This window comes from Anaerostipes sp. AF04-45 (assembly GCF_003461725.1).
GTDB lineage: Bacteria > Bacillota > Clostridia > Lachnospirales > Lachnospiraceae > Anaerostipes > Anaerostipes caccae.
Genome location: NZ_QTXQ01000002.1, coordinates 345,793 through 433,085, shown reverse-complemented (window position 1 = coordinate 433,085; position 87,293 = coordinate 345,793). Strand labels below are relative to the sequence as shown.

84 protein-coding genes and 1 riboswitch (1 of these 85 running past the window's edge) are annotated in these 87,293 nt (G+C 45.4%); of the genes, 76 read left to right on the top strand and 8 right to left on the bottom strand.

Annotation, left to right across the window (positions count from 1 at the left end):
* The first annotated feature begins 15 nt into the window (after window positions 1-15).
* Window positions 16-936, top strand: coding sequence for an Ig-like domain-containing protein (locus DWV34_RS05015; protein ID WP_243000821.1), 921 nt, complete (start codon window positions 16-18; stop codon window positions 934-936).
* Window positions 937-1,010: 74 nt separating this feature from the next.
* Here the strand turns inward: DWV34_RS05015 and DWV34_RS05010 are convergent, their stop codons facing one another.
* Entirely contained in the window at window positions 1,011-1,400 is a 390-nt protein-coding gene (locus tag DWV34_RS05010) for a type II secretion system protein (RefSeq protein ID WP_083809551.1), read from the bottom strand.
* A 176-nt stretch (window positions 1,401-1,576) separates the two neighbouring features.
* On the opposite strand from DWV34_RS05010, the gene DWV34_RS05005 reads away from it, so the two are divergent.
* The 4 genes from DWV34_RS05005 to DWV34_RS04990 all read left to right on the top strand — a co-directional run bounded on the left by DWV34_RS05005 (window position 1,577) and on the right by DWV34_RS04990 (window position 5,551).
* Window positions 1,577-2,956 (top strand): GH25 family lysozyme, encoded by a 1,380-nt coding sequence (locus tag DWV34_RS05005; protein WP_009290265.1) that lies wholly within the window; start codon window positions 1,577-1,579, stop codon window positions 2,954-2,956.
* An 81-nt stretch (window positions 2,957-3,037) separates the two neighbouring features.
* Window positions 3,038-3,397 carry a methylglyoxal synthase gene (gene mgsA / locus DWV34_RS05000; protein ID WP_006568058.1) on the top strand — a complete coding sequence of 120 codons (360 nt, stop codon included), beginning with the start codon at window positions 3,038-3,040 and terminating at the stop codon, window positions 3,395-3,397.
* Between the two features lie 58 nt (window positions 3,398-3,455).
* A riboswitch (ZMP/ZTP riboswitch) is annotated at window positions 3,456-3,535 on the top strand.
* A 114-nt stretch (window positions 3,536-3,649) separates the two neighbouring features.
* The gene (locus tag DWV34_RS04995) at window positions 3,650-4,363 is read left to right on the top strand and encodes an IMP cyclohydrolase (RefSeq protein ID WP_009290266.1); all 714 of its coding nucleotides are present in this window, start codon (window positions 3,650-3,652) and stop codon (window positions 4,361-4,363) included.
* Between the two features lie 9 nt (window positions 4,364-4,372).
* Window positions 4,373-5,551 (top strand): phosphoribosylaminoimidazolecarboxamide formyltransferase, encoded by a 1,179-nt coding sequence (locus DWV34_RS04990; protein WP_009290267.1) that lies wholly within the window; start codon window positions 4,373-4,375, stop codon window positions 5,549-5,551.
* A 46-nt stretch (window positions 5,552-5,597) separates the two neighbouring features.
* Here DWV34_RS04990 and DWV34_RS04985 read toward each other — a convergent pair whose 3' ends face one another.
* The 3 genes from DWV34_RS04985 to DWV34_RS04975 form a co-directional block, all read right to left on the bottom strand.
* Window positions 5,598-6,329, bottom strand: coding sequence for a MerR family transcriptional regulator (locus DWV34_RS04985; protein WP_006568061.1), 732 nt, complete (start codon window positions 6,327-6,329; stop codon window positions 5,598-5,600).
* Between the two features lie 70 nt (window positions 6,330-6,399).
* Window positions 6,400-7,149, bottom strand: a complete 750-nt coding sequence (locus tag DWV34_RS04980) for a TIGR03915 family putative DNA repair protein (RefSeq protein ID WP_022261303.1) — start codon at window positions 7,147-7,149, stop codon at window positions 6,400-6,402.
* 63 nt (window positions 7,150-7,212) lie between these two features.
* Complete coding sequence (locus DWV34_RS04975; RefSeq protein ID WP_009290269.1) at window positions 7,213-8,685, bottom strand: putative DNA modification/repair radical SAM protein; 1,473 nt, start codon at window positions 8,683-8,685, stop codon at window positions 7,213-7,215.
* Window positions 8,686-8,853: 168 nt separating this feature from the next.
* Here DWV34_RS04975 and DWV34_RS04970 point away from each other — a divergent pair, with 168 nt between their 5' ends.
* The 5 genes from DWV34_RS04970 (at window position 8,854) to DWV34_RS04950 (ending at window position 15,906) form a co-directional block, all read left to right on the top strand.
* A complete protein-coding gene (locus tag DWV34_RS04970) occupies window positions 8,854-9,783 on the top strand; it encodes a DMT family transporter (protein WP_022261302.1) in 930 nt (309 codons plus the stop codon).
* Window positions 9,784-9,862: 79 nt separating this feature from the next.
* On the top strand, window positions 9,863-12,763 hold the full coding sequence (locus DWV34_RS04965) for an insulinase family protein (RefSeq protein ID WP_009290271.1): 2,901 nt from the start codon (window positions 9,863-9,865) through the stop codon (window positions 12,761-12,763).
* A gap of 11 nt (window positions 12,764-12,774) precedes the next feature.
* The gene (gene era, locus DWV34_RS04960; RefSeq protein ID WP_009290272.1) at window positions 12,775-13,680 is read left to right on the top strand and encodes a GTPase Era; all 906 of its coding nucleotides are present in this window, start codon (window positions 12,775-12,777) and stop codon (window positions 13,678-13,680) included.
* A gap of 3 nt (window positions 13,681-13,683) precedes the next feature.
* On the top strand, window positions 13,684-14,424 hold the full coding sequence (gene recO / locus DWV34_RS04955; protein ID WP_009290273.1) for a DNA repair protein RecO: 741 nt from the start codon (window positions 13,684-13,686) through the stop codon (window positions 14,422-14,424).
* 90 nt (window positions 14,425-14,514) lie between these two features.
* Window positions 14,515-15,906 carry a glycine--tRNA ligase gene (locus tag DWV34_RS04950; protein WP_009290274.1) on the top strand — a complete coding sequence of 464 codons (1,392 nt, stop codon included), beginning with the start codon at window positions 14,515-14,517 and terminating at the stop codon, window positions 15,904-15,906.
* Window positions 15,907-15,999: 93 nt separating this feature from the next.
* On the opposite strand, the gene DWV34_RS04945 is transcribed toward DWV34_RS04950, so the two are convergent.
* Together DWV34_RS04945 and DWV34_RS04940 are read right to left on the bottom strand one after the other, a co-directional pair.
* Window positions 16,000-16,320 (bottom strand): hypothetical protein, encoded by a 321-nt coding sequence (locus DWV34_RS04945; protein WP_306799450.1) that lies wholly within the window; start codon window positions 16,318-16,320, stop codon window positions 16,000-16,002.
* 270 nt (window positions 16,321-16,590) lie between these two features.
* A complete protein-coding gene (locus DWV34_RS04940; protein WP_006568071.1) occupies window positions 16,591-17,262 on the bottom strand; it encodes a Crp/Fnr family transcriptional regulator in 672 nt (223 codons plus the stop codon).
* A 99-nt stretch (window positions 17,263-17,361) separates the two neighbouring features.
* Here DWV34_RS04940 and DWV34_RS04935 point away from each other — a divergent pair, with 99 nt between their 5' ends.
* The gene (locus DWV34_RS04935; RefSeq protein ID WP_243000819.1) at window positions 17,362-17,763 is read left to right on the top strand and encodes a TIGR04076 family protein; all 402 of its coding nucleotides are present in this window, start codon (window positions 17,362-17,364) and stop codon (window positions 17,761-17,763) included.
* On the opposite strand, the gene DWV34_RS04930 is transcribed toward DWV34_RS04935, so the two are convergent.
* The gene (locus DWV34_RS04930; RefSeq protein WP_009290278.1) at window positions 17,732-19,186 is read right to left on the bottom strand and encodes a 4-hydroxyphenylacetate 3-hydroxylase family protein; all 1,455 of its coding nucleotides are present in this window, start codon (window positions 19,184-19,186) and stop codon (window positions 17,732-17,734) included. The genes DWV34_RS04935 and DWV34_RS04930 overlap by 32 nt on opposite strands.
* Before the next feature lie 304 nt (window positions 19,187-19,490).
* On the opposite strand from DWV34_RS04930, the gene DWV34_RS04925 reads away from it, so the two are divergent.
* From DWV34_RS04925 to guaB, 39 genes are all read left to right on the top strand, one after another.
* Window positions 19,491-19,790 (top strand): NifU family protein, encoded by a 300-nt coding sequence (locus tag DWV34_RS04925; protein WP_009290279.1) that lies wholly within the window; start codon window positions 19,491-19,493, stop codon window positions 19,788-19,790.
* Between the two features lie 116 nt (window positions 19,791-19,906).
* A complete protein-coding gene (locus tag DWV34_RS04920; protein ID WP_009290280.1) occupies window positions 19,907-21,355 on the top strand; it encodes a sigma-54 interaction domain-containing protein in 1,449 nt (482 codons plus the stop codon).
* A gap of 161 nt (window positions 21,356-21,516) precedes the next feature.
* Window positions 21,517-21,960, top strand: coding sequence for a hypothetical protein (locus tag DWV34_RS04915; RefSeq protein WP_006568076.1), 444 nt, complete (start codon window positions 21,517-21,519; stop codon window positions 21,958-21,960).
* 142 nt (window positions 21,961-22,102) lie between these two features.
* The gene (locus DWV34_RS04910) at window positions 22,103-23,371 is read left to right on the top strand and encodes a dihydroorotase (RefSeq protein ID WP_009290281.1); all 1,269 of its coding nucleotides are present in this window, start codon (window positions 22,103-22,105) and stop codon (window positions 23,369-23,371) included.
* Between the two features lie 120 nt (window positions 23,372-23,491).
* Complete coding sequence (locus tag DWV34_RS04905) at window positions 23,492-24,655, top strand: hypothetical protein (RefSeq protein WP_118475565.1); 1,164 nt, start codon at window positions 23,492-23,494, stop codon at window positions 24,653-24,655.
* Between the two features lie 191 nt (window positions 24,656-24,846).
* On the top strand, window positions 24,847-25,737 hold the full coding sequence (locus tag DWV34_RS04895) for a substrate-binding domain-containing protein (protein ID WP_009290283.1): 891 nt from the start codon (window positions 24,847-24,849) through the stop codon (window positions 25,735-25,737).
* Window positions 25,738-25,777: 40 nt separating this feature from the next.
* Window positions 25,778-26,629 carry a phosphate ABC transporter permease subunit PstC gene (gene pstC / locus DWV34_RS04890; RefSeq protein ID WP_009290284.1) on the top strand — a complete coding sequence of 284 codons (852 nt, stop codon included), beginning with the start codon at window positions 25,778-25,780 and terminating at the stop codon, window positions 26,627-26,629.
* Entirely contained in the window at window positions 26,629-27,528 is a 900-nt protein-coding gene (gene pstA, locus DWV34_RS04885; RefSeq protein ID WP_009290285.1) for a phosphate ABC transporter permease PstA, read from the top strand. Before pstC ends, pstA begins: the two co-directional genes overlap by 1 nt.
* 3 nt (window positions 27,529-27,531) lie before the next feature.
* Entirely contained in the window at window positions 27,532-28,284 is a 753-nt protein-coding gene (pstB, locus tag DWV34_RS04880) for a phosphate ABC transporter ATP-binding protein PstB (protein ID WP_006568083.1), read from the top strand.
* 1 nt (window position 28,285) lies between these two features.
* A complete protein-coding gene (phoU, locus tag DWV34_RS04875) occupies window positions 28,286-28,939 on the top strand; it encodes a phosphate signaling complex protein PhoU (RefSeq protein ID WP_006568084.1) in 654 nt (217 codons plus the stop codon).
* Entirely contained in the window at window positions 28,936-29,613 is a 678-nt protein-coding gene (locus DWV34_RS04870) for a winged helix-turn-helix domain-containing protein (RefSeq protein WP_006568085.1), read from the top strand. Before phoU ends, DWV34_RS04870 begins: the two co-directional genes overlap by 4 nt.
* Entirely contained in the window at window positions 29,610-31,265 is a 1,656-nt protein-coding gene (locus DWV34_RS04865; RefSeq protein ID WP_009290286.1) for a sensor histidine kinase, read from the top strand. The genes DWV34_RS04870 and DWV34_RS04865 overlap by 4 nt, the downstream gene beginning before the upstream one ends.
* Before the next feature lie 271 nt (window positions 31,266-31,536).
* The gene (gene pyrF, locus DWV34_RS04860; RefSeq protein WP_022261297.1) at window positions 31,537-32,460 is read left to right on the top strand and encodes an orotidine-5'-phosphate decarboxylase; all 924 of its coding nucleotides are present in this window, start codon (window positions 31,537-31,539) and stop codon (window positions 32,458-32,460) included.
* A gap of 10 nt (window positions 32,461-32,470) precedes the next feature.
* Window positions 32,471-33,238: a dihydroorotate dehydrogenase electron transfer subunit gene (locus DWV34_RS04855; protein ID WP_009290288.1), complete on the top strand. Its 768-nt coding sequence runs from the start codon at window positions 32,471-32,473 to the stop codon at window positions 33,236-33,238.
* Window positions 33,238-34,140, top strand: a complete 903-nt coding sequence (locus tag DWV34_RS04850) for a dihydroorotate dehydrogenase (protein ID WP_009290289.1) — start codon at window positions 33,238-33,240, stop codon at window positions 34,138-34,140. The genes DWV34_RS04855 and DWV34_RS04850 overlap by 1 nt, the downstream gene beginning before the upstream one ends.
* Window positions 34,141-34,170: 30 nt before the next feature.
* Window positions 34,171-34,608, top strand: a complete 438-nt coding sequence (locus DWV34_RS04845; RefSeq protein WP_009290290.1) for a CBS domain-containing protein — start codon at window positions 34,171-34,173, stop codon at window positions 34,606-34,608.
* Window positions 34,595-35,269, top strand: coding sequence for an orotate phosphoribosyltransferase (gene pyrE / locus DWV34_RS04840; protein WP_009290291.1), 675 nt, complete (start codon window positions 34,595-34,597; stop codon window positions 35,267-35,269). The genes DWV34_RS04845 and pyrE overlap by 14 nt, the downstream gene beginning before the upstream one ends.
* 14 nt (window positions 35,270-35,283) lie before the next feature.
* Complete coding sequence (locus DWV34_RS04835) at window positions 35,284-35,739, top strand: VanZ family protein (protein WP_022261296.1); 456 nt, start codon at window positions 35,284-35,286, stop codon at window positions 35,737-35,739.
* A gap of 1 nt (window position 35,740) precedes the next feature.
* Complete coding sequence (locus DWV34_RS04830; RefSeq protein WP_006568104.1) at window positions 35,741-36,070, top strand: hypothetical protein; 330 nt, start codon at window positions 35,741-35,743, stop codon at window positions 36,068-36,070.
* A 9-nt stretch (window positions 36,071-36,079) separates the two neighbouring features.
* Complete coding sequence (locus DWV34_RS04825; RefSeq protein ID WP_006568103.1) at window positions 36,080-36,670, top strand: HD domain-containing protein; 591 nt, start codon at window positions 36,080-36,082, stop codon at window positions 36,668-36,670.
* Between the two features lie 16 nt (window positions 36,671-36,686).
* Window positions 36,687-38,675, top strand: coding sequence for an aminopeptidase (locus tag DWV34_RS04820; protein WP_118475585.1), 1,989 nt, complete (start codon window positions 36,687-36,689; stop codon window positions 38,673-38,675).
* 60 nt (window positions 38,676-38,735) lie between these two features.
* A complete protein-coding gene (gene purE, locus DWV34_RS04815) occupies window positions 38,736-39,239 on the top strand; it encodes a 5-(carboxyamino)imidazole ribonucleotide mutase (RefSeq protein ID WP_118475563.1) in 504 nt (167 codons plus the stop codon).
* The gene (locus DWV34_RS04810; RefSeq protein ID WP_118475561.1) at window positions 39,232-39,957 is read left to right on the top strand and encodes an N-acetylmuramoyl-L-alanine amidase family protein; all 726 of its coding nucleotides are present in this window, start codon (window positions 39,232-39,234) and stop codon (window positions 39,955-39,957) included. Before purE ends, DWV34_RS04810 begins: the two co-directional genes overlap by 8 nt.
* A gap of 62 nt (window positions 39,958-40,019) precedes the next feature.
* Window positions 40,020-41,045: a phosphoribosylformylglycinamidine cyclo-ligase gene (gene purM / locus DWV34_RS04805; protein WP_118475559.1), complete on the top strand. Its 1,026-nt coding sequence runs from the start codon at window positions 40,020-40,022 to the stop codon at window positions 41,043-41,045.
* Window positions 41,039-41,665, top strand: a complete 627-nt coding sequence (purN, locus tag DWV34_RS04800) for a phosphoribosylglycinamide formyltransferase (protein WP_009290297.1) — start codon at window positions 41,039-41,041, stop codon at window positions 41,663-41,665. Before purM ends, purN begins: the two co-directional genes overlap by 7 nt.
* A gap of 16 nt (window positions 41,666-41,681) precedes the next feature.
* Window positions 41,682-42,953: a phosphoribosylamine--glycine ligase gene (gene purD / locus DWV34_RS04795; protein ID WP_022261293.1), complete on the top strand. Its 1,272-nt coding sequence runs from the start codon at window positions 41,682-41,684 to the stop codon at window positions 42,951-42,953.
* Window positions 42,954-43,084: 131 nt separating this feature from the next.
* Complete coding sequence (locus tag DWV34_RS04790; protein ID WP_009290300.1) at window positions 43,085-43,462, top strand: GntR family transcriptional regulator; 378 nt, start codon at window positions 43,085-43,087, stop codon at window positions 43,460-43,462.
* Between the two features lie 9 nt (window positions 43,463-43,471).
* Entirely contained in the window at window positions 43,472-45,934 is a 2,463-nt protein-coding gene (locus DWV34_RS04785; RefSeq protein WP_006568094.1) for an ATP-dependent Clp protease ATP-binding subunit, read from the top strand.
* A gap of 56 nt (window positions 45,935-45,990) precedes the next feature.
* Entirely contained in the window at window positions 45,991-46,404 is a 414-nt protein-coding gene (locus tag DWV34_RS04780) for a hypothetical protein (RefSeq protein WP_006568093.1), read from the top strand.
* Window positions 46,405-46,419: 15 nt separating this feature from the next.
* Entirely contained in the window at window positions 46,420-47,775 is a 1,356-nt protein-coding gene (gene radA / locus DWV34_RS04775; RefSeq protein ID WP_118475557.1) for a DNA repair protein RadA, read from the top strand.
* Window positions 47,776-47,829: 54 nt separating this feature from the next.
* Entirely contained in the window at window positions 47,830-49,488 is a 1,659-nt protein-coding gene (locus tag DWV34_RS04770) for a glutamine--tRNA ligase/YqeY domain fusion protein (RefSeq protein ID WP_006568091.1), read from the top strand.
* A 124-nt stretch (window positions 49,489-49,612) separates the two neighbouring features.
* Entirely contained in the window at window positions 49,613-50,203 is a 591-nt protein-coding gene (locus DWV34_RS04765; protein ID WP_009290302.1) for a GrpB family protein, read from the top strand.
* Window positions 50,204-50,346: 143 nt separating this feature from the next.
* Complete coding sequence (locus tag DWV34_RS04760; RefSeq protein ID WP_006568089.1) at window positions 50,347-50,619, top strand: co-chaperone GroES; 273 nt, start codon at window positions 50,347-50,349, stop codon at window positions 50,617-50,619.
* Between the two features lie 21 nt (window positions 50,620-50,640).
* Window positions 50,641-52,269 (top strand): chaperonin GroEL, encoded by a 1,629-nt coding sequence (gene groL, locus DWV34_RS04755; RefSeq protein WP_006568088.1) that lies wholly within the window; start codon window positions 50,641-50,643, stop codon window positions 52,267-52,269.
* A 185-nt stretch (window positions 52,270-52,454) separates the two neighbouring features.
* Window positions 52,455-53,216 (top strand): hypothetical protein, encoded by a 762-nt coding sequence (locus DWV34_RS04750; RefSeq protein ID WP_118475555.1) that lies wholly within the window; start codon window positions 52,455-52,457, stop codon window positions 53,214-53,216.
* Window positions 53,217-53,377: 161 nt separating this feature from the next.
* Window positions 53,378-54,199 carry a sulfide/dihydroorotate dehydrogenase-like FAD/NAD-binding protein gene (locus tag DWV34_RS04745; RefSeq protein ID WP_022261290.1) on the top strand — a complete coding sequence of 274 codons (822 nt, stop codon included), beginning with the start codon at window positions 53,378-53,380 and terminating at the stop codon, window positions 54,197-54,199.
* A gap of 2 nt (window positions 54,200-54,201) precedes the next feature.
* Window positions 54,202-55,590, top strand: coding sequence for an NADPH-dependent glutamate synthase (gene gltA, locus DWV34_RS04740; protein ID WP_006568053.1), 1,389 nt, complete (start codon window positions 54,202-54,204; stop codon window positions 55,588-55,590).
* 15 nt (window positions 55,591-55,605) lie between these two features.
* On the top strand, window positions 55,606-55,974 hold the full coding sequence (locus DWV34_RS04735) for a PTS glucitol/sorbitol transporter subunit IIA (protein WP_009290305.1): 369 nt from the start codon (window positions 55,606-55,608) through the stop codon (window positions 55,972-55,974).
* A gap of 123 nt (window positions 55,975-56,097) precedes the next feature.
* Window positions 56,098-57,552, top strand: coding sequence for an IMP dehydrogenase (guaB, locus tag DWV34_RS04730; protein ID WP_009290306.1), 1,455 nt, complete (start codon window positions 56,098-56,100; stop codon window positions 57,550-57,552).
* 69 nt (window positions 57,553-57,621) lie between these two features.
* On the opposite strand, the gene DWV34_RS04725 is transcribed toward guaB, so the two are convergent.
* Complete coding sequence (locus tag DWV34_RS04725) at window positions 57,622-58,263, bottom strand: superoxide dismutase (RefSeq protein ID WP_054335744.1); 642 nt, start codon at window positions 58,261-58,263, stop codon at window positions 57,622-57,624.
* Window positions 58,264-58,399: 136 nt separating this feature from the next.
* Here DWV34_RS04725 and DWV34_RS04720 point away from each other — a divergent pair, with 136 nt between their 5' ends.
* The 26 genes from DWV34_RS04720 to DWV34_RS04595 all read left to right on the top strand — a co-directional run.
* Window positions 58,400-62,077, top strand: a complete 3,678-nt coding sequence (locus tag DWV34_RS04720) for an efflux RND transporter permease subunit (RefSeq protein WP_118475553.1) — start codon at window positions 58,400-58,402, stop codon at window positions 62,075-62,077.
* 121 nt (window positions 62,078-62,198) lie between these two features.
* The gene (locus tag DWV34_RS04715; protein ID WP_118475551.1) at window positions 62,199-62,915 is read left to right on the top strand and encodes a phosphatase PAP2 family protein; all 717 of its coding nucleotides are present in this window, start codon (window positions 62,199-62,201) and stop codon (window positions 62,913-62,915) included.
* The gene (locus DWV34_RS04710; protein WP_009290311.1) at window positions 62,905-63,927 is read left to right on the top strand and encodes a lysylphosphatidylglycerol synthase transmembrane domain-containing protein; all 1,023 of its coding nucleotides are present in this window, start codon (window positions 62,905-62,907) and stop codon (window positions 63,925-63,927) included. Before DWV34_RS04715 ends, DWV34_RS04710 begins: the two co-directional genes overlap by 11 nt.
* A 10-nt stretch (window positions 63,928-63,937) precedes the next feature.
* Window positions 63,938-64,549 (top strand): CDP-alcohol phosphatidyltransferase family protein, encoded by a 612-nt coding sequence (locus DWV34_RS04705; RefSeq protein ID WP_006568046.1) that lies wholly within the window; start codon window positions 63,938-63,940, stop codon window positions 64,547-64,549.
* 12 nt (window positions 64,550-64,561) lie between these two features.
* Window positions 64,562-65,443, top strand: a complete 882-nt coding sequence (locus tag DWV34_RS04700) for a phosphatidylserine decarboxylase (protein ID WP_006568045.1) — start codon at window positions 64,562-64,564, stop codon at window positions 65,441-65,443.
* 69 nt (window positions 65,444-65,512) lie between these two features.
* Window positions 65,513-66,721: a deoxyguanosinetriphosphate triphosphohydrolase family protein gene (locus tag DWV34_RS04695; RefSeq protein WP_009290313.1), complete on the top strand. Its 1,209-nt coding sequence runs from the start codon at window positions 65,513-65,515 to the stop codon at window positions 66,719-66,721.
* 113 nt (window positions 66,722-66,834) lie between these two features.
* Window positions 66,835-67,254 carry a Fur family transcriptional regulator gene (locus DWV34_RS04690; RefSeq protein ID WP_009290314.1) on the top strand — a complete coding sequence of 140 codons (420 nt, stop codon included), beginning with the start codon at window positions 66,835-66,837 and terminating at the stop codon, window positions 67,252-67,254.
* Between the two features lie 134 nt (window positions 67,255-67,388).
* Entirely contained in the window at window positions 67,389-68,738 is a 1,350-nt protein-coding gene (gene glmM, locus DWV34_RS04685) for a phosphoglucosamine mutase (protein WP_039946880.1), read from the top strand.
* A gap of 3 nt (window positions 68,739-68,741) precedes the next feature.
* The gene (gene priA, locus DWV34_RS04680; RefSeq protein WP_118475549.1) at window positions 68,742-70,967 is read left to right on the top strand and encodes a replication restart helicase PriA; all 2,226 of its coding nucleotides are present in this window, start codon (window positions 68,742-68,744) and stop codon (window positions 70,965-70,967) included.
* A 38-nt stretch (window positions 70,968-71,005) separates the two neighbouring features.
* Window positions 71,006-71,479 carry a peptide deformylase gene (gene def, locus DWV34_RS04675; RefSeq protein ID WP_009290317.1) on the top strand — a complete coding sequence of 158 codons (474 nt, stop codon included), beginning with the start codon at window positions 71,006-71,008 and terminating at the stop codon, window positions 71,477-71,479.
* Between the two features lie 10 nt (window positions 71,480-71,489).
* On the top strand, window positions 71,490-72,419 hold the full coding sequence (gene fmt / locus DWV34_RS04670; protein WP_022261288.1) for a methionyl-tRNA formyltransferase: 930 nt from the start codon (window positions 71,490-71,492) through the stop codon (window positions 72,417-72,419).
* A gap of 1 nt (window position 72,420) precedes the next feature.
* Window positions 72,421-73,767: a 16S rRNA (cytosine(967)-C(5))-methyltransferase RsmB gene (rsmB, locus tag DWV34_RS04665; protein ID WP_118475547.1), complete on the top strand. Its 1,347-nt coding sequence runs from the start codon at window positions 72,421-72,423 to the stop codon at window positions 73,765-73,767.
* Window positions 73,764-74,828, top strand: a complete 1,065-nt coding sequence (gene rlmN, locus DWV34_RS04660) for a 23S rRNA (adenine(2503)-C(2))-methyltransferase RlmN (protein ID WP_118475545.1) — start codon at window positions 73,764-73,766, stop codon at window positions 74,826-74,828. The genes rsmB and rlmN overlap by 4 nt, the downstream gene beginning before the upstream one ends.
* Window position 74,829: 1 nt before the next feature.
* Window positions 74,830-75,567, top strand: coding sequence for a Stp1/IreP family PP2C-type Ser/Thr phosphatase (locus tag DWV34_RS04655; RefSeq protein WP_006568036.1), 738 nt, complete (start codon window positions 74,830-74,832; stop codon window positions 75,565-75,567).
* Window positions 75,561-77,348: a Stk1 family PASTA domain-containing Ser/Thr kinase gene (pknB, locus tag DWV34_RS04650; RefSeq protein WP_009290322.1), complete on the top strand. Its 1,788-nt coding sequence runs from the start codon at window positions 75,561-75,563 to the stop codon at window positions 77,346-77,348. The genes DWV34_RS04655 and pknB overlap by 7 nt, the downstream gene beginning before the upstream one ends.
* 9 nt (window positions 77,349-77,357) lie before the next feature.
* Window positions 77,358-78,233 carry a ribosome small subunit-dependent GTPase A gene (gene rsgA, locus DWV34_RS04645; RefSeq protein WP_006568034.1) on the top strand — a complete coding sequence of 292 codons (876 nt, stop codon included), beginning with the start codon at window positions 77,358-77,360 and terminating at the stop codon, window positions 78,231-78,233.
* Complete coding sequence (locus DWV34_RS04640; RefSeq protein ID WP_022261287.1) at window positions 78,233-78,868, top strand: thiamine diphosphokinase; 636 nt, start codon at window positions 78,233-78,235, stop codon at window positions 78,866-78,868. The genes rsgA and DWV34_RS04640 overlap by 1 nt, the downstream gene beginning before the upstream one ends.
* Window positions 78,869-79,145: 277 nt before the next feature.
* Window positions 79,146-79,790 (top strand): HAD family hydrolase, encoded by a 645-nt coding sequence (locus DWV34_RS04635; RefSeq protein WP_009290327.1) that lies wholly within the window; start codon window positions 79,146-79,148, stop codon window positions 79,788-79,790.
* A 21-nt stretch (window positions 79,791-79,811) separates the two neighbouring features.
* Window positions 79,812-80,246, top strand: a complete 435-nt coding sequence (locus DWV34_RS04630) for a hypothetical protein (protein ID WP_009290328.1) — start codon at window positions 79,812-79,814, stop codon at window positions 80,244-80,246.
* A 32-nt stretch (window positions 80,247-80,278) separates the two neighbouring features.
* Window positions 80,279-81,328: a hypothetical protein gene (locus DWV34_RS04625; protein ID WP_243000817.1), complete on the top strand. Its 1,050-nt coding sequence runs from the start codon at window positions 80,279-80,281 to the stop codon at window positions 81,326-81,328.
* Window positions 81,329-81,667: 339 nt separating this feature from the next.
* Complete coding sequence (gene gatC, locus DWV34_RS04620) at window positions 81,668-81,961, top strand: Asp-tRNA(Asn)/Glu-tRNA(Gln) amidotransferase subunit GatC (RefSeq protein ID WP_009290330.1); 294 nt, start codon at window positions 81,668-81,670, stop codon at window positions 81,959-81,961.
* A gap of 9 nt (window positions 81,962-81,970) precedes the next feature.
* On the top strand, window positions 81,971-83,443 hold the full coding sequence (gene gatA, locus DWV34_RS04615) for an Asp-tRNA(Asn)/Glu-tRNA(Gln) amidotransferase subunit GatA (RefSeq protein WP_006568027.1): 1,473 nt from the start codon (window positions 81,971-81,973) through the stop codon (window positions 83,441-83,443).
* Window positions 83,443-84,882 (top strand): Asp-tRNA(Asn)/Glu-tRNA(Gln) amidotransferase subunit GatB, encoded by a 1,440-nt coding sequence (gene gatB / locus DWV34_RS04610; RefSeq protein WP_006568026.1) that lies wholly within the window; start codon window positions 83,443-83,445, stop codon window positions 84,880-84,882. Before gatA ends, gatB begins: the two co-directional genes overlap by 1 nt.
* Before the next feature lie 338 nt (window positions 84,883-85,220).
* On the top strand, window positions 85,221-86,015 hold the full coding sequence (locus tag DWV34_RS04605; protein WP_009290334.1) for a Cof-type HAD-IIB family hydrolase: 795 nt from the start codon (window positions 85,221-85,223) through the stop codon (window positions 86,013-86,015).
* Between the two features lie 12 nt (window positions 86,016-86,027).
* Window positions 86,028-87,002, top strand: coding sequence for a sugar-binding transcriptional regulator (locus DWV34_RS04600; RefSeq protein ID WP_006568023.1), 975 nt, complete (start codon window positions 86,028-86,030; stop codon window positions 87,000-87,002).
* A gap of 224 nt (window positions 87,003-87,226) precedes the next feature.
* Window positions 87,227-87,293, top strand: partial view of a transcriptional regulator GutM gene (locus tag DWV34_RS04595; protein WP_009290336.1) — the beginning only. It continues 332 nt past the right edge of the window; 67 of the gene's 399 nt are visible here — the first part of the coding sequence; its start codon is at window positions 87,227-87,229; the stop codon falls past the right edge of the window.

Below are 87,293 nucleotides of genomic sequence, written 5' to 3'. Positions count from 1 at the left end.
TGGCACTAAAATAACGTGCGGTTAGTACCTCCCACATTCTGCCGTCGGACAGTCAAGGGTAAGAAGCTTTCCTATCCGATTTATTATGATATGGAAGATGAGAAATTTCAGGGAGGATTGTCAAATAAGAAACTAGGAGAAATTGCCGATACTTTTATAAAGACACTGGACAGCGCAGGTTATAAGAATGTCGGTGTTTATGCAAATAAATACTGGTTTACTTCACGGCTGACAAGCAGTGTATTTGATAAATATCCAAGATGGGTTGCACAGTATAATTACCGCTGTGATTATGACGGAACTTATCATATGTGGCAGAGTACAGATTCAGGAAAGGTCAGTGGAATCGGTACAAATGTAGATCTGAATTTTAAAATAGGCTCATGGAACGTCAATGCACTGCAGACGACAGCTGTTTCGTCAATGAAGCTGAATAAGACAAGCCTGAAGCTTAAGAACGGTTCTTCCTATACATTGAAAAAATCAATCGCGCCATCCAATGCTTCCAACAAAACGGTGACATGGACCAGTTCCAATAAAAAAGTGGCAGCTGTTTCTTCCGGGGGAAAGATCACTGCAAAGGGCGTGGGGAAAGCAACGATCACAGCGAAGACATCCAACGGGAAAAAGGCAGTCTGCAAGGTTACGGTACGGCCCAGGACGAACAAAATTAAAAAGCTTAAAAAATCGGGAAGGAAAAGCATTAAGGTTACCTGGTCAAAAGTTAGCGGTACTACAAAATATCAGATTTATATGTCAAAAAAGAAATCTTCCGGATATAAAAGGGTAAAAACTGCATCAGCTAAAACATTCAGTTTTACCAAAAAAGGACTGAAGAGAGGCAAACGTTACTATTTTAAAATACGTTCTTATAAAACAGTTGGAAAAACCAAGTATTACAGCAGCTACAGTCCAATCAAATCAATAAAAAGATAGGAATAAAAAGCAATAAAAAAGATCCTGAAAAGGATCTTTTTTATTGCTTTTGAATATCGAAACTAAAGAATGATTTATTTAATGGTGACGGTGTTATCGTATCTCTGATAAGTATAGTTTTTAGATTTATATTTGTAGATAATCGTCAGGCGGTCCGGGCTGATGTATAAATACTGGACTTTACTAAAGTCAATGTCACTTCCCAAATAATGCATGAAGGAATCCTTAAAATCGGTATCTATGGTGGTACCCTGCTCATGGCTCCAGTCGGCTCCCGAAGAATAGATTACTTCACCATTTTTACTGTTGTTGTCAGCATAAACCTCCGCATAGGCAGAAGTAGCAGCGTTTGCGATCAGCTTTAAATCCGCATGGGCCGAGCGTTTGTTGGCTCTGTCTATGTACCCGGTCAGAGTCGGCACCAGCAAAGCGATCAGGATCGCCAGAATAACCAGCACGACGATTAATTCAACTAAAGTAAATCCTTTTTTTGTTCCCTCTTAAACGATTCATATAAACCCCATCCTTTGTCGTTTGTTTTTTTTAATTATATCACAGGAGAATGAAAATTTATACCCACAGGCGGACAACTTGTGATATAATAGTCCTACAAATGTAGGATTATCGAAAGGGGACAGGGATGAAGAAAAGTTTTTTAAGAGCGGCAAAGAAAGTTTTCGCGGTACTTTTGACTGTCAGTTTGATGTCGGCTGCACTGCCGGTACTCGTAAACGGTAACCAATCAGAACCTAAACAGAAGGAAGGACAGGGAGCAGAGAACAGCTGGCGTTACAAAAACGGTACACCGATCTATCCCGGACAGTCTTTCAGCAGAGCTTCAAAACCATATTCAAATGCCTGGAATAAAGTCAACGGCATGTTTGTCAATGATCTGGGGAATCCGATTCCGGGAGCAGTGAAAAAGGGGATAGATGTCAGTCAGCATCAGGGAAAGATTGACTGGGAGATGGTGAAAATATCAGGGATTGATTTTGCTGTTATCCGGTGTGGGTATGGAATGGATCAAACAGACCAAGACGATGATCAATGGCTGCGGAATGTATCAGAATGTGAGCGTCTGGGCATTCCCTATGGAGTTTACCTTTATTCCTATGCAGACACAGTAGAGAAGGCGAAAAGTGAGGCAGATCATGTTATTCGTCTGATTAAGGATAAAAAATTATCATATCCTGTTTATTACGACTTGGAAGATGATTCTTTATTAAAGCTTTCAAATTCCAAATTGGCACAGATTACAGAGGCATTTGCCGGAAGATTAAAGGCAAACGGTTATAGCAAAGTAGGAATATATGCAAATAAAAATTGGTTTGAGAAGAAACTGACGAATAAGACATTTCAAAAATATCCAAAATGGGTTGCACAATATAGCAATCTGTGTACTTATTCCGGAAACTATGTTATGTGGCAGTGTACTAACAAAGGAACGGTCAATGGCATCAGAGGAAATGTGGATATAAACTTCCTGATCAGCAGCATTCCTGCAAAAAATATCAAACTGAATAAAAAGTCCCTGTCGCTGAAGAAAGGTTCCTACTATACACTGAAAAGTTACATAGAACCTAAGAACTCCTATCCTTCAGTTAAGTGGTCCAGCTCCAGTTCGTCTGTGGCATCGGTCAGTTCGTCAGGCAAAGTAACGGCGAAAAAGGTAGGGACAGCGGTTATCACCGGAAGAACAGGAAATGGAAAAAAGGCTTCCTGCAAAATTACGGTGATCCCAAAGACGAATAAAATAAAGAAGCTGAAGAAGAGCGGATCAAAGGGGATTAAAATAAGCTGGTCAAAAATTTCCGGCGTGTCTAAATATCAGATTTACATGTCCAGGAAAAAGTCTTCCGGTTTTAAAAGGATAGCAACTGTATCTGCAAAAAAAGCATCTTACACAAAAGGCAAGTTAAAAAAGAAAAAAAGGTACTATTTTAAAGTCAGATCGTATCAGACTGTAAAGAAAAAGAAAATTTACAGTAAATTTTCTAAAGTAAAATCTCTTAAGCGGTGATCTAAAGATATTCCTCTTGTAAAAGTGGCTTCTTTAGTGTAGATTAGCCTTACAGTCATTAAACATCAGGAGGATAAAGATATGATTATTGCATTGATCGCACATGACAAGAAAAAAGACGAGATGGTGGAATTTGCAAAGAAGCATAAAGAAACATTAGCAAAATATGACTTGGTCGCAACCGGTACAACCGGAAAACGGGTAGAGGAAGCCACAGGACTTCCGGTGAAGAAATATTTGTCAGGACCGTATGGAGGAGACCAGCAGCTGGGAGGCAGAATTGCAGAGGGAAAGATCGGACTGGTTGTTTTTTTCCGGGACCCACTGACTGCACAGCCCCATGAGCCGGACGTGTCTGCACTGCTTCGTGTCTGTGATGTGCACAAGGTACCGGCAGTCACCAACACTGCGGCGGCAGAACTGATGATTCAAATGTTTTAAACTGTCAGGACTGAGTATTTTGACTTGAAAAATGACAGATCATAGTGTATATTTATTTTGAAAGCTGTGCGACTGGCGGATAGTGGAGAAACCACGGGGAGCACGGCAGCAGAAATGCCGGCCGCCTGGGCAACTTTTATTTAGTGTGCCCAGGCGGCTTATTTTTACATAAAAAAGGTCTGCGAACCTTTCGTATGGAATGAAAATCTCTCTGCGAAGCTGCACACAGATACAAAAGGAGGATACAGGACAATGAAGATGTTGTCATTAGAAAACGAGTTAAAAGGGAATTCATACCCTGGAAGAGGAATTGTGATCGGGAAGTCACCAAACGGGGCCTATGCAGTGACTGCATATTTTATCATGGGAAGAAGCGAAAACAGCAGAAACCGTGTGTTTATTGAGGACGGAAAAGGTATCCGGACACAGGCTTTTGATCCGTCAAAGCTGAGTGATCCGAGCCTTATCATCTATGCTCCGGTCAAGGTATTAGGAAATAAAACAATCGTGACCAACGGAGACCAGACGGATACGATCTACGAGCTCATGGATAAACAGCAGACATTTGAACAGGCATTGAGGACGAGAGAGTTTGAGCCGGATGCACCGAATTATACTCCGCGTATTTCAGGCATTATGCATGTGGAAAACGGAACCTACAACTATGCAATGTCTATTTTAAAGAGCAATAACGGTAATCCGGATGCATGTAACCGGTATACATTTGCCTATGAGAATCCGGTAAGCGGGGAGGGACATTTCATTCATACCTATATGCAGGACGGAGATCCGCTTCCGAGTTTTGAGGGAGAGCCTAAATTAATCGGTTTAGACGATGATATTAATGCGTTTACAAGCCGTGTGTGGGAAAGCCTGAATGAAGACAACAAAGTATCTCTGTTTGTGCGCTACATTGATATCAAAACAGGAGAATATGAAACAAGGATCGTGAACAAGAATCGATAGGAGGAGACCATGAAGGAATTAGAATTAAAATACGGATGCAATCCGAATCAGAAGCCGTCAAGAATTTACATGGAAGACGGTGAACTGCCGATCAAAGTGTTAAGCGGCAAACCGGGATATATTAATTTTCTCGATGCATTAAACGGATGGCAGCTGGTGAAGGAACTAAAAAAAGCGACCGGGCTTCCGGCGGCAGCTTCCTTTAAGCACGTCTCTCCTGCAGGCGCTGCGGTAGGGCTTCCGATGACTGATGTGGAAAAGAAGATTTACTGGGTAGATGACATGGATATGGAATTTACTCCTCTTGCCAATGCATATGCCAGGGCGAGGGGGGCTGACCGTATGTCTTCCTTCGGAGATTTCATTTCACTTTCCGATGTGTGTGATGCGGCAACAGCCAAAATTATAAAAAGAGAGGTGTCTGACGGGGTTATCGCACCGGGATATGACGCAGACGCTCTTGAAATTTTAAAAGAAAAGAAAAAAGGAAACTATAACGTGATCGAGATTGATCCGGATTATGTGCCGGCTCCGGTGGAGCGCAAGGAAGTGTTCGGTGTTACTTTTGAGCAGGGCAGAAATGAACTGAACATTGACAAGGATTTCTTTAACGATATCGTGACAGAGAATAAAGAACTGCCTGACTTTGCTAAAATTGACTTGGCGATTGCAATGATCACATTAAAGTATACCCAGTCTAATTCCGTATGCTACGCAAAGGGCGGACAGGCCATCGGCATCGGTGCGGGACAGCAGTCCAGAATCCACTGTACCCGTCTGGCAGGACAGAAAGCGGACAACTGGTATCTGCGCCAGGCTCCGAAAGTCATGGGACTTGAGTTCGTGGACGGTATCCGACGTGCGGACCGTGACAATGCCATTGACTTGTATATCGGAGACGACTATATGGATGTTTTAGCCGACGGGGCTTGGGAAAATATCTTTAAAGTAAAACCGGAAGTGTTTACGAGAGAAGAAAAGCGTGAATGGCTGGATCAGATGACGGGTGTGGCATTGGGATCAGATGCGTTTTTCCCGTTTGGCGATAATATCGAAAGGGCACACAAAAGCGGCGTTTCTTATGTGGCTGAGCCGGGAGGCTCCATCAGAGATGACCATGTCATTGCCACATGCAATAAATATAACATGGTGATGTGTTTTACGGGAATCCGTTTATTCCATCATTAGAAGATATAAGAAGGAGAGAAATCAAGCTGGTTTCTCTCCTTCTGTATTATAGGGTCTGGCAGTAAATATGAATGGCCTTTGAGACGAAACGGGCGGTTCCCTCTCCGCCGGCACGGTCTATAGACTCTTTCATCCTGTCATCACAGACGTACATTTCGCCCAGAGAGGCCAGAATATCGTCTGTACAGGTATAATATTGATCCGTAATAGACTGTTTGAGGAGCTCAACCTGGTGCATCACCGGTTCGGAGGCCGGGTCTTCGTTTATGAGACGGCCAAATTCCGCAAAGTTTGCCATAAACTTGGTATTCATGACCTTCCAGTCCTCCTCTGTATAAGTTTTTGCTTTCTGCTCATATTCACGGAAAGCATCGGTACCGCCCCAGCTTTTTCTGGCCTCGGATTTATAGCTTTCCAGCGTTTCTTTGTTCAATGTCTGATAATTCAATGATTCCACTCCTAACTTTTGAATTCCAAGAGCGAAGTCGATCAGATGTTCCAGCCGGTCCTTTTTAAGCCTCAAAAGCTGTATCTGCTGATCTAATGCTTTTTGGCGGTCAAAATCCGGACGATCCAGGATCTCTCTGATGTCCTTTAATGAGAATTCAAGTTCCCGGAACAGTAAAATATGTTGAAGGCGTTCCAAAGCTTTGGTGCCGTACAGCCGGTAGCCAGCCTCCGTGACACGGTCGGGACATAAAAGTCCGATCTCGTCATAATAGTGGAGAGTGCGCACACTGATACCGGTTAATCTGCTTACTTCTCTTACTGTTTTCATCTTGGTCTCCTCCTCCTGGTAAGTACAGAATAGCCTATCACGCTGCATGAGAGTCAAGAGATAAAATAGATTAAAGGAATTCTGTCATGTGTTTGCGGTACCAGAGCGGCATCATGGTTTTCTGACAGCGGGGATTTTTTCTGGCTTCTACACCGATCGTCTCAAAAAATACTTTCCAGAGATCTGTGTAAAGATCAGAAATCTCAGAGGTCTTCAGACGGTTTAATTCATCCTCTGAGAGGGTGGTCATATAGTAATCATGATCACAGGGATGAACGACGGCAGTTTTCCGGTTATCGTCGATGATCATCCAGTTCTCGGAGGGCATGCGGTCCGTAAACTGGGGAGCCAGGATGGTCAGGACATCACACTTGGGTTCAATATGGGAGATAAGAACATGATCTATTTCGGAAAAACGCAGAAACTCCCGGAATAAGTGAGCTTCATTCATAACTTTACGGTCCAGTTCAAACAAATTCATCACAGCAGGCTCCTGCAGCATATTGACAACGGCAGGCCCATAGTGAAACCCATAGATCAGGAACCGGTAGATCATATCCAGCTTTTCTTCCTGAAAAGACATGGCAGCGCGGTATACCATCTGGTAGGCGCGAAAAGAGATCTTTTTTTGGATGGAACGGATGACACTGGCGGTCTGATCGGGATCGTGATCTACATGGCGGTAATCACAGAACAGTTCCAGATTCCCTATGGGTTCAGTTTTTAATCGGATGTTTTTGTGGCCTAAGCGGGATGCCCAGGCAGTGTATATACAGGACATCATATCCTCAAACGTATCTTTGCAGGTGAAAATGGTCATGCGTTTTCTCCATTATTTTCAGTCGGCCGTTTTTCAGGCAAATATTAAAACTGTTACTGGTTTTTATATTTGTCCGCTCAGAGACTTGCAGGTATCTTCGGCTGAGGGGGCCGATGCAAAATTCTTATCGTCAAACAGGGACAGCTGTTCATAGGTCTGGGGATGATCAATCTCCCAGGACTTTTTGTAATCCTCTCCGATCAGCTGACGGGTGATGAAGTTCTCCTCGATCGGGATATGAAACATCATCTTTCCGTTACAGGTTATAAAATACTTGGCCCGTTTCAGGACGATCCCCATCTTTTTCAGGTTTTCAAATGTCAGGGAGCGCTGTCGGCGGCTCTTGACAATACGGTAGGCGGATTTGGTGCCGATGCCGGGAACTCTCAGAAGATCTGCGTAGCTGGCGCGGTTGATCTCCACAGGGAAAAGCTCCAGGTGCCGCAGTGCCCAGTCGCACTTGGGGTCCAGCATGATATTGAAGTTGGGCCTGTCAGTACTCAGCAGTTCCTCTGCATGAAAGCCGTAAAACCTCAGCAGCCAGTCGGCCTGATAGAGACGATGTTCCCTTAACAGAGGAGGGGCGGTATCCAGGGAGGGAAGGCGGGAATCTTCATTGAGCGGGACATAGGCTGAGAAGAAGACACGTTTCAGATCAAACTTCTGGTACAGCTGCTGAGTGACAGAAAGAAGCTGAAGATCATTCTCTGCGGTAGCTCCAACGATCATCTGAGTGCTCTGCCCGGCGGGGACAAAGGGTGCATTCTTGTCCTTAGCGGGCGGGAGGAAAGAGTTTGATGCCAGCTGTCTGTGCTCCTCGATGCGGCCGGATCGGACATCATCGAAGATCGTGTGCTTTAGACTGCGGTTGCCGCCGAAGCGTTCCATCATAGGGTCCTTGCCGATGGACAGCCGGTGATCTGCGATGCCGGAACGGATCTGTTCCATGGGTTTTAAGATCGTTTTCTGTGTCTTGTGAGGGGCCAGATCCTTCAGTCCTTCCGGTGTGGGCAGTTCCAGATTAATGCTGACGCGGTCCGCGAGATATCCGATGGATTCCAGAAGTTCTTCCGGCGCTCCGGGAATGGCTTTCACATGGATATAGCCGTTGAAATGATACTGATTTCTTAACATAGACAGTGTCCGACACATGAGTTCCATCGTATAGGAAGGACTCTTTACCACACCGGAACTTAGAAACAGCCCTTCGATATAGTTTCGGCGGTAGAACTCGATGACTAAGCGGCAGACTTCTTCCGGGGTGAACGTAGTGCGCACCCGGTCATTGGACGAGCGGTTTAAGCAGTACCTGCAGTCGTAGATACATTCATTACTTTGAAGTATCTTTAAAAGGGAGACACAGCGGCCGTCGGATGCAAAGCTGTGGCAGATGCCTGCAGCCACTCCGTTGCCCAGTTTTCCCTTTTCACCTCTGCGGTCGGCTCCACTGGACGTGCAGGCTACGTCGTACTTGGCTGCGTCTGCTAGAATTGTTAGCTTCTCCTGCAATGACAGGGAAGGACTGATAGTTTCCATAATCCACCTCACAATATCGAATGTTTGTTCTCTTATTCTAGCATAGTGCCATATAAAAAGCAAGGAGGAAAAGAACAAAAGTTCGGGTGAAAAGAAGTTGCGGCAATGTATTGGTAAATGGTATTATTATACTTAACGGAAAAACAATTCAGAAGGATGAGGGTTTGTATGAATCAAAAAAATAAAACGAAGCTCGGCAAGGCAGCGTTGTTCGGTTCTGCACTGATATGGGGCAGTTCCTTTTTTATTATGAAAAATACCATTGCTAATGTCCCGGAAAATTTTCTGCTTGGGACAAGATTTTTAGCAGGGGCATTGCTCTTGTGTATCTTTTTTCATAAGAGACTGGGGAAAATAGATAAAAGTTACTTTAAGACAGGATTTGTGCTGGGAGGATTTTGGTTCTGGGCTTACTGGTTCCAGACCGAAGGACTGTATCACACGACGCCCGGAAAGAATGCATTTTTAACGGCGATCTACTGTGTGGCAGTCCCTTTTGTCACATGGATATGGCAAAAGAAGAAGACTACAAAGCAAAACTTCCTGGCCGCATTGATCTGCATTACGGGTATTGGACTGATTTCACTGGATGGGAACCTTAGTATAGGAATCGGTGATGGATTGACTCTGGTGGGAGGCCTTTTATTTTCCCTTCATATTGCCTATCTTGGCATGAAAAGCGGTCAGAAAGATCCGGTGCTGCTGACGATCGTGCAATTTTTATTTGCTGGACTCTGGGGTGCAGGGATTTCTGTATTTACCGAAGACATCAGTGCTATCCACTGGACGGTCGGACAGGCAGGAAGCCTGGCCTATCTGGTGATCATGTGTACGGCTGTGGCTGTTACCTTTCAGAGTATAGGGCAGAGCCGGGTGAGTTCATCTTCCGCATCTCTGATCCTGAGTCTGGAGTCCGTGTTCGGTGTGCTTTTCAGCGTGATTTTTTATGGTGAGAAGGCGACGGTGAAGATCCTGATCGGTTTTGCCCTGGTGATGGCGGCGATTTTGATCTCGGAGACGGATTTGGGCAGAAAGTCCGGGCACACCGAAAATAATGAAAAAAAACGCATTAATAAGAAAACAGCAAATGTGGTATAATTTATCATGAACAGTGAAATATTTTCCGCCTGTGTGCACGGCGGATCAAGCATAAAATAAAGAACGAATTTCGGAGGCTATGATGAAGAATTATGAATTGGTAAAAGAAGAACAGATCAAAGAGCTGAATGGAACCGGGTATGTGTACCGCCACAAAAAGACAGGGGCCAGGGTTGTGGTAGTATCCAACGAAGATGACAACAAGGTATTCCAGATTGGATTTAAGACACCGCCGAAGGATGACACCGGAGTTCCTCATATCATGGAACACTCTGTACTCTGCGGCTCCAGAGAGTTTCCATTAAAAGACCCGTTTGTGGAACTGGTCAAAGGGTCCCTGAACACATTTTTGAATGCAATGACCTATCCGGATAAGACGGTATATCCGGTGGCAAGCTGCAATGACAAAGACTTTTTTAATCTGATGCATGTGTATTTAGATGCGGTATTTTACCCGAATATCTATACGAAACCCGAAATCTTAAAACAGGAGGGATGGCATCACTCTCTTGAATCAGAAGATGCGCCCGTAATCTACAACGGCGTCGTTTACAACGAAATGAAGGGTGTGTTCTCATCTCCGGATCAGCAGCTGGCGCGTCTGATCCAGAAGTCCCTGCTCTCAGACACTCCGTATGGATTTGAATCCGGAGGCGACCCGGAAGCGATCCCGGAACTCAGCTATGAGCAGTTTTTGGATTTCCACAGGACTTACTATCATCCGTCCAACAGCTATATTTATTTATACGGGGATATGGATGCGGAAAAGTACCTGACATTCATAGACGAACATTATCTGTCTGATTTTGAAAAGAAGCAGGTGGACACATCCTGGAAGCCCCAGGAAGCCTTTAAAGAAGTAAAGAGAGTGGAGGCAGTATATCCGGTCAGCGAGCAGGATGAGATACAGAACAAAACGTTTCTCTCCTATAATGCAGTGATAGGGACAAGTCTTAATAAAGAACTGTATATCGCATTTCAGATTCTTGACAGGGCACTGTTCTCTATGCAGGGCGCGCCGGTGAAAAAGGCTCTGATGGAAGCCGGGATCGGCAAGGACATCAGCAGTTCCTATGACAATGGGATCGAACAGCCTGTGTTTTCCGTGGTGGCCCAAGAGGCAGATGAGGAAAAAGAGGCAGACTTTGTGCGCATCATCGAGGACACCCTGCGTAAGATTTCTAAAGAGGGGATTCAGAGACGAAGCCTGGAATCTGCGCTGAATTATTATGAGTTCCAGTATAAAGAGGCTAATTTCGGCAGATTTCCAAAGGGACTGATGTATGGACTTCAGATGTATGACAGCTGGCTCTATGACGATCATGAGCCGTTTATGCATATCAAGACCAACGATGTGTTTGAGTTTTTGAGAAAACAGCTGGACGGAAGTTATTTTACGGATTTGATTGAAACTTATCTTCTGTCCAATACACATAAATCCATTGTGGTGCTGAAGCCGGAGAGGGGCCTTCAGAGCCGGAAGGACCAGAAGACGGCGCAGAAGCTGAAGGAATTCAAAGAAAGTCTTTCAGAAGAAGAGATCAGGCAGCTCGTTCAGGCTACAAAAGAGCTGAAAGAATATCAGGAGGCGGCAACTCCGAAAGAGGACCTTGAAAAGATCCCGCTTCTGGATATTAAGGATATCAAGAAGGAGATCCGGCCTCTTTGCAATGAAGAAGTATCAGTGGACGGAGTTAAGGTGATCTGGCATCCATATTTTACAAATGGTATCTGCTATCTGAAGATCGTATTCGACATGTCAGAGGTTCCGGCAAGGCTCGTGCCTTATGTGTCTCTCATGTCAGAAGTATTCCGAAGCGTAGATACTAAGAAGCACAGCTACTTTGAGCTTGGAAATGAAATCGGTATTGAGACCGGAGGCATGGTGACGACGATGGACGTTCTGCCGGCCGGTGCTGAAGGTGTAAAAAGTTATTTTGTCATCAGGACAAAGTGTTTTTATGAAAATGCAAAAAAGGCATTTGAACTCATGGAAGAGATCCTGTTTGAGAGCAAACTGGAGGACAAGAAACGTTTGAAAGAGATCATCGGGCAGATTTACACTAATATGAAGACAGATCTTACACAAGCCGGACACAAAACGGCATCCAACCGCGCCATGTCCTATTTTTCTCCTTATGCAAGGTATAAAGAACAGATCCAGGGCGTTTCCATGTTTGAGTTTGTAAAGGACTGGTATGAATCCTTTGAGCAGGAGAGCGGAAAGATCATTGACAGCATGAGAGAGGCGTGCAGATATATTTTCCGGAAGGAACATATGATGGTGAGTTACACAGGAAAAGAAAAAGAACCGTCCTTTTTGGAAGATGCGGTGCACAAGTTCTCAGCACGCATGTTTACCGGCGAATTAGCCAAAGAGGAGACAAAAATTCTTCCGGAGAAAAAGGAGGAGGGCTTCGCTACGGCGGGCGGTGTCCAGTATGTGGCCTGTGCAGGAAATTTTGCTGAGCAGGGTTATGAATATACGGGAGCCTTAAATGTTCTCCAGGTAATCTTTTCTTACGAGTATCTCTGGCTTAATATCCGTGTAAAAGGCGGAGCCTACGGATGCATGTGCAGCTTTATGCCTCAGGGAGACAGTATGTTTGTATCCTATCGGGACCCGAATCTCTTAGAGACTTACAAAGTCTACGAAAATGCGGCTGATTTTGTGGAGCATTTCGATATCGATGACCGTGACATGGTAAAATATATCATCGGAACGATCAGCAATATGGATACCCCGCTGGAGCCGGATGATCTGGGAGAGAGAAGCTTCCAGGCTTATCTTCTTGGAAGGACAGAAGAAGAACTTCAGAAGTACAGAGACCAGGTGCTGTCCTGCAGTCAGGAGACGATCCGTTCGCTGGCACCGTATGTGCGCTGTGTGGTGGATGCGGGAAATAATTGTACTATCGGAAATGAAGATAAACTGAGAGAAGCTGAGGATAAATTTAAAGAAATTAAACACGTATTTTAGGAAGGAATTTTATGAACACAGGAATGAAATCGGGATTTGTGACATTGATCGGCAGGCCAAATGTGGGGAAATCTACGCTGATGAACCAGCTGATCGGACAAAAGATCGCGATCACCTCGAAAAAACCCCAGACAACCAGGAACAGAATCCAGACCGTATTCACCGACGAGAGGGGACAGATTGTATTTTTGGACACTCCGGGGATCAACAGGGCAAAGAACAAGCTCGGCGACTATATGCTGAAAGTCGCCGAGAGGACTCTTAACGAGGTGGATCTTATTTTATGGCTGGTGGAGCCGACTACCTTTATCGGAGGCGGAGAGCGCTATATCATCGAACAGCTGGGCAAGGTGAAGACCCCGGTTATCCTGGTGATCAACAAGACGGACACGGTGAAGGACGAAGAGATCTTAAAAGCGATCACCACCTACAAAGATGTATGTGAATTTGCAGAGATCATACCGGTTTCCGCGCTGAAGGGACAGAACACGGATGATGTCACAGACAGCATTTTCAAATACCTTCCGGAGGGGCCGATGTTTTTTGATGAAGATACAGTCACGGACCAGCCGGAGCGGCAGATCTGCGCGGAGCTGATCAGAGAGAAGGCGCTGCGTCTTCTGGATCAGGAAATTCCGCATGGGATTGCGGTAGTCATCGACTCCATGAAAGAGAGAAGACACGGCCATATCATCGATATTGATGCGACGATCGTGTGCGAGAGAGACTCTCATAAAGGAATCATCATCGGAAAACAGGGCAGTATGTTAAAGAAGATCGGAAGCCAGGCCCGGATGGAGATGGAAAACCTTCTGGATATCAAAGTGAATCTTCAGCTGTGGGTGAAAGTGAAAAAGGACTGGCGTGACAGTGACATGCTTCTCAAAAATTACGGGTACAACAAGAAAGAAGTATAAAAAATGGGTCAGGAGATCAAAGTAACCGGTCTGGTACTGAACGCCGGAAATATCGGAGAATTTGATAAGAGAGTCACGCTTCTCACAAAGGAACGGGGAAGGATCACGGCGTTTGCGAGAGGGGCGAAAAAAGCCACCAGTCCATATGCCGCGGCCTGTCAGCCTCTGACATTCGGAGAGTTTTCACTGTATGAAGGAAGAAGCTCCTTTAATCTCATGTGGGCAGATGTAGGCCATTATTTTGAGGGCGTCAAGGAAGATCTTCTTTTGGTTTCCTATGGCAGTTATTTTTGTGAATTTGCATCTTATCTTACAAGAGAAAACAATGATGAAAAAGAGATTCTGAAGCTTCTTTACCTGAGTCTTAGAGCACTTGAAAAAAAGACCATAGATCCGAAGCTCATACGCAGAGTGTATGAAATTAAACTCATGGCTCTCTACGGACAGGGGATGGAAGTATTTTGCTGCACCCAGTGCGGCAGTACAGAGGACCTCAGTTACTTTGACAGCGGTTCGGGAGGGATTCTCTGCTCAAACTGCACAAAATCCGGGGGACGTACAGTACATATATCCGGATCTGCGGTATATACGCTTCAGTTTATTATAAGCAGCCCCCCGGAGAAGCTGTATACGTTCAGGGTCTCTAAGGAAGTTTTGAAGGAACTTGATTCTGTCAGCGAGTCATTTTTAAAACAGTATGTCAGCCATCATTTCAAGTCTCTGGATTTTTTGGAACTGCTTTGACTTTTTTAGCTTATCTCTTGAAAAAAGAGGGGTTACACGCTACAATAGAACAGATTATAGGAAATGAAGAAACGGTGAGGTAGAAACAATATGGAATTAACAATGGAGAAAATCGTAAATTTAGCAAAGGCCAGAGGTTTTGTGTACAGCGGATCTGAGATTTACGGCGGATTGGCAAATACATGGGATTATGGAAATCTTGGCGTGGAGCTTAAAAACAATGTAAAAAAAGCATGGTGGAAGAAATTTATTCAGGAAAGCCCGTATAATGTAGGTGTGGACTGTGCGATACTTATGAATCCGCAGACCTGGGTTGCTTCCGGACATCTGGGCGGGTTTTCCGACCCTTTGATGGACTGTAAAGAGTGCCACGAACGTTTCCGCGCAGATAAGATCATCGAAGATTATATGGATGAACACGGCATGGAGATTGAGGGCGGCTCTGTGGACGGATGGACCAAAGAAGAGATGGTGGATTTTATCAATGATCATGACATCGTATGCCCGTCCTGCGGAAAGAAAAATTTTACGGATATCCGTGAGTTCAACCTGATGTTCAAGACGTTCCAGGGTGTCACCGAGGATGCAAAAAATACAGTTTACCTGCGCCCGGAAACAGCTCAGGGTATTTTCGTAAACTTTAAAAACGTGCAGAGGACATCCAGAAAGAAGATCCCGTTCGGTATCGGACAGGTCGGAAAATCTTTCAGAAACGAGATCACTCCTGGAAACTTTACGTTCCGTACAAGAGAGTTTGAGCAGATGGAACTGGAATTTTTCTGCGAGCCGGATACAGATCTTGAATGGTTTGCCTACTGGAAAGAATTCTGTATCAACTGGTTAAAGACACTGGGCATCACCGATGACCAGATGAGAGTCCGTGACCATGGAAAAGAAGAACTGTCTTTCTACTCCAAGGCAACTTCAGATATCGAATTTTTATTCCCATTCGGATGGGGAGAACTGTGGGGTATCGCTGACCGTACAGATTATGACCTGACACAGCACCAGAATACTTCAGGGGAAGATCTGACTTACTTTGACGATGAAAAAAAAGAGCGCTACATTCCATATGTAATCGAGCCGTCTCTCGGAGCCGACCGTGTGACTCTTGCATTCTTATGCGCCGCTTATGACGAAGAAGAACTGGAAGGCGGAGACAAACGTACCGTCCTTCGTTTCCACCCGGCTATCGCACCGGTGAAGATCGGGGTGCTTCCTCTGTCCAAGAAATTAGCTGAGGGGGCAGGGAAAGTTTATGAGACGCTTGCGAAATACTACAACTGTGAGTACGATGAGCGCGGAAATATCGGAAAGAGATACAGAAGACAGGACGAGATCGGAACACCGTTCTGTGTGACATACGATTTCGATTCCGAAGAAGACGGAGCAGTAACCGTCAGAGACCGTGATACAATGGAACAGGAACGGGTGAAGATCGAAGATCTGAAAGAATACTTTGAGAAGAAGTTTGACTATTAAAAACTATCAAATAATTGGACCGGCGGGATTTGTTATCCAGCCGGTTTTTCTATTCTGTCAATATGGGTTCTGCACGATCATGCAGGAATCAACTTACATGGATTTTTGATACGCCAGACGTTCACTGCAGTCGTTCAGACAGATGATCCCACAGTATGAGAAACCATTTTTTTTGAGCAGATTCTGCATGACCTTGTTGTCACGGTGGGTATCGATCTTTAAATTTCCGCACTGTTCCAGAGCCCAGGAAAGACAAAAAGAAGCGCATCCTTTCTGTGTTGTTTTGGAAGCAAGTCTGTGTACAACACCGTAAGGGCTTTCATTTCTCCATTTACCGTCATAAATTTTTTTATAAGAAAAATCTTGCCCCATTTTATAAAAAAGACAGCTTGTATTTGTTCGTTTTCTATGCATACATAACTATTTCCAGCTTCTATATCCATGCGGATCATGGACTCTTCCGGATAATGTTCTCCCCATTGATCCGGGTTTCCATGCTGTTTCATAAATAGCCTGGCACCAGAATAGAGAGCCATGATTTCATTCAGCTGTTCGATTCTGGATTTCTGGATTTTCATCATAGATTCCTTTCCCTTTAAAAAGTAATAAATTTGGTTTTGTGTATCTTTTGATGCAGACAAATCATGGGGATGAATTTATAATTCTAGATACAGTCCGGCCGGTTCAAAGAGTTTCCAGCGAACAGTATTCCGTTAGTGCAGGCAGATCCCTGATCTCTATCTGTTTCCGGCGGGTGAGAATAATTTCCTGCTCCCGGAGCTGTGAAAGACCGCGGGTTACATGGATACGACTGATTCCAAGAAGATCGGAAAGATCATCCTGCGTCATGTCGATGTACAGATCCGGATGATCCGTCTCGTTTCCTGTGAGCAGGTAAAGCAGATTGCACAGACGGGTTAAGGAACTGTTGTATTCCTGATGTGCTGTTTCATAGAGCAGACGATTTACATACGTGGAATACCAATCTACAATATTGGCGCTCAGCTGAGGATTTGTCTCAAACATCTGCCGGAATTGCTCTTTTGTAAATTCCAGAACGTTCATATCCGAAACTGCTGTAGTTATGAGAGATTGTTCGATTTTATAGTCATGCTGGTGATAACCAGGGAACACGGTACCCTCCCCGTGGAAGGATATAATTTTCCTGTGGCCGTTTTCGTGTTCCATATAGTTTTGGGCAGCGCCTGAGATTATGTAATGAATTCTTTGGAAGGGTTCGCCGCTCTCCCACAGAAATTCACCCTTTCGAAAGAAACGTTTTTTATGAGGCTGAGTGAGAAAGTAACTGTAAAACTGTTTGAAATCATTGGCAAAAAAGTACCGAGGGGTAAGCATACAAAGACCTCCTTTTGCTCAAAGTGGTTTTTTTATTTTAACACTTTTTTGCTAATGTATCAAAAATGATTGATGAGTCAAAAGGAAGGAGATTAAAAAATGAAAAAAGTAAAAATTACAGTCTTGAGAACCATGTTTAATGAGGACCTGGCTGCCGAGTACGGTGCAGAAGGGCTTGCAGCATGTCCTTTTCACAGGGAGGGTCAAGTGTTTTACGCCGACTATGCAAAACCGGAAGGACTCTGCGATGAGGCGTGGAAGGCTATTTACCAGTATGTATTTGCACTGGCCCATGGAGCGGGAAATGAAGTGTTCTATTACGGAGACTGGATCAGAAAGCCGGGCACTGCCATATGCAGCTGCAATGGTTCGGCTCTTAGAATGCCTCACTCTAATCATGTGGAAAATGAACATAAATTTTATAGGAGAAGCATCCATCGAACAAAGGGGGCTATCCAACGATTGTTTTCTATTCTTCTTTTATTTTGGCGATCTCTTTAGCCATTTTTTTCTTCAAAGTGAGATTACTCTGGCGTGCGATCATGATCCGCTGTGCCTGCGGTGACCCCGCACCGTGCATGGATTCTGTACGGTATCCGACGGCTGCGCTTCCAAGAGTCAGATTTTCAATCAGCCTCATGATGCGAAGTCTGTTTTCTGTGGAGACGCCTGACACTCCGCGGAGATACTTTTCAACATAAGCGCCCAGCTTCGGATCTTTCAGATCTTTTTCGGAAGGAGCGGTAACCATCAGACCTCCTGCGATATCTTCTGCAAGACGTGCGATTTCATATGGAAAGCGGGTAACATTCTGTTTACATACATTGGCCAGAAGCAGATCGATCAGATAGTTTCCGGACCTGGTGGCTGCACCTTCGGCAGAACATGCGATGCCGCAGCAGTACAGGGTTTCGTTTAAATGGGTCATTTCGATCAGCTTGTCTTTTACATGGGAGGCACGTCCCGCTCCATTGTATTCTGCTGCAGCTGCAGACGCACCGATCAGGACATCGCCAACACCAACTTTACATCCGCCGTAGGACTGTCTGTGGTATCCGGCAAAACGCTCCACCAGAACCCCGGCAAAATCATATTCCCCATTTAAGAAAATACGGTCGTTTGGCACAAAGACATTATCAAACACAACCAGAGCTTCCATTCCTCCGTATTCGGAATTTCCTACATCCATTTGAGAGCCTTCTAATTTTCTTGTATCACAGGACTGTCGTCCGACAATCATAAAAATGCCATCAGAGTCTGTCGGCACTGTAAAAGAAACTGCATAGTCTTTGTCATCTTCGCCCATGGCTATGGTAGGCATGACCAGTACTTCATGTGAGTTGATAATTCCGGTTTGATGGGCTTTGGCTCCACGGACGACGATCCCGTCAGGCCGGCGTTCCACGACATGCAGAAAAAGGTCAGGATCGGCCTGAGCATGAGGAGCAAGGGAGCGGTCTCCTTTTGGATCTGTCATTGCACCGTCTGTGGTCAGATCCTTTTTCTGTGCATATTTTAAGAAGTTTTTAAAGTTTTCGTGGTAGCTGGTGCCGTATTTTTCATCCACCTCATATGTAGTACTGTAAACTGCATTAAACGCATCCATACCTACACAGCGCTGGAAACAGGCAGCGGTTTTTTGGCCGCACAGTCTCTGCATTTTCACTTTTTTAATCAAATCCCCGGCGCTTTGATGGATATGGGTAAAGCGGTTGATCTTTTCTCCTGTTTCAGAAGAAACTGCAGTCATCAGATCCTCATATTCCGGCATCTGTGCCAGGTCATAAGTCGCTTTTACAGAATTCAGGGACGGTCTTAAAATAGGATCATCCACCGGATGTTCAATTTTTTCCCCAAACATATAAACCTGAAGATTCAGTTTTCTCATGCTCTCCACATATTCGTTTCCTGTCATTAAAGCCATATGATCTTACCTTCCTTTCATAAACGGCGGAAGCTTTCTGCTCCCGAAAATAAGTTTGACATCAGAGTATATAGCAAAAAATGTGCCAAGTTTTTGGGAAACTGAAAAGCAATCGTTGGAGACATACCTGACAGAGATTATGTCTGTTTTTTCAGCAAGATAAAATATCTTTTGTGTTCAAGAAATGGAACAAAAAACAGTGATTATTTTATTTTTGGAACAATAGATGGGAGATTGTGCATAAAAGCAGGAGATGCCGGTTGGCATGGTATTTGCTATATATAAATATCAGGAGGTGATTGTGATGTTAAGGGAAATAGAGAAGGTGCTGGAAGAAGATGTGCGTCCATATTTGCTCGAACATGAAGGAAATGTCCGGATATCAGAATATAAAGAAGGTATTTTGAAAGTCCGCCTGACAGGACAGTGCTCCGGATGTCCATCCGCAGCCCTGACAACCGAAGAATTGATTGCAGAAGCGGTGAAAAAGAAAATACCTGAGGTAAAGGATGTAGTGCTGGTGAATGAGGTAAGTGATGACCTTATCGAAATGGCAAAAAAACTGATGAGCCATTCGGGAAAGCAGGGGGTGTCATGGAGATAGGGATAAAACACTGTCTGTTCCATATATGAAACAAATGAGCCGCGTAAACTTGGACGAAACTGCCCGGTGTGTTAAAATAAAACCAACGAATGATTCTTTTGAGAGAAGGAGAGAGAATGGACGGGAAGCAGGAAAAACCTCAGATTTTTTCAAATATACAGGAAGCCAGTGAGCGGCTGGATGCTATCATTGAGAATTCCTTCGATGGCATTTATATCACGGACGGCAGGGCAAACACAATCAAAGTCAATCGGGCATATGAGACGATCACCGGACTTGACAGAGCAGATATGCTCGGGAAAAACATGGAGGAACTGGAGCGCGGGAATGTAATTTCCGTGTCCGGTTCTCTTATGGCTATCAGGGAAAAAAGAGTGGTGACCCTGGAGCAGGAGTTTAAGACAGGAAAAAAGGCGGTCATAACAAGCAGCCCGATCTGCGACAAGGAAGGGCAGATCATCATGGTCGTCACAAATGTAAGGGACCTGACTGAGATTTATCATCTGAGAGAAGAAATGGGAAGGAAAAAACAGGAGGAAGAAAAACTCCGGCAGAAGCTCCGGCACGTCCAGGGGGAATTTTTCGGCAGCTGTATGGTGGCCCAGGATAAAAATACCCTGGATGCCTTGTTCTGGGCAGACAAAGTATCCGGGCTGGATGCAACGGTCATGCTGCTTGGGGAGACCGGAGTCGGAAAGGAAGAGTTCGCGAGATATATTTATCAGAACAGCAGGCGGAAAGACGGAAGTTTTATCAAAGTTAACTGCGGTGCAATTCCTCCCAATCTGTTGGAAAGTGAATTGTTCGGATATGAAAAGGGAGCATTCACGGGCGCCAGTAAAAACGGAAAGCTCGGTCTGTTTGAACTGGCAGATAAAGGAACCATTTTTCTCGATGAGATCGGGGAACTGCCGTTTGATATGCAGGTCAAGTTCCTGCGGGTTCTGCAGGAGCAGGAGGTGGAACGCATCGGAGGGAGCAGGCCGGTAAAGATCGATGTGAGAATTGTTGCGGCCACAAACCGGAATCTGGAAGAAATGGTGAAACAAAAAGCATTCAGGGAAGACCTGTTTTACCGTCTGATGGTATTTCCGATCCACATCCCGCCTTTGAGAGAGAGAAGAAAAGACATAGAGCCGCTTGCCAGGCTCTTTTTGGGACAGCTCAATAAGAAATACGGATTTCGGAAGGAGTTTACGTTTGAGGCTTTGGAACTGCTGAAGGAATACCGATGGCCGGGGAATATCAGGGAATTGAAAAATCTGGTTGAGAGGGCTGTGATCATCAGCAATGAGGACCTGATCGGACCGGAGAGTATCCCTGTAGAGACAGGGGAAAGAACACTTAAAGCAAAAAAACGGAAAAAAGAAAAGAGTACATCCATCGACCTGAAATCTGAACTTCACAGAATTGAACTTCAGTATATGGAACAGGCTTATAAAACATTTGGAAATGTGAGGGATGCAGCATTAAGCCTGGGGATGACAGCGCCGACCTTTGTGAGGAAACGGAAACAATATGCCGAAGAAAACAAATACCAGGTTCCCAATGGAAAAGCTGATTGAATGGGGTCTAATCGATATACGGGTAGAAGAGAATCAACGGTCGGTTGTCCGCTGGGGGAAGATCTTTTTATTATCCTAAGAAATTTGTAATATTTTCTGCATAGTTTTATCATACTTTTCTGGTATACTAAATCATATCAGGCAACAGGAAGGGAGAAACTATGAGAAAATTGGTATTCAATAAAAAGTTTTTGGCCGCAGTGGGGATTGTTCTGGCAGTGGGCGGATGCTTTTTTGTAAAGGGAAGGATGAATACAAAAGCTGCGGATGACAGCATTTTTGTTCAGAATATGAGCGTTCAGTACAAACAGTGCGAGGGAACTTCCAAAGAAATTCTGGAAGAAGATATCGACGAACATATCTCAGAGGAGATTATGGCGCTGGAGGAAAAGGGACATACCTACGAGATCGGCGAGGCCTTGTCCGCCAAAGACAGTGAGTTTATCCCGGTGATCAAGCAGATCAACGATGAGACTGCATATGAGGCCATCGGCGGAATCACAGTGAAAAATAAGAACTATGTCGTAAAGGTCAAATCGGCTCAGAAGATTACTGAGGAAGATGTGGAGAACGCACTGGAGGCGGTAAAGGACCAGTTAAACTAAATACAACATCAAAGATTTATACGAAGCACAGAGGGATTCCTTTTTAGCCGGGCGGCAGGAAGTTTTTCTCTGTGCTTTGTTTTATTGCCCGTATTCAGGCTCATATGTTATGATAAAATAAAATCAGCAGGAGGAGATTTATATGATTTTAATTAAAAACGGAAGAGTCATGGACCCGGAAACCGGATTTGATAAAGTGACTGATCTTGTTCTTTCTGGTGGAAAGATTAAAAGTATAGGAAATACAGAAACAGCAGATTTTGAGCAGATCATAGATGCAGAAGGTATGGTTGTGGCTCCTGGTCTGATCGATGTCCATGTGCATTTCAGAGACCCTGGATTTACACACAAAGAAGATATGCAGACCGGGAGCCGGGCGGCCCTTCACGGAGGTGTCACCACGGTGGTTTGTATGGCAAATACAAAGCCTGTGGTGGACAGCACGGAGATTCTGGATGATATTCTGAAACGGGCACAGAAACTGCCGGTCCGGCTTGTCCAGACTGCGGCGGTATCCAAAGGATTTAAAGGGAAAGAACTCGTTAACATGGAGGTGCTGAAAGCCCATGGGGCATTGGGATTTACAGATGACGGTCTTCCGCTCATGGACGAAGAGATCGTCCGTAGGGCTATGGAGACTGCGGCAAAACTTGATGTTCCGGTCAGTCTTCACGAGGAAGATCCGAAATATATTAAGCGCCCGGGAGTCAATGCCGGAAAGGTTGCCGAACAGCTTGAGTACGGCGGGGCTTCTGACGAAGCGGAGGCGGTGATGGTAGAGAGAGACTGCCGGCTGGCGCTGGAAACCGGGGCATCTGTGGATATCCAGCATATCAGTTCTGCCAAAGCCGTTGATCTTGTAAAGGATGCCAAAGCGAAAGGTGCTCATGTGACAGCGGAAGCTGCACCCCATCATTTTACGCTGACAGAAGAGGATGTTCTCACTTACGGCTCCCTGGCCAAGATGAATCCGCCGCTCAGGACAAAAAAAGACAGAGAGAGGATTATCGAGGGACTGAAGGAAGGCACCATAGAGATTATCGCCACAGACCATGCGCCTCACTCTGTGGAAGAAAAGGCAACAGGCCTTGAAAAGGCACCGAGCGGTATTACCGGACTGGAAACTTCTCTGGGACTTGGTATTACAAAACTGGTAAGGGAAGGACATTTAACTTTGATGGAACTCCTGGAAAAAATGACGGTCAATCCCGCAAAACTTTATCACCTGGAACAGGGAAGAATACAGGAGGGAAAACCGGCAGATTTGGTTCTGTTTAAAGAGGACGAGGAGTATATTGTAGAGAAGTTTTATTCCAAGGCCTCAAACTCACCGTTCAAAGGCTGGAAACTTTTCGGCAAGATTTATTACACAATCTGTAAAGGGAATGTTTACGATCTGTCACAAGATTAAAAACTTCATGTTAATGTCATAGTTCTGAGATATCTGCATGATATAATGATACTATAAACAAATTTCTGACTGATCATATAAAGCCGCTTTGACAGGGCAGATACGAAGGAGGGGTGTCTTATGAAAAGATACGGTATCTGTTTTACAAGTATCATTGTAGCTGTTGTTCTGTGTGCAGAACTCATCGGATTTCCGGTATCTGTTTCTGCCAATGAGCCTGAGAGTGCGGGAAATATCTCAGCGGACGTAAAAATAAAAAGAAGTGCTAAAGCGTCCGGAATGAATGAAGAAAATATGGAAGCGAGCCGGTTCAGCAGTATGGATGAGGCTTCCATGTATATGATGTACGGAGACGGCATGTATACTTTTACCCAGTCCTATCTGAGAGATCACAGTGACAGACTGGTCGAACTCAGGGTGAAGGAAGCGGGAAGTTTGATCCTTGTATCTTTTCAGGAAGAAGACAACGCACAGATGCCGTCTCTCCTGGATAGTCAGAAGCAGCCTGTGGGACAGCGGATACCGGATGGGGCCGTGAAACTTAAAGCAGAACCGGGAACCTATTATGTGAGGCTGCCGAAAGACTTTACCACGGTTTTTATCGCACCGTTTGTCATCAAAGATAACCCGCGTAAGCTATCCAATGAGGTTTCCTACATTCAGAGCGGACAGGGAAAATACACGTATCACTCCTTTACCATGGCAAAACGGGGGACAGCGGATATCACAGCATCTCCGATCGTGAAACAGAAAACTCCGGTTGTATTTTACGTCCAGAGAAGAGAAGACGGACGCTGGAAGAATATAGGACGGCAGCAGAAGTCTTATTTTACCAGTGATACAGGAACGGTTGTCTATGGACTGAAGAGGGGAACCTACCGGATTGCAGCAAAGGCAGACATAAAACAGGGATATTCACTCTGTGTGATCAAGACATTTATCCCGGCAAAGTATAAGACGAAGAAAACAAAAGCAAAGACGTTAAAAAGATTTCGGGAACAGTATGATTTGTATACAGTAACAGAAAGAGCGTCCAGATGGTACCGAATTTCAGTTCCGAAGAAACGGAAAAAGATATCAATGGAAGCAGAAACTTATATGAACTCCGGAAAGATCAGGTTTACTGTCTATAAAAAGGGCAGAAAAAAGCCTGTAAAATCTCTGACTTTGTCAGGAGAAAAAATCAAACGGTTCAGTTTTAAGGGCAGCAAAGGCACTTATTATATAAAGGTCGCAAAATCAGGAAGACAGACAAATGGGTCTTATTGGCTGTATCAGTATTGATCTGAGAATAAGAAGGAAAAAAAGAATCTATGAGCTGATCCATAGGTTCTTTTTTGTTTTTTTCATAAAAGTAAAATACCGATATGTTTTCTGTGAAGTTTTACTCAGATTTAACATAACCTGTCTTTTGAATTTTACATTGGACAAGTAAGATATGACTTGTAGCGATGAAAAGCCAAAAGGAGATTATTATGAGAAAGATGAGGAAAAGAATTTTAAGTGTTCTTCTGACAGCAGTGGCAGCGACAACTTTACTGGCAGGCTGCGGAGGCAAAGACGAAGGTAAAAAAGCAGCAGGTGAAGATATCACCGTTGTATCCAGAGAAGACGGATCCGGCACAAGAGGAGCGTTTATTGAGTTATTTGGGATCGAAGAAAAAGACAGTGACGGAAATAAGATAGATAACACGACAACGGAGGCAATGATCACCAACTCTACTTCCGTTATGATGACGACAATCGCCGAGAATGAGGCAGCAATCGGATACATATCTTTAGGGTCCTTAAATGATACAGTAAAAGCCCTGAAGATTGACGGAGCAGAGCCGAGTACCGAAAATGTAAAAAACAAGACTTATAAGATCGTGCGTCCGTTCAACATTGTGACAAATGAGAAGAAGCTGAGTAACCAGGCTAAAGATTTTATGAAATTCATAATGAGCAAAGAAGGCCAGGAAGTGGTCGCAGACAATGGATATATTACGGTCGATGACAAGGCTTCCGCATACAAAGCAGCCGGGGCAAAAGGCAAGATTGTTGTGGCAGGATCATCATCTGTTACCCCTGTCATGGAAAAGTTAAAAGAGGCCTATACGGCACTGAACAAAGATGTAAAGATCGAAGTTCAGCAGAGTGATTCTACAACAGGAGTGACTTCCACAGTGGACGGAGTCTGCGACATCGGGATGGCATCCAGAGAACTTGCAGACAGCGAGGTGAAAAAAGGCGTGAAGCCTACAGTCATCGCACAGGATGGAATCGCAGTGATCGTAAACAAGAAAAACGAGGTATCTGAACTTAAAAGTGACCAGATAAAAGGTATTTTTACAGGTGAAGTGATTTCCTGGGGCGACGTGAAATAAAGCTATATAGTGCAAATAGAGAGATAGTGGGGAAATAAAGATGAAACAGTACAAAGAAAAGATCATGAAAGGCGTATTCCTGACCGCAGCCTGTACTTCCATACTGGCAGTCATACTGATATGTGCATTCCTGTTCATGAACGGCTTACCCGCTATTGGGGAGATCGGACCGGTAAAATTTCTGGTCGGAGAGCGATGGATGCCAAAGAATGGATTCTTTGGCATCTTCCCAATGATCATGGGAAGCCTTTATATCACAGCGGGAGCCATCATCGTGGGTGTCCCTGTCGGAATCTTTACGGCGGTCTTCATGGCAAAGTTCTGCAGCGGGAAGCTTTATAAAATACTGAAGCCGGCAGTGGATCTTTTGGCAGGAATTCCATCTGTGGTTTATGGCTTCTTCGGCATGGTCGTTTTGGTGCCGATGGTCAGAAATATTTTTGGCGGCAACGGAAACAGTATTCTTACGGCGTCACTGCTTTTAGGGATCATGATTCTGCCGACGATTATCGGTGTTTCTGAGAGTGCCATCCGTGCAGTGCCGGACAGCTATTACGAAGGTTCACTGGCCCTGGGGGCGAGCCACGAGAGAAGTGTGTTTTTTACAGTACTGCCTGCGGCGAAATCCGGTATTTTGGCAGGTGTGGTGTTAGGGATTGGAAGAGCCATAGGAGAGACTATGGCGGTTGTCATGGTTGCGGGAAACCAGGCCAGGATGCCGATGGAACTTGCTAAGGGAGTCAGGACACTGACGGCGAATATCGTATTGGAAATGGGATATGCCACGGATCTGCACAGAGAAGCGCTGATCGCCACGGCTGTGGTGCTGTTTGTCTTTATCCTGCTGATTAACCTTTCTTTTTCTGCATTAAAACATAAGGAGGAATTCTGATGGAGGCGATGACAGCAAAGCCATTAAACGGTATAAAACAGGTGAATAAGGTCACAAGGAAACAGAGATTTTCTTCTTACAAAAGAACTCCGCTCTCTCTGCTTCTGTATCTGCTGGTGCTGATATCCACGGTCTTTACGGCGGGAATTTTGATCTATCTGATCGGATATATTTTGGTGCATGGGGTTCCGTATCTTACAAAAGATCTGTTTTCTTTAAAATACACATCGACGAATGTATCACTTTTTCCGGCCATGGTCAACACGGTCAGCATGACAGCACTGGCGCTCTTATTTGCAGTGCCGCTGGGAATCTTTTCTGCGATTTATCTTGTGGAATATGCCAAGAAGGGAAACCGGCTTGTGGGGATCGTCAGGATTACTGCCGAAACTCTTTCAGGAATTCCGTCGATTGTATATGGACTGTTTGGTATGCTGTTCTTTGTGACCACATTAAAATGGGGACTGTCCATTTTATCGGGAGCCGCAACACTGGCGATTATGATTCTGCCGGCTGTGATGAGAACCAGCGAGGAGGCATTAAAATCTGTCCCGGATTCTTTCAGGGAAGGAAGCTTCGGGCTTGGAGCGGGAAAACTTAGGACGGTCTTTCAGATCGTGCTTCCGTCTGCGGTGCCCGGCATTTTGTCCGGAGTCATATTGGCAGTGGGAAGAATCGTAGGAGAGACGGCGGCGCTGATGTATACAGCCGGAACAGTGGCAGAGATACCATCCAATGTGATGGGTTCCGGGAGAACATTATCAGTCCATATGTATGCACTCTCCAGCGAGGGTTTGCACGTCAATCAGTCTTACGCCACAGCGGTGGTTCTGCTGATCGTAGTGATCGTCATTAACGCGGTGTCGACATTTATTGCCAAGCGGATAACGAAAGGATAGAACATGGAATCTAAAATCAAAGTACAGAATCTGGATTTATATTACGGGGATTTTAAAGCGCTCAAAGCGATCAATCTTGATATTTCCCCGAATGAGATCACGGCATTTATCGGTCCGTCCGGCTGTGGAAAATCTACACTTTTAAAGTCATTAAACCGTATGAATGATTTGGTGGAAGGATGTAAGATTACGGGAAAAGTCACTCTGGACGGAGAAGATATTTACGGAGATATGGACATTAATCTGCTCAGGAAACGGGTGGGTATGGTATTTCAGAAACCGAATCCGTTTCCTATGAGTGTCTATGACAATGTAGCCTACGGACCGAGGACACATGGAGTCAGGAACAAAGCGCAGCTGGATGAGATCGTGGAGAAATCTCTGAGAAACGCGGCAATCTGGGATGAACTGAAGGACCGACTGAAAAAAAGTGCCATGGGCCTTTCGGGAGGCCAGCAGCAGAGACTCTGTATCGCCAGGGCTCTGGCAGTGGAGCCGGAGGTGCTCCTGATGGATGAGCCGACGTCTGCCCTGGACCCGATTTCCACCTCAAAGATCGAGGACCTTGCGGCAGAACTGAAATCCAAGTATACTATCATTATGGTAACCCATAATATGCAGCAGGCCGTCCGTATTTCCGATAAGACCGCATTTTTCCTCTTAGGGGAAGTCGTAGAGTATGGAAAGTCCGATCAACTGTTTTCCATGCCGAAAGATCAAAGAACAGAAGACTATATTACAGGAAGGTTTGGTTGATATGAGAAATCGGTTTGACAGACAGCTTGAACAGCTGAATATTGAAATGATCGAGATGGGTGCCCTCTGTGAGGATATGATTCATCTGGCAGGGAAATTGGTAGATACAAAGAGCAAAGAGATGATTTCAAGGATCAATGATCTGGAAGAAGAGATCAATCAGAAAGAGCGGGACATAGAGAGACGATGTATGAAGCTTCTGCTCCAGCAGCAGCCGGTGGCCGGGGATTTGAGGGTGATTTCAGCAGCGCTTAAAATGGTTTCTGATATGGAACGGATCGGGGATCAGGCTGTGGATATCGCGGGCATTGTAAAAAAGAGTGATGTGGTGACTGTGATGAATCATCACACCCATGTTCTGATGATGGCTGCAAGAACGCTCGCCATGGTCACAAAAGCTGTGGATTCTTTTGTAAAAAAAGATCTGGATGCGGCCAATGAGGTGATCAAAGCAGACGACGAGGTGGACGCTCTGTTCTCAAAGGTGAAAAAAGAAGTGATCTCTTTGATTCATGAGGACCCGGAAAAAGGAGAGGCCTGTGTAGCGATTGTCATGATTGCCAAGTATTTTGAGCGGATCGGCGATCACGCCAGCAATATCGCCGAATGGGTAGAATTCTCTATGACCGGGGAATATAAAGGAGGAAGTTTGTGATTTATATTGTCGAGGACGATGCGAACATACGGGAACTTGTCATTTATACTCTTCAGAGTACAGGATTTGATGCGGGGGGATATGAAAGCGGCATCAGCTTTTTTAAAGATCTTTCGGCTGGAAAGATTCCTGAACTGGTGCTTCTGGACATTATGCTTCCTGGGGAAGACGGCATTAGTATTTTAAGGAAGATCAGGAGCAATCCTGAGACAAAGCATATCCCGGTGATCATGATGACGGCGAAGGGCGCCGAGTATGACAAGGTGCTGGGCTTAGACAGCGGAGCGGACGATTATATTACAAAACCTTTCGGCATGATGGAACTGGTATCCCGGATCAAAGCGGTTTTAAGGCGGGTAAAAAAAGAGGAGCCGACGGAAGAACTTTCGGCAGGAAATCTCTATATCCATGTGGGAAAGCATAAGGTGCTGGCAGACGGTGAAAAGGTGGAGCTGACCTACAAAGAGTTCCGCCTGCTCTGTATGCTGATGGAGAGCAAAGGCAATGTGCTCACCAGAGACCAGCTTCTCACAAATATTTGGGGTTATGATTTTGACGGCGAGACCCGGACGGTGGATGTCCATATCCGTACCCTGCGCCAGAAGCTTGGAGAATGCGGATCTATGATCGAAACTGTGAGAGGGATCGGTTACCGCATTGGAGGAAATGAATGAAGCGTAAGATATTTCTGAATATGAGCTACATTGCCCTGATCACGGTGGTGTGCACTACGGTATTTTTATCTGTGGTCGCTTACGGAAGATATATGTCCCAGGTAAAAGAGGGAATTCAGAACGAGGCCGGATATATGGCGGAGTCCCTGAACCAGCATGAGAACCAGAGTCTGGATGCATACAAAGATATCACGATCAGCAGGATCACGCTGATCGCTGCGGACGGGAAAGTCCTGTATGACAGTACGGGAAAAGAAAAGTCCATGAGCAATCACAGAAATAGAAAAGAGTTCAAAGAAGCGGAAAAAAATGGGGCCGGCGAGAGTACAAGGATTTCTAAGACCCTCAAAAAACAAACGTATTACTATGCTGTAAAGCTTTCGGACGGCAGTGTCTTACGGCTCAGCCGGGAGACTCAGACTATTTTTAATCAGGTGGAGGGCGTACTGCCTGTTCTGATTTTAATGATGGCAGTGGTTTTTGTTTTGGCGCTGGCCCTTTCAAGACTCCTCACCGGAAGGATTATTGAGCCGATCAACCGGATCAACCTGGAGCATCCGGAAGATGAAAATACCTATGACGAGCTGTCACCTCTGCTGGTGAGGATTCACCGGCAGAATGAAGCGATCAAAGAAAAGATCAGAGAGATCAAGGAAAAGCAGATCGAGTTTACGACGATTACAGAAAATATGAGCGAAGGCTTTCTGATCCTCAATGATAAATCTGTGGTGCTTTCTTACAATACGAGTGCTCTTCGGATTCTTGACATCAGGGAAGATCAGTGCAGCAACCAGAATGTATTGTCCATTAACCGCAGCCATGAATTCCGCAGGGCGGTGGAGGCAGCTTTGAATGGTGAGGCTTTTGAGGAAGTGATGGAATTTCGCGAGCGCAAGTACCTGCTGATGGCCAATCCGGTGACGGTATCAGGCGCAGTGAAAGGAGCGGTGCTGATGATGATTGATGTGACAGAAAAAGAAGAAAGAGAAGAACTGAGAAAAGAATTTTCTGCCAATGTATCTCATGAGCTGAAGACTCCGCTGACGACGATTTCGGGATATGCGGAGCTTATGAAAGACGGACTCGTAAAGCAGGAGGATGTAGGCCGGTTCTCGGAAAAGATTTACACAGAGGCCAGAAGGCTCATTTCCATGATAGAGGGTATCATCAAACTGTCCAGACTGGATGAAAATCAGATTATACAGGAAAAAGAAGAGGTTGATCTGTATCAGCTGGCTTTGGAGATCAAAAACTCTCTTTCTATGAAAGCGGCAGAGGAAGGAATTGACATTCAGGTTCTCGGCTCACCGTGTAAAGTCTCAGGGGTACGCCAGATCTTATACGAAATGCTGTATAATCTCATGGAAAATGCAGTTAAGTACAATGACAGGGGAGGTCATGTGTTTGTAACCGCCGCTGTCATGGAAGGGCGGGCTGCCGTGATTGTAGAAGATGACGGTATCGGCATTCCGCCGGAAGATGCGGACCGTATTTTTGAACGTTTTTACCGGGGAGATAAAAGCCACTCCAGCGAGAGGGAAGGAACGGGACTTGGACTTTCTATCGTAAAACACGGAGCAAAATACCACGGCGCAAAGATCGAAGTGGAAAGTGAAGTAGGCAGGGGAACAAAAATTGCAGTTATTTTTTAGTCTAAAAGAGGCGGTCCTTTTTGGATCGTCTCTTTTTTTCTCCTTCTTTTTATGTTATGATTTCAGTTAAGTATGACATTTTCCACATGATTTCCGTTCGGCTCTTAGAATGCCTCACTCCAATCATGTAGAAAATGGACATAATGTCTGCTGGAAAGGTATTCTTCGAATAAAATGGACTATTCAAAGTAAAATTTCTTTATTCGTCGGCTTTTTCCAGAAGAAACTATGTCCATCTCGTCCATTTTCATTAATATAAAGGAGAATTGACATGATCAATGAATTAGTAAAAAAAATAAAACAGCTGGATGCACCGATCGTGGTGGGACTGGACCCGATGCTTGATTATGTGCCTGACCAGATAAAGAAGAAAGCATTTGACGAATTCGGTGAAACTTTGAAGGGTGCCGGGGAAGCAGTCTGGCAGTATAATAAAGGAATTATTGACACTACATACGACCTGATTCCGGCGGTAAAGCCTCAGATTGCTATGTACGAGCAGTTCGGGGTGGAGGGCCTCATTGCTTTTCATAGAACCTGTGAATATGCAAAGGAAAAGGGACTTGTGGTGATCGGCGATATTAAGAGGGGCGATATTGGCTCCACATCAGCGGCCTATGCGGTGGGACATGCCGGAGCAGTACAGGTGGGCAGCAAAAAATACCGCGGATTCGATGAGGATTTTCTGACGGTAAATCCATACCTTGGCAGTGACGGTATTCTGCCTTTTATTGATGTATGCAAAGAGGAGAAGAAGGGTCTGTTTATTCTGGTCAAGACGTCCAATCCTTCCAGCGGAGAATTTCAGGATCAGCTTGTAGATGGAAAACCGTTATACGAACTGGTGGCAGAGAAAGTGGCTGTGTGGGGCGAAAGCCATATGGGAGACAATTACAGCTATATCGGAGCCGTCGTAGGGGCAACTTATCCGAAAATGGGAGAAGTCTTAAGAAAAATCATGCCGAAAAACTACATTCTGGTTCCGGGATACGGTGCGCAGGGAGGGAAAGCAGAGGACTTAAAACCGTTCTTTAATGAGGACGGGCTGGGAGCCATCATCAATTCTTCCAGAGGCATCATCTGTGCGTACAAACAGGAACAGTACAGCAGCTTTGGGGCTGAGAATTATGCAGATGCATCCAGACAGGCGGTGCTGGATATGAAAGAAGATTTGAAAAAAGCATTTGTAAAATAAGGAGAAGTATATGGGAAAACAGAACATAAAGGCTGAAATCCTCAGCCAGAAGAAGCTTTCCGCAGATATTTTTGACATGACGCTGAATGTTGGAGATATGGCCAGGGAGGCTGTGCCGGGTCAGTTCGTATCTGTCTACGTCAACGACGGAAGCAAACTTTTGCCGAGACCGGTCAGTATCTGTGGTATTGAAAGAGAACAGGGCACAATCAGGCTTGTATACCGGATTGCGGGCAGGGGAACGGAACTTTTAAGTACCTATGAAGCAGGAACCCGGATAAACGTGCTGGGTCCCCTGGGCAATGGATTTACAATGAAAAAAGAAAAAGCGATCTTGATCGGCGGAGGCATTGGGATTCCTCCGATGCTGGAACTTGCAAAACAGCTGGGCTGTGAGAAAAGCATCGTGCTCGGCTATCGGGATCAGGATACTTTTTTAAAGGAAGAATTTGAGCCATACGGCGATGTCTATGTCTCAACAGAAGACGGTTCTTTGGGGACAAAAGGAAATGTGATTGATGCCGTCAGAGAACAGGCGGTACAGGGTGCTGTCATTTATGCCTGCGGACCGACACCTATGTTAAAAGGTGTCAAAGCTTATGCGGCGGAAATGGGGCTGGAAGCCCAGATTTCTCTGGAAGAGCGAATGGCATGCGGCATCGGTGCGTGTCTTGCGTGTGTCTGCAAATCAAAAGAAGTGGATGGGCATACCCATGTCCATAATAAGCGGGTCTGCAAGGATGGGCCTGTATTTGACGCAAAGGAGGTAGAACTCTGATGAATTTGGGAGTAGAGATCGCAGGAGTTTCTTTAAAGAATCCGGTGACCACAGGCTCCGGGACTTTCGGTTCCGGGAAGGAATACAGTGAATTTGTCGATCTGTCCAGCCTTGGAGCGGTGACGACAAAAGGTGTTGCCAATGTGCCCTGGCCGGGCAATCCGACGCCGAGAGTTGCTGAGACCTACGGAGGTATGCTCAATGCGGTAGGACTTCAGAATCCGGGTGTTGACGTGATGATTAAGAGAGATCTGCCGTTTTTAAAGGAGGCAGGAGCCACTGTGATCGTCAATGTCTGCGGAAAAACTACCGAGGATTATCTTGAGGTAGTGGAACGGCTGTCTGACCAGCCCGCAGATCTTCTGGAGATCAATGTTTCCTGCCCGAATGTGAAAGAGGGAGGCATTGCTTTCGGTCAGGATCCAAAAGCATTGTACGAGATTACAAAAGCAGTAAAGGCAAAGGCAAAGCAGCCGATTATCATGAAACTGAGTCCCAATGTGACAGATATTAAAGAAATGGCAAAGGCCGCAGAGGCTGCGGGAAGTGATGCGCTGTCTCTGATTAATACTCTGACCGGAATGAAAATTGATATTGAGAAGAGGGATTTTCTTCTGGCAAATAAAACAGGGGGACTCTCAGGGCCGGCCATCAAGCCGGTGGCAGTGCGAATGGTATATGAGGTGTGCAGTACGGTGAAGATTCCGGTGATCGGAATGGGAGGAATCCTTACTGCAGAGGATGCCCTGGAGTTTATCATGGCCGGAGCCGCTGCGGTAGCTGTAGGAACAGCGAATTTTACGGATCCGTGCGCGACTGTCAAAGTGATCGAGGGGATAAAGTCTTACATGGAACGCCATAACATAGAAGATATCCGGGAATTGATCGGATGTGTAAAGTAAACTGCAAAAGATGACGGAAGTGAGGTCAGCATGAATATATTATTTTTCTTGACGCCGAAGGAAGATGTGTCATATCTGCCGGAAGATTATACTTTGAGACAGGCGCTGGAGAAAATGAAATACCATGGATACTCGGCAGTTCCTATATTGACCGGCGACGGAAAGTATGTGGGAACCGTGACGGAGGGGGACCTTCTATGGGCAATGACGGATGATGCCGGATTTGACCTTGAGAAGGCAGAACTGATCTTTTTAAAAGATATGAAGCGCAGAAGGGACAACAGGCCCGTGACAATCAATACAGATATGGATGACCTGGTGGATGTGATCAAAGACCAGAATTTTGTTCCGGTCATCGACGATGAACAGAGGTTTATTGGGATCGTCACAAGAAAAGATGTGATCGGGTTTTATTACAGAGAATATCAGAAGGCTGAACATAAGGAGGAACATGATGGAACAGTATAAAAAAGAGTTTATTGAATTTATGATCGACTGCAACGTTTTGAAATTCGGAGATTTTGTGACCAAAAGCGGAAGAAACACGCCGTTCTTTGTAAATACGGGATTTTATCGGACCGGTGCCCAGTTAAAGAAGCTTGGAACTTATTATGCAAAGGCCATTGAGGCGAAATTCGGATTTGACTTTGATGTCTTGTTCGGACCCGCATACAAGGGAATCCCGCTGAGTGTAGCCGCCGCCATTGCAATCTCTGAAACCTATGGGAAGGATATCAAATACTGTGCAAACCGCAAGGAAGTAAAAGATCACGGGGACACAGGAATCCTGCTTGGAAGTCCGATCGAAGACGGAGATAAGGTCGTGATCATTGAAGACGTGACCACAGCCGGAACCTCCATCCAGGAAACACTTCCGATCGTGAAAGCCCAGGGTGATGTGGATGTATTGGGGCTCGTGGTTTCTGTGGACCGGATGGAACGGGGACAGGGAACAAAGAGCGCCCTGGAAGAGATCCGTGAAAATTACGGGCTGGAAACTACGGCCATCGTAACGATGCAGGAAGTGGTGGAACACTTGTATAATAAACCTTATAATGGAAAAGTTATTATCGACGATACATTAAAGGCAGCTATTGACGCATACTATGAGAAGTATGGCGTTCAATAAAGAAGGGTTTATTTGTGACAAGAAAAAAGAAAAGGGCAGCCAGGTTTGGCTGCCGGATTTTATTTTATTTGTATCTCATTGTGATGTTTTATTTTGTGCTGTTCAGTGAGCGTTACGGCAGAGAGACTGGGTATGATACATCCCATGTAAATCTGGAATTGTTTAAAGAGATCAAACGGTTCTGGATGTATCGATCCCTGCTTACCCCGGAGGCATTTATAACAAATTTGGTCGGAAATGTTTTTGCATTCAGTCCGTTTGGATTTCTGCTGCCTGTCATGACAGAGAAAAAACGGGGACTGATAAAAGTTGTCCTCGGATCATTTTTATTCAGTTTGATCATTGAAAGCTGCCAGTATATTTTTAAGGTTGGGGTCTTTGACGTGGACGACTTACTGTTAAACACGATTGGCGGACTGATCGGTTATATCATCTACAAAATTTCCGTCACGATTTACCGGAGGAAATAATATGCGGGTTAATAAAAAGAAACGTCAGGCCTATCGTCCGTCGGATCACGTTGTATCCAGGGAGTCAGCAGTTTCCAGTATTCTCGGAGCCATAGGAATTTTCGGCTATCTTATTTTAGTCGGAGCTTCCTTTCAGGCGGCCGGAAACGGGGGAATACTGCTCGGCGCAGCTGCGTGGGTGCTGTTTGGCATCTCTGTCTTTGGAATGATGCTGGCAGTGCGCAGCTATCATGATACGGCATCCATCAGGGTCTGGAAAGTGGTCGGAAGTATTACAAACGGAGCGGTGCTTTTGTTTTCAGCTGCTTTGTTTGTGATCGGATTGATTTAGGAGGGAGTTATGGAACGACTTAAGAAACAGATGGAGTTTATCATAGAGGTGGATAAGCTCAAAGACATTATTCGTCAGACGAATCTGACAAATGGGGAAAGAAAAGAAAATGATGCGGAGCATTCATGGCATCTGGCACTGATGGCTGTTTTTCTATCTGAATATGCAAAGGAACCGGTGGATGTCCTTCAGGTGATCAAGATGGTTCTGATCCATGATCTGGTGGAAATCGATGCAGGAGACACTTATTTGTACGACGAAGCCGGAAATGGTACGAAAGCGGCAAGAGAACAGAAAGCGGCGGAACGGATCTTCAACATTCTTCCCGGAGATCAGGCAGAAGAGCTGTTTCAACTGTGGCAGGAATTTGAGGATCGTAAAACACCGGAATCCAAGTTTGCGAATACACTGGACCGGATTCAGCCGGTTCTTTTGAATGATGCCACAGAGGGAAGGGCCTGGAGAGAACATGACGTCTGCATTGACCAGATTATGAGCAAAAATGAGTATACCAGTCAGGGATCTGATGTACTCTGGGCGTATATTCAGGAAGTTTTTGAGAAAAATATAGAAAACGGAAATATTAAAAGGAGCTTATAACGTGGATGAATTATTAATGGAACGCCATTTTCTGAACCAGGAAAGGCTCAAGGCTATTTTACAGGAAGACTCTGTAAAAGAGCCTTTTTTGGATTATTTCAGAAAAATGGCGGAGAGGCTTTTATTTGCCGACGAAGTATATGGAACAAAAGACAAACAGCTGTTTCAGCTGAAAGAGTGGAACAAAGAGTGGTATGAGCAAATTCTGCCGTCTGAGTATGATGTATGCTATGGAAATCCGGACTACGCCCGGAATGTTTTTGGGGAAGAGTTCGGGGATATTTTGTGCTTTTTGTATGCAGAAATCCAGGGCTGCTTTGTTTATGCGGTGGAAGGACAGCTGTTTGAGCTGACAATTATGAATGAACTGTTTTTAGAAATCTATCAGCTGTTTCTGGAAGGGGATGTACAGAGAAAGACGGCAAAACAGGTCATCTTTGACCATATGAGAGATTACAGCCAGGAACTCTGCTATAACCGTGTCAGGGAGCAGCTGGATCCGTGTGTGTCTTCTGCGTCAGATATTGTGATGAAGGAGGATCTGGACAATACGGATGTTCTATATCTGTATGGTGAGTATGTCTCAGAAAATGAGACAAAGATGCTTTCTTTTTTAAACAGTCTTCCTAAGGAACGGATGAAAGAGATTGCCAAAACTTTTGTGGACGGATATCACGATGGCTTTATTATCAACAACATTGATATGTCAAAAAAAACAACCGTAAATATCCGGTATCATCTCGGGTTCGAACCAATCATCAGGGAGGCTGCACTGCAGTTTCAAGAGATCGGGCTGACTCCGATTCTGTACCGGGGCACTACGGGTGTGATTACAAGAGGGATGTCAAAAGTCGGGTACATTTCCACAAGTCCAAACCCCCAGTTTGAGTATGACCACAGATTTGACCAAGCGCTGTTTTTTAACAAAGCGTTTATGAGCCACAAGCTGGAAAGCTATCGGAATGCCTATGAAAAATTGAAGGAGGAGGCTGCAGCATTTGCAGGACCTGCATGCATGGAGACGTTCGGGGAACTGCCGTTTACGCCGAAGAATAAAGAGACTGCTCTGCGTCTTTCCGAGAAGCAGCAAAAGCTTTCTGTGGAGTACCAGAATGAGTCCGGCAGGATTGCCAACGAGTATATGAAACCGGAGGAGCGGAGTTTTACGATCATCGCATATCCGATCCCGGAAATAGGGGAAAACTTCGAAGCAATCTTCGAGGAGGTGGCTAAGGTCAATACGCTGGACAAAGAAAAATATAAGAAAATCCAGCAGCATCTGATCGATGCCCTGGATCAGGGTATGGAAGTCCATATAAAGGGAGCGGGAGAGAACGAAACAGACCTCTATGTGGCCATGCACGAGCTGGAAGATCCTGAGAAGGAGACTAACTTTGAAAATTGTCTGGCAGATGTAAACATTCCGGTTGGTGAGGTGTTTACTTCACCGAAATTAAACGGAACCAGCGGAGTGCTTCATGTGAGTGAGGTCTATTTAAGAGATCTGAAGTTTATCGATCTGAGACTGGTTTTCAAAGACGGTATGATTACAGAGTATTCCTGCCGGAATTTCGAGTCGGAAGAAGATAATAAGGCATATATAAAGCAGAACCTTCTCTATAACAGGGAGACTCTTCCCATGGGAGAGTTTGCTGTCGGAACCAATACTACGGCCTATGCCATGGCACAGAAGTTTGGGATTTTATATCAGCTTCCAATCCTGATCGTCGAAAAAATGGGACCTCATTTTGCAGTGGGAGACACCTGTTACAGCCACAGCGAAGCAACCGAGCTTCACAATCCTGACGGAAAAGAGATTGTGGCAAAGAGCAACTGTTTTTCAGAAAAAGGAGAATATTTTAACTGTCATACGGATATCACCATTCCTTATGAGGAGCTGGATTCCATCTGCGTGATCGGCCTCGGCGGCAGGAAAACGGCTCTGATAAAGGAAGGAAAATTTGTCCTCCCGGGCACAGAAATCCTGAACGAACCATTGACGTAACCGGATACAGTGGGTAGAATAAAAGAAAACAAATCGAATTATGACAAAGGAGACAGAATTATGGCAAAAGTAGCGATTGTTATGGGAAGCGATTCCGATATGCCTGTGATGAGCAAGGCGGCAGATTTTTTAGAGGAGATGGGGATTGACTTTGAGATGACCATTATTTCTGCTCACAGAGAACCGGATATTTTCTTTGAGTGGGCAAAAGGAGCCGAGGAGCGCGGAGTCAAGGTTATCATCGCAGGTGCAGGGAAAGCAGCACATCTTCCGGGAATGTGTGCAGCACTGTTCCCGATGCCGGTCATCGGAATTCCGATGAAAACTTCCGATCTTGGGGGAGTGGATTCTCTTTACTCCATTGTTCAGATGCCGGCCGGAGTTCCGGTTGCATCCGTTGCTATCAACGGAGGGCAGAATGCAGGAATCCTTGCAGCACAGATTTTGGCTTCGTCTGATGCCGGTCTTCTTCAGAAACTGAAAGATTACAGGACAACAATGAAAGAATCTGTAGTAAAGAAGGCCGATAAGCTTGACCAGGTTGGCTATAAGAACTATGAATAAGAAAAGACTTGCAGCCGTACTTTTATGTACGGCTGTTTGTGCCGGACTTGCAGGGACTGCATTACAAAATCGGGATACTCTGGCGGGGACACGCCAGATCACGGTGGCGATCGATGCCGGACATCAGAAAAAGGGTGACACCAGGAAAGAGCCAATCGGACCGGGTTCCCGGAGGAAGAAAGCAAAAGCGGCATCAGGTACACAGGGAGCAGCGACGAAAGTACCGGAATCAAAGCTGACCCTCAGTGTGGCCAAGAGACTCGAGCAGGAGCTTAAAAAAAGGGGCTATAAAGTCTACATGGTAAGAAGAAAGCAGAACGTCAACATCAGCAATAAGAAAAGAGCGCTGCTGGTGAATAAAAGCGGCGCCGATATCTGTATCCGTCTTCATGCAGATGCGGCGGGAAAAAGAGTAAGCGGTGCCTCAGCATTATACCCGACCAAGAACAATCCCTATGTAAAAAAGCTGAGCAAACGCAGCAGGAAGCTGTCCGGGGATGTGCTGAAAAAATACTGCAAAGCTACCGGGATCAGAAACCGGGGACTTTCAGGGCGAAATGATCTGACGGGCACTAACTGGAGCAAAGTCCCGGTGACACTAATCGAAATGGGATTTATGACGAATAAAAAAGAAGACAAAAAGATGCAGAAGAGTTCTTTTCAGAAAAAGATGGCGAAAGGAATTGCAGACGGCGTTGACAGTTATTTTGGAAAATAGACAGGACCTGTCCCGGGGATCGGGTCTGAGTTTAAAAAGATATACTTTTTAGGAGGATAAAAATGGATTACAAAAAGGCAGGAGTGGATATCGAAGCAGGTTACCAGTCCGTAGAACTCATGAAAAAGCACGTACAGGCCACAATGAGAGAGGAAGTTTTGACAAACATCGGAGGATTTTCCGGGGCTTTTTCATTAAAGAAGTTTAAGGACATGGAAAATCCAACTCTTGTATCCGGCACCGACGGGGTTGGAACAAAGTTAAAGCTTGCTTTCCTTATGGATAAGCATGATACGATCGGGATTGACTGTGTGGCGATGTGCGTCAATGATATCGCGTGTGCAGGCGGGGAGCCATTATACTTTCTTGATTATATCGCATGCGGAAAAAATTTTCCTGAGAAGATCGCTACCATCGTAAGCGGGGTGGCAGAAGGCTGCAGACAGTCTGATGCGGCACTGATCGGCGGGGAGACTGCCGAGATGCCGGGATTTTATCCGGAAGACGAATATGATCTGGCTGGTTTTGCCGTGGGAATCGTAGACGAGAAGGACCTGATTACCGGAAAAGAGATCAAAGATGGAGACGTGCTGATCGGCATCGCATCCTCAGGAATCCACAGCAACGGGTATTCTCTGGTGCGCAAAGTGTTCGATATGTCAAAAGAATCACTGGAGACTTACCATGAAGAATTAGGAACAACTCTCGGGGAAGCGCTCCTGGCACCTACGAAGATCTATGTCAAAGCACTGAAGGCGATCAAAGAAGCGGGTGTGGAAATCAAAGGCTGCAGCCACATTACCGGAGGCGGTTTTTATGAGAACATTCCAAGAATGCTTCCGGACGGGGCCCATGCGGTGGTCCACAAGGACGCATATGAAGTGCCTGCGATCTTTAAGCTGCTTGCAGAAACCGGGGATATTGATGAAAAGATGATGTATAATACATACAACATGGGAATCGGCATGATGGTGGCTGTGGACGAAAAGAGCGTCAACGATACGCTGGAAGCCCTGGAACGTGCCGGGGAAACGGCATTTGTAGTAGGTGAGATCAAAGCCGGTGAAAAAGGTGTGACGGTATGTTAAGAGTCGCAGTATTAGTGTCTGGAGGCGGAACCAACCTGCAGGCTGTAATTGACGCCATTGAGGAAGGACGGATTTCCAATGCCCGGATCGACGTGGTGATCAGCAATAATAAAAAGGCCTATGCACTGGAGCGCGCCAGGAAGCATGGAATCCAGGCAGTGGGACTGTCACCGAAAGATTTTGAGAACAGAGATTTGTTTAACGAAGCACTTTATCAGGAGCTGGCTGGCAGAGAGATTGATCTTGTAGTGCTGGCCGGATGTCTCGTAGTAATACCTGATAAAATCATCCGTGAGTTTGAAAACAGGATCATCAACATTCATCCGTCTTTGATTCCGTCTTTCTGCGGGAAAGGGTGCTATGGACTGAAAGTCCATGAACAGGCGCTTCAGAGAGGTGTCAAAATTTCAGGCGCCACCGTTCATTTTGTAGATGAAGGTACGGATACGGGTCCGATCATTATGCAGAAGGCTGTAGAGGTAAGAGACGATGACACACCGGAAGTTCTGCAGAGACGGATCATGGAACAGGCGGAGTGGGTGATCCTTCCTGAGGTGATCAATCTGATCGCAGAGGGAAGAGTTTCAGTTTCAGAAGGACATGTAAAGATTAAGAAATAAAAGAAAGGATAAAAGGATGGATATACTGATTGTTGGCAGCGGAGGACGAGAACATGCCATTGCCTGGGCAGCGGCAAAGAGCCCGAAAGCAGACAAAATTTACTGTGCCCCTGGGAACGCGGGTATTGCGGAGTTTGCAGAGTGCGTGGACATCAAAGCCATGGAGTTTGACAAACTGGTGGCGTTCGCAAAGGAAAAACAAATCGGTCTGACGATCATCGGAATGGATGATCCGCTTGTTGGAGGTGTCGTAGACGCTTTTGAAGCCGAAGGACTCAGAGTGTTCGGTCCCCGCAAAAATGCGGCGATCATCGAGGGTTCCAAGGCGTTTTCCAAAGATCTGATGAAAAAATACAATATTCCAACAGCATCCTATGAGAATTTCACCGATCCAGAGCAGGCACTCGCTTACCTCGAGAACGTTAAGATGCCGATCGTACTCAAGGCTGACGGACTGGCACTGGGCAAGGGAGTTTTGATCTGTGAGACTCTGGAGGAAGCAAAGGCGGGCGTTAAGACTTTAATGCTGGACAAACAGTTTGGGGATGCCGGCAATGAGATCGTTATCGAAGAGTTTATGACCGGCAGAGAAGTTTCTGTATTGGCTTTCTGCGACGGAAAGACCATCCGGTGCATGACTTCCGCACAGGATCACAAGCGTGCCAAAGACGGAGACAAAGGACTCAACACTGGAGGTATGGGAACCTTTTCTCCGAGTCCATTCTACACGAAAGAAGTGGAAGAATTCTGTGAAAAATATGTATACCAGCCGACGATGGATGCCATGGCTTCCGAAGGGCGTCCGTTCACAGGCATTTTGTTCACAGGGCTGATGCTTACAGAAGACGGACCGAAGGTACTGGAATATAACGCCAGATTCGGAGATCCGGAGGCGCAGGTAGTCCTGCCCCGGATGAAAAATGATATGATCGAAGTGATGGAAGCCTGTATTGACGGGAAACTTTCCGATGTTACTCTGGAATTTGAGGAAAATGCGGCAGTCTGTGTGGTGCTCGCATCTGACGGATATCCGGAAAAGTATGAGAAGGGTTTTGAGATCAAGGGACTCGATAAGTTTAAAGACCAGGATGACTACTATGTGTTCCATGCGGGGACAAAGTTTGACGGAGACAAGATCGTGACCAACGGCGGACGGGTACTCGGCGTCGTGGCAAAGGGCGGTGACCTGAAAGCTGCCCGTAAAAATGCATACGAGGCCACAGAATGGATCGATTTTGCAAACAAATATAAAAGAAATGACATAGGAAAAGCTATCGACGAGGCGTAAAAACTTGTATTCGGGAAGCAGGATGGAGAAGAAATTCTCTGCCCTGCTTCTCTATTTTTTTACATTGACATTCCGTGCTATTTATTATAGTCTAAGTATAACAAAAGATATGAAAGAAGGAAGTGATGAATATGCTGCTTGAAGTAGATTTTAACAGCGATCAGGCCATTTATATTCAACTGAGAAACCAGATCATCGTTGGTATTGCGTGTTCCGACATCCAGGATGGCGAGTCCCTGCCGTCGGTGCGCCAGCTGGCACAAATCTTAGGAGTAAACATGCATACGGTAAATAAAGCATATGCTATATTAAGAGAAGAAGGCTATTTGAAGCTGGACCGGAGGAAAGGCGCAGTCGTAAGCGTGGATGCCAATGAAAAGGCAAAGCAGCTGGAGGAATTGGAAGAGAGCCTTCAGATTTTGGTGGCGCAGGCCATCTGCAAGGGTGTGACGAGAGAAGAATTATATCAGCTGATTGGCCACGTATATGGACAGCTTGACAGAAATTAGGAGGACAGAATGAGAAAATTACCACTTACCAGATATTTAAGCCATGCATTGGAGGAGGCGGGAAAGATATCCGCGAGGCTTGGAGCAGAACATATAGAAACTTTGTCTCTTTTGCTTGGACTGCTTAAAATGAAGGGGTCTCTGGCCTGTGAGATACTGAAGATGCACGGGGTGTCTGAGGAGATTTTTTCAGAAGCTTTCAAGGCGCGTACTGCAGAAAAAAAGAGGCGTACAAAGGTAAAAACCTTTACTCCCAGGACAGAGGAGATTTTAAGCCTTGCCGCCCAGATGGCAGTTAAGTACGGAAGTGATGTGCTCGGCACAGAGCATGTTCTGCTGGCGGTTTTGAAGGACGGCGAAAATGAAGCGGTTCAGCTGCTGGCACAGCAAAAGATTCCGGTGGATGCCATATTCATTGATACATTGGTGACAATGGGAATCGATTATAAATCTGCCAAGAACGAATTTTCTAACAGTTCACCGGATGATTATTTCACGGAAGACGGAGCCGGAGAAAATATTTTGGAGAAGTTCAGCACAGATCTGACTCAGAAGGCAAAGGACGACGAACTGGATCCAATGATCGGAAGAGAAGACGAGATGGAGCGGCTGATGCAGGTATTGTGCAGGAGGTCCAAAAATAACCCTTGTCTGATCGGAGACCCGGGTGTGGGAAAGACCGCTATCGTTGAAGGGCTGGCTGCGAGGATCGTGCAGGGTAACGTGCCCCTTAATCTAAAGGATAAGAGACTGCTCTCTCTGGATCTGACAAGAGTGATCGCAGGGACGAAGTACCGGGGGGAGTTTGAGGAGCGGATGAAACAGATTATTTCCGAGGTGACGGAAGATCCTTCAGTGATTCTCTTTATTGACGAAATTCACACGATGATCGGGGCAGGCGGTTCTGAGGGAGCCATGGACGCATCCAACATCCTGAAGCCCTCTCTCGCACGGGGAGACTTTCAGCTGATCGGGGCTACAACCAGCGAGGAATATACCAAATACTTTGAGAAGGATGCAGCACTTGTGCGGAGGTTTCAGTCTATTTTGGTGGAGGAGCCTTCGGTGAAAGAAGCAGTCAAGATCCTTGAAGGGCTCAAATATAAGTTTGAATCTCATCACAGAGTGCTGATTCCTGAAGAGGTGACTTCCTATGCGGTGGATCTTTCCTGCCGGTATGTCAACGACCGGTTTCTGCCTGACAAAGCAATCGACGTTCTGGACGAGGCCTGTGCCAAAAAGCGGATGAAGTCTTTGAAAGTGCCGTCGGATATGAAAGAGGAACAGGAGCAGCAAAAGCAGATTGTAAAAGAAATGGAAGCTTACATCAGCAGCGGGCAGATTGAAAAAGCAAGAGAACTGAAGAGCAAAAAAGAGGAACTCGGCAAAAGTCTTGAGAAGAAGTACCGCAGGATGGAAAACCAGCAGAAGAAGATACCTTCCATTGAGATGGAAGATGTGGAGGAGATCATTTCTCTTTGGACCAAGATACCGGTGAACCAGCTGAAACAGGGAGAGATGGAGAGACTTCGGAATCTTGAAAAAATTCTTCACAAACAGGTGATAGGACAGGATAAGGCCGTGGAAGCTGTGGCCAGAGCCATAAAGCGCAGCAGGGTTGGCCTGAAAGATCCAAAACGCCCCATCGGTTCCTTCTTATTTCTAGGGCCTACCGGTGTGGGTAAAACAGAGCTTTCCAAGAGTCTTGCGAAAGCCATGTTCGGAAGGGAAGAAGACCTGATCCGCGTAGACATGTCTGAATACATGGAAAAGCACAGCGTATCAAAGATCATCGGATCACCTCCCGGATATGTCGGTTTCGGAGAAGGCGGACAGCTGAGTGAGCAGGTCAGAAGGCATCCATACTCTGTGATCCTGCTGGATGAGATTGAAAAAGCGCATCCGGATGTATTTAATATCCTGCTTCAGGTGCTGGATGACGGACATATTACAGACTCCAACGGAAGAAAAGTCGATTTCAAAAACACAGTGCTTATTATGACTTCCAACGCGGGCGCGTCCAGGATCATTTCTCCGAAACAGCTTGGGTTTGTCAGAACTTCCGATAAGGAAAAGAATCATGAGAAGATGACTCAGGGTGTGATGGAGGAGGTGCGGCAGATTTTCAAGCCCGAATTCCTGAACAGAATAGACGGAACGATTGTATTTACCATGCTGACTAAAGATGAGCTCCGGGAAATTGCAAAACTCTTTTTGAACAATTTAAAGGAACAGCTGATGAAAAACCATCGGATCTCGGTAAAGATCACGTCCAATGCCGTTTCACTGCTGGCAGACAAAGGGTACAGTGAGACGTACGGTGCAAGACCGCTGCGCCGTGTGATCCAGAGTGAGATCGAGGATGTGCTGGCAGATAAGATCTTAAGCGGTGAGCTTCGGGACGAAGCAGCGCTTACGATCGGAGCAAAAGACAAAAACCTTACTTTTTCGATAAAGGATGCTAGTAAATAAGCAGCAAATATTATATAATAAAATAACAAATGCAGATTTAATAGGAGGATAAGAACATGTCAGTGGTAACAGAGTTGTTTCGCAGCGAAGAAAATGGGACATTAAGCTTCGGGGATTACACATTAGATACGAAAGCCAAAAAGGACAAGATCGAATTTGAAGGGGATATGTACAAAGTGAAAACCTTCAAGACAATGACAAAGCTGGACAAAAACGGACAGCTGATCTTTGAATCTGTACCGGGTTCCGCCGTCCACAATTTTGCTGCAACAACAGACGGAGTGGCATTTGAGATCGAGGCATCAGAAGATGTCCAGGTAACGCTTGAAGTGGAGCCTGAACAGGAATACCGCGTATATATAGACAATATAAATGTTGGAAACATGAAGGCCAATCTAGGAGGAAAACTCACTCTGAGTGTGGAACTGAATCCGGGCATGACGGCTATGGTCCGTGTGAAGAAACAGTAAGGAGCAGGAACTGATATGGCAAAGGCAAAAACCGTCTTTTTCTGCAGTGAGTGCGGACATGAATCATCCAAGTGGCTGGGACAGTGTCCGGCCTGCAAATCGTGGAATACCTTTGTAGAAGAAAAACAATCAGTGACAAAAAAGGGAGGGGCAAAGCCCAGGCGGGCTTCTGCCTCTCCTATGAATATGTCAGAGGTTTCTATAAAGAGTGAGGAACGTATTCCGACAGGCATAGGTGAGCTGGACAGAGTTCTCGGAGGAGGAATTGTGACCGGCTCTCTGTCTTTAGTGGGCGGAGACCCGGGGATCGGAAAGTCTACTCTGCTGCTCCAAGTCTGCAGGAATTTAGTAAATGCAAAGCGGAAAGTTTTATATGTTTCCGGGGAGGAGTCCGCACATCAGATTAAGATGCGTGCAGAGAGGATCGGGGCATTTGAGGATGAACTTCTTCTGTTCTGTGAGACGATTCTGGAGGAGATCCTCGAGGGAATCCGCAAAGTCCGCCCGGAGTTTGTCGTGATAGACTCCATCCAGACGATGTTCAGTGAAGAACTGACCGCGGCAGCGGGAAGTGTATCCCAGGTCCGGGAAGTGACGGCTCAGATGATGAGGATCGCAAAAGAAGAAAATATCGCAGTCTTCATTGTCGGACATGTGACAAAGGAAGGTGTCGTGGCAGGGCCCAGGACACTGGAGCATATGGTGGATACGGTCCTATATTTTGAAGGGGAGAGGGAGGCGGCATACCGGATTCTGCGGGGAGTGAAGAACCGCTTCGGCTCCACAAATGAGATCGGTGTGTTTGAGATGTGCGCAGATGGTCTTACAGAGGTGGAGAATCCGTCCAAGATGATGCTGAACGGGCGCCCTGTGGACGCCTCCGGTTCTGTGGTAGTATGTTCCCTGGAGGGAACCAGGCCGATTCTTATCGAGATTCAGGCACTGATCTCTCCCACGAGTTTTCAGATGCCGAGGAGAACAGCGGTGGGAATTGACTATAATAGGGTCAATCTTCTTATGGCAGTTTTGGAAAAAAGGGTCGGTCTCCAGCTGGGCGGCTGTGACGCCTATGTGAACCTGGCCGGAGGCATGAGGCTGGTAGAGCCGGCGATTGACCTGGGGATTATTCTGGCCATTGCATCCAGCTATAAAAACATACCTCTCCCGGAAGATACGATCATCTTCGGGGAAGTCGGGCTGGTAGGCGAGGTACGGAGAGTATCCCAGGGAGACCAGAGGATCAAAGAGGCGGAAAAGCTTGGATTTAAAACCTGCATCCTTCCCAAGGCAAATGTGGACAGCTTAAAGATCAGGACAAACATGCGGCTTTTGGGCGTCGCAAATGTAAGAGAAGCCCTTGATTGTATTTAAAATATGTCTTATATTATTAGAGAATAATGAAAAGTATGGAGGAATGGAGACACGATGGAAGAGGCGATCTCAAAAAATTTTATAGAACAGATCATTGAAGAAGATCTGAAAGAAGGGAAATACGAAAAAATTGTGACCAGGTTCCCGCCGGAGCCAAACGGCTACCTGCATATCGGACATGCCAAATCAATCCTTTTAAACTATGGACTGGCGAAAGAGTACGGCGGAGATTTTCATTTCCGGTTTGACGATACGAATCCGACGAAGGAAAAGACCGAGTATGTAGATTCGATCAAAGAGGATGTGGAGTGGCTTGGAGCAGATTATGACCAGACGATTTATTTTGCATCCAATTATTTTGACCGTATGTATGAATGTGCAGAGTTCCTGATCAAGAAAGGAAAGGCCTACGTGTGCGACCTGACGCCGGAGGAGATCCGGGAATACAGGGGAACGCTGACGGAACCGGGAAAAAACAGTCCGTACAGAGACCGTACACCGGAAGAAAACCTTGCATTATTCCGCGCAATGAAAAATGGAGAGTTTGAAGACGGAAGCAAGGTGCTCAGGGCTAAGATTGATATGACTTCCGGCAATATGAACATGAGGGACCCGATCCTTTACCGTATTGCCAGAATGGAACATCACAATACAGGTGACGATTGGTGCATTTATCCGATGTATGATTTTGCGCATCCGCTGGAGGATGCCTTTGAAGGCGTGACCCATTCCATCTGTACACTGGAGTTTGAGGATCACAGGCCGCTATATGACTGGGTTGTAAAAGAGTGCGAGTTTGTACATCCGCCGAAGCAGATTGAGTTTGCAAAACTTTATCTTACCAATGTAGTCACGGGAAAACGCTATATCAAGAAGCTGGTGGATGACGGAATCGTGGACGGCTGGGATGATCCGAGGCTTGTGACGCTGTCTGCACTGAGACGCCGTGGATATACTCCGGAATCCATCCGCAGGTTTATGGAGCTGGTCGGTGTGGCTAAGAGTCACAGCTCCGTTGATTATGCCATGCTTGAGTACTGCATCAGAGATGACCTGAAGCTGAAAAAGCCAAGGGTATCGGCTGTCCTGGACCCAATTAAGCTGGTTATTACAAACTACCCGGAAGACAAGGTAGAGTATATGGAAGTAAAAAATAATCAGGAAAATGAAGAGATGGGCACAAGAAAAGTGCCGTTTTGCAGAGAACTGTATATAGAGCGGGATGATTTTAAGATTGAGAGGCCGAAGAAGTATTTCCGTCTGTATCCCGGCAACGAAGTGCGTCTGATGAACGGATATTTTGTGACCTGCACAGACTACGTGACCGATGAGGACGGAAATGTCACAGAGGTACTCTGTACCTATGATCCGGAATCCAGAGGAGGCAACAGCCCCGACGGACGAAAAGTGAAGGGGACCATTCACTGGGTTGCCGCTCCTTTTGCAAAAAAGGCCGAAGTCCGTTTATATGAAAATATTGTAGATGAGGAAAAAGGCGTGTATAACGAGGATGGATCTGTTAATTTAAATCCAGATTCTCTCATAATATTAAAAGACTGCTATGTTGAGCCGTCTCTTGAGGAGGCAGCTCCTGGGGACAGCTTCCAGTTTGTCAGACAGGGGTATTTTTGCCTGGACACAAAAGATACAACAAAGGATCACATGGTATTTAACCGCATTGTTTCTATGAAGAGCTCTTATCAGCCTAAATAGAAGCAGAAGAGAGATAAGCCGTTTTATAACGGCTTATCTTTTCATTTTCTGAGAAATGAAGAATGCTCCGCAGAGTGTGTTTGACTACTTTGTTTAATTTTTGGAAACAATGAAGGAGATGAAGATGAAAAATCTTACAGAGATGTCCAATGAAGAACTGTGGGAACTTTTTCCCATCGTTTTGTGCGGCCATAAGGAAGAATGGAAGCAGATGTATGAAAATGAAAAGAAACTGCTGCTTCATTCGATTGGGCGGGGCCAGGTGGCGAGGATCAGTCACATCGGCAGCACGGCTGTGAAAGGGCTTTTGGCTAAGCCTACGATTGATATCCTTTTGGAAATTGAAGAACACTGCGACCTGAAGGACCTGATCCGGGCGGTGGAGAAGGAAGGATATATCTATGAGAAGAAGCCGAGGAATCCTCCCCCGCATATGATGTTTATGAAAGGTTATACTTTACAGGGATTTGCAAAGAAAGTCTATCATCTCCATGTAAGGTATCCGGGGGACTGGGATGAACTTTATTTCCGGGATTATTTGAAACGGCATCGGGAGGCGGCAGAAGAATACGGGAAATTAAAGACTGGTTTTCAGAAAAAATATGAACATGACAGGGATGCCTATACAAGGGCAAAGACAGATTTTGTAAGAGAGTGCACGAAAAAGGCCCGGAAAGAGTTTGGAGATATCTACCGGCCAGACGGTGAAAAGTGAAAAAATTTTTCAAAAAAGCCCTTGCAATTTTTTGATAGGGTGTTATACTATATTTTGTGATTAGCACTCGATGAGAGTGAGTGCTAACAATAATCGGGTAAATAAGACAAAAGAATTTCATCTGAATTTTAGGAGGTAATGATATGAATTTAAAACCATTAGGAGACAGAGTAGTGCTGAAACAGCTGGAAGCTGAGACTACAACAAAATCCGGAATCGTGTTGACAACAGCATCTCAGGAAAAACCGCAGGAAGCCGAAGTTGTCGCAGTCGGACCTGGAACGGATGAAGTGAAAATGGAAGTAGAAAAGGGACAGAAAGTCATCTATTCCAAATATGCGGGAACTGAAGTGAAATGTGGAGATGATGAATACATCATCGTAAAACAGAACGATATTTTAGCAGTTGTAGAATAGGATTTTTGGAGGAGACGAATCATGGCAAAAGAAATCAAATACGGAATTGATGCAAGAAAAGCGTTAGAAGCAGGTGTAAACCAGTTAGCAGATACAGTCAGAGTTACCATCGGACCAAAAGGAAGAAATGTAGTGTTAGATAAATCTTTTGGTATTCCTCTGATCACAAACGACGGTGTGACAATCGCAAAAGAGATTGAATTAGAAGATGCATTCGAGAACATGGGTGCTCAGATTGTAAAAGAAGTTGCAACAAAGACAAATGATGTTGCGGGTGATGGTACTACAACAGCCACTGTTTTAGCCCAGGCAATGGTAAATGAAGGAATGAAAAACCTTGCGGCAGGTGCAAATCCGATTATTTTAAGAAAAGGAATGAAAAAGGCAACAGATGCGGCAGTAGAAGCAATCGCTGAGATGAGCAGCAAAGTAAACGGCAAAGATCAGATCGCAAAAGTTGCTGCAATTTCTGCCAGTGATGAGGAAGTCGGGGAGTTAGTTGCGGATGCTATGGAAAAGGTGTCTAACGACGGTGTTATCACAATCGAAGAATCTAAGACAATGAAGACAGAATTAGATTTAGTGGAAGGTATGCAGTTTGACCGCGGATATTTATCTGCTTACTTCTCAACAGACATGGAAAAAATGGTCGCTGAATTAGAAGACCCATATATCCTGATCACAGATAAGAAGATTTCTAATATTCAGGATATCCTTCCAATCTTAGAGCAGATCGTACAGAGCGGAAAGAAACTTCTGATCATCGCAGAAGATATTGAAGGCGAAGCACTGACAACATTGATCGTTAATAAACTGCGCGGAACATTCTCTGTGTGTGCAGTGAAGGCACCTGGATACGGTGACAGAAGAAAAGCGATGTTAGAGGATATTGCAATCCTTACAGGAGGAACTGTGATTTCTGAGGAAGTCGGATTAGATTTGAAAGAAACAACGATCGATCAGTTAGGCCGTGCAAAATCTGTAAAAGTTGAAAAAGAAAACACAGTGATTGTTGACGGAGAAGGATCTAAGGATGCAATTCAGGCAAGAATCGGACAGATCAAGGGTCAGCTGGATGAGACAACTTCTGAATTTGATAAAGAAAAATTACAGGAAAGACTCGCAAAATTATCCGGTGGTGTTGCAGTTATCCGTGTAGGTGCGGCGACAGAGACAGAGATGAAAGAAAGTAAACTTCGTCTGGAAGACGCCCTGGCAGCGACAAAGGCAGCAGTTGAAGAAGGTATTATTTTCGGCGGCGGTTCTGCTTATATCCATGCTTCCAAGAAGGTTGCAAAGATGGCAGAAGAATTAGAGGGCGATGAAAAGACAGGTGCAAATATTATCCTCAAAGCTCTCCAGGCTCCATTATTCCACATTGCTGCAAACGCAGGACTGGAAGGTTCTGTTATCATCAATAAAGTTGAAGAACAGGAAGTTGGATTCGGATTCGACGCATTAAATGGAAAATATGTAAATATGATTGAAGCAGGCATCATTGATCCGGCTAAGGTAACAAGAAGTGCATTACAGAATGCAACATCTGTTGCATCTACCTTACTGACAACAGAATCTGTTGTTGCTAATATCAAAGAAGATGCACCGGCAATGCCGGCTGGAGCAGGAGCACCGGGAATGGGAATGATGTAATCGGATTTCATAAGGTGTTTGATTGTAAAAGAGATACAGAAACAAAGAGAAGGCTGATAAACTCGTCAGCCTTCTTTTTTTCATGACATAAAAAATGCATTTCAGTACAAAAGGGTAGACAAAGAGTAAAGAAAGAAGTATAATATTTACAATTCCTAAAATATGTAAGAAGGAGGCGAAAAAAGTTGCCGGAAGAACAAATGATAAAAGACATGTATAATCTGATGCAGCAGGTGAATTCCAGTATGACAGCCTTTGACGGACGAATGGGACGTGTTGAGAGAAAAGTGGATCTGCTGACGGTAAAAACAGAGAATCTGGAAGAAAAAACAGATATGATCGTTCAGGACATTCAGAGACTGGATGAGAAGACAGATGGATTAAGCCAGGATATCCAGAGACTGGATGAGAAAACAGACGGACTGAGCCAGGATATCCGGAGACTGGATGAGAAGACAGATGGATTAAGTCAGGATATCCAGAGACTGGACGAAAAAACAGACAGAATGGAAAGCAGTATTCAGGAATTAAATGAAAGAACCTCTGCTTTGGAAGAAAAAACAGATCAGCTGGATCAGACGACAAAATTCCTAAGTGAACAAAACAGCCTTCTCTTACAGCGCACTGATATTCTCACAGAAAAGTCAAATCTTATGTCAGAAAAAATAGATTTTATATCAGAGAAGACAAATTCCATAGAATCCCGTTTGGAGCGAACGGAAGGAGAGGTATCTGATCTTAAAACGAAAATGGAAGCTGGATTTTCCGATATTCATATGATTCTGGAGAATGAAATCTGCACCAAATTAAATGTACTCTTTGAAAACCGTGAAGATTCATCCAGATACAAGATGGTTATAAGAAGACAGGATGTTTTGGAGACCGATGTCGATCTGTTAAAAAAGACAGTCACAAATCACAGTGTAAAATTAAACAAAATATTTTAAGGAGAAGGAGCCGGTTCTTTCTCCTTTTTTCTGTGCAGAAACAAGGCAGGTTTTTTCATTTGTTAAGAGTATTTTAAGAATTTCAAAAAAATGCTTTGCTATTGTACAGTTTCACGATATAATAAAAAAGATATTAAAAGATGCAGAAAGAGGTGTATTTGGTGTATAAAATAGTAAAAAAAGAGACACTTAATAACTTGGTTGAATTGATGGAAATTCACGCACCATTCGTTGCAAGGAAGTGTGAACCAGGTCAGTTCATTATTATCCGTGTTGATGAAAAAGGCGAGAGAGTTCCTTTGACTATCGCAGATTATGACAGAGAAAAGGAAACAGTCACAATCATTTATCAGGTTGTCGGATATTCCACAGAATTATTAAGCAAGAAGAAAGAGGGAGACTATGTAGCCGATTTTGTAGGTCCTCTAGGACAGCCGTCCATCTTACATAAACGAGAGAGAGTTTTAGGTGTGGCAGGCGGAGTCGGTGCAGCACCTCTTTATCCTCAGCTTCGCAAACTTGCCGAAATGGGAGTTCCTGTAGATGTTATTATCGGAGGCAAGAGTGCAGAATTTGTTATCTTAAAAGAGAAATTTGAAGAGTTCTGTGAAAATGTATTTATTGCCACAGATGACGGAAGCCTTGGAACAAAAGGATTTGTTACGAATGTTCTGGAAGATCAGATTGCAAAAGGCGTGAAGTATGACGAAGTCATCGCGATCGGGCCGCTGATCATGATGAAAAATGTTGTAAAGATTACAAAACAGCATGATATTCCGACGATGGTATCCCTGAATCCGATCATGATTGACGGAACCGGTATGTGCGGCGGATGCCGTGTCACAGTAGGCGGAGAAACGAAGTTTGCCTGTGTGGACGGACCGGATTTTGACGGATTCCAGGTGGATTTTGATGAATGTATGAAACGTCAGACAATGTTCAGAGAAGAAGAACACGAGTGTAAGATTGGGAGGGGTAAATAGTCATGGCAAATATGAGTCCAAATAAAGTAGCAATGCCGGAACAGGATCCGAATGTTCGGAATAAGAACTTTAAAGAAGTTGCTTTGGGATATACGAAAGAAATGGCTATGGAAGAAGCAACCCGCTGCTTAAACTGCAAAAATAAACCGTGTGTCAACGGATGTCCGGTCAATGTACCGATTCCGGAATTTATCGAAAAAGTAGCTGCAGGTGATTTTGAAGGCGCTTATGAAGTAATCACGAGTGAGAATGCCCTGCCTGCTATCTGCGGCCGCGTATGTCCTCAGGAAAATCAGTGTGAGGGTAAATGTGTCCGTGGGATCAAGGGTGAACCTGTTGGTATCGGGCGTATGGAGCGGTTTGTTGCAGACTACCACATGGCAAATGCAGAACCGGCTGAAGTCAGCATCGAAAAGAATGGAAAGAAAGTCGCAGTCGTAGGATGCGGACCTGCAGGTATTACCTGTGCCGGTGAACTGATCAAAAAAGGATATGAAGTGACAGTATTTGAAGCACTGCACAAGCCGGGCGGAGTACTGAGCTACGGAATTCCGGAATTCCGTCTTCCAAAGGATCTAGTGGCGAAAGAAATAGAATCTGTTGAAAATCTTGGCGTGAAGATCGAGACCAATGTGATTGTCGGAAGATCTGTTACCATCGACGAGCTGATGGAAGACGGATATGAAGCTGTCTTTGTGGGCAGCGGAGCAGGACTTCCAAGATTCTTAAATATACCGGGAGAAAACTACCTGGGAGTTTATTCTGCCAATGAATTCTTAACCCGTGTGAACCTCATGAAGGGTTACGAATTCCCAGAGTACCCGACCCCGGTCAAGATCGGAAAGAAAGTTGCAGTCGTGGGAGCAGGAAACGTAGCGATGGATGCTGCCAGAACAGCGAAGCGTCTTGGAGCAGATGAGGTATATATTGTTTACAGACGAAGTGAAGAGGAAGCTCCTGCCCGTCTGGAAGAACTTCACCACGCTAAAGAAGAAGGAATTATCTTTAAGTTTTTAAATAATCCGGTAGCCATTAAGGCAAATGAGGACGGATGGGTAGAGAAGATGGAGATCGTAAAACAGGAATTAGGAGAACCCGATGCCTCAGGAAGAAGGTCTCCGGTTCCGATTGAAGGGTCCAACTACGATATTGATGTAGATACTGTTGTCATCGCGATTGGACAGAGTCCGAACCCGTTAATTCGTCACACAACACCAGGCTTGGATGTTCAGAAATGGGGCGGTATCATTGTTGACGAGGAGACGATGGAATCAAGCAAAGACGGAGTCTATGCAGGAGGAGATACTGTCACGGGTGCGGCAACTGTCATTTTGGCCATGGGTGCCGGGAAGAAAGCTGCGGCAGCCATTGACAAAAAGTTAAGAGGATAATCGGGAGGACAGGATATGAGCAAAACTATTTTTCAAACATCTGTCTATGAATTGGGAGACCAGGTTGATGCCTTTTATGACGAAGGGATGTTTGTGCTGTTCGGTGAGAATGTTCCGGATACATTAAAAGATTTCTGCCATTTTATCGATGTCAATGAAGTAGACGGGACAATCGGCAAAGGAAACACACTGGTGATTGACGGTGCAGAGTTTAAGATCTCGGCTGTGGGAGAGATTGCCCAGTCTAATTTAGAGACTCTTGGACATCTGACGGTAGTATTCAGCGGGGCAGCTGAGGCAGGGCTTCCGGGAAGCATCTGTGTTGAGGCCAAGCCAATGCCTAAGTTAAAAGTCGGATCAAAGATCGAAATTAAAGAAGACTAGACGATTGTACAAAGGATTATTGTTTTCGGACAATAATCCTTTGTTTGTTGACAAAGAATTTAGAATTTGTTATAGTATAAAACTATAAATTAGAATACGAAAGACATAGAAAGCGAGGAAAAAATGGGAAAGTTAATTGGCCAGGGAATCACATTTGACGACGTATTATTAGTTCCGGGATATTCAGAAGTAATCGCAAATGAAGTGGTGACAGAGACCCGTCTGACAGACAAGATTACATTAAATATTCCTTTAATGAGTGCCAGCATGGATACGGTAACAGAGCACCGTATGGCGATCGCAATGGCAAGGCAGGGCGGTATCGGTATCATTCATAAGAATATGACCATTGCACAGCAGGCAGACGAAGTGGACAAGGTAAAACGTTCGGAAAACGGTGTCATCACAGATCCTTTTTCTTTAAGTCCTGAACATACGATCCAGGACGCAGATGACCTGATGGGAAAATACCGCATATCAGGGGTGCCGATTACTGAGGGAACCAAACTGGTCGGAATCATCACAAACCGTGATTTAAAGTTCGAAACAGATTTTTCAAAGAAGATCAAGGAATCCATGACATCAGAAAATCTTGTCACAGCGCAGGAAGGGATCACCCTGGAAGAGGCAAAACAGATTTTAGGGAAGGCAAGGAAAGAAAAACTTCCGATCGTGGACAAAGACTTTAACTTAAAAGGTTTAATTACTATTAAGGATATTGAAAAACAGATCAAATACCCGCATGCTGCAAAAGACGAACAGGGCAGACTGCTGTGTGGTGCCGGTGTGGGGATCACAGCCGATATCTTGGACCGTGTGGATGCATTGGTAAAAGCTCACGTAGATGTAGTGGTTGTCGACTCAGCCCATGGACATTCTGCAAACGTATTAAAGGCAGTCAGAATGGTGAAAAAAGCATATCCTGAACTGCAGGTCATTGCAGGAAATGTAGCCACGGCAGAGGGTACAAAAGCATTGATTGAGGCAGGGGCCGACGCTGTCAAAGTGGGAATCGGACCAGGATCCATCTGTACCACCCGTGTGGTTGCCGGAATCGGTGTTCCGCAGATTACTGCGATTATGGGGGCATATGAAGAGGCAAAGAAAGCAGGGATTCCGATCATTGCAGACGGCGGGATCAAGTTTTCAGGAGATATTACAAAAGCGATTGCAGCCGGTGCCAGTGCATGTATGCTCGGAAGTATGATGGCCGGATGTGATGAGAGCCCAGGAGAGTTTGAACTCTACCAGGGAAGAAAATATAAAGTATACCGCGGCATGGGATCCTTAGCAGCTATGGAATGCGGAAGCAAAGACCGCTATTTCCAGACAAACGCTAAGAAATTGGTTCCGGAAGGTGTCGAGGGCCGTGTGGCATACAGAGGGACTGCAGAAGACACCATTTTCCAGCTGCTCGGCGGACTCCGCTCCGGCATGGGATACTGCGGGGCAAAAACCGTAGAAGAACTGCAGGAGAAGGGACAGTTTGTACAGATTACGGCTGCATCCTTGAAAGAAAGCCATCCGCATGACATTCATATCACAAAAGAAGCACCTAATTACAGCGTAGACGTTTAAGAACTTTCCTATGGAAAAATAAAAAGCAGCAGTTATAAAAATTAACTGCTGCTTTTTGAATGTGCAGGTTTACTGGTGCTCTTCAAACCATTGTCTGCTGTCTTCAAGCCGTTTGTTTACATAGTCCCAGTTGATTAGTGAAAACCAGTTGTTCACATAATCAGGGCGCCGATTTTGGTACTGGAGATAATAAGCATGTTCCCAGACATCGACAGGAAGCAGAGGATAAAGAGTATCACTGAGCGGTACATCCTGATTTGGAAGATTTATCACTTTTAGTTTTCCATTGTTATTTACAAGCCATCCATAACCGGAACCAAACTGTGACAATGCGGCCTCTGTCATTTCTTTCATGAAGGCATCAAGGGACCCGAAATCTCTCTCTATGGCTTTTCCAATTTCTCCTTCGGGAGTTGTGAATTCATCCTTTTCCATAGCGTTAAAATATACTTGATGGTTGTAAACTCCTCCGCCGTTGTTCTTAACAGGGGTTTTTGCTTCTTCCGGAATTTTGTCAGGTTCTGTAAGCAGCTGTTCCAGCGTCATGTTATGCAGATCTTGGTGGGGTTTGATTGCCGCATTCAGTTTTTCTACATAGGCGGCAAGATGTTTATCGTGATGAAATCTGAGGGTCTCAGCGTCAATCACCGGCTCCAGGGCATCATAATCGTATGGAAGCGGTTCGAGGGAAAATGGGTATGTTTCATTCATATTATAATTTATCTCCTTTTTTCTTTTTATTTTACGTGGGAATCTAAAATAATATTCAAAAAAACTTGAATCCTTTGAGCGGTCATGCTAACATTGTATTATTCTTATAATACAAAAACTCAAAAGGGGAAAAAACATGTTTTCAAAATTTAGTGTGCGCAAGCCATATACTGTCATTGTGGGAGTCATCCTGGTAATTATTCTGGGCATTGTCTCTTTTTCCAAAATGACTACGGACTTGCTTCCGAGTATGGAACTTCCATACGCTCTTGTCATGACTACCTATCAGGGGGCTTCTCCTGAAGAAGTGGAGACTACGGTGACAAAGCCGGTGGAACAGGCCATGGCAACCATATCCAACATCAAACAGGTGGCATCTTCCTCCAGTGAGAATATGTCCGTTGTCTATATGGAGTTTGAAGGCGATGCCAATATGGATTCGGCAGCTCTTGATATGCGGGAAAAGCTGGATATGATCAAAGGATACTGGCCTGACAAAGTAGGCAATCCTACGATCATGAAATTAAATCCGGACATGATGCCGGTGCTTGTGACTGCGATTGATTCGGACAACAAAGATATGTCTGAGATTTCAAAGCTGATCAAAGACAAAGTTTCTCCGGGTGTGGAGGCAGTGGAAGGTGTTGCCTCTGTAAGCGAGACCGGAATGCTTGAAGAGAATATCAATGTTATCATCAATGAGGACAAGATCAAATCATTAAATAAAAAGATTCAAAAGGCTTTGGACGGCCAGTTTGACGAGGCTCAGGATGAGCTGGACCGGGCGAAAGCAAAACTTGACGGAAGCAAGGCACAGCTGAATTCTAAGAGAACGGAGCTCAACGATACCCTTGCGAAAGCACAGACGGCTCTAAACAGCGGGAAATTAAGCCTTGCCCAGAAGGAGGTAGAGGTCACAAGTGCTCTTACCAATCTTCAAAATCAGAAAAAAGCTTTGGAACTTGTAAAACAGGCGGGGGAAGAAGGACTTAAACAGCTGGAGGCACAGCTCAAAACTGTGACAGACCCCGCACAGAAGGCGCAGCTTCAGGCTCAGATCACAGAGATTAAAAAGCAGCTGAAAACAGCAGACAGTACGATAAAGACCCTGGATAAAAATATTGAAGTTTTACAGAAGGCGTTAAAGCAGATCCAGAAGGGCAAAAAACAGATCGACGCCAATCTGACGACAGTGACTGCCCAGACCGCCAATGCCAACAGCCAGATGACATCAGGAGAGATCGGCATCGCACAGGGCGAATCACAGATTGCTGCGGGCCAGCAGCAGCTGGATGCCAGCAAAAAGCAGGCAAAAGCGGCGGCTGACATAAAAGATAAACTGACTGTGGACAATGTAAAAGCCATGCTGATCGCACAGAATTTTGAAATGCCTGCGGGATATATTTCAGAAGACAACACACAATATCTGGTCAGAGTCGGGGATAAAGTTACCAGTCAGGAAGATCTGGAAGACATGGAGCTGATGGATCTCGGCATTGATAACTTTGCGCCGATCCGTCTGAGTGATGTTGCAGATGTGGCAGTTGTCAACAATAAAAAGGATAATTACTGCAGGGTAAATGGCAATGATGCGGCGGTGCTGAGCATTCAGAAACAGAACAATTACTCTACGGCAGACGTATCAAAGAGGGTTTCCGAGAAGCTGGAAACACTCAAAAAAGAGAACCCCGGACTGCATTATACAAACTTAATGGATCAGGGAATCTACATAGATATGGTTGTAGGATCTGTTCTGCAGAATCTTGGAATGGGTGCAGTGCTGGCAGTGCTGATCCTGCTTGTGTTTTTAAAGGATATCAAACCTACTGCCGTCATCGCCTGCTCCATTCCGATTAGTGTAGTGTTTGCCGTCGTTATGATGTATTTCAGCGGCATTACCCTGAATGTTATTTCCCTTTCCGGCCTTGCGCTCGGAGTCGGTATGCTGGTGGATAACTCGATTGTTGTTATAGAGAATATTTACCGGCTGAGAAAAGAAGGGGTGCCGGTCAAGGAGGCTGCGATCGAAGGAGCAAAAGGGGTAGCCGGAGCAATCACTGCTTCTACGCTGACAACAATCTCTGTCTTCCTGCCGATTGTGTTCACAACAGGACTTACGAAGAAGCTGTTTTCCGATATGGCGCTGACAATCGGATATTCACTGATTGCCAGTCTGATCGTTGCAGTGACTTTTGTTCCGATGATGTCCGCCGGAGTGCTTCACAAAGTGACTGAAAAGGACAACAGGCTGTTTGACGGACTTCAGTCTTTGTACCGCGGAGTCATGGATAAGGTGCTCAGGAGGAAATGGATTGCCATCGTACTGACGCTGGCAGTGTTTGTGGGAGCAGTGATCGGGGCAACAAGGATTGGAACTTCCCTGATGCCGTCTATGGACAGTTCACAGATGAGCCTTACCATCGAGATGCCGAAAGGATCAGGCCTGAGTGATACGGCGGCTATGTCTGATACGGTCATGAAAAAAATTCGTGAGATTCCTGATGTAGACGGCGTCGGAGCTATGGTGAGCAGTTCATCAGGCATGGGAGGCACTTCGTCGGGAAGCAAGGCAGATCAGGATACAGCCAGCATGTATATCATGCTGAAAGAAGATAAAAAGCAGACAAATAAAGAGATAAAAAATGAGATCTTAAAAAAGACAAAGAAATTCGACTGTGAGATCCAGGTACAGGAGTCCAACATGGATATGAGCGCCCTCGGGGGAAGCGGGATTGCCATCGAAGTCAAAGGAAATGATATGAAAACGCTCCGCAGGACAGCCAGTGATATTGCAAAAAGGGTGGAATCTGTCAAAGGCACGAAGAATGTCAGTGACGGACAGGAGGAAACGACTCCCGATATCCATGTTACAGTTGATAAAGCAAAAGCCGCAAAATATGGTCTCACGGTGGCGACCGTTTATCAGCAGCTCAGCTCCAAGATTCAGGAGGGCTCCACAGCGACTACAATCAGCCAGAATGAAAAACAGTGGGATGTAAAAGTGTCCAATGACACCAAGGACAATATTACAAGAGCACAGCTGAAGAAAATGAAGCTCACTGGAACGAAGAAAGGGGAGAGCAGGGAAGTGGCACTTTCCAAAGTAGCCAGCTTCAGTGATACCGACAGTCTCTCTACGATCTCAAGATCAGCTCAGGAGAGAATACTGAATGTAACCGCAGAGCTTGAGGACGGTTACAATATCGGTATCGTAAGCCAGAATGTGACCAAAGCGCTGAAGGGGTACAAGGCGCCTGCAGGATACAGTTATAAAGTGACGGGTGAGATGGAATCCATAAATGATACCGCGGGACAGGTAGGATTGATGCTGATTTTGGCAATCGCATTTATGTATCTGATTATGGTGGCACAGTTCCAGTCACTCAAGTCTCCTTTCATTATCCTGTTTACAATTCCTCTGGCATTTACAGGTGGTCTGATCGGACTGTTTGTGGCGGGCAAGGATCTGAGCATCATTGCCATGATCGGTTTCGTCATGCTGTCCGGTATCATCGTAAATAATGGTATCGTTCTGGTGGATACGATCAATCAGCTGAGAGATAAAGGCTACGAGCTCATGGATGCTGTCATAACTGCCGGTTCCATGAGAATCCGGCCGATTTTAATGACGGCCATCACGACAATTTTGGGTCTTTCTACCATGGCACTGGGTCTTGGATCCGGGGCAGAAATGGTACAGCCGATGGCCATCGTTACAATCGGGGGACTGATTTATGGAACTTTGCTTACATTAATCTTTATCCCTTGTATCTACCTGGTGTTTAACAGAAAGAAGAAAAGGCAGAGATCCTGATTTTCTTACAAATGTATTAAATAAATGAGCTTGGCTTTACATTTTGATGATGGAAAGCTATAATAAGACAAGAATCATGTCATGTATTATGACATGGTTTTTGTTTGTAAAGGAGTGAAATATGAAAAAACTGGATGGCCATTTATGGAATATAATCCCCAAATATGCAGTGCTCCCATTGATTTGTTCTTTCACTTTTAATTCACTGATTTATACAGGTACACAGATTCTGTGCAGGGATTTTAAGCATTATGATTTTACAACGGCATTTGACCGTGCAGTACCTCTGATACCGGAATTTACGAGTATCTATCTGATCTGTTATCTGTTTTGGGCTGTGAATTATATCATGATAGGTAGGATTGGGAAGGAGCATTTATACCGGTTCTTAGTAGGAGATTTACTCTCCAGAGTCATCTGCGGTATCTTCTTTGTAATGGTTCCGACGACTCTGGCAAGGCCCGAAATAACCGGAACCGGGATATGGGATCAGATGCTGAATCTGGTTTATACGGTTGATCCGTCGGCAAATCTGTTTCCGTCCATCCATTGTCTGGTCAGCTGGTTTTGTTATGTTGGGATCAGGGGACAGAAAAAAGTACCTTTGTGGTATCAGCGTTTTTCCTGTGTTTTTGCAGTTCTGGTGTGTATTTCCACTCAGGTTACGAAGCAGCATTATATCATAGACCTGATAGGAGGGATACTGCTGGCAGAGGCTATGTATCTGGTCGGTCAGAAGACGGATTGGTATCTGAAACTGCAGAGTATGTTTACAAAGATCAACCGTGGTGTACATTTGGAGAGGGCAATCGACAAAGAGGTAGGTTATGGAGAATAAGAAGCGCTGGATTGGCAATGGCATCTTCTTTTTTGCACTGTTCGGGCTTACATTTTATGCAATCTTTCGCGGAAAAGAGCTGCCGGAACTTTTAAAGGTTATGAGAAGCGTCAGCCCTGTATACTATATATTAGGTTTTGGGCTGATCATCGTGTTTGTATGCTGCGAAGCTTTTATCATTTACAGAATGCTGCGTGTGCTCCGGTACCGCGTGCCGAAAAGGCACTGTATTCTCTATTCGTTTGTAGGATTTTTTTTCAGCTGCATCACGCCGTCGGCCACCGGAGGACAGCCGGCTCAGCTTTACTATATGAACCGGGATAAGATCGATGTTTCGGTGGGAACCGTTGTTTTGATGATCGTTACAATTTTATATAAGTTTGTATTAGTATTTCTGGGAGCGGCAATCTTTGTGTTCCGGCACAGTCTGATTACAGACTATATATCTCAGGTAGCATTTTTCTTTTATCTCGGTATCGGACTGAATGTTTTCTGCGTCGCACTGATGCTGATGCTGGTATTTGAACCGACGCTTGCGTCCAGAGTGCTTCTGTCAATGATACGGATGCTGGAAAAAATTCATATCCTTAAAAAGAAAGAAGAGCGGATCAGAAAAATAGAGGGCTGGATGCAGGACTACCATAAGGCTGCTGCAGTCATTAAAGAATATAAACTCATGATTTTTGAGATGTTTTTGGTGACTTTGGTTCAGAGAATTCTGCATTTTTCCATCACATATCTTGTCTATAAGGCGCTGGGACTCTCTGCACTTGGATTTGTTGATATTGTAGCACTTCAGTGTGTCATATCGATCTCGGTGGATATGCTTCCTCTTCCGGGAGGAATGGGAATCAGTGAAGGCTTGTTTTTAAGTATTTTCCATAAGATATTCAGGGGCAGTCTGCTGTATCCGGCAATGCTGCTGAGCCGGGGAATCAGTTATTATGCTCTGGTACTGATCAGTGCATTCTTGACTTTTGTGGCTCATGTGACAATAAAGCGTAAGGAATAGAGGTTTAATTATGATAGGATTTTATAATGTGTCAGTGATACTGACATATGCAGGTGTCGTCAGTGCTGTGTTCGGTATGTCAGCGGCATTTAACGGAAACTTTAAAATAGCAATGATTTGTCTGATGATCTCCGGATTTACAGATATGTATGACGGAACCGTCGCAAAAATGATCAAACGCTCCGATGACGCAAAGAAATTTGGAATCGAGATTGATTCCCTCTGTGATCTGATCTGTTTTGGAGCGTTTCCTGTCGTCATAGGTTATTCCATGGGGATGGATGCCTGGTATGCAAAAATCATATATATGATGTACATTCTGGGAGCGGTGATCCGGCTGGCATTTTTTAATGTCACCGAAGAGCAGAGACAGGCAGAGACAAGCGAGAGAAGAAAACATTACCGGGGACTTCCGGTCACATCGGTAGCACTGATTCTGCCCGTCGTATATCAGCTGAAAAGGTTTTTTACAGCACAGTTTCCATACATATATCTGCTGGCAGTATTGATCATTTCTCTGCTGTTTGTAATTGATTTCAGTGTGTTTAAGCCGGGAAAGAAGTGCATGTTCGCATTTGTAATTATAGGCATCCTGATCGCCGTCAGAATATATTTTCTTTAAAGGAGAAAAGAAATGAAATACGTGGATCAAAAAGGCCGCTGTTATGAGGAAGAAACTTTTCAGGATAAATTTCTGAAGCTTCTTTATGGAACTTACATCGGCCGTATCAAATTAAAGATTCTCACAAAGCCCTGGATATCCAGGCTGGGAGGTCTTTTTCTGAGTACAGGCTTCTCAAAGTGTCTGATCGAGCGGTTTGTCAGAAAAAATAAGATCGATATGAGGGAGTATGAGGACAGGATCTATACGTCTTATAATGATTTTTTCACGAGGAGGATCAAGCCTGGAAAGCGGCTGCTTCCTGAAAATCAGGACATTCTGTTCAGTCCTTGCGACTGTAAAGCAAGCGCATACCGCATAACAGAAGACACGTCATTTTGTGTGAAAGATACGGTCTATACCGTGGAGTCACTGCTTAGAAGCAGAAAGATCGCTGACCATTTCAGAAACGGCTACGCAGTCATTCTGCGCCTTACAGTTGATGATTATCACAGGTACTGCTATTTTGACAACGGCACGAAGAGCAGGAATTATTTTATAAAAGGGGCCTACCACACTGTGAATCCGACAGCCAATGACTATGTGTCTGTCTATAAAGAAAATGCCAGGGAGTTTACCATGATGAAGACGGAGCATTTCGGCGATGCAGTCCAGATGGAAGTTGGAGCTCTGATGGTAGGGCGGATCGTAAACCATCACGAAGAAGGCATCATGCACCGCGGTATGGAAAAGGGATATTTTGAGTTTGGAGGCTCCACCATCGTTCTGCTTTTCAGAGGCGACAAGGTAGAGATCGATGAATGTTTATTGGAAAGAACGAAAGACGGATGTGAGACAAAACTAAAACAGGGCCAGCGTTTAGGCATGGCAAAAAAACAAAGTCTGCAATCATAATTGTAGGCTTTTTCTGTTTTATAAATTGAGTCAGCGGGCATGATTCGGGATTTAGGGAGGAAGAGGAAAATGCTTAATTATCATGAACTTTCAAAAGAACTGCAGAAGGAAATCATCAGGGACCGGCAGGTGGGCTGGAAAAATCCCTATGCATGTACGGATGAACAGGTGATCCGGAAAAATCGGGAAAGAGATAAGGCCAGCCTCTGGAGACCGGCTTTTGTCCGGGATGTGGAAAAGATCATCCACTCTCCATACTACAACCGGTATACAGATAAGACCCAGGTATTTTCATTTTTCCTGAACGATGATATTTCCAGAAGATCTCTGCATGTACAGCTTGTCTCAAGGATTGCCAGAAATATCGGTAAGCTCCTGGGTTTAAACTGTGACCTGATCGAGGCGGTCGCCCTCGGACACGACATCGGACACACGCCGTTCGGACATGCGGGAGAACGGTATTTGGATGAACTTTATCATGAGAAGACAGGACAGTGTTTTCAGCACAATATTCAAAGTGTGCGGGTGCTGGACGGGATGTTTGAGCGGAACCTTTCACTGCAGACATTGGATGGAATCCTGTGTCACAATGGAGAATTTGAACAGCAGGAGTACCGTCCCTGCCGGATGGATACTTTTGAAGAGTTTTATGAGAAGATGGGAAACAGCAGTCAAAACAAAGACTATATCAAAACTCTGATCCCCTCAACCCTGGAAGGATGTGTGGTCAGGATCTGCGATATGGTAGCCTATCTTGGCAAGGACCGGCAGGATGCGAAGAAAGCAAAGCTGATTGAGAGCAGTGATATTTTTACTCAGGGGGAGATCGGAGTAGAAAATGCGGAGATTATCAATAACATGATCGTGAACATTGTTGAAAACAGTTACCGAAAAGACTATATCATGCTGGATTCAAAGTATTATGATGCCATGAAGATCGCCAAGAAAGAAAACTATGAACAAATTTATTTCAACAAAAAACTGGACTGTATTTATTCGGAAAATGTGGCTCCGATGTTCCGGGAAGTCTATGAAAAGCTGTATGCTGATTTGATCGCGGGAAATGAAGAATCGGTGATTTTTAAACACCATATAGAATACGTGGAGGAGGCCAGGTCTTATTATGATGCGTCAAGATCCTACGCAGAGGAGGAGCCGAACCGGATTGTGGCCGATTATATTGCGAGCATGACAGATGATTATTTTGTAGATCTCTACCATCACTTATTTCCGAAAGGGAAATACCATGTGAATTATAAGTCTTATTTTGAAAATTGATATCAATAAAAACTTGACAATTTTAGAAAAGTTGAGTATGATAAGGCTATAAATGATATTGGTTATCAATTTATAGAGGCACCGCAGAGAGACAGATGCGAATGGGAGGCAGTATGACCACAGAACTTAGCCGGGAAAGAATCATAGAGCAGCTTCGGGAGCAGGGGCTTCGGATTACAAGCCAGAGAAAAGTGATTCTGGATGTGATTTTAAAAAATAATTGTTCCTGCTGCAAAGAAATCTTTTATGAGGCGACAAAAATAGATCCTGCCATCGGCAGAGCGACTGTCTACCGGATGATGAATACCTTGGAAGAGCTAGGAGTCATCGACCGGGGAAAGCAGTACGAGATCTGTTACGAGGGATTATTCGGGACAGAGAAGGATCAGACGAGTCTGCTCACAAAAGAAGAGATGAAGGAACTTCCCAAGGATATATGGTATCCCGCCTTGAAAAAAATGCTCAGGGCCCTTGGTGAGATTAAGGATGAAGATATTTCCGTTGTTGTAAAAGTCAGCCGGAAAAGCAGTTAAAAGTGTGTCCCCGCTGGAGACAGTGCTGTCAAAGCATGATCTCCGGCGGGGATTTTTTGTTTTTCAACGGTGAGACTTTATGTTATAATACATTCTAGGTTATTTTAAAATAAAGTATGAGAAAGAGGTCAATCATGGGAAAATATTTTGGCACTGACGGCTTCCGCGGAGAGGCAAATATCGATCTGACAGTGGAGCATGCATATAAAGTAGGAAGATTTTTGGGATGGCATCTGGGCAAGGAAAAGAAACGCCCGAAAGTAGTCATAGGAAAGGATACGAGGAGAAGCAGCTATATGTTTGAACATGCGCTGGTGGCCGGACTTACGGCTTCAGGAGCCAACGCTTACATGCTCTATGTGACTACGACTCCGAGTGTGTCTTACGTAGTCCGCACGGAACAGTTTGACTGCGGCATTATGATTTCTGCCAGCCACAATCCATACTATGACAACGGGATCAAGCTGATCAACGCCAAGGGACATAAGATGGATGCGGAAGTCGAAGAACAGATCGAGGCATACATCGACGGTGAGATCGGAGAACTTCCTTTTGCCACGAAAAGCGATATCGGAAGGGCGAAAGATTACGCATCTGGAAGAAACCGATACATAGGATATCTCATCTCCCTGGCCACACGGTCATTTAAAAATGTAAAGGTCGGACTGGACTGTTCCAACGGAAGTTCTTCCAGCATTGCAAAGAATGTATTTGAAACACTGGGTGCAGAGGTCTATGTGATCAACAATGAACCGGACGGAACAAATATCAACACCAACTGCGGTTCCACTCATATAGAGATCCTGAAGGGATTTGTAAAAGAGAACCACCTGGATGTGGGATTCGCATACGACGGCGACGCAGACCGGTGTATTGCTGTGGATGAGAACGGGGCAGAAGTAAACGGCGATCTGATCCTGTATGTGTGCGGAAAATACATGAAAGAGCACGGCGCTCTCAACAATAACACGGTCGTCACGACGGTCATGTCCAACCTCGGTCTTTACAAGGCCTTTGACCGGGCCGGCATCGACTATGAAAAAACAGCAGTGGGAGATAAATATGTGTATGAAAATATGTCCAGAAACGGACACGGCCTGGGCGGTGAACAGTCAGGACATATTATTTTCAGCAAGTTTGCGACTACCGGAGACGGGATTCTGACTTCTTTAAAGATCATGGAGGCCATGCTGGAACAGAAACAGTCACTCGGTCAGCTGGTAAAGGATGTGGATATCTATCCGCAGATTCTTGAGAACGTCAAAGTACGGGATAAAAAAGACGCCAGGGAAGACGCAGACGTGATCACAGCGGTGGAAGCTGTGGAGAAGGAACTCGGAAATGACGGAAGGATTCTTGTAAGGGAGAGCGGAACGGAACCTTTGGTGCGTGTCATGGTGGAAGCTAAAACTCACGAGATCTGCAGGGAACATGTGGACCGTGTAGTGAAAGTCCTGCGCCAAAAGGGACACGTCATCGACTGATTTATGGAAACATTATACGCAGATATTATCATTAATATTTCGCATGAGGCACTGGATCGGGTATTTCAATATCGAGTGCCTTTTTCCTTATATGAGCAGATCCGGGTCGGGCAGTCCGTTCGGGTGCCGTTTGGAGCAGGAAACCGGGAACAGAGGGGATATGTTGTCAGGCTTTCGGATCAGGCAGAGTACGATCCAAAGAAAATAAAGGAAATTTTGTCTATAGAAGAAGACAGTGTGAGCGCAGAATCCAGGATGATCAAGCTCGCCTACTGGATTCGGGAAAACTATGGCTCTACCATGATCCAGGCATTGAAGACCGTGCTTCCCGTGCAGGATAAGATGAAACAAAAAGAAAAAAAATCTGTCAGGCTCATGCTGCCCAAAGAGCAGGCTCCCGGTCTGCTGGATGAATATTTAGGCAGGCATTATGCGGCAAAAGCCAGGCTGCTGGCTGCTCTCATGGATGAGCAGACGGTTTCCTGGGAGCGTGTGACGAAAGACCTGAAGATTCCGAGGACAACGGTTGCAGGTATGGAACAGGATGGCATCATCCGCGTCGAAACAGAAATGTTTTACCGGAATCCCGGCCCCGGCGGGATGGAAGCGGAGGCTGCCCTGCCCCTGAATGAGAGTCAGGAGAAGCTGATACAGGAATTTAAAGCAGATTACGCGGCAGGGGAGAGGAAAACGTATCTTCTGCATGGAGTTACCGGAAGCGGGAAGACAGAGGTCTATCTGGCGGCAATCGAAGAAGTTGTCAGAAAAGGGAAACAGGCGATCGTGCTCATCCCGGAGATCGCCCTTACGTACCAGACGGTCTGCCGTTTCACGAAGCGGTTTGGAGACAGAGTATCCATTCTTAATTCCAGACTCTCCAAAGGAGAGAAATACGATCAGTGGCTCCGGGCAAAGAATGGGGACTGCGATATTATCATCGGGCCCAGATCCGCTTTGTTTGTGCCGTTTCCTAACCTGGGGCTGATCATTATGGATGAAGAACATGAGGGCAGTTATAAAAGTGAACAGACACCCAAATATCATGCAAGAGAAGTAGCCCTGAAAAAAGCGGACATGGAAGGCGCGGCGGTGATTTTAGGGTCCGCAACGCCGTCTCTTGAGAGCTATCAGAAGGCACTGGACGGAAAATACAGGTTCTGGACTCTGAAAGACCGTGCAAAAGAAGCGGTCCTGCCCGATGTGTATATAGAAGATTTAAGGGAAGAATTAAAGCAGGGGAACCGCAGCATGTTCAGCAGAAGGCTCTATGAACTGATCGGAGACCGGCTTCGGAAAAAAGAACAGGTCATGCTGTTTTTAAACCGGAGGGGATATGCCGGGTTTGTCTCGTGCAGAAGCTGCGGCACTGTAATGCAGTGTCCGCACTGTGACGTGTCGCTTACGTATCACAGGGACGGGAAACTCCGCTGCCATTACTGCGGGTATGAAGAAGTGATGCCGGAGGCCTGTCCTGAGTGCGGCAGCCCGTTTATCGGAACGTTCGGCCTCGGTACTCAAAAGGCAGAAGCCGCCATAAGGAAAGAATTTCCGGAAGCAAGAGTGCTTCGGATGGATATGGATACCACGAAAAGAAAGCACAGCCATGAAGAGATCTTGAAGACTTTTTCGGAAGGCAGGGCCGATATTCTTGTGGGCACGCAGATGATTGTCAAAGGACACGATTTTGAAAACGTGACTCTCGTCGGAATCCTGGCAGCGGATTTATCTCTGCATGCCAATGATTTTCGTGCGGCAGAGAGGACATTCCAGCTTTTGACCCAGGCAGCCGGCCGTGCAGGGAGAGGTGAGAAAGCGGGTGAGGTTGTCATACAGACCTATTCGCCGGAACATTACTGTATTGTCACGGCGGCGGCGCAGGACTATGAAGAGTTTTACCGCCAGGAGATAGCCTACCGGACGATGCTTTGCTATCCTCCGGTTTGGCAGATGCTCACAGTCCTTCTTGCCGGGCCTTCGGAAGAGGAATGTAAACAGACAGCACAGCGCATGGCAAGGGTCATTCAGAATTCGGGTATCCGCGTCATCGGACCCGGCGAAGCCTCTCTGGCAAAAGTCAATGATATTTACCGGCAGGTGCTGTACGTAAAAGAGAAAGACTACAAGGAACTTGTGAAGGTGAAAGACCGGCTGGAACTTTGGATCGACCGGCAGGAACTGCCGAAAGACATTCATATTACATTTGATTTTAATCCTATGAGCAGTTATTAACAAAGAATATTTGAGATATTTGAGAAGGAGAAGTATTCATGGCAATCAGAAACATCAGAAAAATGGGGGATGAAGTCCTCAGAAAACCATCAAAAGAGATTAAAGAAATGACTTCCAGGACCATGCTGCTGATCGAAGACATGTTTGATACGATGTATGAGGCATACGGTGTGGGACTGGCCGCTCCTCAGGTTGGAATCCTGAAACGGCTGGTGGTCATCGACACCTATGAAGGCCAGCCGCTGGTCCTGATCAATCCTAAGATTGTGGAAAAAGACGGCGAACAGATCGGAGATGAGGGATGTCTGAGCCTTCCGGGGAAGGTCGCAGTCGTAAAGCGTCCGAACCATGTGGTATGTGAGGCGCTGGACCAGGATATGAACCCCATCAGAGTGGAGGGAGAAGGACTTCTTGCGAGGGCGATCTGCCATGAACTCGACCATTTGGACGGAGTCCTTTACCCGGATGTGGCGGAAGAACCGGTGAGAGATGTGGAAGAAGAGGAAGAGTAAGGAGGACGCGATGAACGTTGTATTTATGGGAACGCCGGAATTTGCGGTGCCTACATTGGAGAAGCTGACACAATTTCATCATGTGGCTGCGGCAGTGACCCAGCCGGATAAGCAGAAGGGAAGAGGAAAGAAACTTTCTTTTCCGCCGGTGAAAGAGGCGGCACTGCAACATGGAATCCCTGTCCTTCAGCCGGCAAAAGCCAGAGATGAGCAGTTTATAGAAGACCTTGAACAGCTGGCTCCGGATGTGATTGTAGTAGTCGCGTACGGACAGATTCTGCCGGAGCGGATCCTGAATATCCCCAAATACGGATGTATCAATGTCCATGGGTCACTTCTTCCGAAATACCGCGGGGCGGGACCGATACAGTGGGCCGTCTTAAACGGTGAGAAGGAAACGGGAATTACAACTATGTATATGGAAAAAGGTTTGGATACGGGAGATATGATCGACAAAGCGGTCATCCCGCTGGATCAGAAAGAAACGTCAGGAACCCTTCATGACAAGCTGATGAAACTGGGCGCGGACTTATTGCTGGAGACCTTAGAAAAACTAGAAAACGGGACGGCGGTAAGGACGAAACAAAATGACAATGAGAGTTCCTATGCCCCGATGCTGAGCAAAGAGATGGGGGAAATAGAGTTCACGAAAAGTGCCGCTGAGATTGAACAGTGGGTGCGCGGACTGAACCCATGGCCGAGTGCTTATACGGAACTTGGAGGGAAAACACTGAAAATATGGGATGCGGACGTCGTTCCTTATGACGGAGGAGAGAGACCCGGAACGATCATTGAAGTGACGAAAAAACAGATGATTGTGGCCTGCGGCCAGGATGCGTTAGCGCTCAACGAGATCCAGCTTTCCGGGAAAAAACGGATGTCCGTTCAGGCATTTTTGGCGGGCTCCAGGGTGGATACAGGAACGGTATTAGGAGAATAATATGCAGAATCCAAGAGAATTGGCCTTAGATGTTCTGATGAAAATAGATAAAAAAGAGGAACTGTCCCATATTGCCATCGGAGAGACACTGGAAAAGTATCAGTTCAGTGAAAAGAAGGACCGGGCTTTTTTTACAAGGCTATGCCAGGGAACTCTGGAACGCCGCCTGACCATCGACTATGTGATCGATCTGTATTCTAAGACGAAGGAAAGGAAAATGAAGCCGCTGGTGCGTTCACTGCTCCGCATGGGTGCCTGTCAGATTTTATTTATGGATCATATCCCTGATTCCGCGGCCTGCAATGAATGTGTAAAGCTGGCGAAAAAGCGGGGATTTTCTAAGTTATCCGGCTTTGTAAACGGTGTTTTGAGAACAATATCCAGACAGAAGCAGGAGATTCCGTTTCCGGACCGGAATAAGGACTTTGTAAAGTATCTGTCTGTTGCCTGTTCCATGCCGGAATGGATCATCCGTCATTTTCTCCGCTCTTATTCAGAGGAAGAAACAGAAACGATCGTTAGTTCCTTCCTGGAGCCAAAAAAGACGACGGTTTCATGGATGGAAAGCAGCGGGTCCAGAGAGGAACTGATCGCTTCCCTGGAAAAGGACAGCGCCAAGGTGGAAGACGGAAAGCTTCTCCCGGAGGCACTCCGTATTTCTCACTATGATTTTTTGAGACGTCTCACATCATTCAGGGAAGGCCGGTTTATTGTGCAGGATGAAAGTTCCATGCTGGCGGGAAAGGCTGCAGATCCAAAAGAGGGACAGAAGATCCTCGATATGTGCAGCGCGCCGGGAGGCAAAGCTCTGTATGCGGCAGACAAACTCCACGGAACGGGGCAGGTCCTGGCGCGGGATCTGACGGAATACAAAGAGGAACTGTTAAAGGAAAACATTGAGCGTGTGGGATTTGAAAATATCCGTACTCAGATCTGGGATGCCAGAATTCCGGATGAACGCCTGGCAGAGTCTATGGATGTTGTACTGTGCGATGTTCCCTGTTCCGGACTTGGAATTATGGGAAAAAAGCAGGACATTAAGTACAATCTGGAAGAATCCGCTTTGGAAGACCTGGTGAAATTGCAGAGAGAAATACTAAAAACTGCCCTGACCTATGTGAAGCCGGGAGGAAGCCTGCTTTTTTCTACATGTACGATCAATCCGAAAGAAAATGAGGAAAATTTCAGGTGGCTTGCGGGACAGACCGGATATGAGCCGGAAGACCTGACTCCGTTTCTTCCCGAAACTCTTGACATTAAAACGGCGAAAGAGGGATATATCCAGCTGCTGCCGGGAATACATCCGTGCGACGGATTTTTTATCGGAAAACTTAGGAGAACAAAATGAGAGATCTGAAATCAATGACACTGGAAGAACTGGAACTTGCGGTGAAAGAACTGGGAGAAAAGAAGTTCCGTGCAAAACAAATATTTGAGTGGTTCCATAAGAGGCTGGCATCCTCTCTTGATGAGATGAACAATCTTCCGAAAAACCTGAAAGAAAAACTTCAGGAAAAATATGAAGCTGCGGAACTGAAAGAAGTGGAAACCTATGTATCCAGGATTGACGGCACAAGAAAGTATTTATTTCAGCTGAATGATGGGAATATGATAGAAAGTGTCCTGATGAAATACAAGCACGGCAATTCGGTGTGCATTTCGTCACAGGCCGGGTGCAGGATGGGATGCAGATTCTGTGCATCTACCCTCGGAGGGCTGGACCGCAATCTTTTACCGTCAGAAATGCTTGGACAGATTTATTATATCCAGAAAGATACCGGGGAACGGGTGTCCAATGTGGTCGTTATGGGAACTGGGGAACCGTTGGATAATTATGAAAATCTTTTGAGATTTATCAGACTCTTGACCGATGAAAAGGGGCTGAATTTAAGTCAAAGAAACCTGACAGTGTCTACCTGCGGACTGGTGCCGAAAATACGGGAACTGGCAGATGAAAAGCTTCAGATGACTCTTGCGATCTCTCTTCACGCCTCCAACGACGAGATGAGGAAATCCCTGATGCCGGTGGCAAATCAGTATTCTATGGAAGATCTGCTTGCTGCCTGTAAATATTATTTTGACCGGACGGGCCGGAGGATCACATTTGAATACAGCCTTGTAGCAGAAGTGAATGACAGTCCCCAAAATGCAAAGGAACTTTGCCGCTTTTTAGGCGGGTTTCCATGCCATGTCAATCTGATTCCGGTCAATCCTATTAAGGAGAGAGACTTCCGCCAGTCTATGCCGGAGTTTGTAAACGACTTCAAAAACATACTTGAAAAAAATCGTGTAAATGTTACCATAAGAAGAGAAATGGGCAGAGATATCAACGCTGCCTGTGGACAATTAAGAAGAAAGAAGCTGAATTCTGTGGAAAAACAGGAAATCCACACAAAAAAGGAGAACTAAGATGCAATCCGTTGGAACTTCTCACAGAGGAAAGGTACGGTCTGAAAATCAGGACACCATCTTTCACTCTGATGAACCCGTAGGACAATTAGATAATTTATATATCGTTGCGGACGGCATGGGAGGCCACAAGGCAGGAGGTTTTGCGTCCTCTTTTGCGGTCAGTCGGTTTGTGGAATTAATACGAGAGATAGAGAATTCAGATCCTATTGAGATTATGAAGGAAGCACTGCAGAAAGTGAGCAGTGAAATATTGCTGAAGTGCCAGGAAGAAGAGTACTCTGGCATGGGAACAACTATGGTAGCAGCCACTGTGACAGAAGAGAGTATTTTTGTGATGAACATCGGGGACAGCCGTCTGTATTTTGCAGATCAGGATCTTGTCCAGGTGACAACAGACCATTCTTTTGTGGAAGAATTGGTGAAGGCCGGAGAGATTGACCGCAGACAGATGAGGCAGCATCCAAAAAGAAATCTGATCACGAGAGCGATCGGTGCAGGGATTGAATCTGTACCCGATTTTTTTGAGCTGCCAAAGAAAAACGGATATTTATTGTTGTGCAGTGACGGACTGACGAGCATGGTTGCGGATGATGAAATCAAAGAACTCCTGTTGGATCACAGTCAATTAGAAAATAAGGCAGCCCAGTTGGTGAACAGGGCCAACGAATATGGCGGCAAGGACAATATATCCCTGGTGATCGTTGCGCTGGGGGAGCGAGGTGAGATCACATGTTAGAAACAGGAACCATTTTAGGAGGACGCTATGAAATCCTGAAAAAGATCGGTACCGGCGGGATGGCTGACGTATACATGGCAAAGTGCCATAAACTCAACCGGAACGTTGCCATCAAAGTGCTGAAAAATGAATATGTAGATAATGAGAAGTTTTTAAAAAAATTTCAGGTGGAAGCAGAGGCGGTCGCAAGACTGGCCCATCCCAATATTGTGAACGTATATGATGTAGGTCAGGAAGGCAGTGTCAATTACATTGTCATGGAATTGGCAGAAGGCATTACCCTGAAGGAATATATTAAGAAAAAGGGGCATCTTTCCGCGAAAGAGACTGTAGAATTATCTCTTCAGATAGCTTCAGCGATCAGTCATGCCCATGGGCACCACACGATCCACAGGGATATTAAGCCGCAGAATATTCTGGTCTCAGATTCCGGTCAGGTAAAAGTCACGGATTTTGGAATAGCAAAGGCAGCCAACTCCAATACAGTCACATCCACGGCCATAGGATCAGTCCATTATATTTCTCCGGAACAGGCCAAAGGAAAGTACTGTGATGAGAAGAGCGACATTTATTCCCTGGGCATCACGATGTATGAGATGGCCACAGGCCAGGTTCCTTTTGACCATGAAAATGGGGTTACCATTGCTCTGATGCATCTCCAGAATGAGATTACGCCTCCGGGGGAACTGATCGGAGATATCCCGGAAAGCCTGGAAAAGATCATTCTCAAATGTACCATGAAGAAGCCGGAAGACCGGTATCAGTCTGTGAATGAACTGATCGAGGATTTGAAGCTGGTTTTTGAAGACACGAAAGGAAGCTATGTAGGCATGGCGCCCTTTGTGGATGATTCACCGACGCAGCTGCTTCATACAAAAGAGTTTGTAAAACCGGAGGAGACAGAAGAAGAACCGGAAGAGGAATCTGGATTTGTGGATGACGATGATGAGGAAGAGCCGCGGGGCATGAATTCCAAGATCGAAAAACTGGTTGTCGTCCTGGCTGCTGTGGTGGGAGCCATTATTCTCATATCCATCATTGTGCTGGTCATTAACAGTTCAGGGCTGTTTCGCTCAGGGGACAATGCCGGCACAGAGAAACTTACGACTACCGAGGAAAGCACCACGGAAGAGCTTGAGAAGGTACCGGTTGAAAACTATGTGGGAATGACTTACGATGCTGCGCTGGCGTCCATCGATGAGGATCTGAAAGTGGAGCGCAAAACAGAGGCTTCCTCTTCTTATGAGGCGGGATATATCATCCGCCAGAGTCTGGAGTCTGACCAGGAAGTGGAAAAGGGTACGACCATTGTATTGACTGTCAGCACCGGCGAGAGCAAAGTTGAGGTGCCGGATGTCCGCGGATACAGCCAGAAGTCTGCCACGAAGATTCTTTCAGACCAGGGATTCAAAGTTTCTGTGTCTACCAAATTCAGCTCCAGTGTCAAGGAAGGTGATGTGATTTCTCAGTCTCCTGGAGCGGGGAACAAAATTTCCAGAGGTTCCAAGGTGACGATCACGGTCAGCAAGGGTGAGAACAAGGTCACAGTGCCGGAGATCGTATTTAAGACCGTAGAGGATGCGAGAGAAGAGTTAAGCATAGAAGGATTAAAGCTGATTGTCTCTTCCCAAAAGTACGACAGCAGGGTGCCGGAGGGATGCATCATCAGTCAGTCACCAAAAGCCGGGAAAAAGGTCACAAAAGGAACAGGAATTGGCGTGGTCGTAAGCCTTGGAAAGCAGCCGACAACAGAAGACACCACAGATAATACAGAGGAGTAAGATCAGTTCATGCAGGGAAGAATTATCAAAGGAATTGCAGGGTTTTATTATGTTGACACGGGCACCGGTTTATATGAGTGCAAAGCAAAAGGCATTTTCAGAAACCGGAAGATGAAGCCGCTCGTGGGAGACATGGCAGAGATCGAAGTCCTGGATGAAGAAAAAAAGCTGGGAAATCTGACAGAGTTACTCCCAAGGACGAACGAACTGATCCGTCCGGCTGTGTCAAATATTGATCAGGCGCTGGTTATTTTTGCAGCCAAGAATCCAAAACCAAATTATAATCTTCTGGACCGGTTTTTGCTCATGATGGAGAAGCAGGGAGTCCCTGCGGTGGTTTGTTTTAATAAGACGGATCTTGCAAAAGAAAAAGAACTGTCTGTTCTCATGGATGTATATAAAGACTGCGGCCACCGGGTGATCTTTACCAGTGTTTCCGGAGAGACGGGACTTTCGGAGATCAGGGAGGCCGTAGATCACAAGACAACTGTGCTTGCAGGCCCTTCCGGTGTAGGAAAATCTTCTATGATGAATCTTTTATATCCGGATGCAAATATGGAAACCGGAGCGGTAAGTGAAAAGATCCAGAGAGGAAAGCATACGACCAGACATTCGGAGCTGATCCGGGTGGGAGAAGACACCTTCGTCATGGATACGCCGGGCTTCAGCTCTCTGTTTGTGGATATGTTCGAGGAAGACGAGATTAAATACTATTTTAAAGAATTTGAACCCTATGAGGGACAATGCCGGTTCCAGGGATGCAGCCATACCCATGAACCTGGCTGTGGTGTCAAACAGGCGCTTGATGAAGGGAAGATCAGTAAGACACGCTATGACAACTATGTACTCATCTACAATGAATTAAAAGAAAAGAGAAAATGGTAATGCATATCTTGATTTTAACAGGCGGAGATTTGGACAGGGTCTTCGCCCGTTCTTATATTCAGACACAGAAATTTGATAAAGTCATCGCTGCGGACAAAGGACTGTTCTATGCAGAGCAGATCGGGATTCGCCCTGATTTTATTTTGGGCGATTTCGACAGTTGTCCCAGAGAAACGGTAAAAAAGTTTGAAAAAGAAAACATTATGGTTCTGCCGAGAGAAAAAGACGACACGGATACAGGGATCGCCATGGAGCAGGCAGTCCGTATGGGAGCCGATAAAGTGACGGTACTTGGGAGTACGGGAACCAGGCTGGACCATGTACTCGGCAATATGGGACAGCTCGTCTATGCGTTAAAGCATGGAGTGGAGGCATATATGGTGGATTCACATAACCGTATCCGGGCAGTGGACCGCCCCCTTTGCATAGATAAAAATGAACAGTTTGGGAACTATATTTCCCTCATTCCGGTGGGCACGGTTACAGGAGTGACACTTCACGGATTTTATTACCCGCTGAATGACGATACCCTTCTGTTTCATGAGACATGGGGGATCAGCAATGAACTGACTGAGGAGAGCGGAATCGTTGAAATGAAGACAGGGACCCTGCTTGTGGTAGAAAGCAGAGACTAGATGAGGCGGGGTGGACGAGTTTTTTACCACTATTTCCGTCACGCTTTGAAATGCGTTCCTCCAATAGTGCTAAAAAACTATCGTTAGATAGTGACAGCAGTTTGATGAGTCCTTATCCAGCAGACATTACGTCCATTTTCTACATGGTTGGAGTGAGGCATTCTAAGAGCCGAACGGAAATTATGTGGAAAATGTCTCTCGGGTGGACGTGCTTCGCACGATAAGGTATACTTGTTTTAGTGTTGTTTATTTTTTATATTTGGAGAGGGTTGATATTATGAAAAAAGGTTTGATCATGGATATGGACGGAGTCGTCGTGGACAGTGAGCTTGTGTATGTAAAAAAATTTATGACATGGTTTAAAAAGCAGGGTATCGAGATGGGAATGAGTGATTTTGAGAAGATCATTGGCACACCGTATGCGGAGGCTATTGATTACTTTATGGAGTTTTGGGGAGACAGGAGCAGCAGGGAAGAGTTTGCTGAGATGTTTGCTCAGCTGAAAGATCAGGTAAAATTTAACTATCGGGATATTCTCAATCCGGGAGTGAAGGAGCTGCTTACATACTGCAAAAAGAAAAAGATCAAGACAACCCTGGCTTCCGGAAATTCTATGGACTGTATCGAAAAAATGTTGGAGGAGTGCGGTCTCGAAAGTCATTTTGATTTTGTGATCAGCGGAGAAAAGCTGCGGAGAAATAAGCCCCATCCGGATGTCTATTTAAAAGCAATGGAATATATGGACCTGGAGCCGGAACAGTGTATTACTCTGGAGGATTCCAGGGCAGGCATCAGGGCGTCCAAAGGCGCCGGAATTTTTACGGTGGCAAAGGTGCCGGAAGAATATTGTCTGCCGCAGGAAGAGGCAGATACGAAAGTGAAGCGGGTAGTGGATGTGATTCCAATGCTGAAAAATGCGTAGATAATTTACAGAGGTGAAAAGATGAAATTATATAAAAAACTAGAAAAAGTATTGTGGCTGGTTTTAATTCTGATGTTTGCATTCAGTCTGGTGTTTGACTGGGTAAAAAACTTTGTGGGATCCAGTGTTGAGTTTACGGATGTGGCATTTATCCTGACAGTGATCAGCGGAGCTGCTCTGCTCCTAGAACGGTTCCTCGTGGGACCCGGTACGGGCAAAAATTATACGAAAACAGAGTCAATTGCACTTCTTTTAGTCTTTGTTTATATGTTTGTAATGATGTTTCAGGCCAGGGGAATTATGACGATTTCATTTTTGGGAAATGATCAGAGATCACTCTGGATCCTTGCACCGGCGCTGGCGCTTTTATGGTTTACAAAGACCATTGCCCCGGAGATCGAGCAGAAGGATAAAGAACGTATCGAAAAGAAAAAGTTTAAGAATCGGGCCAGATAGCAGGATATTCTTATCGGCTGGAGGAGATGGATATGAAATATGATAAATGTCCGATCTGCAATGAAAAATTAAAAAACGGCATCTGCCCTATGTGCGGTTATGACTTTAAAAGACTGGAGAGCGGGCAAAGATCCGGAAACAGGGGGAACCGTCCGGATTACAGAGCCAGGCCCAACGAAGAGCCAAAGCACTCTATGACAAAACAGCATAAACAGGCACACAGACAGTTCCGCACCGAGAAAAAAAGAGGTGCGGGGAAGCTTATAAAGTTTATTTTGAGTTTCGTGGTTATTCCCAGTATATTTTTGGATGCGGTAAGTGAGGCTGATATCGGGCAGCTGATGAAAAAGGTCCGGACTTTTATGAGTGAAGATGAAAAGAAACAGTGGACAAAAACGATGCCGGACCATACATATGAAGATACGGATTATGATTTGGAGAAGACCGGAAAGAGGTTTTCTGTGAACCTTACTTCCGGCAGATATATCGTAGGATTGGATCTTCCGGAAGGAAACTATACAATGACCGCAGGAGGGGAGGAACTGTATTTTTCAGCAAATAATGATGCACAGAATATCGGCATTTACGAACAGTTTACAGATGAAAAAATATTGGATGTAAAGCGGTACTGTAAAGTAAAAAACGTCCGTCTTTATCAGGGCTCTTTAATAGAAGTTACAGGCAGGGGGCATATTAACTGCGAGACATCGGATGCTAATATGAAGAAAATGGAAGAACCCAGGAAAAATCCTCTGAGTAAAGAAGTAGAAGTTGACGGGGTGATGAAAGCAGGAAAAGATTTTCCGGCAGGCACTTATGATGTAGTTGCGGTCAGCGATGGTGGTGAATTCAAATTTACTTATGAACAAGATAAGGATGACGAATTTGGTGCAAATAGTATTTGGCTCTCAGAAGATTCAAAGGGGGAAGATCCAGAAAAATTTGTGAATTTAGAACTTATGAAAGGCACGGAAATCGAAATTCCACCGGAAGGATATTTTCAGGTCAGGCTGATTCCGAGCAAACATGTCAGACCTGAAAATATGCATGTCTATGATTCGTTAAATGGGCTTGATTCATAAAATCAACTGTGTTATGATTAAAAATCATAGTGGGAGAAAGGCAGTGAAAAAGACTCAAGGCAAAAGGAACCTTACAGGGAGGAAAGCCCGCAGACTGAAAGCTTTCCAGGGACACCTTGCGGCGGGAACACTTTGGAGCCGGGCGGCTGAAAGGTAGGATGCCTGTTAGGCGGTCACGTGGTACGCGTTAAGTACGGAAACGAGAGGAAGCCAGAATATGAATAGAGATTCTGGTTTTAAGACGGGTGGTACCGTGGGAAGATATTCCCGCCCCGAAGCAATTTTGCTTTGGAGCGGGATTTTTAAGTTCACCCACCCTTTATAAAAGGAGGAATTAGAATGGCAAATCACATCAGTGATGAAACGATTGAATACGTCGGCATTTTGGCAAAGCTTGAGCTGTCCGGCGAAGAAAAAGAACAGGCAAAGAAGGACATGGAGAGTATGCTCGACTATGTCGACAAGCTGAATGAACTGGATACGGACGGTGTGGAACCTATGTCTCACGTATTTCCGGTAAACAATGTATTCAGAGAAGATATCGTCACCAATGGAGACGACAGAGAAGGGATTCTTAAAAATGCACCGGAGAGAAAAGAAGGTGCCTTTGTGGTGCCAAAGACCGTAGAATAGGAGGAAGCCATGGGAATTTTAGATTTGACAGCCCTTGAGCTGGGCAGAAAAATAAAAGCAAAAGAGATCACCTCAGTAGAAGCAGTACAGGCTGTTCTGGAACAGATCAGGAAAACAGAGCCGGCGGTGCATGCCTATGTATCATATGATGAAGAGAGTGCATTAAAGAGAGCAGAAGAGGTGCAGAAACAGATCGATGACGGCACATTGACCGGGCCGCTGGCCGGTGTTCCGATGGCTGTGAAAGATAATATTTGTACAAAGGGATATAAAACTACGTGCAGTTCCAGAATTCTCGAAAATTTTGTTCCGACCTATGCCGCTCAGGCGGTGGAAAACCTGATCGCTGCCGGTGTGGTCATCATAGGAAAGACGAATATGGATGAGTTTGCCATGGGAAGCACGACTGAAACTTCAGCATTTGGGCCGACAAAAAATCCATGGAATCAGGAACATGTGCCGGGAGGATCTTCCGGCGGATCGGCAGCAGCAGTGGCGGCAGGAGAGTGTTTCATGGCACTCGGCTCAGATACCGGAGGATCCATCCGCCAGCCGGCATCTTTCTGCGGAATTACCGGAATGAAACCGACTTATGGTACAATTTCAAGATACGGACTGATCGCTTACGGTTCTTCCCTGGATCAGATCGGGCCGATGGCCAAAGATGTATCCGACTGTGCGGCTCTTCTGGAAACTGTGGCATCGTATGACAAAAAAGACTCCACATCCATTGAGCGGGATGAGTATGATTTTACATCGGCTTTAGTTGACGATGTGAAAGGAATGAAGATCGGAATCCCGAAAGACTATTTCGGGGAAGGACTGGACTCTGAAGTCAGGGAAGCTGTCATGAATGCTGCCCGTACATTGGAGGAAAAGGGAGCCGTCATTGAGGAGTTTGACCTGGGGCTCGTGGATTACGCCATCCCTGCATACTATGTTATTGCCGCGGCGGAAGCCAGTTCAAACCTTTCACGGTTTGACGGTATAAAATACGGATACCGCGCAAAGGGAGCAGAGGGACTCCATGCCATGTATAAAAAGACACGTTCCGAAGGATTCGGGCCGGAGGTCAAAAGAAGGATCATGCTTGGATCTTTTGTCTTAAGTTCCGGCTACTACGACGCGTACTATTTGAAGGCACTGAGGACAAAAGCATTGATCAAACAGGAATTTGACAAAGCATTTGCATCCTACGACCTGATTCTCGGACCGGCGGCACCTACCACCGCCCCGAAGCTTGGGGACAGTTTAAGTGATCCGATCAAAATGTATCTCGGAGATATTTACACGATTTCTGCAAACCTGGCAGGACTGCCGGGAATCAGTGTGCCGTGCGGAAAAGACAGCAAAGGACTGCCGATCGGTCTGCAGCTTTTGGGAGACTGCTTCCAGGAAAAGAAACTGATCCGGGCTGCCTATGCATTTGAGCAGACGAGAAGTTATGAAGCACCAGAAATTGCCAAAGGAGGTGTTCAGTAATGAGTAAACAATATGAGACCGTTATCGGACTGGAAGTCCATGTGGAACTGGCGACGAAAACGAAGATCTTCTGCGGATGCAGCACTGAGTTCGGGGGTGCGCCGAATACACATACCTGTCCGGTGTGCACCGGAATGCCGGGTTCTCTTCCGGTATTAAATAAACAGGTAGTCGAATATGCCGTGGCTGTTGGGCTTGCGACCAACTGCAGCATTACACAGAACTGCAAGTTTGACAGGAAGAATTATTTTTATCCCGACAATCCGCAGAATTATCAGATTTCCCAGCTGTATCTTCCGATCTGCCGGGACGGACATGTGGAGATCGAAACGGACGGGGGGACAAAATCCGTTGGAATTCACGAGATCCATATGGAGGAAGATGCGGGTAAATTAATCCATGACGAATGGGAAGACTGTTCCCTTGTGGATTACAATCGTTCCGGAGTGCCGCTGATCGAGATTGTCTCAGAGCCGGATATGCGTTCCGCTGATGAAGTCGTGGCTTATCTGGAAAAACTCAGACTGATCATCCAGTATCTCGGCGCCTCCGACTGTAAGCTTCAGGAGGGTTCCATGAGAGCCGATGTCAACCTTTCTATAAGAGAGGCAGGAGCAGAAGAGTTCGGGACAAGGACAGAGATGAAAAATCTGAACTCTTTTAAGGCGATCAGACGTGCGATTGAAGGAGAGACGGACCGCCAGATCTCTCTGCTGGAAGAAGGCAAAGAAGTGACGCAGGAGACAAGACGCTGGGACGACACAAAAGAAAAATCTTATCAAATGCGTTCCAAAGAGGACGCACAGGATTACCGCTACTTCCCGGACCCTGATCTCGTGCCGGTCATCATCAGCGATGAGTGGATCAGCCAGATAAAAGAGGCACAGCCGGAACTGCGGGATGAAAAGAGAAACCGCTATAAAGAAGAATACGGCCTTCCGGATTATGATATTGACATTATCACGGGAAGCAAACATCTGGCAGATATTTTTGAGGCGACGATCACCCACGGAGCCGAGGCGAAGGAAGTATCCAACTGGCTCATGGGAGAGACAATGCGTCTGGTTAACGATTCGGAAATGGACCTTACAGATCTTTCTTTTTCACCGGAGCATCTGGCAGCCCTGATCAGCATGGTGAAAGAAAATGAGATCAACCGAAAGGTCGCAAAAGAAGTCTTTGAGAAGATTTTCAAAGAAGATGTGGACCCGAAAGCCTATGTTGAAGAGCACGGATTGAAATCAATGAATGACGAGGGGGCTCTGAAAGAAACCATCGGACAGATCGTCAAAGACAATCCGAAGTCAGTGGAGGACTATAAGGCAGGAAAGAAAAAAGCCATGGGATTCCTTGTGGGGCAGACTATGAAAGCAACCCAGGGGAAAGCAGATCCCGGAGTTGTCAATAAGATACTGAAAGAAATATTAGAAAGTTTATAAAAAGAACAGAAGCTTTGGTATGATTGTCATCCAAAGCTTCTGTTTTTGTATAAAAACACAAAATGTTAAGAAATTTTTCACAAATTGGTTGGGAATTCTGAAAGAGAAATCCGGTATGATAACAGTATCACATAAAATACAACGGAAAAACAAATCAGAAGGAGCGTTATCATGAAGGATTTTTACAGGTCGATGTTTCTGCTTTCCCTTGGAATAACCCTGATTTTGATCATGCAGGTGCTTATGATGTAGGATACCGCTTGAAATGGGAATTAAAAGAAAGTACAATAGTATTGGTTAAGTAAACGAGCACGATCAATAAGGAGAAGAGCCATACTATGAAGAAATATAAAGGAGCGGTATTTTTTGACTACGACGGAACATTAGTCGATGAAGTGGATCATATCAAGACGGTTACGCCGAAAACTCTGGAGGCCATCAGAAGGCTTCAGGATAACGGCTATGCAGCCCTGCTTTGTTCAGGGCGGACCAAACGGTTTTTAGAGGCGGATATCGAGCATTTTGACGGGGCCGTCACCTGCAATGGAAGCTATGCGGAAGTGGACGGGGAAGTGCTCAGGGATATTTATATTGAGGAAGATCTGCTGCATGAAGTCATAGACAAATACTTTATAAGAGATACGATCATCCAGATGGATACCCAGGATGTGACCTATTATTTACATAACGACGAGGAATTTTTTAAGTATTTCTGCCGTCTGTTCAGCCTGCCGATGGAGTGGTACGCTCCATGGAAGTACTGGGAAAAGCAGCACATATCAAAGCTTACGATGAATTATAAAGCACCGGATGTTTTTGAGGATTTCAAAAAGGAATACGCAGATACCTTCGAGTGTGCGAAACATGTCCGTGAGAATTTCTTTGACATTACGCTCAAAGGTGTCACGAAAGGAGACGCGGTTGTCCAGGTAGCGGATGATCTTGGCATTTCCAAAGAGAATCTCTATGCATTCGGCGATTCAGACAACGACGTGGAGATGCTTAAAAATGTCGGGACAGGTATCGGAATGGGACGCTGCAGTGACGCGGTGAAGGAGACCGCGGATATGTTCACCCAGACGACAAAAGAAAACGGTATCTATCATGCGCTGAGAGAATTAGAATTAATATAAAGGTGGAAGCAGATGAAAAAAATTGTCGATGACGACCGTCTGATTTATAAATGCTGCAATTTATACTATATGAAAAATAAGACCCAGGTGGAGATCTGCAATACCCTGGGACTTTCCAGGGCCACCGTATCCAGGATGCTTGCTCTCGGAAGAGAACAGGGAATTGTAAAAATCGAGGTCATCAACCCGATCAGTTACGATTACGGGGAACTGGAGCAGAAGCTGGAACAGAGATTTGGACTGAAAGAGGCCATCATTGTGGAGAGCGAACCGCTGGATACGAAAGAGGAGCAGATGGACATGCTTTCAGAGGCGGCTTTTGACTATCTGAGCCATATTCTCAAAAATGATGACTATGTGGGAGTCACCATGGGGCGGACGCTTTACCACATTGCACACGTTGATAAAACCTATAACAAAGGCAATAAGCTTTTATTTGTGCCCCTGTACGGCGGGATATCCCAGAAACGGACGGAAAAAAGGGATGTACAGTCCAACCGGATCGCAGTGGAATTTGCGGAAAAATTCGGCGGCGATTATGTACAGTTTTTGTCGCCCGGTATCTTTTCCAGCAAAGAGGTGAAAGACATCTTCCTTCAGGAGGAGACGGTGAACTACATTTATGAATATTTTTCAAAGCTCAGGGTCGTGGTCATGGGGATCGGAATCCCGGAGGCCGGAGGAACAGCTCTTGTGGCAGAGGGGTATTTAACGGAGAATGAATTAAAAAATTTTGTCGAGATGGGGGCAGTCGGAGACGCGTCTCTATATTTTTACAACATCGAAGGAAATACCAAACCGTTTGATTCTTTTAATCAGCGTGTGGCAGGCATATCACAGGAGCAGCTGAAGAAGATTGACATTAGGATCGGGGTTGCAGGAGGGATTGAAAAATCCAAATCTGTCGTCGGAGCCGTGCGTTCCAAAAATATTAATGTCCTGATCACAGACTCTGAATGTGCAAGACAGATGCTGAAAGAAGTTTGATATTTGAAACATCATCATAAGTTCATATAGGATAAAGGTAAGGACCTTCCGGAACCACAGAATTCCGGAAGGTCTTTTGTTGTGTTGATATGTATTGAAATGTTGTATAAATATGGGACTGATATAAAAGACTTATACAATGTTTCAATAAAAAGTATAGACTATGTAATAATAAAAGAGTTAAAATACATGTACAGAAAAAAAGATCAAAGAAAGGAGAGAAAATGTCAAATCATGTATTGATTCTTTTTGGAGTGTTTCTAGTGCTGTTTCTGCTTCAGTCTGCGGGAG

Bases quoted from the DNA above. Each gene is read 5' to 3' on its own strand.
- DWV34_RS04700 (WP_006568045.1), top strand. From the start codon at position 64,562: ATGAAATACGTGGATCAAAAAGGCCGCTGTTATGAGGAAGAAACTTTT.
- DWV34_RS04785 (WP_006568094.1), top strand. From the start codon at position 43,472: ATGAGAAAATTACCACTTACCAGATATTTAAGCCATGCATTGGAGGAG.
- glmM (WP_039946880.1), top strand. From the start codon at position 67,389: ATGGGAAAATATTTTGGCACTGACGGCTTCCGCGGAGAGGCAAATATC.
- DWV34_RS04970 (WP_022261302.1), top strand. From the start codon at position 8,854: ATGAATCAAAAAAATAAAACGAAGCTCGGCAAGGCAGCGTTGTTCGGT.
- DWV34_RS04715 (WP_118475551.1), top strand. From the start codon at position 62,199: ATGAAAAAACTGGATGGCCATTTATGGAATATAATCCCCAAATATGCA.
- phoU (WP_006568084.1), top strand. From the start codon at position 28,286: ATGAGAAATCGGTTTGACAGACAGCTTGAACAGCTGAATATTGAAATG.
- DWV34_RS04855 (WP_009290288.1), top strand. From the start codon at position 32,471: ATGGGAAAACAGAACATAAAGGCTGAAATCCTCAGCCAGAAGAAGCTT.
- DWV34_RS04710 (WP_009290311.1), top strand. From the start codon at position 62,905: ATGGAGAATAAGAAGCGCTGGATTGGCAATGGCATCTTCTTTTTTGCA.
- DWV34_RS04765 (WP_009290302.1), top strand. From the start codon at position 49,613: ATGAAAAATCTTACAGAGATGTCCAATGAAGAACTGTGGGAACTTTTT.
- DWV34_RS05005 (WP_009290265.1), top strand. From the start codon at position 1,577: ATGAAGAAAAGTTTTTTAAGAGCGGCAAAGAAAGTTTTCGCGGTACTT.
- DWV34_RS04760 (WP_006568089.1), top strand. From the start codon at position 50,347: ATGAATTTAAAACCATTAGGAGACAGAGTAGTGCTGAAACAGCTGGAA.
- DWV34_RS04770 (WP_006568091.1), top strand. From the start codon at position 47,830: ATGGAAGAGGCGATCTCAAAAAATTTTATAGAACAGATCATTGAAGAA.
- DWV34_RS04985 (WP_006568061.1), bottom strand. From the start codon at position 6,329: ATGAAAACAGTAAGAGAAGTAAGCAGATTAACCGGTATCAGTGTGCGC.
- DWV34_RS04925 (WP_009290279.1), top strand. From the start codon at position 19,491: ATGTTAAGGGAAATAGAGAAGGTGCTGGAAGAAGATGTGCGTCCATAT.
- DWV34_RS04640 (WP_022261287.1), top strand. From the start codon at position 78,233: ATGCATATCTTGATTTTAACAGGCGGAGATTTGGACAGGGTCTTCGCC.
- DWV34_RS04965 (WP_009290271.1), top strand. From the start codon at position 9,863: ATGATGAAGAATTATGAATTGGTAAAAGAAGAACAGATCAAAGAGCTG.
- DWV34_RS04600 (WP_006568023.1), top strand. From the start codon at position 86,028: ATGAAAAAAATTGTCGATGACGACCGTCTGATTTATAAATGCTGCAAT.
- DWV34_RS04630 (WP_009290328.1), top strand. From the start codon at position 79,812: ATGAAATTATATAAAAAACTAGAAAAAGTATTGTGGCTGGTTTTAATT.
- DWV34_RS04850 (WP_009290289.1), top strand. From the start codon at position 33,238: ATGAATTTGGGAGTAGAGATCGCAGGAGTTTCTTTAAAGAATCCGGTG.
- DWV34_RS04605 (WP_009290334.1), top strand. From the start codon at position 85,221: ATGAAGAAATATAAAGGAGCGGTATTTTTTGACTACGACGGAACATTA.
- pstC (WP_009290284.1), top strand. From the start codon at position 25,778: ATGAAACAGTACAAAGAAAAGATCATGAAAGGCGTATTCCTGACCGCA.
- radA (WP_118475557.1), top strand. From the start codon at position 46,420: ATGGCAAAGGCAAAAACCGTCTTTTTCTGCAGTGAGTGCGGACATGAA.
- DWV34_RS04635 (WP_009290327.1), top strand. From the start codon at position 79,146: ATGAAAAAAGGTTTGATCATGGATATGGACGGAGTCGTCGTGGACAGT.
- DWV34_RS04935 (WP_243000819.1), top strand. From the start codon at position 17,362: ATGAAAAAAGTAAAAATTACAGTCTTGAGAACCATGTTTAATGAGGAC.
- DWV34_RS04810 (WP_118475561.1), top strand. From the start codon at position 39,232: ATGAATAAGAAAAGACTTGCAGCCGTACTTTTATGTACGGCTGTTTGT.
- pyrE (WP_009290291.1), top strand. From the start codon at position 34,595: ATGGAACAGTATAAAAAAGAGTTTATTGAATTTATGATCGACTGCAAC.
- DWV34_RS04945 (WP_306799450.1), bottom strand. From the start codon at position 16,320: ATGCATAGAAAACGAACAAATACAAGCTGTCTTTTTTATAAAATGGGG.
- gltA (WP_006568053.1), top strand. From the start codon at position 54,202: ATGGCAAATATGAGTCCAAATAAAGTAGCAATGCCGGAACAGGATCCG.
- DWV34_RS04725 (WP_054335744.1), bottom strand. From the start codon at position 58,263: ATGAATGAAACATACCCATTTTCCCTCGAACCGCTTCCATACGATTAT.
- DWV34_RS04910 (WP_009290281.1), top strand. From the start codon at position 22,103: ATGATTTTAATTAAAAACGGAAGAGTCATGGACCCGGAAACCGGATTT.
- DWV34_RS04865 (WP_009290286.1), top strand. From the start codon at position 29,610: ATGAAGCGTAAGATATTTCTGAATATGAGCTACATTGCCCTGATCACG.
- DWV34_RS04825 (WP_006568103.1), top strand. From the start codon at position 36,080: ATGGAACGACTTAAGAAACAGATGGAGTTTATCATAGAGGTGGATAAG.
- DWV34_RS04625 (WP_243000817.1), top strand. From the start codon at position 80,279: ATGAAATATGATAAATGTCCGATCTGCAATGAAAAATTAAAAAACGGC.
- DWV34_RS04820 (WP_118475585.1), top strand. From the start codon at position 36,687: ATGGAACGCCATTTTCTGAACCAGGAAAGGCTCAAGGCTATTTTACAG.
- DWV34_RS04995 (WP_009290266.1), top strand. From the start codon at position 3,650: ATGAAGATGTTGTCATTAGAAAACGAGTTAAAAGGGAATTCATACCCT.
- DWV34_RS04695 (WP_009290313.1), top strand. From the start codon at position 65,513: ATGCTTAATTATCATGAACTTTCAAAAGAACTGCAGAAGGAAATCATC.
- gatC (WP_009290330.1), top strand. From the start codon at position 81,668: ATGGCAAATCACATCAGTGATGAAACGATTGAATACGTCGGCATTTTG.
- rlmN (WP_118475545.1), top strand. From the start codon at position 73,764: ATGAGAGATCTGAAATCAATGACACTGGAAGAACTGGAACTTGCGGTG.
- DWV34_RS04720 (WP_118475553.1), top strand. From the start codon at position 58,400: ATGTTTTCAAAATTTAGTGTGCGCAAGCCATATACTGTCATTGTGGGA.
- DWV34_RS04705 (WP_006568046.1), top strand. From the start codon at position 63,938: ATGATAGGATTTTATAATGTGTCAGTGATACTGACATATGCAGGTGTC.
- purN (WP_009290297.1), top strand. From the start codon at position 41,039: ATGTTAAGAGTCGCAGTATTAGTGTCTGGAGGCGGAACCAACCTGCAG.
- rsgA (WP_006568034.1), top strand. From the start codon at position 77,358: ATGCAGGGAAGAATTATCAAAGGAATTGCAGGGTTTTATTATGTTGAC.
- DWV34_RS04990 (WP_009290267.1), top strand. From the start codon at position 4,373: ATGAAGGAATTAGAATTAAAATACGGATGCAATCCGAATCAGAAGCCG.
- purE (WP_118475563.1), top strand. From the start codon at position 38,736: ATGGCAAAAGTAGCGATTGTTATGGGAAGCGATTCCGATATGCCTGTG.
- def (WP_009290317.1), top strand. From the start codon at position 71,006: ATGGCAATCAGAAACATCAGAAAAATGGGGGATGAAGTCCTCAGAAAA.
- DWV34_RS04655 (WP_006568036.1), top strand. From the start codon at position 74,830: ATGCAATCCGTTGGAACTTCTCACAGAGGAAAGGTACGGTCTGAAAAT.
- DWV34_RS04950 (WP_009290274.1), top strand. From the start codon at position 14,515: ATGGAATTAACAATGGAGAAAATCGTAAATTTAGCAAAGGCCAGAGGT.
- DWV34_RS04905 (WP_118475565.1), top strand. From the start codon at position 23,492: ATGAAAAGATACGGTATCTGTTTTACAAGTATCATTGTAGCTGTTGTT.
- gatB (WP_006568026.1), top strand. From the start codon at position 83,443: ATGAGTAAACAATATGAGACCGTTATCGGACTGGAAGTCCATGTGGAA.
- priA (WP_118475549.1), top strand. From the start codon at position 68,742: ATGGAAACATTATACGCAGATATTATCATTAATATTTCGCATGAGGCA.
- mgsA (WP_006568058.1), top strand. From the start codon at position 3,038: ATGATTATTGCATTGATCGCACATGACAAGAAAAAAGACGAGATGGTG.
- recO (WP_009290273.1), top strand. From the start codon at position 13,684: ATGGGTCAGGAGATCAAAGTAACCGGTCTGGTACTGAACGCCGGAAAT.
- DWV34_RS04940 (WP_006568071.1), bottom strand. From the start codon at position 17,262: ATGCTTACCCCTCGGTACTTTTTTGCCAATGATTTCAAACAGTTTTAC.
- purM (WP_118475559.1), top strand. From the start codon at position 40,020: ATGGATTACAAAAAGGCAGGAGTGGATATCGAAGCAGGTTACCAGTCC.
- DWV34_RS04930 (WP_009290278.1), bottom strand. From the start codon at position 19,186: ATGGCTTTAATGACAGGAAACGAATATGTGGAGAGCATGAGAAAACTG.
- DWV34_RS04735 (WP_009290305.1), top strand. From the start codon at position 55,606: ATGAGCAAAACTATTTTTCAAACATCTGTCTATGAATTGGGAGACCAG.
- purD (WP_022261293.1), top strand. From the start codon at position 41,682: ATGGATATACTGATTGTTGGCAGCGGAGGACGAGAACATGCCATTGCC.
- era (WP_009290272.1), top strand. From the start codon at position 12,775: ATGAACACAGGAATGAAATCGGGATTTGTGACATTGATCGGCAGGCCA.
- DWV34_RS04780 (WP_006568093.1), top strand. From the start codon at position 45,991: ATGTCAGTGGTAACAGAGTTGTTTCGCAGCGAAGAAAATGGGACATTA.
- pstB (WP_006568083.1), top strand. From the start codon at position 27,532: ATGGAATCTAAAATCAAAGTACAGAATCTGGATTTATATTACGGGGAT.
- groL (WP_006568088.1), top strand. From the start codon at position 50,641: ATGGCAAAAGAAATCAAATACGGAATTGATGCAAGAAAAGCGTTAGAA.
- DWV34_RS04790 (WP_009290300.1), top strand. From the start codon at position 43,085: ATGCTGCTTGAAGTAGATTTTAACAGCGATCAGGCCATTTATATTCAA.
- pyrF (WP_022261297.1), top strand. From the start codon at position 31,537: ATGATCAATGAATTAGTAAAAAAAATAAAACAGCTGGATGCACCGATC.
- fmt (WP_022261288.1), top strand. From the start codon at position 71,490: ATGAACGTTGTATTTATGGGAACGCCGGAATTTGCGGTGCCTACATTG.
- rsmB (WP_118475547.1), top strand. From the start codon at position 72,421: ATGCAGAATCCAAGAGAATTGGCCTTAGATGTTCTGATGAAAATAGAT.
- DWV34_RS04845 (WP_009290290.1), top strand. From the start codon at position 34,171: ATGAATATATTATTTTTCTTGACGCCGAAGGAAGATGTGTCATATCTG.
- DWV34_RS04895 (WP_009290283.1), top strand. From the start codon at position 24,847: ATGAGAAAGATGAGGAAAAGAATTTTAAGTGTTCTTCTGACAGCAGTG.
- DWV34_RS04830 (WP_006568104.1), top strand. From the start codon at position 35,741: ATGCGGGTTAATAAAAAGAAACGTCAGGCCTATCGTCCGTCGGATCAC.
- DWV34_RS04690 (WP_009290314.1), top strand. From the start codon at position 66,835: ATGACCACAGAACTTAGCCGGGAAAGAATCATAGAGCAGCTTCGGGAG.
- pknB (WP_009290322.1), top strand. From the start codon at position 75,561: ATGTTAGAAACAGGAACCATTTTAGGAGGACGCTATGAAATCCTGAAA.
- DWV34_RS04920 (WP_009290280.1), top strand. From the start codon at position 19,907: ATGGACGGGAAGCAGGAAAAACCTCAGATTTTTTCAAATATACAGGAA.
- gatA (WP_006568027.1), top strand. From the start codon at position 81,971: ATGGGAATTTTAGATTTGACAGCCCTTGAGCTGGGCAGAAAAATAAAA.
- DWV34_RS04980 (WP_022261303.1), bottom strand. From the start codon at position 7,149: ATGACCATTTTCACCTGCAAAGATACGTTTGAGGATATGATGTCCTGT.
- pstA (WP_009290285.1), top strand. From the start codon at position 26,629: ATGGAGGCGATGACAGCAAAGCCATTAAACGGTATAAAACAGGTGAAT.
- DWV34_RS04915 (WP_006568076.1), top strand. From the start codon at position 21,517: ATGAGAAAATTGGTATTCAATAAAAAGTTTTTGGCCGCAGTGGGGATT.
- guaB (WP_009290306.1), top strand. From the start codon at position 56,098: ATGGGAAAGTTAATTGGCCAGGGAATCACATTTGACGACGTATTATTA.
- DWV34_RS04975 (WP_009290269.1), bottom strand. From the start codon at position 8,685: ATGGAAACTATCAGTCCTTCCCTGTCATTGCAGGAGAAGCTAACAATT.